Raw genomic sequence first — 113620 nt, 5'->3', positions numbered from 1 at the left:
CCGAGGAAGATCGTGCCCTGGTTGCGCACGATGATGCTCTCATCCGACATCGCCGGGACATAGGCGCCGCCGGCGGTGCAGGAGCCCATCACGATCGCGATCTGCGGAATGCCTTGTGCCGACATCTGCGCCTGATTGTAGAAGATGCGGCCAAAGTGGCGTTCGTCGGGGAAAATCTTGTCCTGCTGCGGCAGGAACGCGCCGCCGGAATCGACCATGTAGACGCAGGGCAGATTGTTCTGGCGCGCGATGTCCTGGGCACGGAGGTGCTTTTTCACCGTCATCGGATAATAGGTGCCGCCCTTGATGGTCGCATCGTTGGCGACGACCACGCATTCGCGGCCCGAAATCCGCCCCACCCCGGTGACGATACTGGCGGAATGCACGTCGCCGCCATAGAGGCCGTTGGCCGCGAGCGGCGACAATTCCAGAAACGCCGTGCCCGGATCGATCAGGAGATCGACCCGCTGCCGCGCCAGCATCTTGCCGCGGGAGGTATGTCTTTTGCGCGAGGTCTCGCCGCCGCCGCCGGCAACCTGCTCGAGCTTTTCGCGAAGCTCGGCGACCAGCGCACGCATGGCTTCGGAATTGCGGGCAAAATCGGCGGAAGTGGGGTCGGTGACGGAATGAAGCGGCATGGCCTTCAGCAGTTTTTTGTGCGCCGCAATTTCCGGATCACGGTCTAGTGGGTCCAGGGTTCGGCGCGGCGGAATGCGAAATTATCGGCGTAGGCTGCTTGCCGGCGGGCCGGCTCCTTCGGCTCGAACACCTGATAGGGAATGCCTTCGCGTTCGCAATAGGCCACCGCCTCTTCCTTGCTGTCGAAGCGCATCGAGAGTTGCTGCTTCATGTCGCCGGACGAGGTCCAGCCCATCAGAGGCTCGATCGCGCGGGGCTGCTCGGGTTCGAAATCGAGCTGCCATTCCTTGGTCTTGGCGGTCCCCGATTGCATCGCGGTTTTGGCGGGCTTGAAGATGCGTGCGGTCATGGATGCTCGGGTCCCCTCAAGGAAATGTGGCATTGAAGCGCGTGGTGGAAACGGCCATGATGGTATACAGACAGTTTTCAGGAATTTGATCGCCGATTCCCGGCCATGGATGTACATTTTCGACAACCGGTATAGTCATTATGCTGCGCTGTGACAATGTCGGCCGGACCCGCGGCTGATCCCCCGCCCGCCTGATCAAAAGCTCGATTTCGAAACGGCCGCCATGAAGATCAACGCAATCCTCCCCGAAAAAGGACGCGACCTGCGGCTCGACCTGTTCCGCGGGGTCGCGAACTGGGCGATTTTCCTGGACCACATTCCCGACAACGTCGTGAACTGGATCACCACCCGCAATTACGGCTTCAGCGACGCCGCCGATCTCTTCGTTTTCATTTCCGGCTATACCGCCTCCTTCGTCTATGCGCGCATGATGATCGAACGCGGTTTCATCGTCGGCGCCACCCGCCTGACCAAGCGGGTCTGGCAGCTCTACGTCGCCCATATCATCCTGTTCGTGATCTATATCGTTTCGATCGGTTACGTCGCGCAGCGCTTCAGCGATCCGGAGATCATCAACGAGTTCAACGTCGCGGGTCTCGTCGACAGCGCGGTCGAGACGCTGCGTCAGGGATTGCTGCTGAAATTCAAGCCGGTCAATCTCGACGTGCTGCCGCTTTACATCGTGCTGATGGGATTGTTTCCCCCGGTGCTGTGGATGATGCTGCGCCGACCCAACGAGACCATGCTGGCGTCGATCGTGCTGTGGCTCACCGCCCGGCATTTCGGCTGGAATTTTACCGCCTATCCCGCCGGCACCTGGTACTTCAACCCGTATTGCTGGCAGGTGCTGTTCGTGTTCGGCTCCTGGTGCGCGCTCGGCGGCGCCAGAAAATCGGCGTCGATTATCAATTCGCCCTACACGCTGTATTTCTGCATCGCCTATCTGATTTTTGCGCTCATCATGACCATGGCCGGCAAGTTTCCGGACTTCGGGGCGATGTTCCCGGACTGGCTCTATTCAACCTTCAACCCCAACGACAAGACCAATCTGGCGCCCTATCGCTTCATCCATTTCGTGGTGATCGTGATCCTGGTGATCAGGTTCGTGCCCAAGACCTGGGAAGGCCTCGAGTGGAGGGTGTTCGATCCCGTCATCGTCTGCGGTCAGCAGTCGCTTGCGGTGTTCTGCGTCGGCGTGTTCCTCTCCTTTGTCGGACATTTCGCGCTGATGCTGAGCTCGGGCTCGCTGCTTGCGCAGATCCTGGTCAGCGTGGCGGGAATCGCCATCATGACCTTGGTCGCTTATTATATTTCCTGGTCGAAAAGGCAGGATAAGCCTGCTCCGAAGCCAGCCGTGGCGGCCAAGGCAGCCGCCTGATCGAGGCGAGTTGATTTGCTATTCCGAGCGGAGAAACTCGCCCTCTAACCACGGGGCCTGGTGACCAGCCGGCCCCTCGACGAAATCCCGCTCCACTCGCTGGACCAGCCGACGCCCACCCCGTCCCGGCTTCGCTTGCCCTGCAATGCAAAGGCGGCGCCCTGAGGGTCCGTGCATCGGAGAATCCAGATGCCCTGGGGCAATTCGAGCGGTCCCTCCAGAATGCCGCCACCGGCAAGCTTCACGCGATCCATCGCCGCATCGATGTCGTCGACATTGAAATAATAGAGCCAGAACGCGACCGGTTCTGTGGCCCGTTTACTGAACATGCCGCCGATCGTCCGGCCGCCGGCGGAGAACAACTGATAGATTTCCGAAGAGCCGATTTCGGCGTCCGCCTTGCGCCAGCCGAAAATCTCGCCGTAGAAGGCAAACACCTTCTGCCAGTCGGTGGCGAACAATTCGTGCCAGCCCACGCGCCCGAGCCTGGACAGGTCGGCCGGCTGCCGATCGCCGTGTTTCAACCCCTTGACCAGCGCAAGCGTCGCCATTTGCGGATCGGCGACGACCGCAATGCGGCCGACATTGCTGTTCGTCGGCGGCACGTAGACGGTCCCGCCAAGGCGCCCGATCCGCCCCGTCGCGGTATCCACGTCGTCGACGCCGACATATCCCATCCATCGTGGCGTCGCGCCCATTTTCCTCGCGTCCTGCGGCAGTTCCATCAATCCGCCCAGCGGGGCGCTTGCTGCAGTGAACAACGCGTAGGCATAATCGGGCAGAGAGGCGTCCTGCGCATCCCAGCCGACCACGCTGGCGTAAAAGGCCTTGGCGGCCGCCATATCTGTCGTCATCAGCTCGTACCAGACGAAACGTCCGTGGTAGACCATGTCGGCTTTCCGTTCGAAGGATCTCAACGCAATTTACGAATTGTTTGACGATGCGCCCGTACGGCCTGCGTTGCCCTGCGGTCGTTCCCGGCACGCGTATTGTTCTTATGGCAGGGAAAACGGATCACGGTTGTTGCGATTCGATAAGCCCGAGGGCGCTTTCGATGAACACCCTGTTCATGAACATGAAGGAAACCGACTTGTTGTGCCCCGCATCATTCAATATGCGTTACCAGCTTGCATGGTGCATCTGCCCAGCGTACACTTCGTGAGCGGGACTCTGAACATCGTCTACAAGGTATGGAGGAATGCAAGTTATGCCACGAGTGAAGCAAGCTTCGAAAAAGCGCGTGATCAAGACCGTACCGGTGTTAGGAGCCGCCGGATTGACCTTCTCCCTGGTCGGGGGCGCATCGGCAGCGGTCGCGCCGAATCAGGATCAGCCGAAACTGCCGACCCTGGCGCCGGGTCACGCCATCACGCTCGGTGAAGAGGAAATCGCCGACGTCAGCCTCGCCACGTTCTACGTTTTCGACAAGGAGAACGCTGCGGCGGCCAAGAGTGGCGTGCAGGTAGCTTGGCGCGGTTGCGGTCGCTGCGGCGGCTGCAGAGGCTGCAGAGGTTGCAGAGGTTGCCGATGCGGCGTCGGCTGCGGAGGCTGCTGCTTCTCATGGGGCGCCTGTCGTCCCTGCTAGTTTCAGATCGCCTTCTGCTTACGTTGATCAACGCATGTTGTGATGGCCGGGTTCGACAAGGTCGACCCGGCCAATCCATGTTTCCCCTGCCTCTTTGCCATGCTACCCGCTTGCGTGTAGGCCTGCGCATGAAGGCCGAAGTTGTTTTCCCATCTCGTCGGGAAATGCCAGTGCCAGCCAGACGAGGCAATTCCACCAGTCGGGATCCCCTCGCACCGGCGAACCGGAGTGATGGGCAAGTGTGCGTGCTGAAATCATGACCAAAGATCGCAAGTCCCGCGCGCCGCGTCAGGCCGGCCAGGACATCCCGCAATTCGCGCCGAATTTCACCGTCTATGTGCTGCCGCCCGACGTCGTCTGCCTCTATTCCGAGGACCGGAAATTCTTTCTTTACGGCGAGCTTTATTGCGCTCTGGCGTCCGCGATCGGCAAGGGTGGCAAGAGCTTTTCCCAGCTGGCGGGCGAGCTGGAACGGGATTTTCCGGCAGACAAGGTCGAGGAAGCCCTCAAGCGGCTGATCGAACGGCGTTACATCGTGCCGGCAACGTCGGCCCCCGCGACGGTCACCTCCGGCTTCTGGGCAAGCCTCGGCCTGCCGCCCGGGATAGCCGAACAAAACCTCAGGAATTGTCGGGTCGGCATCCAATCGATCGATGTACCGGGTGCGGCCGAACTCGGCGTTGCCCTGACAGGGCTTGGCGTTCGCGTCGTCAAGCGCTCGCCCGATCTGACGGTGACGCTGGTCAACGACTATCTCGAGCCCAAGCTCGCCGAATTGAACAGCCAGCGCGTGTCGGACCGATCTCGCTGGCTCCTGGTCCAGCCCTCCGGCGCCTTTCCGCTGGTGGGGCCGATCTTCAACCCGGGCGAGAGCGCCTGCTGGACCTGCATGTTCGATCGCATGATACGAAACCGGGAGGTCAAGGGATTTCTCGACCGCGCGCCGGCGCGTGCGGTTTCCACTTCGCCGCTCGCGCGCCACGCGGTCGGCCACAGCGCCATCCAGTTCGCCGCCCTCGAGATCGCCAAGGCGATCGCCACCGATTTCCGCACCGAGTTGCACGATCACATCGTCAGCCTCGATCTGTTGGGTTCGACGATTGCGAAACATTACGTGGCGCACCGCCCGCAATGCCCCACCTGCGGCAGCAAGAAGCTGCAGAACCCGCGCCGCGCGCCGGTGCCGATCGAGCTCGGCCCCGGCGCCAAGCTGGTGATGACCAGCGGCGGATACCGCACCGTGTCGTCGCGCGCCACGGTCGAGCGTTTCCGAAAGCACGTCAGCCCCCTCACCGGTGTGGTCACGCGGCTCGGCCGGATCGAGGCCGATTTGCCGATGAACACCAATTTTTATGCCGCGCACAATTTCTCCGCGCCGGCCCTGACCATCGATGCGCTGAGGAGCGGATTGAGCGGCGGCAGTTTCGGCAAGGGCTCTACCGCCGAACAGGGCGAAGCCAGCGCGCTGATGGAGGCGATCGAGCGTTATTCAGGCATTTTCCAGGGCGACGAAGTCAGGATGACGCGCCGCTTTGCGGATTTCCCTCCGGGCGATGCCATTCTTCCCAACGATGTCCTGCTGTTCAGCGACGCGCAATACCAGGCGGAGCCTTCGCAAGATCCGGATGATTCTCATCCGACCCCCGATCGCTTCGATCCCTCGGCCAAGGTCGAGTGGTCGCCGGCATGGTCGCTGCGCGACCAGCGCTTCAGATATCTTCCCACCAGCCTGCTGTATTTCTTCTATGGCGGTCCCCACGCGTTTCACGCCGATTCCAACGGCTGCGCGGCCGGCAACACGCTCGAGGAGGCCATCGTCCAGGGCTTCCTCGAACTGGTGGAGCGCGATTCATACGCCATCTGGTGGTACAATCGTCTGCAGCGCCCCGAGGTGGACCTAGCTCAATTCGACGATTCCTACGTTCGCGATCTGCAAACCCAGCTCGCCGAGACCGGACGGCGGCTTTGGGTGCTCGACATCACCAGCGATCTCGGCGTGCCCACCTATGTCGCGATCTTGCACTGGATCCAGAACGGCCAGGAAAACATCGAGTTCGGCTCCGGCGCGCATTTCGACACGCGCATCGCCTTGCTGCGGGCGTTGACGGAGCTGAACCAGTTCATGTCGATCGGCCTGATGGGCGGGGGTACCGGCGAGAAACCGAGCCTCGACGGCACCAATCCGTTGCGCCTGGCGGACTATCCGTTCCTGACGCCGACCGACAATCCGGCGGACCAACCTGCCCCTGGCGCAACGATCGATGTCCTCCACAATACGCGCGGGCAGGTCGACGCCTGCGTCGATATCGCCAGGCGCGCCGGCCTCGATTTCCTGGTCCTCAATCAGACCCGGCCCGACGTCGAGGTCAACGTCGTCAGGGTCATCGTTCCCGGACTGCGGCACTTCTATCGCCGCTTCGCGCCGGGCCGGCTTTACGATATCCCTGTCAAGCTGGGATTATTGGATCGACCGCGGCTGGAAAGCGAACTCACGCCGTTCCTTCCCCATACCTGAGAGGCCGCCTCGGTTTGCGCACTCCCGCAAAACACAAGGTGCGGCGGATCGCGCCGGCGGTCGTTTCCGCCCGGCTGAGCGCGCACATCACGCTTGAAGCCCAGCCTGACGGAAATCTCTCCGCCTGCTTCGATGGCTATGCCGAAAGCCTCGGAAGGTTCAGCGCCGTCGCGGTGGAACGCGCGCAGCAACTGCGCACGGGCTTGCCGCTTCGATCCTTTGCCCGGCAAGGCGCCGTCGACAAGGAAATTGATCTCCTGGTCCGGCGTTTGGCCCGGCGCGGTCTCCTGGAGTACCGGCTGGGACACGGAAATGCCGACCAGGTGGTCATCGAGCCGCAACGTCCAGACTATCGGCCGCAAACACCAAAGCTCGGCGCCTCCGACACGGTTGCGCTATCGCGGTTCGCCTATCTGCGCCGGCGTGGCAAGGAGATGGTGCTGGAATCGCCGCGCGCCGGCGCGTTGTTTCGGATTTGCGACCCGAAGATAGCGGCCGCCCTCGTCCTGCTGTCGACGCCGCAGAAAATCAGCCGGTTCCGGCAGCAGAAGGGTTTTCCGGGCGCCGAGATTCTGGCGCTTCTCCTCGATTGCCAGATCCTGTTCAAGGTCGATGCCAGCGCAGGCGACGGCTTGCGGCCGGCCGAGGGCGACGACAACCTCGTGATGTGGGACTTTCACGACCTTCTGTTCCACACCCACACCACGGAGGGGCGGCAGGCCAATCCGCTCGGCGGGGTCTATCCGCATGCGGGCGAGATTGCGCCACCACCGGCGGTGCGGCCAGGCTGGCCCGGCAAAAGCATCGATTTGGGCGCGTCGTCCGCGACGCCTCAGGAGACAACCTCGCCGTTCACGAGGCTGCTGCATGAGCGTCATTCGATACGCGAATTCGACGACCAGCACCCGATCACGCTTGCCGAGCTGTCGCGCTTTCTCGATGCCACCGCCCGCATCCGCGCGAAATGGGACACCAGCCTCGACCCCGACGACGGCAGTCCGGTCGTCGAATATGCGGTGCGGCCCTATCCGTCGGGCGGCAGCGCCTATGAGCTCGAACTCTATCTGGCGGTGGCGAACTGCGAGGGACTTGAGCGCGGCTTCTATCACTATGACGCCGACCGGCATGCGCTGGTGCCGATCGCCGTGCGCCCACAGGAGTTCGAGGCGCTGTGGACCGGCGCCGAATTCGCCATGGACGCCCCTGCCCCGCCCCAGGTCCTGATCACGATCGCCGCCCGCTTCGGCCGGGTGTCCTGGAAATACAGTTCGATTGCGTATGCGCTGATCCTGAAGAACGCCGGCGTCCTGATCCAGACGCTCTATCTGGCGGCGAGCGACATGGGGCTCGGCGGATGCGCGATCGGCAGCACCAATATCGATCTGTTTGCGAAAATGACCGGGATCGAATTCCACATCGAGGGCCCGATCGTCCAATTCGCGCTCGGACGCGGCAGCAAGCCTGACGGCTCCGAGTAGGACCCGACAGCCTTCGGCTTGACGAGCCCCGACTGACCCGCATCAATCGGCCGGTGGCCGCTTGCGATATTTTTGCGAGCGGACGTTGAAACCGCCCGCCCGCCCATCGACATAAGGGTCAGCCCGACGACTGGTTGCTGACGAGGACCCCGACATGCCCAGCCACTTCCATGCGATCGTTTGGATCGATCATTCGCAGGCCAAGGTTTTCCATATCGGCCTGTCGGGCGAGGACGAAGCCATCCTGCATCCGCATCTGCCGACGCGCCATCTGCACCACAAGGCGGGCTCGATCGGCAGCGGCCATGCCGGCTTCGACAAGGAGTTTTTCGCGCAAGCCATGAACGCCGTCAGCGACGCCGGCGAGATCCTGATCATCGGCCCCGCGAGCGCCAAGGCCGAATTTGCCAAATATCTGCGCGAGCAGCACCCTGATATCGGCAAGCGCGTCGTCGCGGTAGAAGCCGCCGACCACCCCACCGATGCCGAAATCGTCGCCTACGCCAAACGCTACTTCAGGCTCGGAGTGCCGCCGCGGGAGACCTGATGGCGCTACGCCGCCGGGATCGGTCTTCCCGGTCTGGACGCCCTCCTCTTGTTGCTGCAATGATCGAGCAACAAGGCCGAAGGGAATCGGGTGCGACGATGGAATTTCAGCCGGGTGCCGAACAGGGCGAAACCGTCGACGCGGTGCGATTCAAGCTCAGTGCCCAACAACGGCAAATGGTCGACACCGTACGATCCCTGACGCAGGACAAGTTCAAGCCGCGCGCGCTGAAATATCTGGATGGCACGTTTCCCTGGGAGAACCTTAGGGATCTCGCTGAAATCGGCGTTCTCGGCATGGCCGTGCCGGAGGAATATGGCGGGCTTGGTCTGGGCGTTCTCGATACGGCGCTGGTGCTCGAGGAGGTGGCGAAGGGCTGCTATGTCACGGCGATGGCGCTGCTCGGCGAAGTGGGCGTCCAGACCAGGATCATTTCGACTTACGCACCCGAGCCGATCAAGCGGCGCATTCTCCCCGGTGTTTGCACCGGCGAACGCATCCTCGCCATATGCATGACCGAGCCGCATGCCGGCACGGATGTGGCGAATTACCGGACCAACACCGACATCGTCGGCGACAAGCTCGTGCTGAACGGCACGAAGACGCTGATCAGCCGCGTCGATGAGGCGGCGATGTTCGTTGTCTTCACGCGGATCAACAAGCAGCCTGGACGGGAAGGCATCGGCTGCGTGCTGATCGAGCCCGATACATCAGGTTTCCAGTGTACGGCGCGCTACCATACCATGGGCGGCGAGAACCTTGCCGAGATCACTTTCGAGAACTGCGAACTGCCGCTCGAAAATCTGGTCGTGCGGAACGACGGTTTTCGCCGGCTGCTCAGCGCCTTCAACACCCAGCGCTGCCTCAACCCCTCTATCTCGCTCGGTCTTGCCGAGGGGGCGTTCGAGGAAGCGGTGAAATATTGTCGCGACCGCACCGCGTTCAACCGTCCGATCGGCGACTTCCAGGGCATGCGGTGGAAGCTGGCCGAAATGTATCGCGACATCGAGGTGGGCCGTTCCGTGCTCTATCGCGCCTGCGCGACCGCCGACCCCTTTCCCGATCCCCATCAGGCCGCATTGGCGAAAATGTACTGCAACGAGATGGCCATCCGAGTCACCAGCGAAGCCATCCAGGTACACGGCGGCTATGGCTTCACTGACGAATTTCCGGTCTCGCGCTTCTATCGCGGCGCCCGCTACGGCACCCTCGGCGGGGGCACCACGGAGACGCTGAAGGAATTGGTCGGCAAGAAGATCATGGCGGATTTTCCCCATGACGGCTTCCTCGGCATGGGGACCTTTTGAGCGCGGACCGAACGCGCGCATGCCACTCGGTCTCTCGGGGCAGCTTTAGGTCAATCTGCAGAACATAGCTACGCATAGCTCCCCACCTTCGAATCAAAGAGGTTTGGCTTATGGCACCGCCTGCAGAAGCGAGTAACCGACCCAGCCGAAACCAACTGTCGTAGTGGTAAAGCTTGCTAACCTGAAGGTCTTGCGGATCCAGGTGCTGGGAGCCTCGGGGGCGAACGCCCGCAACAGAAACAGACTCGGATTTGTATATCCGCCAATCACAACTAGCCAGCAGGCCTCGGTCGGCAACGGTATCCGAACGGCGTAAAGCGCCAGACATAGTAACGACATCAGAAGCAGATCTATGTGCGCCCTGATTAGTGCACCGTAGTCCTTGATCCGTACCTGGATTGGCGGCACGATTATGAGTTTCGCGAAAGTCGCGATCCACGCCAGCGCCAAGGCAGCGAACAACATACCGACTGCGCCCTTGAGCAGAATGCTCATTCCTTCATTCCCTGCAAGTTTGGAATCCGCGTCCCTGAAATAATGCGACCAGACGGCGCGTGTTCTATGCCGCTGCGACAGCCTCAATCTCGATCAAGAACTCGTCGCCAAACAGCCGGGATACTTCAACGAGTGTGATTGCAGGAGCGGCGGCCGGCGTGGCCGTATGAAAAAACCGATCGCGCGCCTTCCGGTAGCTCGCCAACTGGCCCATATTCCGCATAAATACTGTGAGCTTGACGAGGTTGCGCGCCGTGCAGCCAACCGATGCCAGGGCAACAGAAATGTTCTGGAAGACCTGATCGGCCTGGGCCTCGAGATCCTGTCCGCCGACAAGACCACCATTGCTGTCCAGCGCGGTCTGACCCGTGATGTAGATCAGCCTGGCGTCTCGAATTTCGGCGATTTGGGAGTAACCGAGCGGCGGTGCCAGCGCGGTCGGATTGCTGAAGGTCACATTGTGAGTTCGATCGTTCGCCATTGCTCCACCCTCGGAAAGATGCCGACTTTCAACAAGTATGCTCTATGAGGGGAGGACACGTCCTTGCGATTCATGCTATTTTACTCAGGTCAAACGCAATAATTCGTCCTCTATTACGCAGGACCCGGCTCTCTATGCCAAAACCGACCTTAGACGCCATCGATTGCCGCATCGTCGCTGAATTGCAGGCAGACGCCCGGCTAAGCAATGTGGAGCTTGCCGAGAAGGTTGGGTTGTCGCCGTCCCCATGCTTGCGCAGGGTCAAGCGGCTCGAACGCGACGGTTACATCCAGGGCTACCGGGCCGTGTTGTGCCGTGATCGGGTCGGCCTCGGCTTCTCGGTCTTCATTGGCGTCAAGATCGACGGTCATGCCAATCAACGCGCCCAGACGTTTGAGGAGGCTGTCAGCGCAATGCGAGAAGTAATCGCCTGCCATCTTGTCTCTGGAGAGGCAGACTACCTCTTGGAGGTCGTCGTACCTGACCTGGAGCACTATCAACACTTTCTCGTCGGCAGGCTTCTGAACCTACCGATTGTTCGAGAGGTAAGAAGCAATATTGCCATTCAATCACTTAAAGCAGGGGCGCCATTGCCGCTCGACCATCTACGCAAACGCGCCTGACAGCCGGCCAGTTGCGAGCGATTAGCAAGGTCGAGAAATATTAATTCCCGACCCTTGCAAATGGCCAGCGACGGGAAAGTGCCCGTGGCCGCCGAACATCGGTGAATTCGACGATGAACTGCAACACCGATTCCCTTTAGAGGCGTGGACCTCAGCTCAGACCGCACCCTGCTAACGGTTGCGGCGCACCACTGACCGCCCGCGAGCTTTGCGACGCTGAGCCCAATAACCTCGCTAGATTCCAGCGCCAACCAGAAGAAAAGACGGTGGACCATGAACCAAGGATAGCGTGCGCTAACGGTCGCGTTTGCTCACGGTTGTAGGCAATGGGCAATTCAAACAAACACCGGTGTCGCACATCCGGCAGATCGTAAAGCGGTCCATCTCCGAGGTGTCCTGCCTAGCGAGCACGTCGCGGATCAGTTCTCCCAGTCGCTTTCTTTCCGATGGTGACAAGACGTCCACGAACGATGCGACGGCGGAAATCCGGGAGGTCAGCAAATCCTTTCGGGACGCCGCGCCTTTGGCGGTGAGATGCAAGGCGACCTCCCGGCCGTCCTTCCCAGGCCGGCGTTCAACAAGCCGATCCAAAACCAGCCGGTCCACGAGTCGGACCGTCCCCGAATGCGATAGGCCAAGGATTCGGCGGAGCTTGTCGTTGGTCACCGGGCCATACCCAATGACGATGAGCGCGGCAGGCGTTTCGCCGGCGTGGCCTATGATGTCGCGGGTTCCCTGCTCGATCCGATCCATCACGGCGAGCGAAAGCGCCCCCAGCAAATTCGCGATTTCAGGCTCCATCACCATGGGGTGTATAATATGTGCGGAGCGCACAAAAAACAACTTGACCTAATATGTGCGTTACACACATATTGTGCGAACGATGATCAACGGCAACAGGTGCAGAGATCATCCCCGGATTTGCAGCGAGTGGCCAAAGCGCCGCTTCGTGACTGCGCCTGTCATGCGCGACTAGAACACGAAGAAGCATGGAGAGTAGCGATGACTGCGCCAAGCACTGCATTAACTGCTCCGAAAGCCGCCGACGGCGAACCCGCCCTGAAATACGTGCAGGCCAACGGACTGCGGTTTGGTTACCTCGAACAGGGCAGCGGGCCTCTTGTCATGTTCATGCATGGCTTTCCCGACAACGCTTGGTCGTATCGAAAGCAAATGCAAGTCTTCGCGGATGCGGGATATCGCGCAGTCTCGCCGTTCTTGCGTGGCTATGCGCCGACCGAGATTCCGGCGGATGGCATTTTCGATCCCATCGCGCTGGGCAAGGATCTCGAAGCGCTGATCGCGGCGCTGAGCGACGACGGACAGGCATGTGTCGTTGGCATGGATTGGGGCGGCACGTCGACTTTTCAGGCGCTGGCCGCGGCGCCATCGGCGATCAAGGCCGCCGTGGTCATGAACACCGCGCACCCGATCGCAATTTTGAGCAACAGGAAGGATCCAGAATTCATTCGATCCATCTTCCATGTGTTTTTTTTCCAGATGCCCGGCGCTGACTCGCTGGTCAATATCGAGGGACTTCCATTCGTCGATTATCTCTGGAAGCTGTGGTCACCTACATTCAAGAATGACGAGCATCTCCGTTCGATCAAGGAGACGCTTAGCTCTCCCGGTACCATGACGGCAGCGCTCAAATATTATGGAGGCCTGAGCGATGCGGTACGTACGGGCCGGCTGCCCATGAACGAGATGCATACGCCAACGCTGACGATTTATGGCAGCACTGATCCGACGGCGAGGTACTCGGTAGCGATTGAGCCGCTCTTCAAGGGGCCATATAAAAACATTGTCTTGCCCGATGTCGGGCACTTCCCGCACCTCGAACGCGACGCCGAAGTCACCGGTCTGATCATGGACTGGTTCAAGACGCACGCCCCTAACTGAACGCCTATAGCGAAAATCTGGATAGCGCCGCCCGAAAACGGCGTTGGCTACAACATCTTCCCGGGATTTTGAGAACACCCTTCGTCACCATGAGGGAAAAGAACATTCGTTCTATGCCGCGCAGCATTGACGTTAGAAGTTGCCGCTCGAATGCTCCTGGACCAACGGAAATTCCAATGTCGACCACCACATCCAAGCCATATTCCCCCAAACCATTCAGGATCGCAGTGCCGGACGCGACGCTTGTGGATTTGAAGAAGCGACTGCAAGACGTGCGCTGGCCGGATGAGGTTGCGCCAGGATGGGACTACGGAGTCGATCTGCAGTATCTCAGGTCGTTCGTCGACTATTGGCGCGACGAGTACGACTGGCGCAAGCACGAAGCCGCACTAAATGAGCTCACTCAATACACGGTGGAGATCGACTCGATCAATCTTCATTATATTCACGTCGAGGGCAAGGGCCCCGATCCAATCCCGTTGCTGCTCACGCACGGTTGGCCGAGTTCGTTCGCGGATTTTCGCAAGATCATTCCAATGCTGACGGATCCCGCAAGCTTTGGCGACGATCCGCGTGACGCCTTCACGGTTGTCGCTCCGTCGATGCCGGGGCATGGCTTCTCATTCAGCCCAAATCAGCGTCGCTTCAGCATTCCGGAGATCAGCGATACCTTTGCGAAGTTGATGGTCGATGTCTTGGGGTACAGGACCTTCGGCTCTCAGGGCGGAGACTGGGGAGCGTTCGTGAGCTCGCGGCTCGCGTATGCGTATCCGCAGAACGTGCGCGGCATCCAGATATCTCTACTCACGATCCCGCGCGAACGGCCAGCGGTTGATACTCCGACGCAAGAGGAGAACGAGTTCTTCGATCAGCTTGCGGACTGGCTGAAGGAAGAAACAGGGTACATCCAGATCATGGGCACCAAGCCGCAGACGCTGGCCTATGCGCTCTCCGACTCGCCGGTGGGACTTGCCGCATGGATTCTGGAAAAGTTTCGTTCCTGGACCGATTGCGACGGCGACGCCGACGCCTGGCTTGGCCGCGATGTGCTCGCAACCAACATCATGTTGTATTGGGCGACGGGTGCGATCGGATCGAGCTTCTGGCCTTACTATGCGCGGCACCACGGGCCTTGGATGGTGCCGCCGGGCGAGCGCATCCATGTCCCTTGCGGTTACGCGGAGTTTCCGAAGGAATTCCTGCGGCCGCCACGGTCGCTCGCGGAGCGCATGTATGGGAACATCACCCGCTGGACGAAGATGGAGCGTGGTGGACATTTTCCCGCCTTGGAGCAGCCGGAGGAACTGGCCAAGGAAATTCGCGCATTTTTCCGAACGGTCCGCTGAAAATGGGCATTCACCGTTCTTCTTGATACGTGGCTTCCAAGGATGACCATGCTGGATCCAGTGAATACTCCCCGACGCCTCATAAGCGGTTGCCCTAGAACCATGGGCAAGCTGACCGGGGTAAAGCCGCCGCTGCGTAAGAACCGCGTGTCAGAATCGCGTCAGAATCGCAGGGAGAAAAGCTAGGGGAATCAAAGGCGTTTCTGGTCGGGGCAGCTGGATTCGAACCAACGACCTGCAGTACCCAAAACTGCCGCGCTACCAGGCTGCGCTATACCCCGATTTATCCAAGGAAACCGTGTCGATACACGCTTCAGGAGCCGCCAGCAAGGCGAGCTCCGGCGGCCTGCCTCATTTGCCGTTGAACAGGGGATGGCCGACCCGGTCGCCGGGCTCGATGCCGTATTTCTTCGCCGTGCCTGCGATCACTTCCAGCACCCCCTTGGCGAGCCCGCCCGAGGGAATGATCCGGGTCGACATCGGCTCGGTGTTTTCGGCGATCCGCAGGATGCGGCCGTCGGCGCGGATGAAGATCATGTCGAGCGAGATGTAGGTGTTCTTCATCCACATCGATACTTCCTGCTCCGGCGAGAAGTCGAACAGCATGCCCTTGCCGTCCGCCAGTTCCTTCCGGAACATCAGGCCCTTCTCTTTCTCTTCCTCGGTGGTGGCCATCTCGACCGAGAACACCTGCACGCCGTTCTTGGTGACGATCTCGAGCGGCTGGACGGTCGCCGCTCGGGCGGCAGGCGCGGCGGCGGCGAGGATGAGCGCGAGAAAAATTCCGAAACAAATCCACGGCCGCGCGGGCGCACGACGCCGGCCAACACCCCGATCACACTTCATGGACAACGCTACCCGAGCCGGTTGAGAGAATTTTGGGCGACCCTAGCCCGAGGATCATGGCGAATACCAGACCGCAGCCCCGTCCGCACGGTCATTTTATGAGCCGCGCCGACCGTTTCCGGCAGGATTTGCGGGATCAGTGTGACGACAGACCGGGCGAGCCGCTCTCGGGCTGGATTTCGGCGGCCATCATGCCCTTGGAGCCGGGCCCGAACCGCACCAGCACAAACTGTCCCGGGCGAAGTTCCGTCATGCCGAATCGGCGCAGGGTTTCCATGTGGACGAAAATGTCGGGCGTCCCCTCCCCGCAGGTCAGGAAGCCGAAGCCGCGGAGACGGTTGAACCACTTGACCTGCGCCCGCTCCAGCCCGGAGGTCGGGGTGACGCTGACATGGGTCCGGGGCGGCAGCATCTGCGCCGGATGGATCGCGGTCGATTCGTCCATCGAGAGGATGCGGAACGCCTGGTAGCCCTTGGCGCGCTGCACGCATTCGACCACCAGACGCGCGCCCTCATAGGCGGTCTGGTAGCCGTCGCGCCTCAGCACGGTGACGTGCAGAAGCACGTCGGGCCAGCCATTGTCGGGCACGATGAAGCCGTAGCCCTTTGATGCGTCGAACCATTTTATGACGCCGGAGATTTCGACGAGGTTGGCGGCGGTATCGCCGAGACCTGAAATTGCGTCGATCGCCGGATCACGTTCGGCAGCGCCCGCAAAATCACCCGGCCCAAGCCGGTTCGGCCCCGCCCCGCTGGGCGGGCCCCCGAGCTTCTTGGACTCAAATCCGTCCGACCCCATGACAACGGACCCCACACATCATCTGCGGCCCGCCAACTGGTGCGACGGTGCCGGGAACACGCGCCCATCCCATGACAATTCATGACGACGCCACGCGAATCTCGCGAATCAAAAGATAACACTCCCGCTTGCGGCGCATAGATAAAAAACAAAATTGCCGTGAGCTATGAACAGGCTTGCACAGCTGCGAATCAATTGGGCATCAATTCCCGACGAACGGCCCCAGCGTTTCCCCGATGTCGTGGCGGATCACGAGGTCGGCGATATCGTCCTGGTCGGTGGGCTCGTTGTTGATGATCACCAGCCGCGCGCCGCCATTCTTGGCCATCAGCGGGAAGCCGGCCGCCGGCCACACCACCAGCGAGGACCCGATCGCCAGGAACAGGTCGCAGCGCTGCGCCAGTTCGGTGGCCCGCCGCATCGCCTCCTCCGGCATCGCCTGCCCGAACGAGATGGTGGCGGTCTTGACCGGCTCGTCGCAATCCCGGCAATCCGGGGCGTCGCCGCTGGCCGCAAAGCTCTGCTTGACCCAGGCCAGATCATAGGCGCGGCCGCAGCCGATGCAGCGGGCATAGGTGGTATTACCATGCAGTTCGATCACGTGATCGGCGGCAAAGCCCGAGACCTGATGCAGATTGTCGATATTCTGGGTGATGATGGCGGGCACCTTGCCGGCGCGATAGAGCTGTGCCAGCGCGCGATGGCCGCGCCCGGGCTTGGCGGCGGCGAAGGTTTCTTCCATCGCAAAGCGCCGGCGCCAGGATTCCGCCCGGGCCTCGGGGCTGGCGACAAACTCATCGAACGGGATCGGCCGGTTGCGCGTCCACAATCCCCCGGGTGAGCGGAAGTCGGGAATGCCGCATTCGGTCGAGATGCCGGCGCCGGTGAAGGGTAAAATGGTGGAGGAGGCGGCGATCATGTCGCCGAGCTGCTCCACGCCGCTGCGAAGATCCGATGCGATCATGTCAGGCGATCCCAGGGGGGTTGGCCGCGCCTGTTATAGCACGGCCGGTCGGACCGCAACGTCGATGCGCGCTCGCCCTCGCCGGCGAAAGCCGGGCGGTCTTCGCTAGCCGCCCTCAGGCCGCCTTGGCAACCGGATCCTTGGCCTCGTCGGCTTTCTTCTCGTCGCTCTTCCGCTCGTCGCTCTTTTTTGCTTTCACTGAAGGCGTCGGCTCGGCTTGCGGCTTCTTCGCCGGCTTGCCGTACACTGAGAGTTTTTCGAGCTCGGCTTCCAGTTCGGCCCGCCGCGCCACCACCTTTTCCATCAATATGTCGCCGGCCGTCTCGCGCAACGCCGCCAGTTCCTCGATACCAAGTGCATCCAGATCGATCTTTGCCATGCAGCGCTCCCGTTTGGTTTTGGCTACCGGGAAGGCACCCACGCCACAAGCGCGATGCCGCGTTTATCCGCCTCGAAGCCTGCGTGCCAGGATTTTCCGCTGTCATCACAATCTGGCAATGCCGCCTCCGCATTCGCGCCCCAATCGCGACCGCCAATGGCGGTGGGACAAGAATCAAGAACAAGGGATGGGCATGACCGCAGCAGACAGCGCCACTTCGGAGCGGGAAGAAATCGCAGCCCGCGTCGCCTTCTTCAAGGCCACCCAGGAAAAATTCGAGCGCGAGCGCGCGGAATATTTTGCGGCGACGCTGCAAAGCGCGCGGCATGTCGAAACCCCGCGACGCACCATTGAGACCGTGCCGTTCTGGTCGTAGCGAATACGGATCACCTTCACCGTCGTCCCGGCTTGGAGGCCGGGACGACGGTGGTGGGCTTCTATGCGCCGGCCAGCAAAAAGCCCGGCAGCGAGGCTGCCGGGCTTTTCGTCGCGCTATCACCAGTGGCGATAGTAGCGGTGGCTATAGTAATACGGCCCACCGTAATAGGCGTAGGGACCATAGGCCGGCGCGTAGTAACGCGGCCCGTAATAGCCGTAGCCCGGCCCGTAGTAATAAGGCCCATAGGCGCCGTAGGCGCCTGCGGCGATCGCGCCGGCGGCAAGCCCGAACGCCAATCCGGGGCCGAAGCCGCGCGCCTGAGCCGGCGCCGGTACGGCGATGGTGGTCGCGGCCAAGGCGCCAACCGTCGCCAGAACTGCCAATGTTTTTGTCATGCGCATGTCCTCCATTCAGTACCGCCTTGATAACGCGCGGCGCGTGCCAAGGTTGCGGTGGAACCGGACTGATTGCCTGGCGCTGTGGCAACGCAACCGATCGAGCTTGCAAGTTCCTCCCCGCCCCGCTCGCGACAAAAAAAGAGCGGCTCGTGTGAGCCGCTCCTCGATCGTTTCAGGTGTTGTTGGCTTCGCGCCGTCGATCATTCGCCGCAGGGATGCCGCAGGCCGTCATAGCCGAGATAGGTCCCGGACGCCGGATCGTAAGACCGATACCGCTGTGCGCAATAGGCGGGATCGGCGCCGCCCGACACGACATAACCCGGGCTCGCTACGTAGCCCTGATCCACCGGATAGCCGCCGTCGTAATAAGAATCGTCATAGGCATAGTCCGGGCCGTAGTAGTAGGGGTCATAGCCGTAGCCGAGCGCGCTGCCGGCGGCCAACCCCGCGACGAAGCCGGCGCCCGCGCCGAAGCCGCGATGATCATGATCGCGGAATCCGCCCGGCGCGAACCGCGCACCGCCGCTCACTGCGCCAACGCTTGTGCCGACTCTTGGGCCCATGCTCGCCTGGGCGCCACGGAACGCCGCGGCGCCGCCGCCCATGCGCATTCCGCCGCCGCCAAAATGCGCGCCACCTCCGCCGCCGAAATGCGCGCCGCCGCCTCCGCCGCGTCCGGCCGCGCTGGCCGGGGCTGCAAGGGCTAGCGTCAATGACAAGGCTGTCGCCGCCAAAATTCCGAGTTTCGACATGGCACTTCTCCACAAACAGATATGAGGAGCAGAACATCAGGGTTAACAGATCGTTCCGGATTTCCCGCGCTATTTCAGAGTTGTGATGACGCTTCGCGCGCCAGAAACCCGGAACCGCCACTCACAAAAATATTCCGCCGGAGCGGAACGAAGCGCCGGCGACCGCGTTACGCGATTTGGTAGGATGACATGTGTGAGAGCGTGGCGAGCCCCGTCGGCATACTCAGATGCCGGCGGGACTTTTGGTTTTACCACTGCGCGTGGCAGACCCCTCACCTGCCGGCATTTGCTGCCGCTGTTTTTTCCCGTCGCTATTTTCCGCCCCTCTCCAGCCGTCCGATCTTGCGGTCGAGATGCCAGACTTCGACGTCGCAGCCATCGACAAATTGCCGCGCGGCGCTGATCGCCTCCGCGTCGGTCTCGGCCTCAAGCGGCCGGTACGAGGCGACGCGGTCGTTTCCGTCGATCAGATAGACCCGATAGGTCGGCATGGTGTGCTCCTCCTCCGGGGGAGACAACGTATTGGAACCGCCCCCTTCAGCGCTGGCAGCCATGCGGGAACCGAATGGAACCCGCATCTTCAATGCGGGATCGGCAAAGGCACTCGAAACGATTTCGGGTATGGTCGCTGCTTCGGCTGGAATGCACCCGCCCGGTAGGTGAGTGAATGGAAGTTGATTTTCTGAGAGAACAGGCAGAACGCTGCCGCCGCCTTGCCAGGCACGCCGATCCCTTCACCCAAAGGCGGCTTCTGGATCTCGCGGCGGAATACGAGGCCCGGATGGGAAATCTCGAGGCGCGGCCATCGGCGGCGTCGCAGAAACTGCGGGGGAATGAAGCGTAGCGCCGTTCGATTGGAAACGGGCACTAAGACAAAACTCGTCATGCCCGGCCTTGTGCCGGGTATCCACGTCTTCGCTTCATTCACCCAAGAAAGACGTGGATGGCCGGGACAAGCCCGGCCATGACGATGAGTGGGGCAGGCCCAATACGGATCGAGGATGGTTGCCAGCGACAGCTTTGCCGAGTTCCTGCGCGAGCAGCTGGCGCCGTTCGGCCACATCACCATGCGGCGCATGTTCGGCAAGACCGGCGTCTTCTGCGACGCCGTGATGTTCGGCATGGTGACGGACAACACACTCTATTTCCGGGTCGATGACGAGAACCGGGAGACTTTCAGGGAAGCCGCTTCCTTCCCGCCTCTCAACTACGCCAAACAGGGCGGCACCATCGACCTATCCTTCTGGCGCGTGCCGGAGCGGCTGTTCGACGAACCCGACGAACTCATCGCCTGGGCGCGCGCCGCGCTGGCGGCGGCGCGGCGGGTCGCGGCGAAGCGCGAACGGACCGCGCCAGGACGCAAATCGAAGCCGCGGCCGCACAGCTTGTCATGAACCATTAAGCAAGCCGCTGCGAATAGGAGTTCGCCTGGGAACACCTCGGACCCCTGATGCTTGCCCCATGCTCGCTTGCCGCGGGCGGGGAAAATCTCATGAACGCATGGAGCGACTATCTCAGGGGCCAGGCGGTCATTGCCGACCGGCACTCAAAGGCGATGACCGCAGCGGACACGATCAAGGAGTTCGCCGACATTGCCGAGAGTTTTCGGCAAGACGCCGACGCCGAGGACAAGAACCCTACCTGCAAACATTGATCTTCGATGCTTTTTTGGACCGTTCGCGCGAGCGAGACATCGCCGCGCGCCGGGCCGTGGCCTGCGCTGGCCGGAGAGCAGCCATTCAGGAACGAAGGCCCATCCGCCGAATTATTGGGGCCATGCAGTGGATCGAAGCCCTCATCAACATCTCGGCACTGGCTGGATTTATCGGCGTTGCAAATGCGTGGCCGGTGGATGAGCGGACCCGCCGCTGAGATTCGGCGCGCGGTAGAGCCATCTCAAATCCGCCATTCCAGATCGGATCGATGTCCAGCGCATTGCCGTAGTCATTGGTTTTTGATGATCCGGGCATCTGACCGGCCTGCACCTTCCCGCAATTTGCTGCTATGGAGTGGCCCGTCATGTTCAAACGGGCGGAAATCCCTCAGAAGGACAACAAACCATGCGTTATCTCCACACCATGCTGCGCGTGCGCAATCTCGATGCCGCGCTGAAATTCTACCACGATGCGCTGGGCCTGAAGGAAGTCCGCCGCGTCGACAACGACAAGGCAAAATTCACGCTGGTGTTTCTGTGCGCGCCGGAGGACGAGGGCCTGTTCAAGGCGGCGCCGACCAACCGCGGCGCGCCGCTGGTCGAGCTCACCTATAACTGGGACGAGGAGAAATACGGCGAGGACCGCTATTTCGGCCACCTCGCCTATGAGGTCGACGACATCTATGCGACCTGCGCGAAGCTGATGAAGATGGGCGTCACCATCAACCGGCCGCCGCGCGACGGCAACATGGCCTTCGTGCGCTCGCCCGACCTGCATTCGATCGAATTGCTGCAGAAGGGCGAGCCGAAGCCGCCGGCGGAGCCGTGGAGCTCGATGCCGAACACCGGGCATTGGTGAGGGCTAGCGCCGGTGCGATCGCTTCTCCCTCTCCCCGCTCTTTCGCGGGGAGAGGGTGGGGTGAGGGGCTCTCTCAGCGAGCGCGACTCGTGGAGAGTCCCCCTCACCCGCCCGGCTTCGCTGCGCTTCGCCGGACGACCTCTCGCCACATCCGCCTTCACTAAGGCTTCGGCGGACAGGCGCGGGGCGAGGTGAATCGGGGCCGCGCCCAAAATATTCGTTCATATTCGATGAACCTTTTGCCCTCAGACTAGACGGAATAGCTGAGGATTCGCATGACCCAGGCCCAGCACTATCAATTCCAGGCCGACCAGGCCAAGCGCCTGGCCCGGCAGGTGACGGACTCCGAGGTGCGCGAGCGGCTGCTGGAAATGGCCGGCGAATACAGCCGCTACGCCGAGCTGATGGAAGCCCGCGAACGGCCGCGCGAGCAGGCCGCCGGCTGATCTCTCGCCGCGCGGATCACGGATAAGAAGTTTTTTCCCACCCGATCGTTGGAACCTCGCCCTGCGCCTCGCGTTTTCTTTCCATCTGAGGAATTGATGGAGGCGAAAATGGGAAAAGGAATTCTGCTTTGGCTGATCGGTGTGCCGATCCCCGTGATCATCCTGTTGTGGCTGTTCTTCGGACGCTGAGATCGAACGATCCGCGGCTTCAGGCGAAATCAGCTCCGCCGGCGGCGGGGCTTTTTTTGCGGCGGCGATGACCGAAATCGATCAGGGGAAGCGCGCATTTTTTCGCAAAGTCCGGTATGACCCGCGGGACGCGGATCAATCGGGAGCGAAACATCGTGCAACTCAAAATCTGGGGCCGGGCCAACTCGGTCAATGTGCAAAAGGTCCTGTGGTGCCTGGCCGAGCTCGATCTTCCCTATGAGCGGATCGACGCCGGCATGGCGTTCGGCAGGAATCACGATCCGGACTATCTCGCGATGAATCCCAACGCGCGGGTGCCGACCTTGGTCGACGGCGATTACGTGCTCTGGGAATCCAATTCAGTGATGCGCTATCTCGCGATGGCCTATGGCAAGGGATCGACGATCTATCCGGAAACCCCGAAGCGCCGCGCCGGCGTCGACCGCTGGCTGGACTGGACGCTGTCGACCGTCCAGCCGGTCGACCGCCCGGTGTTCTGGGCGTTGGTGCGAACTCCCCTCGCGCAGCGCGACATGGTCGCGATCCAGAAGGACGTCGACGCGGAGGCCGTGGTGTGGAAGATCGCCGATGCGCAGCTTGCGACCAGGCGATTCATCGAGGGCGACGATTTTACCCTCGCCGATATCGCGATCGGCGCCTATGCCAGGCGCTGGCTCGGGGTCGAGGGCGTGAGCAAGCCGCGGTTTCCAAATCTCGATCGCTGGTTCGCGCAGTTTGCGGAACGGCCGGGATTTCAAAAGTTCATCGCACCGCCGATGTCGTGATGAGGATTATTTCGTCATGCCCGGGCATAGCCGTCCGAAGGACGGCGTCGCTACCGCTCGCCTATGCGCGGGCATCCACGTCTTGACCGTAGCAAAAAGAAAAACGTGGATGGCCGGGACAAGCCCGGCCATGACGAAAACTGAACTACCTTACGAACTTGACCCCGGCCGAGGTGCCCCGGCGCCAGACCACTTCGCAATTGCGCCCGGTGCGGGCGTCGCGCGAGAACGCCAGCCGCAATTTGCCCGGCAGCGTATTGGGATCGTCGATGGTGATCTTGGCGCCGGATGAGGACATGTCCCTGACCACGCAGGGGCGCACGGCGAAGCCGCCTTCGAGGGTGATCCAACCGGGTTGCTGGAGCGATTTGCGCGCTTCCCGCTTTTTTGCTGCCGCCATCAAATCTGCTCCTGAGGGTTAATCAGTACCTCCGGAGGCGCTAATAAACCGTTGCAGGCCATCGCTATTCTGCCCGGTCCGGCGGGCGTCGGAGGCGGCCCGCGGCCGCCGTCAAAAGGCGATTTTCCGGTGGCTTGCCCACCTGCGCAAACGCCACTATACGTTCGCCCGCCTCCACCGGGACCGGCTTTGCGGGTCCCGGTTCGGTGCGGCGGAATCGAAAGCCTCAAGGCATTGATCTGCCGGACGTATCTGCTTGAGACCCAGGCGAAACGGCAACGCCCCGACCCCAACCGGTCGCGGCGGACAAGCGTTTTCGCTCCCTTCGTCTATCGGTTAGGACGCCACCCTTTCACGGTGGAGAGAGCGGTTCGATTCCGCTAGGGAGCGCCATATTGCTACTGCCGACTCAAGTACCTCAGCAAGAGCGCGGCTAATCGATCACCTCGTCAGCGGCGGCGAGCAGCGACGGCGGCACGTCAAGCCCGAGCGACCCGGCGGTTTTCCGGTTGACCACCAATTCGAACTTGACCGGCGCCTGGACCGGAAGCTCGCTCGGTTTTGCACCCTTGAGAATGCGATCGGCATACGCCGCCGCACGCCGGTATTCGTCGACAATGTAAGGACCGTAGGAGATCAGGCCGCCGAGTTCGGTAAACGAGCGGGACCAGTAAACGGCAGGAACACGGTGGCGGGCCGCCACCGCGATGATCTCCGCGCGATGCGGGATCGTGAAGGCGTCCGGTATCACGACGAGGCCGCTGTTTGCCTCGCGTGCCTCCGTGGCAATAAGGGATTCGAGGTCCGGCATGTCGTTGACGGGACCGATAATCGCCTCCGCGCCGATCGCGGCCGCGGCGGATTTGAACGGGCCCACAAAACCTTCGATGAAAGTCGCCGTCGGCGGATTGAACAATAACACGACCCGGGCAAGCCGCGGCACCATCTCCTTGAGCAGCTCGACCCATTTGCCGCCGAGCGATCGTACGAGAGGGGAGAAACCGGTGGCGTTGCCGCCCGGCCGCGGCAGGCTCGCAACAAAACCGCTGCCGACGGGATCGGCGACGATCACAAAGACAATGGGAATGGTGCGGGTCGCTTGCAGCATGGTAGCGGTAGCGGGCGTACTGCTCGTCAGAATGAAGTCGGGCTCGATCGCGACGAGTTCCTTTGCGAATCGTTTCATCGACTCAAGATCAGCTGCCGCCCAGCGAATGTTGATCTCGAGGTTGCGGCCCTCGATCCAGCCGAGCTTGCCAAGCTCCTCTCGAAACGCCGCGACCGAGGATTGCCCTTCCGGGTCGCTCTCGGCGGAGAACGTCAGGATACCGATCCGGCGCACCCTTTCGCTTTGCTGCGCGTGGGCCGCAACCGACCACGCCACGGCGGCACCGCCAAGCAGCCTGGTGAACTCGCGCCGCCTCATGACACTTCCCCTCCTGCCGAGATTCTGAACGCGTTGATGTTACCACATCGGGAGCGACGCCTGTCGTGCATCACAGCAAATCCGGCGGCCGATGTCTCGATTGGGTCAATCGCGTCATTTTGGCTGCGGTCCGGGCTCAACGTTCACCCGCATGGCGGCCACGCGTTCGGCTTGCGATTGTTCGCCGGCTACGACGTTGAGACCGCCCTTAATCGGAATTTTGCCTCATGAATTTCCTTCCGCTAGGGAGCGCCAGCGGCTTTCCCATCACTTTGCGAAGCGGCCTCCCGCGCCGATCTGCGTGACGCTATTGCGGAGTGGTCGGAACGGTAGAATCCCAGGCCGACTGGCCGGCGTGAGCGACAGGCGCTGCCGTTTCCGGGCCAATCGCGATGGCAACGGCGCCGGTCTCGATATGCGGGACGGCTTCGACCAGCTCGCGGGTATAGGCCGTTTGAGGATTATCGAACATGGCGCGGCTTTCGCCCTGCTCGACAATGCGGCCATTCTGCAACACGATCGTCCGATCGCACATCATGCGAACGACGTTGAGGTCGTGGCTGACAAAGAGGAAAGCGAGGTCATCCTCGCGCCTCAGGCGGTCGAGCAGTTGCAGCACCACTGCCTGCACCGAGACATCGAGCGCCGCCGTCGGCTCATCAAGCACCAGCAGGCGCGGCCGGCAAGCGATGGCGCGGGCGATGCCGACGCGGGCCTTCTGGCCGCCCGAGAGTTGATGCGGGAAGCGCGTCAGCAATTCGCTTCCCAGTCCGACTCGCTCTGCGCACTCCTCCACCCGCTGCCGCAGCGCATCGCCCGGGCGCATACCGCCCAGCCGCAGCAGCGGATGCGCGATGCAGTCGAAGGCGGTAAAGCGCGGGTTGAGACTGTCGTTCGGATCCTGAAAGACGATCTGGATATCCTTGCGAAACGGCGACCGGTGGAAGTCGCGCGCCGGGATATGGCCGATCGATTGTCCCTCGAACACGATCTCCCCCTCGCTCGGGTCGATCAACCGGCAGATCATGCGCGAGGTGGTGCTCTTGCCGGAGCCGGATTCGCCGACCAGGCCGACGCTCTCGCCGGCGCCTATCGCCATCGAGAATTCCGCTACCGCGGCCGAGCCCTGATCGAAACGCTTCCCGAGTTTCTGCACCTCAAGCAACGGGGGCGTGCCCGGCGCAGGCGGCGGTCTCGGCGCAACTCTTGTCGCAACGTATCGCCCTCGCTCCTCTTCCGTCACCAGGTCCGCGATACGGGAACTCGCCGTGGGTGAAGCCGCCACAAGGCGCCTGGTGTAGGGGTGCTGCGGCGCGCGGAAGAGAACCCGTGGCTCGGCCTCTTCGACAAGGCGCCCCTGCTCCATCACAACGACGCGGCGACAGTAGCGGGCGGCGAGACCGAGATCATGGGTGATCAGGATGGTCGCCATGCCGCGCTCGGCCGCAATGCCGGTCAGAAGATCCATCACGACCTTTTGGGTCGTGACATCAAGCCCGGTCGTCGGCTCGTCGGCGATCAGCAGCGCCGGATTGCAGGAAATCGCCATCGCGATCATCACGCGCTGGCACATGCCGCCGGAGAGTTCATGCGGATAGGCCGACAAGCGCTTTTCGGGATCGCGAATCTGCACAGCGCGCAAAAGCTCCAGCGCCTCGGCGCGCGCTTCGGCTCGCGAAATTCGCTTGTGGGCCGAGATGGCATCGGCGACCTGATCGCCGACGGCGCGGATCGGATTGAGCGCCGCACGCGGATTCTGGAAAATCATCGCCATCGCGGCCCCATGAAGCGCGCGGAAATCGCTTCCCGATATCCCCGTGATGTCCTGCCCGCGAAACCGGATATGGCCTGCCGTGATCCGCCCGGCCCGATCGAGCAGCCGCGTGATCGCAAAACCGGTGACGGATTTGCCCGAGCCGCTCTCGCCGACGAGGCCAAGCATCTCGCCCTCAGCGAGCGAAAGCGTGACGCCACGCACCGCCTCGACCAGGCCGCGTCGCGTCGAGAAGGTGACGTGCAGGTCGCTCAGTGCCAGCAGCGATTGGGTCATGTTCGCATGCGGGGGTCGAGGATATCGCGGACCCCGTCGCCGAGCAGGTTGAAACACAAGACCGCCAGCATCAGCGCCAGGCCGGGAAAGGCGACCAGCCACCACTTGCCGGTCGAAATGAAGCGCGCTCCCTCCGCAACCATGATGCCCCACTCCGGCGTCGGCGGCTTCACTCCGAGGCCGATAAAGGAAAGTCCGGCGGCATTGAGGATCGCCCAGCCGAGATTGAGCGATATTTGTACCGCCATGGCCGGCAGCACGTTGGGCAGTAGGAAGCGCAGCACCACCGAGACGTGGCTGTCGCCGCAAGCGCGCGCCGCTTCGACCCAGCCGAGATTGCGGCGGACGTTCACTTCGGCCCGCGCGAAGCGGATATAGAACGGCAGATTGATGATGGCGGTTGCGATGACGATGTTCTCGACGCGGTTGCCGAGTGCTGCGACCATCGCCATGGCCAGCACGAAAAGCGGAAACGCCATCAGCACGTCGACGAAGCGACCGACACCGCGATCGAGCTTGCCGCCGGCGTAGCCGCAGAGCGCGCCGATGACGGCGCCGATGGCAAAGGAGATTCCGACCGCCGAGACGGCGATGGCAAGGTCGAGCCTTGCTGCGACGATGAGGCGGCTGAACACGTCGCGGCCGAGTTGATCGGTGCCGGCGATATGTGCAGCGCTCGGCGGCATCAGCGCTTGCGAAACATTCGAGACGATCGGGTCATACGGCACGACCCAGGGCCCCAGGACGGCGACGAGCGTCAGCAGCAGAACGCCGGTGGCGGCAACGGCGGTGAGCGGGTTGCCGCGCAGGATCCAGCCGGCGTGGCGTAGCGTCGCGCCGGTCATCCGATTGTCACCCGCGGATCGGCGATGCCATAGAGAACATCCACGGCCAGATTGACGATCACGAACACGCTCGCCATCAAGAGTACAAAACCCTGCACCGGCGCATAATCGGAAGAAAGCAGTGCGTCGAGCGCATAGGAGGCGACGCCGGGCCAGGAGAACACCTTCTCCACCAGGACATTGGCGCCGAGCATGGTCGAGAACACGATGCCGGCGATGGTGATGACCGGCAGGATGGCGTTGCGCAGCGCATAGGTGACGACGATGCGCCACCCGGGCAGGCCGACGGATCGGGCGGTGCGCACGAAATCGCTGCCAAGCGACACCAGCATCGAGGCGCGGGTGATGCGCGCCAGCGGCGCCACCACGAACAGCGCCATGGTCAGCGCCGGGAGGATCAGTTGCCTGAAGGCGGCCCACCATCCCTCGAAATCGCCGGCTAGCAGGAAGTCGATCAACAGGAAGCCGGTCCGCGACGGCGGCAGCGACGCAAAGATATCGACCCGGCCGGTCGGGTCGGGCGCAAGCCCGAGCAGGTAATAGAAGACATAGATCAGCAGCAAGCCCGACACGAAAGTCGGGACGCAGACGCCGAGCGCGCAGAACAGGCGCACACCGTGATCGATCACGGAACCGGATTTCAGCGCCGCCAGCACACCGAGCGGTACCGCCGACACCAGCGCGATCAGCAATGCGGTGAAGGTGAGTTCGAGCGAGGCCGGCAGCCGCTCTCGCAGGTCTTTCGTGACCAGCTGTCCGGTCATCATCGACCTGCCCAGGTTGCCGCGGCCGACGTCATAGAGGTAAAGCGCCAGTTGTTCCGGCACCGGCTTGTTGAGGCCCATCTGCTTGCGGATGGTCTCGATCTCCTCCTTGCCGGCATTCGGCCCGGAGGCGAAGAATACCGCGGGATCCCCCGGCAGCACCCGCATCAACAGAAAGGTGAACACGAGCACGCCAAACAGCGCCGGCAGCGAGGACAGGAACCGCCTGCCCGCCCGTATCATGGTTGCGCCAAAAGCCGCCATCATGCCGACCGGTTATTTGCGACTGAGATCGCGGTAATCCACCTGACGATGAAACTGATAGGTGTAGCCTTCGATCGAGGGCGCCATCACCGCGTCCTGGCTCGGTTGCCACAGCGGTATCTGCGGCATCTCACTGAAATGGATGGCGTTGAGCTTCCTGCCGTCTTCCTCGTATTTGATCTTGTCAGGTTCGAAACGGGCTTCCTGCGCGATCGCCACCAATTCTGGATCGTCGATCGATGAGTAGTTCCAGCGCTGATTGCCGGTGTAGAAATTGCGGTAGAAATAATCGGTCGAGGGTAGCCAGGCGACGATGCCCTCGGTGAAAAAGGGAAGCTTTTTCTCATTGATCTGCGTCGACATCTGCGCATCCGGCAGCTTCTGGATATCGACCTTGATGCCGATCTTGGCGAGAGATTCCTTGACCAACGCAGCCATCGGTTCGGCGGTCGACGCCTGGCCGACATTGAAGCTGAACGTGGTCGAGAAGCCGTCCGGGAGGCCTGCCGCCTTCAGGTAGTCTTTGGCCTTCTCAAGGTCGAGCTTTACCGGCTGCGGAATCGGATAGGCCCCGCTCGATGGCTTGCCATCCGCCCAGGTCGCCCCGAACAGCGGCGACCCGCGGCTGAAGAGTGCTGCCTTGAACATGTCGTCATAGGGTAGCGCAAAAGCGATGGCACGGCGCACGTTGACGTTGTCGAAGGGCGGAATCTGGTTGTTCATCGAAACGAAGGTGACGGAATTGTATTGTGGCGTCGAGATCACCTTGAGCTTGCCCTTGGCCTCGAGAGACTGGATGTCACTGGCCTGCAGATCGACGACGATATCGGCGTCGCCACGCTCGACCAGGTTGGCGCGGGTCGCCGGCTCCGGCACCGACTGTATGATGATCCGCTTGAAGAACGCTGCCTTGTCGGCGGTACCGCGATTCCAGGCCTCGTTGCGCGTCATGGTCACCTGTTCGCCCGGCTTGAAGGTTTCGATCACATAGGCGCCGCTGCCGGCCATATGTTCCTTCAGCCACGCCGTCGCCCAGGGGTCATCGGCCGTCGCATGTTCCTTGGCGAGTTTGGAGTTGATGATGATGGGATAGACGGTCGCAAGATTCGGCAGGGCAAGCTTGTCCGGCTTCGGCAGCGTCACTTCGAAGGTCAAGGGATCGATCACCCTGAACTGGTCGGCGCTGGTCATCGAACCCGTGAGCAGCTGCGCCTTGCCGAGGACCGGCGCCGTGACCACCCGGTCAAGCGACCATTTGACGTCTTCCGCGGTGACCGGCGTACCGTCCTGGAACTTGGCGTCCTTGCGCAGGTGAAAAATGATCTTCATGCCGTCCGGGCTGACGTCGTAGGTTTCCGCGAGTTCGCCCGTTATCTTGTCGAGATCAAACACCCATTTGCCGTTGAGCTGCTTGCGGCCGAAGGAAACCAGCCGGTCATAGGTGCTGAGACTGACCGCAAAGGATTCGCGGGTGGAACCGGGAATATTCGGATCAAGCGTATTGACGGATGCTCCGGTCACGTAGCGCAGCGTTTCGGCGCGCGTTTGCGCCTGCGCCGATCCGGCAGCCAGTGAAAGCGCGATCGAGACAACCACTGAAAGCAGAGGCTTGGATCCTGTAACGGACATCGATCCTGTTCCCTATTTTGGTTTATTTTCCCAGAACACCAATTCGAAGCAAGGGATATGCCAACCTGCAACGCCGGTAATGCCAATCCCGGCAGGTACGCGCCAACCACCCCAACGCCTGACGATACACCGTTCAATGCCCCTCGCCCATGGCCGGTCTTTGCCACTCGACGACCGCCTGAGGCGCGTCATAGCGAGCGCATCAGCCCAAAGGCCGTCGCGAGGCCCGACTGCCCGGCGCCGACCACAAGTACGTCCAGGGCCGACCCACCATCCAGCGCCTGCCTCGGCACAAGCCACTTCGCATCCGGATGCGCGGTCCCGGCGAGGTCGGCGCAAACCTGGGCTTCGAGAGCTGTAAGGGCGCTGTTCATGCCGCGAGCCAACCGCCATCCACCACCATCACGGTGCCTGTCGTAAAGGAAGACGCATCGCTGGCAAGATAGAGCGCGGCCTCCGCCACCTCGTCGGCGTTGCCAAATCGCCTCATGGCGTGCCGATTGCGGGACGCTTCACGCACCGGTTCAGGGTCCGCGTAACGGGCAAAACTGCGCCGCAGCATCGGCGTGTCGATGGCGCCCGGCGCGATCGTATTGACGCGTATGCCGTCAGTAGCAAAATCGAGCGCCATCGTCTTGCTCAGGCTGACGATCGCGCCCTTGGCGGCGATGTAGGCACTGTTGTTCCTGCCGCCGGCGATCGCCAGTTGCGAAGCGAGCGTGATGATCGAGCCGGAGCCCTGCCGCTGCATCTCGGGCACGGCAGCGCGCGACCAAAGCCATGTGCCGCCGACATTGGTGCGGAACACCGCGTCCCAATCGGCGGGATCGGTCGTCAGCACTGTACCGCCGCAGGAAAAGCCCGCAGCGGTCATCAGCACGTCGAGCCGGCCGCGCCGCGCCATGATATCGCCAACCGCAATTGGCGCGAAACCGGCCGCGCCGACATCGCCGACATGCGCCGACGCTTCACCGTTCGCGCCTTCGATGGCGGCCAGCGTTTGCTGCAACCCCTCGGCATCGCGATCAACCAGCGCAACAAATGCGCCCTCTTGCGCAAACATCAACGCGCTGGCGCGGCCGATGCCGGACGCGGCCCCGGTTACGATCGCCGTCCGCCCTTTCAGTCGCATGTCGGGTCCTCTCGATGCCGTTGCCACCAAGCGTTCAGATCGGCCGCCGAATCGGCGCAGCCGAACCGCGCGCGCCAGCCGAACTCCTGCGCCAGGCGGGAGATCGAAAGCGGCGCACGGTCGACGGGACCATGCAGGTCGACGGTCGGCGCTTCGCCGGCTTCGGCCAGCCGGCAAACGAAGCCTGGATGCAGCGCGGCCAACTCCTGGCCCCATTGCAGCGCCGACCATTCCACGCCGGTTGAAATGTTATAAAGCCGATGCCTGGGCTTTGCGGCCTCGATCAGCAAGGTCACGGCTTCCGCGACATCCGGCCCATAGATCCAGTCCCTGACGCCCGGGCGCGGCAGAACGGCATCGCGCCCCTCTTGCATGGCGGCCAAAATCTGCGCCTGTGCGCTTGGCGTGTCACGCACGTCGTTGGTCCGCTCCCAGGGCCCGAACACGGCGCTCAGCCGCACGCTGATGATCTCATACTGCCAGAGTGCGGCCAGACGGGCCGCAACTTTCTCGGAGGCGAATTTGGTGATGGCGTAAAGCGAAACCGGATCGCAGGCCGTCTCTTCCTCCAGCGGCATGTTCCGGAATGCATTGGTACCATAGGCTGCGCCACTCGACAGGTTGATGATGCGTACAACGCCGTTAGCCCGCGCCGCGGTCAGGATCGGCAACTGGGCCAGCAGGTTCACGCGCAAAATGGTCTCGGGATCGGCCGCATCGCGCTCCGGACCGGCGGTCACCGCGGCGCCGAGAATGATCGCCTGGTAACCCGCGGCGATTACCTGTTCCACGGCCTGGCGATCGGTGACGTCGCCCTGGACGGCGGTCAGTCGATCGACATGGGGAGCAAAAATTTTCCGCGCGGCGGGCGGCAGGGCCGCGCGGTCGAACAATGTGACTGCATGGCCTCGCGCCAGCAGTGTCGTGGCGATATTGAGACCAACGAAACCGGCGCCGCCGAAGATCAAGATTCTCATTTCTCAATCCGAACACATCGTGGCGCTCACAGCAGCCTCGCACCGAAATTCTGTTCCGGATCCATATCCGACACCAGACGTCCGGTTGGTTTCGCCGCCTCGCCTCCGCTACGTGCCAGGAAGCGGCCGGAGCCTGCTTCGACCGAGCGCTTGCCGTCCGCCACGATGACGCGCCCGCGCGATAGCACGGTGACCGGCCAGCCACGCAGCTTGCGGCCGGCGAAAGGGGTGTAGCCGGCGAGATCGTGCATCATGGCGTCGCTCAGCGTGACCTCGCGCTGCGGGTCCCAGATCGCGATATCCGCATCGGCGCCGACGGCGATCGAGCCCTTGCGCGGATGCAGGTTGTAGATCTTTGCCGGCGCGGTCGCGGTCAGTTCGACGAATTTTTCAAGCCCCAGGCGACCCCTGGAAACCATGGCGTCGAACAGCAGCGGCAAACGTACTTCCAGGCCCGGCAGACCGTTCGCGATCTGCTTGAAAGTAGCATTGGGGCCAGCGCGCAATTTGCCGCTTTCGTCGAACCGATACGGCGCGTGATCGGACGAAACGGTCTGCAGATCGCCGAGCGCAAGCGCCTGCCACAGCGCCTCCTGATCGGAGGCCCGGCGCGGCGGCGGGCTGCACATCCATTTGGCGCCTTCGATGCCCGGCCTGTCGAGATCGTCGGCGGCGAGAAAAAGATATTGCGGACAGGTTTCGGCGTAGACCTTCAGGCCCTGCCCGCGCGCGTCGCGGATCACCTTGGCGCCTTCCGCCGTCGACACGTGAAAGATCATGATCGGCTGATCGAGCAGCGCGGCCATGCCGATCAGCCGGTTGAAGGCTTCGGCCTCCGAAATCCGCGCATGACTGATGGCGTGATATTTGGGATCGGTATAGCCGCGCGCGATCAGCCGCTTGACCATCCAGGAGATCATGCCGTGGTTCTCGGCATGGGCACAGAGCAGCGCGCCGCCGTCGCGCGCCGCCAACAGAATGTCGAGCAGCGGTTCGTCCTCGATCTTCAGCCGGTCATAGGTCATGAATATCTTGATCGAGCCATGGCCCTGCCGGATCAGCGCCGGCAGATCCGTCTCCAGGGTCTCCCTGGTCGGATCGGCGATGATCATGTGAAAGGCATAGTCGATGACCGCGCCGCGTCTTGCGAGTGCATGATAGTCCTCGAGCACCTGCGGCAGCTTCATGCCGACATGTTGAGCCGCGAACGAAATCACGGTGGTGGTCCCGCCGAAGGCTGCCGAGACGGTGGCGCTCTCGAACGTATCGGCGTTCATGATGCCTGCGGCCGAAAGCTGCTCGATATGGGCATGGCTGTCGACACCGCCCGGAAGAACCAGCTTGCCGCGCGCATCGATCTCGCGCCGCCCGCCCGGCAGGCCGCGGCCGATGGCGACGATGGTCTCACCGGAAACGGCGACATCGGCCTCAAACGTGTCGCTCACGGTCGCGACACGTCCGCCGCGGATCACGAGGTCATAAGCAGGCTCGGTCATGCCAAACTCCCAACTAAACTACCAAGTCTTGTTGCCCCGCATGGAAGCACAGATAGTGACTTTGCGCTCCATTGCGTTTAGGGAACAGACAGCGGATCATGCGTCACTGGATGGCACGGTGATTGCTTAGTCCGCAGGAAAACCCGATGTCCCGGCCGCGCATTCTCGTCATCAATCCCAATTCCAACCGCCTCGTCACGCAGGGGCTGGAGGACGCCTTGAAGCCGCTCGGCTTTGAGGGCGGACCGGAGATCGTCTGCGAGACGCTGGCGGATGGGCCTTACGGTATCGAGAGCGAGGCCGATGTCGACAGCGTGGCGATGCCGCTGCGCCGCCGCATCGAGAGCGACAACCATTCGGCAGCCTTCGTTATCGCCTGCTACAGTGATCCCGGCCTGCACCTCTGCCGCGAAGGAACGGATCGACCGGTATTCGGCATCGCCGAATGCGGCGTGCTTACGGCGCTGGCGCGCGCGGAAACCTTCGGCGTCATTGCGACCGCGCAGCGCTCGATACGCCGGCATATCCGCTATCTCAGGCAGATGGGGTTGATGGATCGGCTGACCGGGGAGCGGCCGCTCAACATGAGCGTGGCCGAGACCGCGTCGGGCGACGGAACGCTCGCCAAAATGATCGAGGTCGGGCGCACCCTGAAGGAGGAAGATGGCGCCGGCGCCATCGTGATGGGCTGCGCCGGCATGGCGCGTCACCGCAGACCGCTGGAGCAGGCACTCGGTATTCCCGTGATCGACCCGACACAGGCGGCCGTGACCATGGCGCTGGGTACGGTGCAGTTCTCCCATCACTGACTTGCGTCGGACGACTCGCCTGCACCGTTGCGAAAGGACATACCGGACATTCACGTTTCCGGAGGCGGCACCGCGCCGGTGCGGCTGGTGATCAGCCCGTAATGCTCGATGCGGCGGTGGCGGGCGAAGTCGAAGATGGTTTTCTTGGCGAACACGGTGGCGTCGAGATCGCAGGGATGAAGCAAAAGCTCGTCCTGTTCGGTCTTGGCCTCGATGACGATTTCACCGTCGGGATCGACGATCAGGCTGCCGCCGATCAACGGAAAGCCATCCTCAACCCCGGCCTTGGCGACGGCAACCACCCATGTCGAATTCTGGTAGGCGCCGGCCTGCACCGACAGCCGATTGTGGAACAGCCGTTTCTCGGGCCCCTCCTTGCTGTTCTGGGAATTGACCGAGGGCGTGTTGTAGCCGAGCAAAACCATCTCGACGCCTTGCAGGCCCATGACGCGATAGGTCTCCGGCCAGCGGCGGTCGTTGCACACCGCCATGCCAAAGATGCCGCCGAGCGCGCGCCACACATTGAAGCCGAGATCGCCGGGTTCGAAGTAGCGTTTCTCCAGGTGCTGGAAGGCGCGTTCGGTATCGAACTCCGAGTGACCCGGCAGATGAACCTTGCGGTATTTTCCGATGATGCGAGCGGATCTGTCGGTCAGGATGCAGGTGTTGAAATGATGTCCGTCCGGCGTCAGTTCGGCATAACCAAAACTCATGGCCATCTGGTATCTCGCGGCCCGCTCGAACAGAGGCATGGTCGCCGCGTTCGGCATCTCCCGCTCAAACCAGCCATCGACCTCGGCCTGATCCTCCATGTACCAGCGCGGAAAGAATGTGGTGAGGGCCAGTTCCGGATAGATGATCAGGTCGGCGCTCGCCGCTTTTGCTTCATCCATCAGCGCTATCATGCGTTTGGCGACGGCTTCGCGGCTATCGGCCCTCTGGATAGGACCCATCTGGGCGGCGGCGACATTAATGACGCGCATAAACAGCTTCCTGGGTGCTTCCAATGAGGCGAGGTTGCATAAATATAACGCAGCTTGCGGGTTTCGTCCTTCGGAGGACGTCGGCCGACCAGAGTCAGCAGTTAGAGTCTTGGTTCATCCAAAGTCAATTCCGGCGAAGGGCCGCCGTGGCGCAGGTCTGTTCTGCATCTCCGATGCTGGCCCATCGGCGGCCATCGGCAGTTTCCTGATAAGATCAAGACCGTCAATTCGCGCAGGCGACATATCCTGACCCGCGCCGTGCGTCGAATATTCGCCACCGCCGCGAATAAGCACGCCGAAAAAGTTAACGGCCGGGACGGCCCAACGGCAGTCGAATTCGAATCGCGGTTGTGTTCGGCCGCGATTTGGCTATAGTGCCGGGTCCGGCCGCGGCCGCGCTACTAATTTTTATCGTTGGTGATCAGGCCCGTCTGCTTAGGCGGGCCGTCGCCATTTGGGGGTCCATGATGACTCGCTCCAATCGGGTTGACCATATTCGTATCACCTCGCACCCGGCGCCGGGTGCCAAGCTCAACTTCCCGATCCGCTGGGGCGCCGCCAGCGCACGCGAACGCGGGCCGGTGATCGGTACTGTGTCGCGCCCGCAAGATCGCAACGTGATCGGCAGCCATGGCGGCTCTTATTCGGTTTATCGTGCGCTCGCCGTGTCGTCGGGCGCACTCGATCCCATCCGTCGTCCGGATCTCACCAACACCCATCCCGCCGCGACGATCGGGCCGTTTCCGCAATGGGCCGATCCGCAGCGGATCGTTTCGCTCGACCCGTGGGGACATCTCGCCGCGGAAAACTTCGCAGCCGAGATCGCCGAAGGCATCGATATCCGTCCGAGTATCGCCGTTACCCGCGCGCGTCTTGACCTGCCGGAACTGCAGGCGGCGATCGAGGCCGGCCGGCTCAAGCAAGATGGCGAGGTCGTTCACAAGAATGGAAGCATCTCCGTGGTCAAGATCGCGATCGACCCGGTTTGGTACCTGCCGGGCCTGGCGGAGCGTTTCGCAACCACCGAAAACAACCTGCGCCGGCAATTGTTCGAACAGACCGCGGGCATGTTTCCGGAACTGGTGACACGGCCCGATCTGCAGGTCTTTCTGCCGCCGATCGGCGGCACCACGGCCTACCTGTTCGGCGACGTCACCAGGCTGCCGGACCACCGCACCAGGATAACCTGCCGCGTGCATGACGAATGCAACGGCTCCGATGTGTTCGGCTCGGACATCTGCACCTGCCGCCCATATCTGCTTCACGGAATCGAGGAATGCGCGCGCGCGGGACAGACCGGCGGCCTCGGCATCATCATCTACAATCGCAAAGAGGGTCGCGCACTCGGCGAAGTCACAAAATTCCTGGTCTACAACGCACGCAAGCGCCAGGAAGGCGGCGATGCCGCGGCCCAGTATTTCGAGCGTACCGAATGTGTCGCCGGCGTGCAGGATGCCCGATTCCAGCAATTGATGCCGGATGTGGTGCACTGGCTCGGCCTAAAGCGCATCGACCGCTTCGTTTCCATGAGCGACATGAAGCACGATGCGCTGACCAGCCAGGGCATCGAAATCGTCGAACGCGTGCCAATTCCCGACGATCTTGTGCCCGCCGACGCGCATGTGGAAATCGCGGCAAAGAAGGCCGCCGGTTACTACACGCCGGAGCCGCAGCAGGACCCGATCAGCCCGGTTGGCCGCCCGCTCGAAACATAGAGAGCGCGGCAGTGTCCCTTGCAAATCCGGAGACGTCGGCCGCTTTATCACTGTTGAGTGCCAGGGCGGTTCGCGAGCGCGCGCACCGCATGCTCGCGATCGGCCTTGAAGGCAGGCTTCCGAACTTCCGTATCGACCTCGATCGCATGGACTCTGCGGTCGAACTGGTGCTCAAGACAACGCGCAAGGCCTATCCCTCGCTCGATGTGCCGTTTCATTCACGCTGGCGGCATTTTGTGACGAACGGGGACAATCGCTGGGCGACCATGGCTGAGCGGACCAGTTGGCCCGATCGCGCAGCCCGTGCGCGTGCCGAATTCGATCTGGCCATCGTCAGCGTCTTCCTCGACGCCGGCGCCGGTCCATCGTGGCGCTACCGCGATCCGATCACCGGATCAACGGTCGGACGTTCGGAGGGGTTGGGACTGGCGAGCCTTGCGATGTTCGCTGCCGGCGCGTTCTCGGCTGATCCGCATCATCCCTTGCGGGTCGATGCCGGCGTGCTTGCAAATATTTCCGTTGCGAACCTCGAGCACGGCCTGCAGGTCTCGGACGTCAATCCGCTGGTTGGCATTGCAGGCCGCGCCGAACTGTTACGCCGCCTCGGCGCGCTGGTGGCCTCGAAGCCGGACGTGTTCGCCAGCCGCGACACACCGCGCCCCGGCGGCCTGTTCGATCGACTTGCTCTGCTGGCAGATGGCGTGGAGCTACCCGCCCCGACGATTCTGGCCGAACTGCTGCAACAGCTCGGGCCGATCTGGCCATCGCGGCTGACGCTGGGCGGGATCGCGCTCGGCGACTGCTGGAAGCATTCCTCGCTGACGAGCGCGGATGCGACCAGCGGCCTGATGCCGCTGCACAAGCTCTCGCAATGGCTGGCCTATTCGCTGATCGAGCCGCTGCAAACCGCCGGCATCCGCGTGACCGATATCGACGGCCTCACCGGGCTGGCCGAATATCGCAACGGCGGACTGTTCGTCGATACCGGCGTGCTCAGGTTTCGCGATTTTGAAGCTGCGCAGCGGGCGCACGAGGTGGCCTCGTCGCTGGTGGTTGAATGGCGCGCGCTGACGGTAGCGCTGCTCGACGGCCTCGCCGATTCCGTGCGGAAACGGCTTGGGCTCGACGCCACCTCGATGCCGCTGGCGAAAGTTCTCGAGGGCGGGACCTGGGCCGCAGGCCGGTTGCTGGCACGCGAACGCCGCGCTGATGCTTCGCCTCCCGTAAAAGTCATCAGCGACGGCACCGTATTCTAGCAACAGGGATCAGCATCATGGACGGCGTCACGATCGTTAGTCATCCGCTGGTGCAGCACAAGCTGACGCTGCTGCGCAAGAAGGACATTTCGACCAAGTCGTTTCGCGAACTCCTCAAGGAGATCGGGATGCTGCTGTGCTACGAAGTCACCCGTGATCTGCCGCTCGCAGATATCGAAATCGAAACCCCGCTCGCGCACATGAAGTCGCCGCAGATCGCGGGCAAGAAACTCGTGTTCGCGCCGGTGCTTCGTGCCGGCGTGACCTTTGCGGAAGGCATGCTCGATCTGGTCCCGACCGCACGGATCGCCCATATCGGTCTTTACCGCGAACCGGAAACCTTCGTTGCCGTGGAATATTTCTTCAAGGCGCCGAGCGATCTGCACGAGCGTCTGGTGATTGTAATCTCCCCGGTGCTGGCAACGGCGAACTCCGCCGTCGCCGCGGTCGACCGGCTGAAGGAGCGCGGCGCGAACGACATTCGACTGGTATGCCTGATCGGCGCACCGGAAGGTGTCGAGCGCATGCGTGGCATTCACCCGGACGTTCCGATCTGGCTCGCGGCGATCGACAAAGGGTTGGACGAAAACGCCTACATTTTGCCAGGTCTCGGCGACGCCGGCGACCGTGCCTATGGCACCAGGTAGCCTGACGCTTGGCAGTCGCAGAACGCCCTATCGACCGCTGCAGTCGGCGGAACCCCCTTTCGATACGAGATTTGCAGGCGCGGGCACCGACAAAATCCAGCAGCAACCCGGCTGCTCAAACATTCGTAATATCGTGAACTGGCGCGGCAAGGGCCGCAATCTCATTCAGGCGTTTAAGCAGGCGTGGGCCTGTATTCCGAGGCAAGTCAATGGCTGACATCTCCGAGTTTTCGATAGTCACCTACGAGCGAAAACCAGGGCGCTGGCGCGCGGCCATTACCCCGACGGGTGGCGGAATGGGCGTCGGGGTCGATAAGGTGCGTAGCGTCGTGACGCCAGATGACTACGCGTCCGAGTCAGAAGCTCAGCTTGCAGCCCAGAAATTCATCAAACTGGCTTGATGCATACAAGGCACTTTGGCCGCCTACATAATACTCTTGAGCAACTCGATGGCTTGAGCTTCAATAGCACGTCAGGTCCTTGGCGAGCCACCTAGCTCCTTTAGCCGTTTGCCATCTTTCCTGCACATCCCTGTCGGTTGCAACCGGCAGGGATTTGCTTTTGGAGCGACGGCGCACATTCTCGTGTCATCCAATAACAGCAGCGTCGCTCATGTCGCGCTGCGACGCGCCACTCCGCAGCGTATTGGAAAGAACGTCAGCGCCGCCCGTCACGGTTATTCCGCGTTGTGCCAATTCCTTCTCGCCCACGCGATGACCCGGCCCAACGTGATTGCCTTCAAAAACCTTGCCGAGTAACGGCGCTTGCGCGTCATGAACTAATACCGATTGAAGCAAATCATGACGCGATCGTTCTCAGGCGCGAGCGGTACTACCAATTGCGCCATTCCATTGGTGCGAATAAGTTTGCTTGTATGCAAATGAATAATCCACCTTGATCCCGGCATCAAGGCGCGCGCAAAATGCCCTCGGCACGAAGACGCCGAACGAGAAGGAAGATCCATGGCTCACGATGAACCGCAGGCCGCCGGCGCGACCAGGCTGGTAATCCGCAATATCGGCCTGCTGTTGAGCGGTGCGCTGGAGAAGCCGATCCTCGACGCCGACACGATCGTGACCGAGAACGGCAAGATCAGGGCCATCGGCCGCGCCAAGGATGTCGACGCCGAGGGCGCGACGACTATTGTCGACGCCAACGGCACCACCGTCACACCGGGCCTGATCGACAGCCATGTGCATCCCGTCGCGGGCGACTGGACGCCGCGGCAAAACCAGATCGGCTGGATCGACAGCTATCTGCACGGCGGCGTCACCACCATGATCTCCGCGGGCGAGGTCCATATGCCCGGTCGCCCGCGCGACGTCGTCGGCCTCAAGGCGATGGCCGTTTTTGCACAGCGCGCTTTCTGGACGCTGCGCCCCGGCGGCGTGAAGGTTCATGCCGGCGCGCCCGTCATCGAAACCGAAATGGTCGAGGAAGACTTCAAGGAACTCGCCGCGGCCGGCGTCAAGCTGCTCGGCGAGGTCGGCCTCGGCGGTGTCAAGGATGGTCCCACCGCCCGCAAGATGGTGGGATGGGCGCGCAAATACGGCATCCAGAGCACGATCCACACCGGTGGCCCGTCGATCCCCGGCTCCGGCCTGATCGACAAGGACGTGGTACTGGAGGCCGATACCGACGTGATCGGCCACATCAACGGCGGTCACACCGCCCTGCCCGACGACCAGATCCGCTGCATCTGCGAGGGCTGCAAGCGTGGCCTTGAACTCGTCCACAACGGCAATGAGCGTTCAGCGCTCTATACGCTGCGGATCGCGCGCGAAATGGGCGACCTCAATCGCGTCATCCTCGGCACTGATGCGCCGGCGGGTTCCGGCGTGCAGCCGCTCGGGATCTTGCGCATGGTGTCGCTGTTGTCGTCGCTCGGCGAGGTGCCGGCTGAAATCGCGTTCTGCTTCGCGACCGGCAATACCGCCAGGATGCGGGCGCTGGACTGCGGCCTCATCGAGGTCGGGCGCTCGGCCGACTTCGTCATCATGGACAGGGCGCAGCATTCCGCCGGCAACACCATCCTCGACAGCGTACGACTCGGCGACCTCCCGGGCATCGGCATGACCATCATCGACGGCATCGTACGTACGCAACGAAGCCGCAACACGCCCCCGGCAACCAAAGTGCCGATGGTGGTCGGGCATTAGGTCCGGCAGATCACCGCAACTTGCTCAGCAGCGCGACCAGCGTCTCGCGCTCCCGCGCATCGAGCGGCGCGAGCGTTTCCTTCGTGATCGCGTGCGCATTCGGAATGGCCTTTTCCGCCAGCTGCCGACCCGCGCGCGTCAGACTAACGAGCAGGCGGCGGCCGTCTTCGGGATCGGGGCCGGTCTCGGTCAGCCCGCGGGCGGTAAGCCGGTCGATAACGCCCTTGATGGTGGCGACATCCATCGCGGTCAGCCGGCCGAGCTGGTTCTGCGAGCAAGGCCCGGTCTCGGTAAGTTTTGCCAAAGCCGCCCATTGCGTCGGCGTCAGGTTGATGCCGATTTCCCGCGCGAAGATGGTGGCGTGACGCTGCCACACCTGGCGCAGGATGAAGCCGATCTGCTCCTCCAGGAAATAGGCCGGCCGCGAAGGCTTGACGCTTCGCCTGGCCGAAACAGCTCTGGTCATTTGCGTCCCCCGCCCCTGTTTCCTGGCGCCGATATCACAGCGCCAAATGCGCGTCGCGAATGTCCGGACGCGCGTCAAGCTCGCTCATGGTGCCGCTGAAGCAGATGCGGCCGCGCTCGATGATATAGGCACGGTCGCAAATCAGCCTCGCGAAATGCAAATTCTGTTCGGAGACGATCATGCTGACGCCTTCCTTCTTCATGGTCAGGATCGCGTCGACCATCTGCTCCACGATCTTGGGCGACAATCCTTCCGACGGCTCGTCGAGCAGCACCAGCGAAGGGTTGCCCATCAAAGTCCGGGCGATCGTCAGCATCTGTTGTTCGCCCCCGCTCATGCGTCCGCCGGCGCGGCCGCGCATCTCGCCAAGGTTCGGGAACAGGGCAAACAATTTCTCCCTGGTCCAGTGCGGCGTATTCGGCCGGATCGGCTGACGGCCGACCGCCAGATTTTCGTCGACCGTCAAGTCCGTAAAGATGCGGCGTTCCTCCGGCACGTAGCCGAGGCCACGGCTTGCGATCACATGGGTCGGCTGATCCGAGACATCCTTGCCTTCGAAGACGATCCGGCCGGTGCGCTGCTCGACCAGGCCGACGATGGAACGAAAGGTGGTGGACTTGCCGGCGCCGTTGCGTCCGAGCAGCGCCACCACCTCGCTTTCGCCGACCTCGATCGCAATATCGAACAGGATATGCGCAGGACCGTAATAGCTGTTCAACCCGTCGACGGAGAGCTTCATGCGCCCGCTCCCTCACGGTGGCGGGCGTCGTAAACCAGGCCATCACCGAGATAGATCGCACGCACTTGCGGGTTGCTCCGCACTTGTTCGGGAGACCCCTCCGCGATCAAGCTGCCGCGATTGAGCACCAGGATGCGGTCGGCGTGCTCGAACACCACGTCCATGTCGTGCTCGGTAAAGAGCACGCCGATCGCCTGTTCGCGGGCGATGCCTGCGGTGAGGCGCATCAGCTCGATCCGCTCGCGCGGCGCCATGCCGGCGGTGGGCTCGTCCATCAGCAGCAGCTTTGGCTGATTGGCGAACGCGATGGCGAGCTCAAGCCGCTTGAGATCGCCATAGGCGAGTTCGCCGCATGGCCGCTCGGCATAGCCGCCCATGCCGACGAGCTCCAGCAAGCGACTGGCCTCGTCTCGCGCGAAGCGTGGCGCCGACGTCCAGAGATTGAACGACCGGCTGTGAAACGACAGCAATGCGACCTGGACATTCTCGCGCACCGTCATGGTCGGGAATGTCGCGGTGATCTGGAATGTGCGCCCGACGCCGAGACGCCAGGTTGCCCGCGGCCTCTTGCCGGTGGTGTCCTGACCGAGCAGGTGGATCCGGCCTGAACTTGGCGTGGTCTGGCCGTTGAGCATATCGAAGCACGTGCTCTTGCCGGCGCCATTGGGACCAATCAGCGCCAGGATTTCGCCAGCCTGCAACGCAAAGGACACGCCGCGCACGGCATGGACTCCGCCATAGGATTTGCTCAAGCCTTCGACCGACAACAGTGTGGGCGCGGTGCTCATTCGGCGGTCTCGATCCCTGACGTGACAAGGGCGGAATCAGGGGCTGGCTTGGGCGATCGAGGCCGACGGCGATTTCGGAGCGTCTGCAGCGTCCCGACGATGCCCTTGGGGAAGGCGACCACGATCACAACGATGAACGCGCCGAGCACCAGCTTGGACAGGTCGGTCTGGCTCACCAGCCAGATCGACAACGCCTTGTAGACGATGGCGCCGACGACCGCGCCGGAGACGGTCTCGACGCCGCCGAGCAGCACCATGACCAGCGCATCGACCGAAAGCGAGATGCCGAGATCGTCGGGAAACACGCTGCCCTTGAGATAGGCGAACATCGCGCCGGCGATTCCGGCGAAGGTGCCGGCGATCATGAAGGCGGTCCACTGGATGCGCTTGCCGTCGATGCCGATCGCCTCACCGCGCAGCGGCGAGTCGCGCGTGGCGCGCAGCGCGTAGCCGAAAGGCGAAAATACGATGATGCGAAGCGCCGCGACTGAAAGCGCCGCCACGCCGATCGACAGCCAGTAGAAATGCGATGGGCTCGCCGCCCACTTCTCGGGCCATACGCCCAGGATACCGTTGTCGCCGCCGGTCACCTCCACCCATTGGAACGCAATCGACCAGACGATCTGCGCGAAGGCCAGCGTCAGCATCGCAAAATACACGCCGGACAATTGCACGGCGAAGAACCCGAACAGGATGGCGCCCGCGAGCCCCAGCAGCGGGCCGAGCAACAGGCAAACGATCATCGGCAGGCCGGCGAGCTTGGCGAGCAGCGCAACGCCATAGGCGCCGAGCCCGAAATAGGCAGCATGGCCGAACGAGGCGAGGCCGCCGGCCGACATCAGGAAATGCAGGCTGGCGGCAAAGATCACGAAGATGGCGGTCTCGGAGCCGACGGTGAGCGCGTAATTGCCACCGATCAACGGCAACGCCGCGGCTAGCGCCAGCGCGGCGATCGCCGCCAGGCGCTGATTGGAGCTCAGCGGCCGCCACGGATTTACCGTAAGCCCCGGCGTGCGACGCGCGGCGGCCTCCGGCTTGCCGAACAGACCCCACGGCCGAACGATCAGGACGGCCGCCATCACCAGAAACACCAGGATAATGGAGATCTTCGGAAAGATCAGGATGCCGAAGGCGTTGAGTTCGGAGACCAGTACGGCTGCGACAAAGGCGCCGACGATGCTGCCGAGTCCGCCGATCACCACCACCACGAAGACGTCGACGATGATGCGCAAGTCAAGCGCATGATGCACCGCATCGCGCGGAATCTGCAGCGCGCCGCCGAGCGCCGCCAGGAAGACGCCAAGCGCGAACACGCTGGTGAACAGCCATTTCTGATTGACGCCCAGCGCCGCCACCATGTCGCGGTCCTGTGTCGCGGCGCGCACCAGCACGCCCCAGCGCGTGCGGCGGAACATCAGCCACAGCAAGCCGAGCACCACCGGGCTGAGCACAATCAGGAACAGGTCGTAGCTCGGAACGTTCTGGCCGAAGAAATCGACCGCGCCCTTGAAACCGGGCGCGCGGCGGCCGAGCAGGTCGCTCGGTCCCCAGATCAGCACCACGAGATCCTCGACCATCAGGGTCAGGCCGAAGGTCGCGAGCAGCTGAAACAATTCGGGCGCGTGATAGATCCGTCGCAGCAGCAGCATTTCGACCAGCACGCCGAGTACCGCAACGATCAAGGCGGCGGCGACGATGCCGCCCCAGAATCCGATGGCGCCGGAAAATCGCTCGGTCAGCGTGAACGCCACATAGGCGCCGAGCATGTAGAACGCGCCATGCGCGAAATTGACGATGCGCGTCACGCCGAAAATGATCGACAGCCCGGAGGCCACCAGGAACAGCGACGCGGCGCTGGCAAGACCGGTCAGGAACTGAACGACATAGAATGCCATCGGCGGTCCGGTTCACAATGCTCCTCGGAATGAGGCCCTCTTTCACCTCTCCCCGCGTGCCGGTCGGATCGCGTCAGCGATCCGGGTGAGGGGGACTCTCCACGAGTCGAACTCGTCGAGAGAGCCCCTCACCCCAACCCTCTAAGAGCGAGCTTCGCTCGTCTCGACCGTGAAGAACGGGGAGAGGGAGCGCCTCACTCCTTCGGGCGCATTTTTTCGACTTCGGCGTCGCTCGGCAGATAATCGGCGCCCTTGCGATAGGCGGTGTCGACCATAATGCCCTTGCCGTCCTTCAGCGCGGTCTTGCCGGTGAATGCGCCGAGCGTCGACTGGTGGTCGATCTTGCGGAAGGTGATCTCGCCGAACGGCGACGGCACCGACAACCCTTCCGCCGCGGCGATCAGTTTTTCCGGATCGTCGGAATTGGCCTTGGCGAGGATCGCCGCGGCCGACTTGATCGTCTCGTAGCCGACGATCGAGCCGAGCCTTGGATAGTCGTTGTACTTGGCTTGATAGGCCTTCAGGAACGCATCGTGCTCGGCCGTCTTGATGCTGTACCAGGGATAGCCGGTAACGATCCAGCCCTCCGGCGTCTCTTCCTTCAGCGGATCGAGATATTCCGGTTCGCCGGTGAGGAACGAAACCACCGCACGATCCTTGAACAGACCACGGGTGTTGCCTTCGCGCACGAATTTCACGAGATCGGCGCCGAAGGTGACATTGAGGATCGCCTCCGGATTGGCGGCGGCGAGCGCCTGCACCACCGGACCCGCATCGATCTTGCCGAACGGCGGCCATTGCTCGTCGACCCACTGGATGTCGGGGCGCTTTTCCGACATCAGTTTCTTGAACACGCCAACCGCCGACTGGCCGTATTCGTAATTCGGCGCAATCGTCGCCCAGCGCTTGGCCGGCAGTTTGGCGGCCTCTTCCGCCAGCATCGCGGCCTGCATGTAGTTGGAAGGGCGCAGGCGGAAAGTGTAGCGATTGCCCTTGGACCAGGTGATCGCGTCAGTCAGCGGCTCGGCGGCGAGGAAGAACACCTTTTTCTGATTGGCGAAATCGCTGACGGCAAGGCCGATGTTGGAGAGGAACGTGCCCGCCAGCATCGCCACCTTCTCGCTCGACACCAGTTCGTTGGCGGCGGTCTGCGCGTCGGCCGGCTTGCCGCCGTCATCCTTGGAGATGACGACGAGCTTCTTGCCGTTGATGCCGCCAGCGGCGTTGACTTCCTCGACCGCGAGCTGCCAGCCCTTGCGGTAGGGATCGGTGAAGGCCGGCAACAGCGAATAGCTGTTGATCTCGCCGATCTTGATTTCGCTCTGCGCCATGGCGGCATTCGCCATGCCGCCGAACATGATCGCGAGCCCCGCGCCCAGGAAATATCTGCTCCGTCGCATCCCTTACCTCCGCTGTTAGAAGAAATTACCGTAGACCGTCCTCGCCCTTGACTTCCGCGACCGTCAATCCACCGACCCGTGGCAGCGGCCTGCCGCTGTCGGTGACCGCGACCGCCACCATGATCTCGTTGGCACGCGGCGCGTCGTTGATCTGGACTTCCATGCCGTCGAAATGGCTGCGCACGAAGGCCGCATCCTTATGGCCGAGCGGGATATCCAGCGTGGTACCCGGTCCGCTGCGCTTCTTCGACGACGGGATCAGGGCCGCGCCCTTGCCCAGCACCTTGCGCACCGGCGCGCCCATCTTCGGATGCAGGATCGCGGCGGCATGCTCAAGCTCGCCGTTTTCGCCGACCGCCGCCGCCTTGCCGTAGCTGTGCGCCTTCGCGCCGTCGATGCCGAGCGCGGCAACGGCCTTCTTCGAGAGCAGTTCGCCAAGCTCCTCGCCGATCGCGATCAGGGGCGCAAGGTCCTCGACATACCTGCCGGCGAACGGATTTTCGATCACGGCGATGGCTGCCGCGCGCCGGGTCGGCGGCGCGATCGTCCTGCCCATTTCCATATGGGTTTCTTCGACCACCGTGACGATCTTGCGGATTATCGCGCTCATCGTTTTCCGCCCTGCTTTCGAATTTCCTCAGGCATCCACCGTACTCTCTACTTTGCGAAGCGGCGAGCTTGCGTTCATCGTCTCGACGTCTTTCGCCGCCACGACGATCATCCGGCCATTTAGCCGCAAGGCGGCGCCATCGATCAATCCCGCCGCGAGCCATTTTCGCGCGCAAACCGCGCCAGTCTCCAGCGCTTGCTCGACCTCACTGACGGATATTTCTCCGACGCCGCGTGTCACCAGTCGCGCGCCGAGATCGCTGTCGGGCTGCAGTTCGTGCGCGGGGCGGCGGATGATTGCGGGATGTCCGGGCAAATCGACGGCATTGGCAATGACGGTAGCGGCGGCGTCGGCTTGCGACGCCGTCCGCGCCAGCACGGTGACGGCGTCGGCAATCCCGAGCGAAAAACTGCGGCCATGACGCCCGCTGGTCGCAACCCCTCGCGTGGGATCGCCGGCATGGACGATCATGGTCCGCAGCAGGCCGGATACATCCGGCCGTTCCGCCAAGCCCACGGTGAAATATTCTCCACCGGCCAGATGCAGCGCGATGTCGCCGCCATTATTGACATAAGCACGATCGAGCCGCGACCCGCTCACCATCGCGCCCAAAATCTCTTCTGCGACGGAGCCTGCGACCGCCGCCATCGGCGTGATGAAGCCGTCGGCGGCAAACGGCGCTACCGCCTTATGCATGCGGCGCGCGATCACGCCCAGCAGCCGGCAGCGTACGGGATCGGCCGGCTGGCGCAACAGCGGCAGCTCGGCGCAGAGTTCGTCGAGCAGACCTGTAAAGCGCCACGTTGCGGCATCATGGGCGCGACGCACTTCCGTCTCGCTGCCGCGGGCCTCCACGATCAGGTCGATCGGACCGTCCTGCAGATGAAGCCGCCTGCCGTCCGGGAGCAACCTGATCTGCTGCGCCCGTGTCATGCGCGCGGACCCGATAATGGCGGCTGCGAAAGCGTTTGGCGGATTTCGGTATTGTCCTTCAGCGAGGCTAGCGGACGCACGTGATCCATATGACCGCCCAAGGCGGCATAGTCAGACAGTTTCAGGGTGAACTCGATCGGCGCCACCAGTGCCGGCGTCGGAACATAGCCGAATGCGCCGGCCGGCAATCGCGTGACGTCGACCATGAAGGTGATGCCGCCACCCGGCCAGACATACACCGGCGCGCCGCCTGAGGTGACGCGGGTCAACGCCTCCTTGACGGATCGGGTCAGGCGCACCGGATTGTCGGTGACGCCGGCGCGCAATGAGCCGCCCGCTCCGCCCATGAACAGGACGGTGCACAGGGCGGGCTCGCAGTTCTCCTGGATCCGCTCGACCGATGATTTCAGATCGATCGGCATCTCCTTCTCGATTGGCCGCAAGGCTTCGTCGAGGACATAGTAGGCCGCATGTTCGCCCGTGGTGGAGACCATCAGCATGGTCGTTCCCGGGCGCGCTTTCTTCGCATCGAATGGGCCCAGCACCGAAAGCGGATCGGAGATCTTTGTGCCGCCCCATCCGGTGCCGGGCTCGGCGACCTGGAAGTAGCGGCCGGGCGTCGAGCGCCGGCCCTTCATCTTGATCCCGGTGTCGGGAATATCGAGCAGCTTGCCGGCCTGGTGTTCGCTGAGGACGCCTGTGATGTGGTCATCCACGACCACGACTTCATCAACCTTGCCATGCCACTGCTTGGCGAACATGCCGATAGTCGCCGAGCCGCAACCGACCCGCATGCGCTCCTCGGGCACGCCGTTGACGATCGGTGGATAGCCGGCCTGCACCACTACGGTCGCGCCGCCGTCGACCGTCAGCTCCACCGGCTTGCAGTTGCTGAGATCCATCAGCACGTCGCAAGTGACGCGGCCTTCCTTCTTCGAGCCGCCGGTCAGATGATGGACCCCACCGAGAGACAACATCTGTGAGCCGTATTCGCTGGTGGTGACGTGACCCACCGCTTCGCCCTGCGCACGAACCGTCGCGGTCTCCGGACCGAGATAGCGGTCGGTGTCGATCTTCACCTTGACGCCGCAATAGCTGAAGATGCCCTCGGTCACCACGGTCACCATATCGACGCCGTCGATCTCCGAGGAGACGATGAACGGCGCCGGCTTGTAATCCGGATAGGTGGTGCCGGCACCGATCGCCGTGACGAAAATGCTGGGCTCGTGGACGATCTTGCCGTCCCAGTCGCCGCCGGCCTGGAACGGCACCAGCCGTCCGCCATGCGACACCGTCCGCTCCAGCACGATATGCGGATCGACGCGCACCAGTTGGCCGTCGTAATTGGCATAGCGGTCGCAGGCGCCCGCCGCACCCGGCTTGATGTAGCACATCACCGGGCAGGCATCGCAGCGGATCTTGTCGTCGGCGGCGGTCGGTTCGGTCAGCATGAACGAGCTCACAAGCCAGCATCAAACTGTCGGACGGCAAAACGGGTAACGACGTCTCCTGCCGCGACCCGCCGGTATTGTTCGTATACGAACGATGTTGCGCGCCCGACGGAAACCTGTCAAGCGGCGGCCCAGGCGAAAACGCGCCGGTGCCGATTATTGCCGCAGATTGCCTCGCCGGCTTGTTCATAAACAGGGCAGCCAGGTTGGTCGCGGGCCGGCGCGCTTGCACGTTTGCATGTAAACGGTATCTTCGCGGTCGGGTTTGAACCGCGATGTTTTGCAGTGCGACCACCAGGCCGGAACCAGACGCATGACGCAACCCACGATCCGCCTCGCGGTCAACGGCCGGATCCACGACATCAGCGCTGCTCCCGATACCGCATTGCTTTATGTATTGCGCAACGACCTCGAACTGAACGGACCGAAATACGGTTGCGGGCTCGGCGAATGCGGGACCTGCACCGTCCTGATCGACGGCCTCGCCGCGCGCTCCTGCGTGATCCCGATCAGCGGCTGCGTCGGGCGCGACATCGTGACGCTTGAGGGACTTGGCACGCGCGACCGTCCTGATCCGGTGCAGGAAGCTTTCATCGCCGAGCAGGCGGCGCAATGCGGCTACTGCCTCAACGGCATGATCATGACGACCAAGGCGCTGCTGATGCGCACACCTCATCCCTCCGAGACCGAGGTGCTGGAAGCGCTGCGCTACAATCTCTGCCGCTGCGGCGCGCATGTCGAAATCATCCGCGCGGCGATGCGGGCCGCCGGCCGTCTCGCCGAGGCGCATGATTGATGGCCTCGCCGGTCACTTCCGATAATTCCAGTATCCGGACCGGCGCGTTGTCGGTGGTTCGTCCGGCCGGTTCAGGCGCGGAAGGCTCCTTCGAGACCTTCATCAGGATATCGGCCGACGGTTCGGTCACCGCCTTCAACGGTCATGTCGATCTCGGCACCGGCATTCGCACCGCGCTGGGGCAGATCGTCGCCGAGGAACTCGACGTCTCGTTTGCGCGAGTCGTCATCGTGCTCGGCAATACCGCGCATGTCCCCAATCAGGGCCCAACCATCGCCAGCGAAACCATCCAGATCACGGCCGTCCCCTTGCGCAACGCCGCGGCGCAGGCACGGCAATTCTTGCTTGCGCGCGCCGCCGAACGGCTCGAGCAATCCGTGGAATCGCTCACGATCGAAGACGGCCTGATCCGCGGCAGGGATAACCGCAGCGTCAGCTATGGCGAATTGATCGGCGACGAGACCGTCCGCCTCGAACTCTCTGACGATGTTGCGGTCAAGGCGGTCAGTGCCTACGGCATTGTCGGGCAATCGGTGCCGCGCGTCGATCTGCCGGCGAAGGCCACCGGCGAACTCGTCTACGTTCACGACATGCGCCTGCCCGGCATGCTGCATGGCCGGGTGGTGCGTCCGCCCTATGCCGGCGTCGACGCCGGCGCCTTTGTCGGCACCAGCCTGATCGCGATCGACGAGGCATCGGTCCGCGATATTCCCGGGCTGGTCGCCGTCGTCAGGATCGGCGATTTCGTCGGCGTCGTCGCCGAACGCGAGGAAGACGCGGTCAAGGCGGCCGCGCAACTGAAGGTGAGCTGGAAGCCGACGCCGGTGCTTCCCGAGCTGAAGGATATCGAGACGGCGCTGCGCGCCAATCCCTCGACGCCGCGCACCCTGATCGACAAGGGTGACGTCGAGGCTGCGATCGCGGCCGCCGCCAAGCCGATGGCGCGAACCTATCTCTGGCCCTATCAGATGCACGCCTCGATCGGCCCATCCTGCGCCGTTGCCGATGTTCGGGACGATCACATCCAGGTGTGGTCCGGCACGCAGAATCCGCACATCCTGCGCGCGGATCTCGCGCTGCTGGTGGCGCGGCCGGACAGCGAAATCGACGTGATCCGGATGGAAGCCGCCGGTTGCTACGGCCGCAACTGCGCCGACGACGTTTCCGCCGATGCCGTGCTGCTGTCGCGCGCAGTCAGCCGTCCCGTCAGGGTGCAATTGAGCCGCGAGCAGGAGCACGCCTGGGAGCCGAAGGGCACGGCGCAGCTGATGGACGTGAAGGGCGGACTGCGCGCCGACGGCAGTGTCGCCGGCTATGATTTTGCCACGCGCTATCCCTCCAACGGCGCGCCTACGCTGGCGCTGCTGCTGACGGGTACGATTGCGCCGACTCCCAATGTGTTCGAGATGGGCGACCGCACCGCGATCCCGCCTTACGACTATGAGGCGATGCGCGTGGTGGCGCATGACATGCCGCCAATCGTGCGGGCGTCATGGCTGCGCGGCGTCTCGGCGCTGCCGAATACGTTTGCCCATGAATCCTATATCGACGAACTCGCAACCGAGGCCGGCGTTGATCCGATCGAGTACCGGCTGCGCTATTTGAAGGATCAGCGCGCGATCGACCTCGTCAACGCCGTTGCCGAGCGCGCGGACTGGACTCCGCGACCGATAAGGCAGGAGCCGGCGCCAGAGGACGACATCGTGCGCGGGCGGGGCTTTGCCTATGCGCTCTATGTCCACAGCAAATTTCCGGGCTACGGCGCCGCATGGTCGGCCTGGGTAGCCGACGTCGCCGTCAACAAGACGACCGGCGATGTCAGCGTGACCCGCGTGGTGGCGGGGCAGGATTCCGGGTTGATGATCAATCCGGACGGCGTGCGGCACCAGATCCATGGCAACGTCATCCAGTCCACCAGCCGTGCGCTGATGGAAGAGGTCTCGTTCGACCGCAACGCCGTGACAAGCCGCGAATGGGGCGCCTACCCCATCATCAAATTTCCAGAGCTGCCCGCGATCGACGTGCTGATGCTGCCGCGGCAGGACCAGCCGCCGCTCGGCGTCGGCGAATCCGCTTCCGTCCCGAGTGCCGCGGCGATTGCCAACGCCATCTTCGATGCAACCGGTGTGCGTTTTCGCGAATTGCCCTTCACGCCCGAACGAATTCTCCGGGGATTGCGTGGCGAGCAGGCCGAGGTGCGCGGCGCGTTACCGATGGCTGCGCCTCAAGCCCCGGCTTCTACCGACAGATGGCATAATCCGTTCGCGACTCGTCGCGGTGTGGCGGCGAACATCGTGGCGTTATGCACCGCAGCGATCGGCATCGCTGCAGCCGTGCTGCCGTGGCGATCGATCGCGCCGGTGGCCCGGCCGGATACATCGGTCTATTCGGCCGCGACGATTGCTCGCGGCGGGCAACTTGCCGCGCTCGGCGATTGCGCGGTCTGTCACACCGATGCGAACGGCGCCGTCAACGCGGGAGGCCGCGCCATCGAGACGCCATTCGGCACGGTCTGGAGTACCAACATCACCCCCGATCCCGCGACCGGGATTGGCGCGTGGTCCTATCCGGCGTTCGAACGCTCGATGCGCGAAGGTATCCATCGCGACGGCCGGCATCTTTATCCGGCGTTTCCGTATTCGCATTTCGCGAAGGCGACCGACGCCGACCTGCAAGCGCTCTACGCGTTTCTGATGGCCCAGGCACCGGTGCGCGCCGAAAACCGCGCGACCACACTTGCCTTCCCATTCAATTGGCGTCTCCTGATGGCCGGATGGAACGCGCTGTTCCATCGAGCTGAAGTGTTCGAAGCCGATCCGGCGAAATCGGAGATCTGGAATCGCGGCGCGTATCTGGTCGAGGGGCTTGGCCATTGCGGCGTCTGCCATTCGCCGCGCAATGCATTGGGCGCGGAAAAAGCCAGGGCATATCTGGCTGGCGGTTTCGCCCAGGGTTGGGAAGCACCGCCGCTAACCTCGCTTTCCCACGCGCCGATACCCTGGAGCGAGGATGAGCTGTTCGCCTATCTGCGGACAGGCGAATCCCGTTTTCACGGGGTCGCCGCCGGCCCGATGGCGCCGGTGGTGAAGGAACTCGCACGCCTGCCCGACCCCGACATTCGCGCCATGGCGGTCTATCTGAGCTCGTTCAATGGGAGCGCTCTCGAAAAGCCGGCGCAGGACGCCCTTGCCGCCGAACTGGAAAAGTCGACCGGTACCAGGGTGGTTTCGGCCTCGCCCGCCGGCGCACGGCTTTACGAAGGCGCTTGCGCGGTGTGCCATGCGGTCGGCGGGCCGGCCCTGTTCGGCAGCCGGCCGTCGCTGGCGCTGAACAGCAATCTGCACAGCGCCAGCCCGGACAATCTGATCCAGGTCATCCTGCACGGCATCGCCGCGCCGGTCTCGAGCGACCTCGGCTATATGCCCCCCTTCAAGGACAGCATGAACGACGACCAGCTCACCGAGCTGGTGACCTTCCTGCGGCGGCAATTCGCCCCAGAACGACCGGCCTGGATCGGTGTCCGCGCGGCCGTCGGCCAGGCCAGGCAGCGGAGTTTGCGCTGACCTGCCCGGCCGAGGGTACTGGCTGCAGGGCTCCCGGCGGGCTAGGGTTCCGGCATGGCTGTTACAGACATCGCATCCCGGACCTACAATCACGGCTGGCGGCTCGACCCGATCGTGCGCAGCCTGCTCGATACCGATTTCTACAAGCTGCTGATGCTGCAGATGATCCGGCGGTATTACCCGACGCAGCGCGTCACCTTCTCGGTGATCAATCGCAGCCGGCACGTGCGGCTGGCCGAGGTGATCGACGAAGGAGAACTGCGCGCCCAGCTCGACCATGCCCGCACCATCCGCTTCAGCAAGAAGGAACTGATCTGGCTCGCCGGTAATAGTTTCTACGGCAAGACCCAGATGTTTTCGGCTGACTTCATCAACTGGCTCGCGGCGTTCCGTCTTCCTGAATATGAGCTTCGCAAGGTGGACGGCCAATACGAACTGCATTTCCACGGTCCCTGGACCCACACCACCATGTGGGAGATACCGGCGCTCGCCATCCTCAACGAGTTGCGCTCGCGCCAGGTGACGAAGGGCCAGGGCCGGTTTGTCCTCGACGTTCTCTATGCCCGCGCCAAGGCCAAGCTTTGGGCCAAGGTCGAACGCCTGCGAAAGCTGGATGGTTTGCGGCTTTCCGATTTCGGGACACGGCGGCGCCATGGCTTCCTGTGGCAACGCTGGTGCGTCGAGGCCGTGAAGGAAGGCCTCGGATCTTCCTTCACCGGCACCTCGAACGTCTTGCTGGCGATGGACAACGATCTGGAGGCGATCGGCACCAACGCGCATGAATTGCCGATGGTCGCCGCGGCGCTGGCGGACGACGAAGACGAGCTGCGCTGGGCGCCCTACCGCATCCTGGATCAGTGGCAGCATACCTATGGCGGCAACCTTCTGATCGCCCTGCCCGACGCCTTCGGCACCAGGTCATTCCTCCGTGACGCTCCCGAATGGGTAGCGGACTGGACCGGTTTTCGCCCTGACAGTGCGCCGCCGATCGCGGCAGGCGAAGAAATCATCAAATGGTGGAAGCAAAAGGGCCGCGACCCAAAGGAGAAGCTGCTGGTCTTCTCCGACGCCATGGATGTCGGATCGATCGAGGAGACCTATCGTCATTTTGCCGGCCAGGTGCGGATAAGTTTTGGCTGGGGCACCAACTTGACCAACGATTTTGTGGGATGCGCCCCCGATGGCTCGGCCAACCTCGATCCGATCTCGATCGTCTGCAAGGTGACTTCAGTCGACGGCCGGCCAGCCGTGAAACTCTCGGACAATCCGGAAAAGGCGACGGGTACGGCGTCCGAAATCGAGCGCTACCTTGGCGTATTCGGCGACGCCGGCCGTGTCCGCAGCCCGGTGCAGGTCTGAAGATCCCCGCACCAAACGACTCAACCCCGTCCATCCTCGGTGCGGCGCTCCGTTAGTGCGGGCGCCATGAACCTGCGCATGCGCGGCCAGGATCTGCTGGACCAGCGTGGTACCGGAGCGCGGCATGCCGACAATGAAGACAGCCGCCGTATCCTTGTTGCCGGCCCGGGCAACCTGGTCGCCTCGAAAATCGACGAAATATCTTAGTCGCCCTGAAAGATTGTTTATATTTTATTCTACCTATGGTAGGGTTACATAGCTGACCGCCTGCTTCCCCACGCCACCAAGTCGGATGTACCCGGCCACGCACCGGCAACGCCGGTGCGGTGCGGCACACCTACGTGTCTTCTGCCGCCAACGACAACGATACGGCCATCGACGGGTGATCCCATGATCAGAAACGGAAAAGAAATTCCCGGCGGGAGCACGGTTACGACCGAGGTCTGCATCATCGGATCGGGTCCGGCCGGCATTACCGCGGCGTTGCGCCTGCAAGAACAGGGAAAAAAGGTCATCTTGATCGAAGGCAGCCGCGACTACCGCAACCCAGGCAAGGAAGCGAGCTGGCCGGATAAGAAACTGCTCTACGACGGCGTGGCCGACGGCCTGTTCAAAACCAACGAATCCGATTTCCTGATCCGGCCTTATGCCGGAAGTGGCAAGTATCCCTCGGAACGCGAGCGCATGTTCGGCGGCACGTCCACGCATTGGGGCGGCCAATGCCGGCCGCTGGACCCGATCACCTTCGAGAACAAGCGGGTGGGCTTTGCGAGCTGGCCCATCACGCGCGACGATCTCGATCCCTACTACGCCAAGGCGGCCACGTTCTGCCAACTCGATAGCGATTTCACCGCCGAACATTGGGCCAAGATATTCAATGACAACGCGCCGGGCAGCGCCGAGGTGCCGCATCTCGAAGGCTTCGATACCGAGATGTACCAATTCATGGACTACAACAACGCGAATTTCGCCACCAGGCAGTTCGATGGAACAACGATCGGAGACAGCGCGGTCGACGTGATCCTGAACGCCAGCCTGCTCAACATCGATCACAGCAATGGCGTCGTGAGCGGGTTGCGTGTGGCCAGCATGGACGATGAAACGCCGCCGAAAAAGGCCAAGGAGTTCACCATCAAGGCCGACATCTATGTGCTCGCCTGCGGCGCGGTCGCCAACGCCCGCCAGCTCCTGTTGTCGAACGCCGGCAATGAGCACCAACAGGTCGGCCGCCATTTCATGTGTCACCCGCTTACGATCGAGCCGGTCATCAACTTATCACCGGGCTTTCTCAAGGGCCCCCGCGCCAACCTGATGAGAGGCGCTGGATGGTCGGATCAAAAAACCGGAGTTCAGGTACGGGGCAAATTTTCTCCCACTGCCGAACGGCAGGCGGCACTCCAGATGGGCAGCTGTTGGTTCGATGTCGACGCCGGCGGATATTATTTCGAGATGGCCCCCAATGAAAAGAGCTTCGTCACGCTCGCCAAAACGCGCGACAAAGTGTTTGACCAGTGGAAGACCATGATAACCTGGGAGCTGACGGAGTTCGACGAGAACACCTACGTGCAGACGACGAAGCTCTTCAAGACGGCGGTCAACAACCTCGGCGGCGAGGTCTCCTTCGCGCCGTGGCACAGCATCAAATTCGCCGTCAACGGGCACCACCTCGGCACCACGCGAATGTCGAGCAAGCCCGAGGACGGGGTGGTCGACGCCAACCTCAAGGTGCATTCTCTCAGGAACCTCTATGTCGCGGGAGCCTCGGTGTTTCCGAGCGCCGGGATTTCCAACCCGACCTTCACCATCGTCGCGCTCTCGATCCGGCTGGCCGAGCATATCGGCAAGGCCCTGAGCAGCTAGCACGCCTGCCCGGCTGCAACATGGCGCGCCGCCGCTTTCGCGGACACCGGATCAGCGCCAGCCCGGCACGATCCTTCTCCGCCGTCCGTCGCCGTTTGCCAGACCTCCGCTGTCAGACGCTGAAGCAACCTCTCCATCATCATCGCAAAAAAGTCGAGCAGGCACTCGATTCCCGCTGAAAGTTCGTTTATAACTTATTCAACCTCTGGTATTATGAACGCTGCAACGACAGGTGATCCCATGATCAGAAACGGCAAGGACATTTCCAGCGGCACCGTGGTGTCGACCCAGGTCTGCATCATCGGATCCGGCCCCGCCGGCGTTACCGCGGCGTGGTGGCTGCAAAAACAGGGAATAAAGGTCACCTTGATCGAAGGCAGCCGCGATTACGGCCAATATTGGAAAGCGAGCTGGCCGGACAAGGTACTGCTCTACAACGGCGTGGCCGACGGCTTGTTCGCAACCAACGAACCCGAGTTCCTGATTTTGCCGTACGACGGACACCTCAGCCCTGCCTGGGAACGCGAGCGCGTGTTCGGCGGCACGTCCGCTCACTGGGGCGGCCAGTCCCGGCCGCTGGATCCGATCAGCTTCAAGAAGCGGCCGGGCTTTCCGGGCTGGCCCATAAACCGCGGCGATCTCGATCCCTTTTACGCGGAGGCGGCCAAGTTCTGCCTGCTCCATGGCGACAATTTCGGCGCCGAATACTGGGCCGGGGTGTTCAACGACAAGGCGCCGGATAGCGCCAAGGTGCCGCATCTCGAAGGTTTCGATGCCGAGATGTACCAGTTTATCGGCCAAAGCTATCTGAACTTCGCCACCCGGACGTTCGATGGAATAACGATCGGACAGAGTCCGGTCGACGTGATCCTGAACGCGAGCCTGCTCGATATCGATCACAGCAGGGGCTTCGTGGGCGGGCTGAGCGTCGCCAGCATGGATGGTCAATCGCCGCCGAAAAAAGCGACGGAGTTCACGGTCAAGGCCGACGTCTATGTGCTCGCCTGCGGCGCGGTCGCCAACGCCCGCCAGCTCCTGCTGTCGGATGCCGGCAACGAGCACGACCAGGTCGGCCGCTACTTCATGTGCCACCCGCTGTCGACAAGCCCCGTCGTCACGATCGAGCAAGACTATCTGTCGCCTGCCGAATCCAACCTGATGAACGGCGGCAACGGATGGACCGATGCGAACGGCGTGAGGGTCACGGGCAGATTTTCTCCCAACGCCGAGCAGCAGGAGAAACTGGGAATCGGCAGCTGCTGGTTCTGGGCCGGCGGCGGCCAATATTATTTCGAGATGGCACCCAATCCGGATAGCCGGGTCAGGCTTGCCGACACGCTCGACCCGGTGTTTGGCCAGCGTCAGACCTGGATCACCTGGGAGCTCACGCCGCTCGACCAGAAGACCTATGAGCAGACGACACAGCTGTTCAATACGGCGGTCACCAGCCTCGGTGGTGGTGTCTCCTTCGACTCCTGGGAATCCGTCAAGAGCCAGCTGGTCGACAACGGGCACCACATCGGAACCACGCGCATGTCGAGCAAGCCTGAGGAAGGGGTGGTCGACGCGAACCTCAAGGTGCATTCCTTCCATAACCTCTATGTCGCGGGATCCTCGGTGTTTCCGACGACGGGGATTTCCAACCCGACCTTCACCATCATCACGCTCTCGATCCGGCTGGCCGAGTATCTGGGCAGGACCTTGAGCAGCTAAAATAGGGCCTGCGGTGTCGGAATCCTGCGAGCTTTGGGCCGCACACCGCCGCATCGACCTGCAAGAACGACATCGTCCGGCTTGCTTTCCCCTGGACTTGCGGCGATGATTTTTCCCGGGTTTGCGCTTGGCAACGAACCGGGGGACGCCTGTGAAATCGCCAGGATATGCCGCCATCATCGTCGCACTCGGCCTGCTGGGCGGCGCCGCGGCCGCAGCTGAATCGGTCCTGTCGGTGGTGAGCCGGGCGCAACTGCTCGGCAACTGGGCCGCCTCCTGCAGCACCGGCGCCAGCCCCAGCAACTGGATCGTCACCTGGTATGCCGGCGGCAACGGCACGGTGCGCCGTCGCTCGCTGCGGGGTCCCGGCCTGCCGCCGCTCGACGGCGCCATCGACAGCGCCGAAATGCTGAGTCCGACGCTGATCCGTACGCGGATGCGGAACGACGATCCGAACTGGGGCAACTTCAATGGGAGAGTCTACGACGTGCTGCTCGACATGAGCGGAGGCAACATGCGGACCATCAGTTCGGTGGCGGGCGACGGCGAGGCCATCATCCGGGACGGCAAACTGGTGTCCAACGGCAATCCCTCCGTGGTCGCGCAGCGTTGCGCGAAATAGCGATCCGCCCGGTGTCCGGACGTGCAACAACGAAATCCCGTTCGACAGGACTTTTTTAAGCCTCGAGGTTCGATCCATGGCTGACCATCGCGCGCCGGTCGATGGCGCTCGCGTGCTTGACGATCTCAACACGCTGCGCTCCATCGGCGCCTACAAGGGTGGCGTGCACAAGCCGACCTTCTCGGACGCCCATATCCGCTCGCTGCACTGGCTGGCCACAAAACTTCCCGAGGCGGGGCTTGCGGCCGACATCGACGGCATCGGCAATGTGCTCGGCACCAGCACGAAATCGGGACCGAAACTGCTCGCAGGGTCGCATCTCGAAAGCCAGAATTTCGCGGGCTGGCTCGATGGGCCGCTCGGCGTCGTCTATGCGCTGGAGGCCGCCCGTGTGATCAATCCCGATGCTGATATCAAAGGCGCGGTCGAAGTCGCCTCATGGTGCGACGAGGAAGGCCATTTCGGCAGTTTTCTCGGCAGCCGCTCCTATGTCGGGGCCGTCACCGATGAAGACATCGACGCAGCCCGCGACCGCAGCAGCGGCCGAACCCTGCGGGAGGCCCTGCGCGAGGCTGGTCTCGCCGGCCGGGCACGCGTCACGGCGGAACGCGGGCGCCATATCGGATATCTGGAGGCCCATATCGAGCAGGGCCAAACGCTGGAAAGCGGCGGGCTTGCGATCGGTATCGTCACCTCCATCGTCGGCATCTGGCAATACCGGATCAGTTTTGTCGGCGAGCAGAACCACGCCGGCACCACCCGCATGGACCTTCGCAAGGATGCAGGGCTCGCGCTGGCGAGATTTTGCGTCGCCATCGACGATCGCTTCCCCGGATACAGCGGACCGCGCACGGTATGGACCACCGGACGCATCACGCTCGATCCGGGCGCGCCGAGCATCATCCCGGGGCGTGCCGAGATGCTGTTTCAGATTCGCGATGCCGAGCCCGCCGTGATCGAGCGCCTCGAAGATCTCTTGCGGAGCATGGCCAAAGACGTCACTGCGCAAGGCGGCTGCGCCGTCGAAATCGAGCGGCTTCGCACCGGCGCGCCGGCGCTCATGGATTCGAGGTTCCAGCAGACGATCGAAGATGCGAGCGGGCGTTTCGCCGGCGGCAGGTCGGTCCGGATGCCCTCCGGCGCCGGCCATGACGCCCAGGTCCTGGCCACCATCATGCCGGCGGGCATGCTGTTCGTGCCCTCGATCGGCGGCATCAGCCATCACTGGACCGAAAACACCGATGACGCGGATATCGTCACCGGCGCCCAGGTCTTCGTTGAAACCTGCCGGCTTCTGCTGGCTGAATGAAGGCTGCGATTTCGGCTAGTCTAGAGCTTTCGCCGGATTTGATACCCTTCTTGCGTGACAGGCATCGATCCCAGGTCCCCCGAGCCGGCTCTACAAATTTGCCGGACGATCAGCCTCTAGCTAGTGGCGGCGGCGGCCCCAAGAGATTGCCGCCCAGATGCGCTCATGCAGGTAATACCAGGCGAGTTTGGTCGCGATTTCGAGGCCGGCGATTGACCCCGCGATCTCGACCCGCCCGGTCAGAAGCCAGCTGATCGCGAAGGTGTCGAGCGTTCCCAGCGTCCGCCAGCTGATCGCCTTGAGGACTGACCTCGCATGTGTCTCTGCTCCGCGGAACAACACCACCACCTCCCAGCTTGCCGATCCGCTAACCTACCACGCCCGCCGGGCGGATCGTTTTGCGCCCTGTCAATTCGCCATTGGACAGGACGCCGCAAATATGTGCATGTTGCGCTGTCAGAAATGTCACAAAGCCGTTGATTTAACTGAATAATCGTAATCAGATTCGAAACTGCCAGCGTCCCCCTTGGTTGCATGGCCGAAAGAAGATTTCAGATGAAACTCCTTGTCCTGCTCGCCGCGATTTGCGCGTTCAGCCAAACGGCTGCGGCGCAAACCGCAGATTGCAAGTCGCTGCCGAACCCGGACGCCAGGCTCGCCTGCTATGACAAGTCCGCCCCGCCGGCGGCCTCATCCGCCAAACCGGTCTTGCGATCGGTTCCGCCTTCGAAAATCGACAGCGGAAAATATGTCGATTCGATCGGCGCCGAGGACGCCCTGATGAACGCCCGGCTGAAGAGCATCTGCCGGGGTTGCTGAGTTCCGACGCGGCTGCGCGTTTCGAGGCGGCGGAAAATCAACGCAGTAGATAAAGCGGAAAAATGGCATACTTGCCGCCGTGATGAGTGTCCTTGGATCCCTTCCGAGCTTGATCGGCACCGCCGCGGTGGCACCCGCGCTTCTGATCCTGTGGCTCGTGATCGCCGCCGGCGAGCGTCCCGGTCCGCCGCTGAAGGTGTGGACCGCGTTCTTCCTCGGCGCCGCCAGCATTTCGCTATTGGGGGTGGCGCGCGCGCCGTTCAACGCGATGCTCGCGGCACCGCAAAATCCCTGGGTCGCCCAAGTGCTGCATTCGGTGTTCGGGGTGGCGCTGCCCGAGGAGACCGTCAAGATCCTCGTCATCGTCGCAGTGTCGGCGCGGCGGCGGCCGTTCGAGGACCCGATGGACACCGTGCTTTATGGCGCGGCGGCGGGGCTCGGCTTTGCGGCCTACGAAAACCTCGCTTATCTCGTGCAGCACGCCGAGATGTGGCGCTCGCTGGCGGCGCTGCGCAGCGTGCTGACGGTGCCGTTCCACGGCGCGCTCGGCATCATCGCCGGCGCCTATCTCGCACTCGGGCGATCCGGCACCGCGCTCGGCGCGCACCGCCATTACCGCGACTGGGCGCGGATCAAGAGCCGCATCCTGATGCTATTCGCCCCCGTCGCGCTGCATGCGGGCTTCGATTTCCCGCTGCTGACGCTGCAGCAAAACCCCGACATCGCCCCCGGCGCCCGCTTGATGCTGGGCTCGGCGAGCATGCTGATCGGGTTCTCCTCGATCGCTTTCGCCGTGCGCCTGGTGCGACGGGTCGGCCGCCATCAGACACCCCGTACCGAAATCGCGCGCGCGAGACTCGGCCAGTTGCGGCGGATGTGGGCGCTGTTGGTGCTGGGCGGCGGCGCCGGATTCATCGGGCTCACCTTCGTGCTGACGTCGATCCACCACTGGCTGGTCAATCCCGAGCGCAACGTGGCGCTGGTGCTGATTCCAATCGGCTTGACATCTATCCTGATCGGCATTGCGCTGCTGCTGGCGACGACGGCGATCTATTTTCTCGGTCGCAACCGGATCCGCCGCACCGCGTCGGGGTTTTCCTCCGCGCCCGGCCAGGGTTAGCGTTTTCAAAGCGGAGCCTGCCCTCGGCATGCCCCGAGGGCGTCACCCGTTCTTGTCAAGAAGACGCGCCATATCAAGAATCTAGAGCCGTATTTCGTTTCTATCCAGAAACGGGGCAAGCCCGCGCGGCTTCGCACTGCAACGCTGCCCTGCGAACCAACTTGACCCCGCCGCATTGGAACAGGCTATATTGCGGCATCATATTTGGGCGTCATTCTGCGTCATCAGCACCGGGAGATTTGCCATGACCGTTCCCCAGGACATCACCAGGCTGCAATCCCAAGTGAGCGCCGCTGTGCGCGAGCACTGGAAGGCCTTTCTGATCGAAGGCATCCTGCTTGCCATACTCGGCCTGGCGGCCATCGTAGCGCCCTTGCTCGCGAGCATCGCGTTCACGATTTTCTTCGGCTGGATGTTTTTCATCGCGGGCATCGTGGGGCTCGCGATGACGTTCTGGGCGCGGCAGATGCCGGGCTTCTGGTGGTCGCTGATCTCGGCCGTGCTCGCCATCGGCGCCGGCATCATCCTGTTGGCGCGGCCGCTCCAGGGCGTGCTGACGCTCACCATCGTGATCGGCGCCTATTTCCTGGCCGAAGGCGTCGCCACCATCATGTACGCGCTGGAGCATCGCCGCGAACTGTCGGAGCGCTGGAGCTGGATGCTGTTCTCCGGCATCCTCGACATCCTGATCTCGTTCCTCATCATTTCAGGGCTTCCGGGCTCGGCGGAATGGGCGATCGGACTTCTGGTCGGCATCAACCTGTTGTTCGGCGGCGCGTCCCTGATCGGTGTGGCGCTGGCGGCACGCAAGGGCTGAATCAGGCCGATCCGCCCGATTTTTGGGATGACAAGATGAAATGCGCGGGCTATAGAGCCCGCCATGATCAACCGCGCCGCCAGCTTCTATTGGTATTTTAGCTTCGACAGCTCGCTGGCGGTGGGAGGATCGCGCTCAATCTGAAAAATTGCAGCAGGAAGTCCAAACAGCCGCCGATCTGGCGGCTTTTTTGTTTGGCCGGCAGGTCTCTCAAAACAGGAGCCACCGCCGTGTTGAGCACCACTGACGATCTTCGAATCAAGGAAATAAAGGAACTGACGACGCCGCAGGAGGTGATGCGCGAAATACCGCGCACCCTGACCGCAACGCGTGTCGTGATGGCGGCGCGCAACGCCATCGGCGCCATCCTCGGCGGCACCGACGACCGCCTTCTGGTCATCGTCGGTCCCTGTTCGGTGCACGATCCCGCGGCGGCGCTCGACTACGCCGAGCGGCTCGTCGCCTTGCGCGAACAACTCGGCGACCACCTCGAAATCGTGATGCGCGTCTATTTCGAGAAGCCGCGCACGACCGTAGGCTGGAAGGGACTGATCAACGATCCGGACCTCGACGGCTCCTTCAACATCAACAAGGGGCTGCGCCTTGCCCGCAACGTGCTCTCGGCGGTGAACAATCTCGGCCTGCCGGCGGCGACCGAATTCCTCGATCTCACGACGCCGCAATACATTGCCGATCTGGTGGCGTGGGCGGCGATCGGCGCGCGCACCACCGAGAGCCAGATCCATCGCGAACTCGCCTCGGGTCTGTCCTGCCCGGTCGGCTTCAAGAACGGCACCGACGGCGACGTTCGCATCGCCGCCGACGCGGTGAAGTCGGCGTCCCATCCCCACCATTTCATGGCGGTGACCAAAGGGGGGCGCTGCGCGATCGCCGCAACCACCGGCAACGACGATTGCCACATCGTGCTGCGCGGCGGCAGCCGGCCGAACTATGATGCGGCCAGTATTGCTTCCGCCGCGGCCGAACTCGCGCGCGCAGGCGCGGCGCCGCGGATGATGGTCGATGCCAGCCACGCCAACAGCGGCAAGAAGCCGGAGAACCAGCCGCTGGTGATCGCCGATATCGCCCGCCAGGTCGCCGATGGCGAGGAGCGCATCATCGGCGCCATGATCGAGAGCCATCTGGTCGCAGGCCGCCAGGACGTGGTGCCGGGCATGGCGCCGACCTATGGCCAGAGCATCACCGACGGCTGCATCGACTGGGATTCCACGGTGCCGGCGCTGCATCTGCTGGCCGACGCCGTGGCGGCGCGGCGGGATGCGAAGCGCGGCGCCGCAGGGCCTCACCAAAAAATCGCAAAACAACCCCATGCAAAGGAGAAGACCTCGACTTGCAAACCCGGTGTTGCCTCGCGTCCGGGCACGAGAATATGGTCCGTCGCCGCGCCCCAGCCTGATCCCATCCCGTTGGACGCGGCGTCAAAGGTCAGGCGCACGCCAGGCGCAGCGGATCGGGAGTGACGAAATGCCGCTGACCATGGTGGAACAGGTGCGCCGGGGAGGTGCTGCGAGTTCAACCGACTTAAGCCGTGGCAGCAAGGTCTTCAGCAGCGCTCGCATTTCAAGCCGCGCCAGATGCGCGCCGATGCAGTGATGCCGACCCAGCCCGAAGGCAAGATGCGGATTCGGCCGGCGGTCGATCCGGAACTGGTCCGCGTTCGCGAAAACAGTCTCGTCACGATTGGCGGAATTGAAAAACAGCGCCACCGCCTCGCCGGCCCGGATCGTTTGGCCACCGAGTTCGATGTCCTGCGTCGCGGTGCGGACGATGTGCCGGCCCGGCGTCGTCCAGCGGAGCATTTCCTCGATCGCGGTATCGATCAGGTCAGGGTCGGCGCGCAGCCTCGCCAATTGGTCCGGGTGCTCGATCAGCGCGTGCATGCCGCCGCTCAGGCAGAACGCGATGGTGTCGTGGCCGCCGGTGGCGATCATCGCATAGTAGGAGAACCGTTCGTAGTCGGGCATTGACTCGCCTTGCACCTGCGCAGTGGCAATGACGCTGCTCAGGTCGTGCCGCGGACAGGCGCGGCGGTCGGCCGCGACGGGATCGAAATAGGCTTGGAAACCGAGGCCAGCCCGGCAGATCGCCGTGGTCGGGTGATCGGCCAGACGGCGCACCGGATCTTCCGGTCCGACCAGCCCCCAGGACAGTTTCAGGACCAGGTCGTCGTCGGCCTCCGGTAGGCCAAGCAGGCGCATGATGCCGCGGATCGAAAACGGCACCGCGATCTCTTTTGTGAAGTCGAACGCGTCGGTGCGGCCGGCGATCCGGCTGACGATGTGGTCCGCCCAGGTTTCCAGCCACGGCTCCATTTCGGCGAGCGCGGCCGGCGTGAGGTATGGCTGCGCCACGGCGCGGTAGGCGGCATGCTCGGGATCGTCCATCTGCAGCAGGCCGCGCAGCACATAGGGCTGGCCGAGCAGCCGCTCGAGGCGCTCCTCGGTCATTCTGCTGGTGAGGAAAGTGCGCGTCGCGGCAGCGAAAGGAGCGCCACGACGCTCTACCGCCGAGATATCGCCGTAGCGGCTGAGCAGCCAGAACGGGCGCATGCCCGGGGTATCGACCCAAAGCACCGGCGCCTCGGCGCGCAGCAGCTTGAACGCGGCCTGAAGTCTTGCGTCGTCGGCGTGGCCGTCAGGGGAAATGGCGAAGCGGGCGGCCTCGCACAGTTGCGCGTGGGTCGCCGCTGATAGCGGCAACCACTCGTCAGGCGCGGAGCGCCAACTCGCGGACCCGGAGCCGGTGACAACAGCGGGACGCGCAATCATTCGCTACCGCCGTCTTTAGGGCTTACGATTTCGATTTCGGTAGAGGACGCCAGCAGTATAAGGTGAATCGATCGTAACTGATCCGCCTCCGTTCGACACATTGACGTTGTGTCCGCCTTGCTTGGGGTCGTGTGTTTTTGTTGTCATTGCCCAGTTCAGGACCAAGGCTTGGGCACGAGTCTGTGCGATGAGATAAACATTGTCCTGACTCAGCGTCCCCAAGTAAGGCACCCAGTTGTCGCAGCACGTAACTCCAGCGGCCTGATAAGCAGCCTCATAGGCGGCGTGAAGCTGCTGCCAGTTGTTCGCAGCGTACGGAACCTGCTGAAAGAGTGTTAGAGAAGCGGTCTTCGCGTCCTTGTATTTTTGGGAATTTGGATGGCCGAACACATCGTCCAAGTCTTTAAGGACATCATCTCCGGTGCAGCCGACCGCTCCCGCTTCAACAACTGCTGAACCCATCGCCTCGCCCCTGCGTTGCCAGGTTGTGACGCTTCCTGTGCAAGCTCATCATGGGCCGCGTGAGGACGCAAGGCCTTTTTCGTCGCCTGCCTCGGCGCGCAGCAGTTTGAACGCGGCCTGAAGTCTTGTGTCGTCGGCGTGGCCGTCAGGGGAAATGACGAAGCGGGCGGCCTCGTGCAATCGGGAGTCGGTTGCCGCTGATAGCGGCAACCGCCCATCACGCATGGAGTAAGAACTCGCGGGCTCGGAGTCGGTGACAACAGCGGGACGCGTCATGATTCGCTACCGCCGTTCTTTGTCCTTAATACTTGACCTTTCCCGGCATAGGGCAAGGTGAATCAACCGTGTTGCTTGCGCCCGGCGCGAGTCCGCGCCGTGTACGGACATGTCCGCCGTGCTGCGGCACGTGCACAACCGTTTCCATCGGCGCGCCAGTGTTCAGGCCGTCATAACGAAATTGGGCGATGGCGGAGATGTTGTCTGGTCCTTGCGGCGGCGCGGTGCCCAGCAGCTGCAGGTAATAACCCCAGGGGTCGGTGACTTTGACCGGAATTCCCGCAGCGTTGTAAGCCGCGATAAGTGCAAGATAGTTGTTTGCGCCGTTCGGAACGGCGGCGAACTGGTCTCTTACGGCCCATGCCTGCTGATAGGCTTTGGAATTCGGATCCCCGAACACGTCGTTCAGCTTTTGGAGGACATCCTTTCCGTCGCAGAAGGTCATACTTCCTTGTTCGTCAAAGGCTGATCCCATCGCCTCACCCCTACGTTGCCCGGTTATGACGCTTCCCGTACAAACACATCACGAGGGGCGTGAGGATGCAAGATTTTTTTCGCCGCTCGCCTGGGCGCGCACCCGCAACATCATGGGCTCATAGGCCTTCGCGCCCGTCTCGTCGATCAGGGTCGTGGCGCGGTTCAGCAGGCCGCTTGCCTCCCCGGCGTCTTGCGAACCGCTCCGCGTCAGATACACCTCAGCCGCGACAAGGCTCGCGTGGCACTCGGCCAGGCGATCCGCTTTCCGCCGCGCCACGGCAATTGCCTCGGCAGCAATCTCCCCGGCGCGCCTTGGATCGCCTGCGCGCATGAGATTGTCGGCCAGGAATGCCAACATTCGGGCCTCAAACTCGAGCCCGGCTCTGCCGCGGCGGGATGCGTCCAACGCCTGCTGCAAAAAGCCGTCGGCCTCCATGAAGTCTCCTGCCGTCGAGGCCGCCAGCCCCTGGCAGAAACTCGCGAGCACCAGCCAGTACGGGATTGCCGCTTGGGTCGCGAGGCCGGCAAGCTGGTTGGCGTGTCGCGTTGCCGCGAGTGTGTCGCTGCGAAACCAGGCTAGCTCAACGGCGAAATGGTGCGGAATGCCTTGATGAAGAAGTTCGGCATCGGCCGGATCAACCTGGAAGAGCCGGGCCAGCCGCTCATCCGCGTCGGAAAACCGCCCTAGCATGATCAAGGACCTGACCTGAAGGCATTTCATCCAGTGGGGAACATCGAAGCCGACCATCTGGCCGACAGTCAGGCCAAGCACGACGCCCGCGCTGCCGCGGCGCTCGTCGTCGATCAGATCGAGGGCCGCGTTATTCGCCGACAGCGCGTCGCCGACGAAGCCCGCGAGGATACTGGCCTGACAAAGCAACCCGTTCAGCAGCAACGCCTCCGCCGGGTTCGATTCCGCGTCCAACACCGCCAGCGCTTCGCGCACCAATCGAATATACTCGTCCGCCGAACCGCTTGCCGCGATAATCCGTCCGTAACCCGCGATCAGCATCGCTTCGTGGCGACGGTTGCCGGCTTCCCGCGCGTAGCCCAACGCCTCCTCGACATAGACCTTGGCTTCTTCGACCGGCATCCCTTCGCGCCAGCCAAAGGTCAGCAACTGTCCACCGGCCAAAGCCCGCAGTTCGTCATTTTCCTTTGTCCGCGGCTGATCCCGCATCATCGTACGGATTTTTTTCCAATCCGCCAATGCCCGTCCCGAGTTTGTCCGACCAACCCAACGCGCCGAACGCTGCAAATGCATGGCCGCGGCAACCATATTTCCCGCGGCTTCATAGTGGTGCGCCAACAAGCCGGCGAACTCGTCACGCTTCCCCCACTCCTGGCTCTCGATCGCCCGCGCCACGGCGGCATGCAGACCCGTGCGCGTGGACCGCAGTTGCATCGCATAGGCCACCTCCTGAATCAAAGGATGCCGAAACGCGAAGCTTTCCCCCATCGCCGTTTGCCGCGGCTGGATCAATTCGGCCGCGCGAAGCCGCCTCAGCAGCGGCCGAGCGGCCGCATCCGACAGTCCGACGACCGCTCGCACCACCTCGGACGGAAACTCCTTTCCGATGATCGCAGCAGTCTGCAGGAAGGTTTTTTCGGCGTCGGGCAGCAGATCGATACGCGCGCCAATCACCGCCTCGACGGTCGTCGGCAGGGTCGGATTCTGCCAGCCTGACGGTGCCAGCCGATAGCGGCCCCGCTCCCCCAACAACACGCCGCTTTGCGCCAGCGAGAGGATCAGTTCTTCCGCGAAAAACGGATTGCCATCGGATCGTTCGGCGACATGCGCCACTACCTGGTCCAGTCCGGCGCCGTCTCCGATCAGATCGCGAATGACCTGACCAACCTCGCCGAGGCCAAGCTCCGGCAGGGCCAGTCCACGATACCAGGCGGGCGAAGACGGCAGCGACCAGTCGGGCCGGAAGGTCAGCACCATCAGGACCCTGGTGCCTTCAACTGCCGCGATCCAGGTTTCCAGAAAGTCCTGGCTGGCCTCGTCCAGCCAGTGCAGATCTTCAATAATGATCACCGAGGTCTGCGACCAAGCCGCCTTCGCGATCCGGCTGATGCTTTCGCGCAACCGCACGCGTCGCGTCGTCGGGTCGATGGCCCGAGACGTCGGCTCCGCGCATCCCAGAAAATCCGTCAGAGGCGCAAGATGCTCGGCCACGGGGAGCGCGAGCATCGTAAGCGTTTGCTCGATCCGCGTACGCGCCACTTCGGCGTCCATATCGGGCTCGATACGGAAGAAGGCGCGCAATGCTTCCAGCACGGGCAATAGCGGCGTCGCCCGGCTGTGAATCTGCGCACGCGCTTCCAGCACCCTGATCTGACGTTCGCGGCACCACTCACTGAACTCGAAACAAAGCCGGCTTTTGCCAACGCCGGGCGGCCCGGACACACCGATGACGCGCGGCGAGCCCGGCGCGGTGTCCAGCAGCGCACGTTGCAATGTCTCCAACTCGACGGCCCGCCCGCGCAATGGCATTAGCGATGCGCCGCGAAAATGCTCGCTGTTCACCGCCGGTTTGAGCCCGACCAATCGAAAAATATCCACCGGATCGGGAATACCCTTCAATGCGCGCGGACCAAGCGGCTCGGTGTCGCAATAGGCCCGGAGCAGGGTCTGGCAATCGCGGCTCAGGAATATTTCGCCGGGCGCGGCTTCCTGCTCGATCCGGCTCGCCAGATGCACGGTGAGACCTGTCACATCCTGCTCGACCGCCGAGCCCGAATGGAGTTTGCCCGTAACGACCTCGCCCGAGTGTAGCCCGATCCGGATCTGGGGGGCGTCGGGCAACTCGGCGACGGCGGAACGCATGGCAAGCGCGGCATGGCAGGCGAGCACCGCATGCCCCTCGCGCGCGTGCGGCACCCCGAACGCGGCCTTGAGTCCGTCGCCCAGTGTGCGAAGCACCGTGCCGTCATAGCGGTGGACCGCGCGCGCCATGACCATCACGATCGGGTGCAGGAAATTCATCGCCGCTTCGGCGTCCAGACCGGCGATCCGCGCGGTTGAACCGGCGACATCAGCAAACATAACGGTCGCCTGCTTGCGCTCGCCGGGCACGTCGACTACGCGGGCGTCAGGTTTTCTCGGCTCACCGCACCAGCCGCAAAATCGGGCCGTTTCCGGCAAATCCCGCCCGCAATGGGCGCATACCGGTGCGAGGGAGGCGCCGCAGGCCACGCAGAACCTGCTTGCGGCCTCATTGTCGTAAGCGCATGCCCCACAACGCATCGTGAATCCGCCGTCTACTGGATCACTTCGGTAGTCAATATAGGGGCGTGCGATCTCGGTGCACCAGTACCATCTCGGTGCTTGAAAAGCCATTCAGGCACAAAGGCGATAGCCTTCGTCAACCTTGGACCGTCAACGACTCGAAAGCACAATCTTTCCGTGCATTTGTGTCGTCGGATCCAAACCATGGAAACGCCGGCCGCCAGCCATGATGCTGCGGTACGATCATGCAATGCGGCGTGTCGCCGCATGATAAGACAGGTTTGCAGCCAACGATCTGGCGTTCGTCAAACTCGCGTCAACCCGAACCTGGCTGCGTGCTAACGAGTACGGTTACCAGATCCTTTTCCGTTTCGATCGAATCGAAACGGGGCTCTAGATTCCTGATTTGAGGCATTTTCTTAGCGAGAACCGGTAACCACCCCGCATCAAATGCGGGGCAGGCTTTCGCTCGAAAACGCCCTAGCAGCCGCGGCAGATGCTCTTGATCTTCTTGTCGAGGGCTGCGTCTTCCTTGTTGGTCGGATCGTTCGGATTGGCCAGATTCTTCTCCGAGGGGACATCGCCTGCCCGCGGCTGGCGATGGCCGACCGGGGCTTCTCGAACGCCCGTGGCCGGGCTCGCGCCCGGCGATCCGGTGCCGGTCTGCGCGGTGGCCGAAGGACCCGCGATCAGCGCCAGAAGCGCCAAGGTCGCGACCGATGCGGCCGCGATCGATTTGGTCGTGAACAGTTTTCGCATCTTGCTGCTCCCTTCCTGCAGAGAAACGCATCACGGTTTCGGGGGATAGAGATGCACGTCACCGCAATAATCGACGACACGATAGCGCGTTTCCGGTTCCACTTCACGTTCCCGCGAAAAAGAATCTGAAGGCCACAGGTAGCTCGGGCCGACCGGCGACTTGCCGTGGCCACCGGGTATATCGAGTACATATTCCGGCTGGCAAAGCCCGGAAACCCTCCCCCGCAGGTTTCGCATCAATTCCTGCCCCGCCTCCAGCGTGGTGCGCAAATGCGACGTGCCGGGCGCGAGATCGCCGTGATGCAGGTAATAGGGTTTTATGCGGCATTCGACGAAGGCCCGCATCAACGCTTCCAGCACGGCAATATCGTCATTGACGCCGCGCAACAGCACCGACTGGCTCACCATGGGAATGCCGGCGTCGACGAGCGCGGCGCAGGCGGCCCGCACGCGCACCGTCAATTCCCTGGCATGATTGGCGTGCAGCGCAACCCAAGTGGTCGCGCCCTCGACCTTGAGGGCTGCGACCATCTCCGGCGTGATGCGCGCGGGATCGGCGACGGGAACGCGGGTATGAATCCGGATGATCCTGACATGATCGACCGCGGCAAGATCGGCCATGATCTCGGCGAGCCGCCGCGGCGACAGCATCAAGGGATCGCCGCCGGTCAGGATCACTTCCCATATTTCGGGATGCGCCCGGATATAGGCCAGCGCGTTGTCGTAGGCGCCCTGCGACAGCGCCGCCGCCTTGCCCGGCCCGACCATTTCGCGGCGGAAACAAAACCGGCAATAGACCGCGCAGACATGCACCAGCTTGAACAGCACCCGGTCGGGGTAGCGATGCACGATGCCCGAGACCGGCGAGTGGGCATCATCGCCGATCGGATCAGTGCTCTCGCCTTCGCGCTTCACCAGTTCCTCGCGGCTGGGAATGAACTGCCGCGCGATCGGATCGTCGGGATCGTCGGGATCGATCAGGGCCGCGATATCGGGCGTCACCGCAATCGCATAACGCGCCGCGACCTTTTCCAGATCCGCCAGATCCGCGACCGACGCCAGCCCCTGGGCGACGAGCTCGGTGGGCTCCCGCAAGGTCGCGGTCGGCTTGAAACTGTAGGGGTTGTCGAAACGGTTCATCTTTCCCCCGACGGCGGCATCCACACCACCTGATCGATCCTGAGTGCGCCGCTCGCCAGCATCACCAGCCGGTCGAAGCCGAGGGCGACCCCGCTTGATGGCGGCATGACTGCGACGGCGTCGAGAAAATCCTCATCCAGCGGATAACGCTCGCCATAACGACGCTGTTTTTCGTCCATGGCCTGCACAAAACGGGCGCGCTGTTCGCGCGCGTCGGTCAACTCGCCAAATCCGTTGGCGAGTTCCACGCCGCAGGCATAGACCTCGAACCGCTCGGCGACGCGCGGATCGGAGGGTGAGGCGCGCGCCAGCGCGGCTTCCGGAACCGGATATTCGAACAACACCGTCAAACGCCCCTGCCCCAGCCTCGGCTCGACATGCTCAACCAGAATTTTGCTGAACATATCCGACCAGCTGTCATTGTCACTGATCCGTATCAAATCCGCAGCGACAGCCGCCAGTCCGTCCCGGTCGCCTTTGCCATCGGCGATGGTTGAAAGCAGGTCAATGCCGGCAAAGCGTTCGAAGGCTGCCGCCACCGTCAACAGTTCCGGCTCGGCAAAGGGATCGGCAACCCGGCCGCGAAACGAAAATCGCCCGATCCCGGTCGCCTGGGCTGCCTGCGCGATGATCACGATGCTGTCTGCCATGACCGCGTCATAGTCGGCATTGGCGCGGTACCATTCCAGCATGGTGAATTCGCCGAGGTGCATGTCGCCCTGCTCGCGGTCGCGAAACACCCGGGCAAACTCGAAAATCCTCTGCTCGCCCGCGGCCAGCAATTTCTTGCAGGCAAATTCCGGCGAGGTCCGCAAGTACCGTGTCGCGCGGCTGCCGTCGGCGCGGCGCACCTCCGCGCGCGGCGCATGCAAGTGGGTCTCGTTTCCCGGCGAAACCTGCAAGATCGGGGTTTCGACCTCGACAAATCCCTGCGCCTCGAACCATGCCCTGACAGCCCGGATGACAGCGCTCCGCGCCGCCAGAAACGGCCGGATATCGGCATGCCGCTCGGGTGTCCACCAGGGCGATAGCCGGTCGGGATCGCCAGCGGGGTTTTTCGTCATTTGGTCCATTTGCGTCGATGCATCGTCATGCGGTCCGAACCTCCGGCGCCCCTTCGGTGACTAACCGTGAACCAGGAATCAAGCAATGTTTGAACAGAGATTACGACCAATGGGGATGGCGCTGTTGCTGGCACTGGCAACGGCAGCGCCGGCCTGTGCCGATGGCCCCGGAGCCGGTTTCAAGCTCGCGGACGCCCCCACCTTCGAATCCCCCGACCACAAGCTGCGGCTGGAGCAATATGCCAAGGAACAGAAAGATCAGGGTCTGCTTTTCAAGTTCTGGATCTTCGATGCCGGTCACCGGCACGCCTCTCTCCTGAACCCCGGCGAGGGCGAGGACATGGCCGGCTATCAGGCCGGATTTCGATTTAGCCCTGATAGCCAGTGGCTGATACGGATGCAGAAGATGGGCGCGGGTTATCAGACGCTCTTCCTGTACCGCAGGCACGGCGACCAATTCTCACAAGCGACCAAAAAACCCCTGAGCGACATGGCCTGGGATTATTTCTTCACCACGCCGGATTCGAAGGGCATGCATCGGGATCCCAAGGACCCCTACTCGCTCGATCACGCCTTTGCGGCGCTGGTCAAGGGCATGGACGACAATTACGCCGGGATGGGGCAGCATTGGCCGGACAGCCGCTACGTGGTGATCAGCCTGAACTTCGACATGCAGGGTGAAGACGACAAGACCGCCCCATGGATCGAAGACTGGCACTGCGTCTACGATCTCAAGACCGGCTCGTTTTCGGTGCCTCCTGACTTCGCCGAGCACAACGCCAAGGCAATCACGTATCCCAAGCCGAAATGAGATCGAGCGCTGGGTGCTCAGGCGGCCGGCAGGACCGGAGCCCGGTCATCGATGGCCGTCAAGGAGCCGCTCTCAGGGGGTGCAAAACGCTGGCATCGAGCGGCAAAATCAGTATGTTGCAGCCCGAAACCGCTTCGCTGGCCTCGGGACATCCACGTTTCGACCGGTCCCGGGCCAGAACATCAGGAAAATCAGCTTTGAAAGTCATCGCCAGTTCTATTCGCAAGGGCAACGTCATCGAGCAAGACGGCAAGCTTTACGTGGTTCTCACCGCCGAAAACATCCATCCCGGCAAGGGGACGCCGGTCAGCCAGATCGAAATGCGCCGGATCAGCGACGGGGTGAAGATTTCCGAGCGCTACAAAACCACCGACCAGGTGGAAAAGGCGACCATCGAGGACCAGAATTTCAACTACCTCTACAAGGACGCCGACGGCTTTCACTTCATGAACAACGAGAACTACGATCAGGTTCAGGTGCCCGATGACATCGTAGGCTCGGCTGCGCCCTATTTGCAGGAAAACATGACCGTCAAGCTTTCGCTGCACGGCGTCATCCCGGTGGCGATCACGATGCCGCAGCGCGCGACGCTGGAAGTGGTGGAGACCGAGCCCGTCACCAAGGGCCAGACGGCATCCTCCTCCTACAAGCCTGCCATTCTTTCCAATGGCGTGCGCACCGCCGTGCCGCCGCACATCGGCACCGGCACGCGCATCGTGGTCATGACCGAAGACGGCTCCTACGTCGAGCGTGCAAAGGACTAAGCGGCATCAGGACATGCGTCGGGGGGAGTTGAGAAAGCAGGCTGTCTGCCGTCCCTTGCCCCGGCTCCTTGCGGCAACCCTCATGGCCGTTGCGCTATTGCTCGCCGGCCATTCGACGCTGTGCGCCGACGAATTCAGGACGCCGGCGATTTCGGCGGTGCGCGTCGATTGGCGCGCCGCGCTCGACCAGCTGCGGACCGAGATCAACACCCAGCCGGCGGCGGCTTCGGCGTTTTCCTTTACCCGCCGCTACCGCCTGCCCGCTTATGATCCGCGCTCGACGCCGGCTCTGGTGCAACTCAACGCCACGGCCTCGCAGATCTTCACGGGGATCGGGCGCAGCCCGGTTCCAGTGCTGCTGCCGTTCGACCCCGCCGCATTCCTCAACGCGCAGCTGAACGAAGTTCCGGCGAGCCTGTCGGTGTCGCACTACCAGGCCGACTTCCGTCCCGTGGACCTGTTCGACGCCGGACCTGCCGGCTACGACGCAACGTTTTCGCTCGAGCCGGGCGCCGGCGACGGCCTGCCGCAGCGGACCTTTGCCAAGCCGGTCGAAGTCCAGATCACCGGCTCGATCCTCATCTACGACATCAACGATCCCACAGGCGGCAAGGGTGAACCGGTGAAAGCGCTGGCGGCGCAATATCCCGACCTGCGCCGCTTCATCCGGGAAGGTTATGTGCGCTACGCCTTCACCCGCTTCGGCGTGCCCTATGTGGTGTCGATCCAGTGCCTGGACTCGACGCCGCGCGCGCGGCGCCTGGCCTGCCGCGAGGCTTATCCGGTGGCCGAGCGATTCCTCAAAGCCCTGCATGTCGCAGGCGGCCTGCCCTCGCGGCCGCGCCTCGATCTTCCCAGCGGCATCGCCGAGCGGCCGGCGGATACCTCACCGGATTTCACCTATCGCCTCGCCGGCGACATCATCGCCAACAGCGGGCATCGCAAGCAGGGCGGCCGCTTCGACATCACCGCCTATTCGCAAATCCGCTTTCCCCTGGAAAGAGCCCCGGCTTACGTGCACTCGCAGGAATTTCGGAACCGCCGTTCCAGCGACAGGCCCGCGGACGAACTCGCCGGCAGCAACACCAGTTACCCCTGGCAGGATAATTTCTGCGAAGCGCGCAGTTTCAACGTGGGCCAGTGTCCCAGCGGCTTTGGTCATCAGGGGGAGGATATCCGCCCGGCGCCCTGTCCGCCGAATGGCGAGGGCGCCGAGCACTGCGACCCCAGGCAGCAGGCGGTGGTCGCGGTTCGCGACAGCACCGTGATCCGCTCCCTCAAGCAGCAGGCGGCGACGCTGCAGATCAACAGCGCGACCGAACACATTCGTTTTCGCTACATGCACATGAATCCCGCAACGATGGACGCCGACGGCGTCCTGAATGGACGCAGCGTCGAGGAAGGCGAGAAAATCGGCGTGGTTTCCAATTACCTCGACCACCCCAACGGCACCTCGCGTCATCTGCATTTCGACGTCCAGGTGTTCACCCGCGACGGCTGGCTCTGGGTCAATCCCTACGCCACCTTGGTTTCGGCCTATGAGCGCCTGATCCGCGGCCGCGGCCGCGTGATCGGACCGGAAATCGCGGCGGCGCCCGAGGTGGCCCATGCGATGCCGGAGGATATCGCGCGTCCCGACAGCCAGGAAGGTGGCGAGAACTGACCCTCGCGTCACGCGCGCCACGCCGCCTCCCAAAAATTGCCGCGGAATCGTGCGTTGTGGCTCGAATGACCTTTTGGTGCATCCCCTTTCGCGCCGCTAGACTGGCACGATGAAACCACCTGATTCTCCGAACGCCCACACGCGCCGTACCCTACTGCGATCCGGCCTCGCCGCCGCGGCACTGCTGGCGCATCCGCTTGCCGCGTTCGCCGCGGCCCCGCCCGGCTTCGATCGATGGCGCGAGGCCTTTCGCGCGCGCGCATTGGCAAAAGGCATAACGGAAGCGACCTGGACCCGCGCCATGGGCCATGTCGAACCGGACATGTCCGTGTTCACGGAAATGCACAACCAGCCGGAATTCAACGAGGAGATCTGGCAATACATCAATCGCCGCGTTTCCGACTGGCGCATCATCGCCGGCAAGGAGGCGCTAAAGAAGAACGAGGCGCTGTTCGCACGGATCGAACAGGATTTCGGCGTCGAGCGCGGCACGCTCTTGGCGCTGTGGGGCGTCGAATCCGCGTTCGGCGATCCGCTGGTACAGCAGAACCATATGCGACCGGTATTTCCCTCGCTGGCGGCGCTCGCCTGGAACGAGCCGCGCCGCAAGGCCTATTGGCAGAGCGAGCTGATCAATGCACTGCGCATCGTCGATCGCGGCTGGTCCACGCCGGAGCAGATGCGCGGCTCCTGGGCCGGCGCGATGGGACATACCCAGTGGATGCCCGAAGTCTGGCTCAATGTCGGCATCGACTACGACCATGACGGCAAGATTTCGCCGTTCGGCAAGCCGGACGATGCGCTGGGGTCGACGGCGAAATTCCTGGTCGATCGCGGCAAGTATCATCGCGGCGAGCATTGGGGTTATGAAGTTCGCGCGCCCGGCGCAAGCGGTGGCAACAAGACCTACGCCGCCTGGTCCAGCGCCGGTGTAACCCGCGCCGACGGCCAGCCATTCCCGCAACCGAACGCCTCGGCAAAACTATGGATGCCGGTCGCAGGCGGGCCGGCGTTCCTGCTGGGGCCGAATTTCTATTCGGTGAGGAGCTACAACCCCTCGATGAACTACGCACTGGCGATCTGCCATCTCGGCGACCGCATTTTGGGCGCACCGCCCTTCCTGCAGCCCTTCCCCGGTTCCGAGCGCGCGCTCACATTAGCTGAAGTGCAGGAAATGCAGGTGCGCCTGACCAAGGCAGGCTTCGATACCGGCGGCACCGACGGCCGCGTCGGCAACGACACCATGGCCGCGATCCGGGATTTCCAGATCAAGACGGGGATGGAGCCGGCAGATGGGTACGGCGGGCTGAAGGTGCTGGCGAGGTTGCGGCAGGGGTCATAGCAACACCGTCATTGCGAGCGCAGCGAAGCAATCCATCTCGCGCAGAGAAGAAAGAATGGATTGCTTCGCTGCGCTCGCAATGACGCTGAAGCAGCGGCGTCACCGTATCACCGCCGGTCCCTGATCCGGCACGGCGACATCGAGCACGCGCAGTTGCACCCGCTCGGTGCCCTGATAGCGATCGACCGCGAGCGAGCCCGCGACATGCAACGGCTGGCCGCGATTTGCCGCGAGCGCGTTACCAAGCTTCTGGCCGATCGAGCGGAACGCGATGCCGTTGACGATGGCGCCGTCGCCGGATTTGAACCGCAACCGCAGATGCGCCTGCCCCACTTCATCGGCATAGACCAGCTGATGCGACGGCAGTGCGATCACCGGCTCCGGATTGCCGCTGCCGAACGGACCGGCGCGATTAAGCGTTGCCGCCAGTTCCGGCGTCACCGCGCGCGCGCTCACCGCGCCGTCGATCAGGAGTTCGTTGACATGGCGCGAGGCCGCGACGTCCTGGGCGAGCACGCTTTCCATGTAGGCGCGAAATTCCGCGAGTTTTTCCTTGCGCAAGGTGACACCCGCGGCCATGGCGTGGCCGCCGCCTTTCATCAGCAGGCCGTCGTGAACGGCCTGCCGCACGGCCTTGCCGAGATCGACGCCGCCGATCGAGCGGCCCGAGCCGGTGCCGATGCCGCCGGGCTCGAGCGCAATCGCAAACGCGGGCCGGCCGAATTTTTCCTTCAGCCTGGAGGCGACGAGACCGACCACGCCGGGATGCCAGCCCTCCGACGCCGTGACGATCACCGAGCCCTTGTCTTCGAGTCCGAGCGAAGCCAGCGCCTCGGCCTCGGCCTGGGCTTCCGCCATCTGCTCGATGACGCGGCGTTCGCTGTTGAGCCGGTCAAGCTCAGTGGCGATCCGTGCCGCTTCCGAGACGTCGCCCTCCAGCAACAGCCGCACGCCGAGATCGGCGCGGCCGATCCGTCCGCCGGCATTGATGCGCGGACCCAGCATGAAACCGAGATGCCAGGCCTCGGGCGGCCCGTTGAGCCGCGACACATCCATCAGCGCGGTGTGGCCGACGTGGTCGCGGCGGCGCATCGCGATCAGGCCCTTGGCGACAAAGGCGCGATTGAGCCCGATCAGCGGCGCGACATCGGCCACGGTGCCGAGCGCTACGTGATGCAGCATGCCGAGCAGATCCGGCTCCGGCATTTCGGCGGTCCAAAAACCCCGCGCGCGCAGTTCGCGATTGACCGCGACCAGCGTTACCAGCACGAGTCCGACCGCGGCGAGATGGCCGAGGCCGGAGAGATCATCCAGCCGGTTCGGATTGACCAGCGCCTCGACCACGGGCAGTTCGTCGCCGCATTGATGGTGATCGATGACGACGACGGACAGGCCGAGCCGGCGCGCTTCGGCGAGCGGCTCGAGGCTGGTGGTGCCGCAATCGACCGTCACCAGGAGCGTAGCGCCCTTCTCGCTGAGCATTCGCACGGCCTCGACATTGGGGCCGTAGCCTTCGAAGATGCGGTCAGGAATGTGGATCAGCGGATCGAGCCCGCAATGGCGCAGGTGCCAGGCAAGCAATGCCGCCGACGTGGCGCCGTCGACATCATAGTCGCCGAAGATCGCGACTTTCTCGCCGCGCGTGGCCGCCTCCGCGATGCGCTTCGCCGCGGCTTCCATCTGCGTCACGGTATAGGGATCGGGCATCAATTTGCGGATGGTCGGATCGAGAAAGTCCTCGACCGCGTCGATCTCGACGTCGCGCCCCGCCAGCACCCGCGCCAGCATCTCCGGCAACTGGTGGCGCTGCACGATCGCCAGCGCCCGCGCCGCCCCGCGCGCATCGAGCCGGTCGCGCCACAATTTTCCGGTCGCCGAATGCGCGACGCCGAGAAATGCCGGCGGCGGCTCGAGGGGGAATGCGGTTGCGGGGAACGTCATGATGCATCCAGCAGATAAGCCGGATCGTCGGAGGTTCAATGATTCGTGCGCGCCGGTGCCGACTTATACCCGTGATCCCCGGATGACGGCTGAGATAGGGCCCCCACGCGAATGATTTTGGCGGCTTCCTTCGGTAAATAATCGGCGCCCAACCGACTTTCTCATCGCGCTGACGGGGACGCCCGTCATGCACATATTTGTGAATCGGGGAACCGCGAATGAGCGTAACGACGGTGCCGCGCATGCGTAACGGATACGAGGAGCAGCGCCTTTAAGGAGCCGCCGCCGCCGTCAATCCCGATCGAGGAGCGTTGCAATCGCATGAAGACATCTTTCAACGTCGCTGAAAAAGGGCACGGCTCTTATCACCTCCTGGCCCCTCTCCGCCTGGTCATGGTCGTCATCTTCGTGTCGTTCGGCATACAGAAGTTCACGCTTCAGTCGGCTCAGGGCATCGTCCAGTACATCAGCAATAGCCCGTTCATTTCGTGGCTTTCTGTATTCGGCTTGAGGGGGGAAGCGAATCTTCTCGGCGTTGTCGAGCTCTGCATTGCGGCGCTTCTCGCGGCCGGCGCGTTCAGCCCGATCCTGTCGGCCATCGGTTCGCTGATGGGGATGCTCAGTTTTGCCGTCACGTGGTCGTTCTTTTTCACGACGCCCGGTGTCGTCAAATGGAGCTTATCTACCGATCCGATCGCATGGAACTTGACCGGCGAATTTCTGTTCAAGGACATCGTCCTGCTGTGCGTCTGCGCGGTATTGTTCCTCGCGTCGCTGCCGCAATCCGTCGTCCGATTGCGCTCCGGCTAGCGAGCCTCCATCACCACTTGGTGCGTGTCGCCCGCATGAACGCAGCGATATGCGGGTGATGCCAGTCCGGAAGGATATCGCTTCGCTCGTCCGGACTGCGCTTGCTTATGGCCGTCATCCTGAGGTGCTCGCCTCTTCGGCGAGCCTCGAAGGATGACAGCCCGTGGCCCATCCTTCGAGATGCCGCGCCGAACGGCGCGGCTCCTCAGGATGACGGCAGAGCAAGCGGCGCAAGACTACTCAACACCCCAGCTTTTCAGCGATCCCGTTAAAATCTTTCGCAACAATATCCCAGTCGCCTTTGGCCTCGAAATCGTATTTCTGGAGCGGGCCGTATTCGGTCGGGCGCGCGACGAAGGCCGTCTTCAATCCCAGTTTCTGCGCCGCCTTGAGGTCGTTGTTGTGGGCGGCGACCATCATCACCTGCTCCGGCGCAAGGCACAAAAGGCGCGCGGCGCCGAGATAGGTTTCGGGATCGGGCTTGTAATGTTCGAACAGCTCCGCCGACATGATCAGGTCCCAGGGGAGGCCCGCGTGCTTCGCCATCTCGGTCAACAGCGCGACATTGCCGTTGGAGAGCGGCGAGATGATGTATTTTGTCTTCAGCCGTGTCAGGCCGGAGACGCTGTCGGGCCACGGGTTGAGGCGGTGCCAGCCCATGGTGAGATAATGCAGGTCGGCATCGGTCAGGCCGGATATTCCAAGCTGCGCCACCAGTTTTTCCAGCGACTGGCGGTGCAGTTTGTCCAGGATCATATAGCCGCGCTCGGGATGTTTTCGCACCTCGTCCATCGAGGCGTGGTACACGGCGCGCCAACCATCGACCAGCGCGGTCCAGTCGCCCTTGATGCCGCGCGTCGCGCTCCATTTGGTGAAATCGGCGATCAGGCTGGAGCGCCAGTCGACCACGGTGCCGAAGACGTCGAACACGAGTGCCTTGACCGCGGAAATGTCGGACATTGGTCGCTTCCTATTGTTGTTGTCATTCCGGGATGGCCCGAAGGACCAGACCTCAGATGCGCAATTGCGCATCGGGGAATCTCGAGATTCCGGGTTCGATGCTGCGCATCGCCCCGGAATGACGGCGTTAGTCCAGATGGAATTTTTCCAGCTGCCGGTGATCGGCCTTGATATAGCGCACCGTGCCGGTGACCGAGCGCATCACCACGGTCTCGGTCTCGATGACATCGCCCCGGAACTTGACGCCTGAGAGCAGCGAGCCCGTCGTGACGCCGGTCGCTGCGAACAGGCAGTCGCCGCGCGCCATGTCCTCGATGCCGTAGATCATGCGGGGATCGGTGACGCCCATTTTGTGGGCGCGCTCGCGCTTCTCCTCGGTGTCGAGGATCAGCCGGCACTGCATCTGGCCGCCGATGCAGCGCAGCGCCACCGCCGCCAGCACGCCCTCGGGCGCGCCGCCGGTACCGATATACATGTCGACCCCGGTATTGTCGGGGTCTGCGCAATGGATGACGCCGGCGACGTCGCCGTCGGTGATCAGGCGTACTGCAGCGCCGGTCGAGCGCACGCCGTTGATGATATCGGCGTGCCGCGGGCGATCGAGCACCAGGACCGTGATCGCGCTGGTGTCGACGCCCTTGGCCTTGGCGAGGCGGCGGACATTGTCGGCCGGCGAGGCGTCGAGCTCGACCACGCCCTTCTTGTAGCCGGGGCCGACCGCGATCTTCTGCATGTAGACATCGGGCGCGTGCAACAGCGTGCCGCCATCGGCCATCGCCATGGTGGCGATCGCGCCCGGCATGGCCTTGGCGCACAGCGTCGTGCCTTCCAGCGGATCGACGGCGATATCGACTTCGGGACCGGTGTTCATCCCGACCTTCTCGCCGATGAACAGCATCGGCGCCTCATCGCGCTCGCCCTCGCCGATCACCACCGTGCCCTGGATCGGCAGCTTGTTGAGTTCGCGGCGCATGGCGTCGACCGCGGCCTGGTCGGCGGCCTTCTCGTTGCCATGGCCGCGAAGCCTCGCCGCCGACACCGCCGCGCGCTCCGTCACCCGCACGATTTCGAGCGTCAGGACGCGCTCCAGCAACAGCTGCGGCGGTACGGAAATATGGGTGGACATCGCAACACTCCCTTGGACTTCACTTGTGGGCCTTCCGGCCCGTCTTAGTTCTTTTCGATCCGTATCACCTGCGGCCGGCCGCTTATCACCTTGTCGCGCTGTACCGCCTGCAGCGCGCGATACACGGCGTCCTCGCTGGTCGCATAGGTAATCAGGATTACCGGCACCGGGGAGGCCTTGTTGCTCGCGCCGTTGGCGTCAACGCCGTCGGGATGACGCTGCACGATCGATTCGATCGAGATTTTCTGCTCTGCCAACCGGGTGGCGATGGCGGCTGCGGTGCCGGCGAGATCGCGCGCCATCAGGCGGATATAGTAGCCGCCCTCGTGCCGCTCCATCGGCGCCTTCCTGGTCTCGCGCAGCCTGTCAACGGGACGGCCGAAGGGCCTCGCGCGAATGCCGCGCGCGACATCGGCAATGTCGGCGATTACGGCGGAGGCGGTCGCCGCCCCGCCGGCGCCGGGTCCGACCAGCGTGATCGGCGGAATGCCGGCGCCGTCAATGGTCACCGCATTGGTGACGCCCATCACCTGCGCGATCGAAGAGGATTTCGGCACCATGGTCGGATGCACGCGCTGCTCGATGCCCTTCGCGGTCCGCACCGCAACGCCGAGCAGTTTTACGCGAAAGCCGAGCTGTTCGGCGGCGCGCAGATCCTCCGGCTTGATCGAGGAAATGCCTTCGACATAGACCGCGCTCTGCGCGACCTTGGTGCCGAAGGCGAGGCTCGCCAGGATCGCGAGCTTCTGCGCGGTGTCGTGGCCGTCGACGTCGAAGGACGGGTTGGCCTCGGCGTAGCCGAGCCTTTGAGCATCCTTCAGGCATTCGGCGAACGACAAGCCTTCCTGCTCCATCCGGGTCAGGATGTAGTTGCAGGTGCCGTTGAGGATGCCGTAGACGCGGTTGATCTCGGTGCCCGCAAGACCCTCGCGCAAGGTCTTGATGACGGGGATCGCGGCACCGACGGCGGCCTCGAAATTCAGTGCGCCGCCGTGCTTCTCGGCGGCCCTCGCCAGCCGCAGGCCGTGCTTGGCGATCAGCGCCTTGTTGGCGGTGACGACCGACTTGCCGGATTTCAGCGCCGCTTCGATTGCCGAAAGCGCGGGCTCGCCGGAGCCGCCCATCAGTTCGACGAAGCAATCGATGCCGGGATCGGTAGCCAGATCGAGCGGGCTCTTCGCCCAGGCGATGCCGCGCAGGTCGAGGCCGCGCTTCTTCACTTTGGAGCGTGCGGTGACGGCGACCACGCGCACGCTTCGTCCGCAGCGAGCCTGCAACATGCGGCCCTGGCTCTCGATCAGACGGACCACTTCGGCGCCAACAGTGCCGAGCCCCGCAATACCCACCTTCAGGGGTGCGACCATGACGAAAAAGACCTGCCGGAAAGACTTAAACTAGGCATGATCTGGCCCGAAAACCATTTCTATCCCCGGGTCAAGCCCGGGGACATGCTTTTCGGGATCATGCCTATCGCCGGTTGGCGAGAGGAACCACGTTGTGCAACGTTTCGATGCCGCTTTCAAGGAAGCGCCGCACGCCGCGGGCGGCCTGGCGGATGCGCTGCTCGTTTTCCACCATGGCGATGCGCACAAAACCCTCGCCGTGCTCGCCGAAGGCAACGCCCGGCGACACCACGACGCCGGATTTCTCCACCAATAGGGTTGCGAACTGCATGCTGCCGACGCCGCGGAAGGCCGGCGGCAGCGGCGCCCAGGCGAACATCGAGGCGTCAGGCGGCGGAATCTCCCATCCCGCCCGGCCGAACGATTCGACCAGCGCATCGCGGCGCTTGCGATAGGTGTCGCGCATTTCGCGGATGCAATCCTCGGGTCCGTTCAGCGCGGCGGTGGCCGCGACCTGGATCGGCGTGAACGCGCCGTAATCGAGATAGGATTTCACCCGCGCCAATGCGGCGATGATGCGATCGTTGCCGACCGCAAATCCCATCCGCCAGCCGGCCATCGAAAACGTCTTCGACATCGAGGTGAATTCCACGGTCACGTCGATCGCACCGGGAACCTGCAGCACCGAAGGTGGCGGGTTGTCGTCGTCGAAATAGACCTCGGCATAGGCGAGGTCGGACAGGATGAAGATCTCGTGCTTCTTCGCAAACGCCACCAGATCCCGGTAGAAATCGAGGTCCGCGACATAGGCCGTCGGATTGGAGGGATAGCAGACCACGATCGCCAGCGGCTTTGGGATCGAATGGATGATGGCGCGCTCGACCGCTTCGAAGAATTGCGGCGTCGGCTCTGAGGGCACCGAGCGGATCACGCCGCCGGCCATCAGGAACCCGAAGGCGTGGATCGGATAGCTCGGATTTGGGCACAGCACGACATCGCCGGGCGCGGTGATCGCCTGCGCCACATTGGCAAAGCCTTCCTTCGAGCCCAGCGTCGCCACGATCTGGGTTTCAGGGTTCAGCTTGACGCCAAATCGCCTGGCGTAATAGCCGGCCTGCGCCTTGCGCAGCCCGGTAATTCCGCGCGACGCCGAATAGCGGTCGGTGCGCGGCTTGCCGAGCGTTTCCTTGAGTTTTTCGATCACATGGGGCGGCGTGGACAGATCCGGATTGCCCATGCCGAGATCGATGATGTCGGCACCGGCATTGCGCGCGGCCGCCTTGGCCCGGTTGACCTGTTCGAACACGTAAGGCGGCAGACGGCGAATGCGATAAAAATCTTCCATGGGACCTCGCTCCGGCAACCGCGTAAGCGGAATCGCCAGCCTTGTGGATTTGAAGCCGAAATTCGGCTCCATCCATAAATCAAGCTAAATCAGGAGCTTAGAGGTATTTCAGGCGGAGAAACATCGTCCTCGCCCTGATTTGCGGTTGAATTGCCGTCCTTTTAGCACGGACACCCGGTCGTGCCAGCCGTAAGCGTTACTTGGCGGCCGGGTTTTGGGCGGCCGGGTTTTGGGCAGCGGCGGCGGACGCCTGGCGGTCCCGCGCGGCGGCGAGTTCCGCCTCGATCTTGGCCCGTTCCGCCGGCGCCAGTTCGGGCTCGTCCCGATCCGGCGGAATATCGTGGACCGGAAGGTAGCCGCCTTGATCCTTGGCGCGCGCGGGCGCATCGGCCGGCGTGCCGACGATCGGCAAATCCGCGATCGATGTCGACGAGCAACCGCCGAGCGCAAGCACCGCTGCCAGCAGCGCTCCCGCGGCCAATGCCCGCTTTTTTCGATCCCGCGCCATCGTCCCGGAAGTCCCCACTTCGCGTTCGGCTCTCCGCCTGATGCTTATTTCATCAACCTTTGCTGCCAGCGCTCAAACCATTGTCGCCCGAAACGATTAAAGCCCCAACAATAAACCGCATCGGTGCGGCCCCAATATGACAGAACCAAGAGGTTTTGTCGCAGTGCAACACCGGAAATTCCAAGATTAACCTCTCAACCGGCGCCGTCGATCAACGCGGTGACGAACGCAAAATGAACCTATAGGGTTGGCGACCATGAGCGACGTCACAATTGAAACCAAGGTCGAAAAGAAGTTCGATCCGGAAACCTTCGCGCTGAATCTCGCGCGGGCGATGGAGACGAGCGGCCAGGCGCTGGCCGCCTATCTCAAGCCGCGGGAGAGCGGCGAGATCAAGGACAAGCCGCCGAGCGAACTCACTGAAGTGATCAAGACCTTCACCGCGGTCGCCGAATACTGGCTGTCGGACACCGATCGATCGAGCGACCTGCAGGCCAAGATCGCCAAGGCCTATCTCGATCTCTGGGGTTCCTCGTTGCGCCGCATGGCCGGCGAGGCCGCGCCGCCGGCGATCACGCCGTCGCCGCGCGACAAGCGCTTCAAGGATCCCGAGTGGAAATCCAACCAGTTCTTCGATTTCGTGATGCAGCTCTATCTGCTCACCACGCAATGGGCGCAGGAACTGGTGCGCAACGCCGAAGGCGTCGATCCGCACACCCGCAAGAAGGCCGAGTTCTACGTCCAGCAGATCACCAACGCGCTGGCGCCGTCGAATTTCGTCCTCACCAATCCGGAAGTGTTGCGCGAGACGCTTGCCTCCAACGGCGACAATCTGGTTCGCGGCATGAAGATGCTGGCCGAAGACATCGAGGCCGGCGGCGGCACGCTGCGCATCCGCCAGTCCGACCCGTCCAATCTCGTGGTCGGCGTCAACATGGCAACCACGCCGGGCAAGGTGATCTATCAGAACGACTTGATGCAGTTGATCCAGTACACGCCCGCGACGGAGAACGTGCTGCGCACGCCGCTCCTGATCGTGCCGCCCTGGATCAACAAGTTCTACATCCTCGACCTCAAGCCGGACAAATCCTTCATCCAGTGGTGCGTCGATCAGGGCGTCACGGTGTTCGTGATCTCCTGGGTCAATCCGGACAAGAGTCTCGGCGCCAAGACCTTCGAAGACTATATGAAGGACGGCCCGCTGGCGGCGATAGACGCAATCGAGAAGGCCACCGGCGAGATGAAAGTCCACACCATGGGCTACTGCGTCGGCGGCACGCTGCTCGCCTCGACGCTCGCCTGGCTGGCGGAAAAGCGCCGCGTGCGCGTGACCTCGGCGACGTTCCTCGCCGCGCAAGTCGATTTCACCCATGCCGGCGATCTCCTGGTGTTCGTCGACGAAGACCAGATCTCGGCGCTCGAGCGCGACATGAAGGAAGCCGGCGTGCTCGAAGGCTCCAAGATGGCGATGGCCTTCAACATGCTGCGTTCCAACGACCTGATCTGGTCCTATGTCGTCAGCAACTATCTGAAGGGGCAGCCGCCCTCCTCGTTCGACCTGTTGCACTGGAATTCGGATGCGACGCGGATGCCGGCGGCCAACCATTCCTATTACCTGCGCAATTGCTACCTGGAGAACCGGCTGTCGACCGGCAGCATGGTGCTGGACAACACGCTATTGGACCTGTCGAAGGTGAAGGTGCCGATCTACAATCTGGCAACGCGTGAGGATCACATCGCGCCGGCGGATTCGGTGCTTTACGGTTCGCAATTCTTCGGCGGCCCGGTGAAATTCGTGCTGTCCGGATCGGGACACATCGCCGGCGTCGTCAACCCGCCGTCTTCGGGCAAATACCAGTTCTGGACCAACGACAATATCAGGGATGTGACGCTCGCCGACTGGCTCAAGGCAGCCCAGGAGCACAAGGGTTCGTGGTGGCCGGACTGGCGGCAATGGCTGGAGAGCATCGACGCCGAACAGGTGCCGGCGCGCACCGTCGGCACCGACGCGCTGCCGCCGATCGAGGACGCGCCCGGCAGCTACGTCCGGGTCCGCGCGTAGCGCAACGCTGCGTGCTTGGTTATAAACAGCCGTCCCGCCGGGACGAGATTCGAAACCAAGATCGAGGGGAACACCGATGACGCGCGAATTGTTCTGGCTGACGCTGACCGTCATTCTGACGGGATTGCTGTGGGTGCCCTACATCCTCAACCGCTGTCAGGTTCGCGGCCTCGGCGGCGCGATGGCCAATCCCTCGCGCAACGCCAAGCCCCACGCCGAATGGGCCACGCGGCTGATGTTCGCGCACGACAATGCGGTCGAAAATCTCGTGATCTTCGCGCCCCTGGTGCTGATCCTCAACGCGATCGACTATTCCAGCCAATGGACGGTGCTGGCCTGCGCCGTCTACTTCTGGGCCCGCCTCGCGCATCTCGTCGTCTACACCATGGGCCTGCCGGTGTTCCGGACGCTCGCCTTCACCGTCGGTTTCCTGGCGCAGGCGGTGCTGGCGCTGGCGATTTTCAAGGTGCTTTGAAAGCAGCAGAGGTCAGACGCTCTTCCGCGCCACCACATAAAGCATCGCGGCATGCTCATTGTCGAAGCCTTTGACCTCGCCGCTGTCGATCGACAATGAGCTCCAGCGGCCGGCTTCCGAATAGGTTGCCCGCAGCCAGTCCGGCGACGGATAGTTGTAGTAGCGATCGAGCTTGTCCCGTCCGTCGGCTGCGCCGGTCTTGAAGCTGGCGTAGAAATAGCCCGCGGGTTTCAACGCGCGCCAGATCAGCCCCAACACATGTGCCAGTTCAGGCCTCGGCACATGAAGCAGACAGGCGTTGGCCCAGACGCCGTCATAGGCCTCGACCGCCTTGAGGTCATGGAACAGCAGCGTCTCGACCGGACGGCTGAGCCGACGCGATGCCTCCTCGGCCATCTCAGGCGCTCCATCGGTGGGACGCGCATCGAAACCCCCTGCGATCATTTCGGCCGAGGCGGCGCCGGCGCCGCATCCCAGTTCGAGGATGCTGGCGCCGGCCGGAAGCAGCGCGAGAAATGCTTTCAGCCGCGTATGCTGTGCGATCTCGCGCTCGGCATAGGCCCGCGCGTTCTCCCCGTAAAACATCAGGGTCTTTGCGTCCGCGGGGTTCATGTCACTCATGCCGACAGCGCGATCTTGCTGGCTTTCGGCCTCATGTATCCGCAAAGCCCAGCATCAGCCGCATGTTCTGGACCGCGGCCCCCGAGGCGCCCTTGCCCAGATTGTCGAGACGCGCGACCAGAACCACCTGACGATATTTCGGGCTCGCAAAGACATAGAGCTCGAGCCTGTTGGTTTCGTTGAGCGCCTCCGGCTCGATGCGTCCGCTCTTGATCGCCGCATCGTCGAGCGGCATGACCGAGACATAGGCGCTATCAGCATAACGCTTCGCCAGCGCGGCGTGCAGCTCGGCCGCGGCGGGCTTGCCCGGCAGCGTGTCGAGATGCAGCGGCACCGATACCAGCATGCCCTGCCGGTAGTTGCCGACCGACGGCACGAAAATCGGCCGGCGCGACAGCCTTGAATAAAGCTGCGTCTCCGGCAAATGCTTGTGCTCAAAGCCGAGGCCGTAGAGTTCGAACGCCGGCGCCGTGCCGTTCTCAAAACTCTCGATCATCGACTTGCCGCCGCCGGAATAGCCGCTCACCGCGTTGATGGCGACGGGATAGTCCGAAGGCAACAGCCCGGCATCGACCAGCGGTCGCAGCAGCGCTACCGCGCCGGTCGGATAGCAGCCCGGGTTCGAGACTTTCCGGGCCGCGCGTATCTTGTCGGCCTGGTCGGGTGCAAGTTCCGGAAAACCATAGGTCCAATCGGCGGCGACCCGGAACGCGGTCGAGGCATCCAGTACTTTGGGCGCGGACGCTCCCATGCCGTCGATCAGCGCCACGGTTTCCCGCGCGGCGGCGTCGGGCAGGCAGAGGATGACGAGGTCGACTTCCTCCATCAGCGCGCGCTTTGCGCCCGCGTCCTTGCGTTTGTCCTCGGCGATACCCTTGAGCACGACGTCGCTCTGTTGGCCGAGGCGCTCGCGTATGCCGAGACCCGTGGTTCCGGCCGCGCCGTCAACGAACACGGTCGGCCGGGCGGCGTTCTTGGTGACGACGGGGTTGCCTTTCGGCTGCTTGGTGTCGGTGAGGGTCATGGCGTGTTCCTTCAATCCGCAGGCGCGGCGACAGGCATGGATGATTTGTAGTCCAACTGCGGCCGCAGCGCGACCATCTGTTTTCCGATATTGCGTGCGGCGTCGTCGTCTTGCTGCAGCAGTGACGAGGCAATCGCAACATGATCGGCGTCGGATTTATGCTGGTTGAGCTTGAAGCTGCCCTCGACATCTTCGACCGACATCACCATGCCGACGATCGCCTTTTTCAGCGCATCAAGGCGTCCGGCGGCGACTTTCGACACCAGCCAAGGCGGCTTCGGCGCAAGCCAGTTTTCGAATTTGGCACTGAGCGCGTCGAGATGCGGGCCGAGTTCGGACTCCGGCACCGTCCGCACCGTCCCGGTGAGGTGCACGGTCTGGTAGAGCCAGGTCGGCACCTGATCGGGCGAAGCGTACCAGTCGGGCGACACATAGGCATCGGCACCCGGCACGGTGATCAGCCAGCACGATTTGCCGTCGGCCAGCTTTGCCAGCGGATTGCCGCGCGCGACGTGAAACGCGGCCTGCGGCGTGCCGTCGTCGGCCGACGTCAGGAGAAACGGCAGCGATGAGGCGATCGGCCTGGCGCCGTCCCATGCGGTGACGCTGCCAAATCCCCGCACTTGCGCAAATTCGAGGCTTGCGGCGCGATCGGGCTTGAACATCGGGGGCGTATACATTTCAAACTCCTGCTTGACGTAGGAGCCGCCAGATCAGACCGCGTTGTTTGGAAAAGAGAGGCCGCGGAGTGGATCCGGCGGCAGGGCAGCGATCTTAAACGCAGACGACCGCCCGTACCGCTGGGGTACGGCGGCGGCGCACGGTGACAATGGTCGCGGCGTTATTCATGGCCGGGGCTATAAGGCCACGGCCTCGTTTCGTCAAGGTTTCTCAGATCGTCGGATTCCACGGCGCCGGAATTACCCGATAACCGTTGCCGTCCTTCTCGACGTGGCCGAGCCCCGGGAACGGATAGTGGAAGCCCTGCACCATCAGCTTCTCGGTGGCGACCATGTCGTAGATCCGACGGCGGGTCTTTTCGGCGACATCGGCGTCCTGGTCGAAAAAGGCATGCCAGCCCGGATTGGTCGCAAACGGATTTGGATTGTTGGTGACATCCGACTGGACGAACACCTTGCCGGAGCCGGACGACAGCACATAGGAAGTGTGGCCGGGCGTATGACCGACGGTCTCGACCGCAAGCAGGCCGGGCGCCACTTCCTTGCCCCACTCGTAGGGCGTCACCTTCTTCTTCAGCGCCGCATCGAAAATGTTGCGGTTGTTCTTGAACAGCCCCTGCATGCGTCCGGCGGGCGCCCGGCTCATCTCGCCGTCGTCCATCCAGAACTTCCATTCCGTCGCGGGCACCAGCACCTCGGCGTTGGGAAAGGCCGGCGTGCCGTCGGCCGTCAACAGGCCGTTCACATGGTCGGTGTGGAAGTGCGAGATCACCACCATGTCGACCGCCTTGGCGTCGAAACCGGCGGCGGCGAGGTTATCGGCGAACTGGCCGGCGGCGCCCTTGCTGTTGACCTTGGCGACCGGGCCGTTGCCGGTATCGACGACGACGAGCTTGCCACCGGTGTTGATCACCAGCGGCGCGAAGTAGATCGTCATGATGTCGCGCGGCAGAAACGCCTTCTCGAGCGCGGCATTGATCTCTTCCTTCTTCGCATTGGTGATGAAGGAATCCTCAAACGTAAAGGTGTTGCGGCCATCGGAGACCACGGTCACCTCGATGTCGCCGACCTTGTAGCGATAGAAACTCGGCGCCTGCTTGTCGGCCACGGGAGCGGCCGCGCTGGCCGGCCGAGCTGCAAGGAGCGGTGCCGCCGCGACCGCGGCGGCGCCTGTGAGTGCGTGACGTCGTGTCAGTTCCATGGTTTGTCCTCCGATTTTCCGCGCGGGATTCCCCGCTTGCTGGCGCTTGTCGCGGCCATTGTTAGCAGCGTTTCTGGCGGGGCGCGACAGCAAGGATGCCTAGACCGTGCGCCACAGCCATTCGGCGATCTGGGCGATGACATCGCCGAACAGCAACAGCGCCGCCGCCCAGACCAGCGCCGATATCCAATTGGCGAATTGAAAACTCCAATTCGGCATTTCGAAAATTCCGGCCGCCAGCGGCACCGAGGCGCGCAAGGGTCCGAAAAACCGGCCGATGAAGATGCTGGGCACGCCCCATTTTTTCACAAAAGCCTCGCCGCGGGGCAAAATCTCCGGATAACGCGACAGCGGCCACATCTGCGCGACATGCTCCTTGTACTTGTAGCCGAACCAGTAGGAGATCCAGTCGCCGAGGGCTGCGCCAATGCCGCCGGCGATCCACACCGGCCAGAAACTGATGCCACTCGCGCCGATCAGGGCGCCGATCGCGACCAGCGCGCCCCAGGCCGGGATCAACAGCGAAATGAAGGCAAGCGATTCGCCGAACGCGAGCAAAAGTACAATCGGGGCGGCCCAAGCCTGATGATCGCGCACGAAATCGGCCAGCGCGTGCGCATAATCTTCCATTCAAAACGCCCTTCCCGATCCGTTTGGCCCTGGAACCTTTCTTGCGGATTCGGTGCCGACGGACAGGTAAGCCGCCCCGATCCCCGACATCAAGTCACAAAGCCGGCGACAATCCGTGAGCGATGTCGTTGAACAGGCCCGCTTTTATCGCGGCGGGGCTGGCCGGACCACCGATCACGGTCAGCCGAAGCGAGCTTTTCGCAACCCATCGAATTCCGCACCCCGCGCGCCTAGATGAGGGGAATCTGTCGCCTCCCTCGTGGAAGAGACCCCCTTCCCCCGATCGCCCGTCGTCACCTTTTAGGCCTATCCGTGGCATAGTCAGGGGAACCGATTCGCCGCGGCTGGCTTGCCGCGCAACACATGAAAAGACATGAATAAACCATTGAAATCACCTGCTAAATCCAAAGTTTCGAATGACCTGTTCGCCGACGCGGAGCCGAAGGGCCGAGCCGCGCTCAAAGTTGCCTCACGCTCGTCCAGCGCCGAGGCCGGCTACACCGCGCGGGATATCGAGGTGCTGGAAGGGCTCGAGCCGGTGCGGCGCCGGCCCGGCATGTATATCGGCGGCACCGACGAGAAGGCGCTGCATCATCTGTTCGCCGAGGTGATCGACAATTCGATGGACGAGGCCTTGGCGGGCCACGCCACCTTCATCGAGGTGGAACTGGGCGCCGACGGATTTCTCACCGTCACCGACAATGGCCGCGGCATCCCGGTCGATCCGCATCCGAAATTCCCGAAGAAATCCGCGCTCGAAGTCATCATGTGCACGCTGCATTCCGGCGGCAAATTCGACTCCAAGGTCTATGAGACCTCGGGCGGCCTGCATGGCGTTGGCGTCTCCGTGGTGAATGCGCTGTCGTCGCGGCTCGAAGTCGAGGTCGCGCGCGGCCAGAAACTCTACCGCATGGCGTTCGAGCGCGGCCATCCCAAGGGCAAGCTCGAAGACCTCGGCAAGATCAACAACCGCCGCGGCACGAAAATCCGCTTCAGGCCGGATACGGAAATCTTCGGCGCCAAGACCGCCTTCAAGCCGCAGCGGCTGTTCAAGATGGCGCGCTCGAAGGCCTATCTGTTCGGCGGCGTCGAGATCCGCTGGCATTGCGATCCCGCATTGTTGAAGGGGCTCGAGGATGTGCCCGCCGAAGACAGCTTTCACTTCCCCGGCGGCCTGAAGGATTATCTGGCGGCGGCGATCCATGCCGATACCCTGGTGCATCCCGATATCTTCTCCGGCAAGTCGGGGCGCGTCGGCGCCCACGGCACCTGCGAGTGGGCGGTCGCCTGGACGGCGGATGCCGACGGCTTTCTGTCCTCCTATTGCAACACCGTGCCGACGCAGGACGGCGGTACCCACGAATCCGGCATGCGCAGCGCGCTATTGCGCGGCTTGAAGGATCACGCCGAGCGGGTCGGCCAGGGCAAGCGCGCGGCCCCCATCGTTTCCGAAGACGTCATGGTGGGCGCTGCCGTGATGCTCTCGGTGTTCGTGCGCGAGCCGGAATTCCAGGGCCAGACCAAGGACCGGCTGGCCACCGCTGAAGCCCAGCGCATCGTCGAGCAGGCGATCAAGGACCCGTTCGATCACTGGCTGTCGGGCAATCCGCTGCAGGCCAACAGGCTGCTCGATTTCGTCATCGAGCGCGCTGACGAACGGCTGCGCCGCCGCGCCGAGAAAGAGATTTCCCGCAAGACCGCGGTGAAGAAGCTGCGGCTGCCGGGCAAACTCGCCGACTGCACCAATACGGCGGCCGAAGGCAGCGAGCTGTTCATCGTCGAAGGCGACTCGGCCGGCGGCAGCGCCAAGCAGGCGCGCGACCGCAAGACCCAAGCCATCCTCCCGTTGCGCGGCAAGATCCTCAACGTCGCTTCCGCCACCAAGGACAAGCTCACCGCCAACGCCCAGCTCGCCGACCTGATGCAGGCGATCGGTTGCGGCACCGGCCCGCACTACCGCGAAGAGGACTTGCGCTACTCGCGCATCATCATCATGACCGACGCCGACGTCGACGGCGCGCATATCGCTTCGCTCTTGATCACCTTCTTCTACCGGCAAACGCCGCGACTGATCGATGAAGGCCACCTCTATCTCGCGGTCCCGCCGCTCTACCGCCTCACCCATGGAGCGAAAACGGTCTACGCCCGCGACGAGGCGCACAAGGATGCGCTGCTCAAAAGCGAATTCAACGCCAATGCCAAGGTCGATGTCGGCCGCTTCAAGGGGCTCGGCGAGATGATGCCGGCGCAATTGAAGGAGACCACCATGGATCCGGCCAGGCGGACCATGCTGCGCGTGGTGTTGCTGGCCGACGACCGCGAGGGCACCGCCGATTCGGTCGAGCGGCTGATGGGCACCAAGGCCGAGGCGCGCTTTGCCTTCATTTCCGACAAGGCGGAGTTTGCCAGCGAGGATCTGCTGGACGTCTAAGAAAACTGGCCAATTCAGCTGTGTTTTCTGTGGGTTAACCGGGGATTTCGAAGCCGGATGTGAGGCCGTTTTCGTTTCCCAAGAGGGCGACCCGCGGCGTTCGTTTTCCGGCGAGTGTGCCTGCCCGGCAACAGCTTTTCGAGCAAAACCGGCTATATTCTTTCCAGGTTTTAGGACGCTCGCTGGTCAGCGATCCACATCCGGACGAATATTCGAGGAAATGAACATGAAAAAATTAGTGCTCGCTCTGACCGCACTGGCGGCTTTCACGGGATCAGCGATGGCGGCCGATTTGGCTCCTCGTCCTTACGCCAAGGCCCCGATGCCGATGCCGGTGGCTCCGAGCTGGACCGGCTTCTACATCTTCGGCGGCGTGGGCGGCGGCATCTGGGATGCCGACAACTATACGGTTGCCACCGCAACCGGGACTCCACTCACCAACACCCAGCGCATGGGCGGAGATGGTTGGTTCGGTACGGTTGGCGCTGGCTATGACTGGCAGTTCAACGGATCGTGGGTCGCCGGCATTTTCGCCGATGGGACATTCGGCAGCCTGCGCGGTTCGATCAACGACAACTTCGCCGGCCTCACTGGCAACGAAAAGCTGAGGGACACTTGGGCCGCCGGCGTGCGGCTGGGATATCTCGTCGCCCCGAATGTCTATTCCTATGTCAATGGCGGTTATACCGGATCGCAGTGGTCGAGTTCATCTTTGGCTTTTACTGCTCCTGCCGGTCCATTTATCACGACGACCCCGTCATTCAATCGTAATGGTTGGTTCGTCGGTGGCGGCGTTGAGAACAGCCTGAACATCTTCGGCATCGCGGCTCCGGGCTGGTTCATGAAGACCGAGTATCGCGCCTCCTACTTCGATCGCACGACGCTTCCCGAGACCACCATCGCCACCGGCCTTCCGTTTGGCAACTCGGTCACCTTCAAGCCCCTCGTGCAGACCGTCACGACCTCGCTGGTCTATCGCTTCAACTGGACTGGCCCGGTGGTCGCGAAGTACTGATCCGATCTCCCTGCAAGCCTGCAAAAGCCCCGGCATCGTCCGGGGCTTTTTTGTGACTCCGCCGTGGAATGGCGCGCTGCAGTCCGAGCCGTCGTCGCCGCTCTTGCCTCGGATAACCGGGCGCGCCACTCTGGCCGCGGTTGCGCGACCGCCGCGCGACCAAGCGAACGAGGAAACACGTATGCGCAAATTGCTCCTGGTCCTGGGCCTGATTGCACTTGCCATTGGCCTATTGTGGATCGGCCAGGGCCTCGGCGTGATCAACTGGCCGCAATCGAGCTTCATGATCAATCAGACCCAGTGGGCCGGCTACGGCGCGGCGCTGGCAGTGCTCGGGCTGATCCTGATCTGGCAGAGCAGGCGCTAACAGAACGCATCAGGGAAGCCAACAATGACAACGGGGCCATTCGATCTCAGCGGCAAGGTCGCGATCGTCACCGGCGGCAATGGCGGCATCGGGCTCGGCATGGCGCGAGGACTGGCGCAAGCCGGCGCCGATATTGCCGTGGTCGGACGCAATGAGACCAAGTCCGCCGCTGCGGCCGCCGGGCTTAGGAAGCTCGGCGTCAAGGCGATATCGGTGACGACCGATGTCACCGACAAGGCCGCCGTCGACGCCATGGTCGAGCGTACGTACCGCGAGCTCGGCCGGATCGACATTCTCGTCAACAACGCCGGCATCAATATCCGCAGACCGCCGCAGACGCTGGATCCAGCCGAATGGGACAGCGTGATCCGGACCAACCTGACCAGCGCGTTCCTGTGTTCGCAGGCGGTCTACCCGGCGATGAAGGCGGCAGGCGGCGGCAAGATCATCAATATTGGCTCGATGATGTCGATCTTCGGCGCCAGCTTTGCGCCGGCCTATGCCGCGAGCAAGGGCGGCATCGTCCAGTTCACCCGCTCCTGCGCGGTCGCCTGGGCCCGAGACAACATCCAGGCCAATGCGGTTCTGCCGGGCTGGATCGATACCGATCTGACCCGTCGCGCCCGCGAAGAGATCGACGGCCTGCACGACAAGGTGTTGGCGCGCACGCCGGCGGGGCGCTGGGGCGCGATCGACGACTTCGCGGGGATCGCGGTGTTTCTCGCGTCCGCCGCGTCCGGCTTCGTCACCGGTACCGCCATTCCGGTCGATGGCGGCTTTTCGATCATGGGCTGAAGCTGAAACCGCGGCGTTCTCTGCAGACGAAAAAGCCCCGGGCGCTGCCGGGGCTTTGAGTTTCAGGAGGCCGTTCGAGCGTCAGTATTTCGCGACCACCGGGCCACCGAAGTGATAGTTCAGACCAACCCGAGCGATGTGCTCGTGGAGGCGGAAATCCGCCTGGTAGGTGGCGCCGGGCGCAACCTGAGGCGGCGCGGTGCAGATGCCCGGCGCCGTGCAGGCCAGGTTGTCACCTTGCTTGCCCAAATCAACGTAGAGATATTCCGCCTTGATCGACCACTTCGGCGAGATCATCCACTCGCCGCCGGCGCCGACGGTCCAGCCAAACCGGGTGTCGTCGGACGCGCCGGCGTACGTGTCCGCCGTGACCGTAAAGGCGACAGCGCCCGCCGTCTGCACGTGGCCAAACGCCAGACCGCCAGTCGCGTAGAGGAGGAAGTTCGGGGTCACGGTGAAGCCGGCACGGCCGCGGATCGTCGCGAGCCAATCCTCCTTCACGCCCTCGGCGTGCACCATGAAGCCAGCAAGCGGCGGCGTCATGGCTTTGGTTGTGAGGATCGTCTGGTTGATACCGGTCCAGCTGATGTCGCCTTCGATACCGCCGACGAAGCGGCCGCTCTGCCAGTTATAGCCTGCCTGCCCACCACCGATGAACTGGGCGTCGTTGAAGCGGACCGAGTCCGAACGAATCGGGTTGGCGGCCGGACCAAGGCCGCACGTCACGCTCGTGAGGAAGCACCCCGTCGGGTAGACGTTGTCGCGGGTATCGTCCCAGATACCGCCGACGCTGCCACCGACATAGAAACCCGTCCAGTTCCAGACCGGCGGCGCAGCCATCGGCGGGGCCTTGACCGGCAGGTCGGCCGCGCTGGCCGACCCCGCGCCTATCGCCAGCAACGCAGCAGCAGCCGCGTAAGCAAAATGCCGTCCCATGAAATCCCCCGCCAATCGAGAAAAAGATAATACGGAATCTTTAACCCGCACGGGCCTTGGCACCAAACAGGAACTCCGGTTTCGAACTGGATGAGTGCCACATTCCGCGTCACCGTTGCTATCGGGCAACAGAATCATGCATCGACGGCAACAACATACCGCCTCGGTTTGCTGTGACTGCGCCCGGCGGACGGCGAACCCGATACGCCAGACCTCTCGATTCGGCGGCTCCGCTAAAGACTAGAGAATGGGCGAGGGAGAGGAGCCCAGGAATCGCGCAGCAAATGCGCCAGGGCGTCGCGGCCCATTTTCCAGCCGCATATCGTAGCGACGCCCGAATTGTCAGCGCCGGAAACTCTTGATCTCCGAGACACTGCCGTCGCGATAGGTCAACTCCACCGATACGAATTGGGTCGACGGCGCAAGCTTGAGGTAGGGTACCGCGTCATGGGGAATCTCGTTCGGGTCCCGGATGTCGCAGGGCGGCATCTTCAGCACCCTGTCCGGCACCGTTGAGTCGATGCCGATACGCGCCTCGCGGATCGCGCAGCGATACGACATCAGCTGGGTGTAATAGATCAGGAGCCCGTTGAACTCGCGGAACGACAGCCAGCTGGTCGCGGTCATGTCGAGGATCTTTCGCTGATCGTGGATCAGCGCGGCCTCGGGATCGAATTTGATGGGAAACGGTCCCTGCAATTCGCCTGATGTGTCGACGTAGCGCACCTGAATGGTCGCGGCCGGCGCATCGGCGGCAAGTTCAATCGACGGATTGGGCATCCGCTTGCGGGTGCGCGGATCGAGCGTATCGAGGAAGCCGGTTTCGCGGAAATCGCCGGCCTCGCCGATCCGCCAGGAAATCCCGAGCGTCGGATCGGCGATCGAGAACACCACCGTCCAGCCGCCATTGTGGCGGGAGAACATCGCGATCGGTGCGTTGACGGAATCATCCTTCGGCGCGCGCAGCGGCGCGACCGGCGGCAACGCCGCGACCTTCTGCGGCGGCTCGGCCGGCTTCGTCGCCTCCTTGGAAGCATCGACCTGCCCCTTCGCCCGGCCGTTCAAGAACACGTCGTCGACCATCTGGTCGAAATAGACCGGGATCTGCTTGTGGCTCACGGTCTCCGCCATCTCGCTGACGATCCGGCGGGTGTGCTGCGCCACCTGGACGAGGTTCTCGCCGGGCTGCAGCAGCTCTTTCGAAAACGTTCGCGTGAACACCGAGTTGGGGTTGTCGTCATTGTTCGACAGCCGATCGAGCGCGGTTTGCCGGGGACCGGCGGAAAACACCGAGAACACGCCCTCGGGCAATTGCGTCATCGGCGCCAGCCCGCCGCCGCCGGCGATCGCGCGGGTGCCGCTTCGCTCGAACGGATTGTTGCGGCAGGCATCGAACACCAGGATCACGGTGCGCACTTTCTTGTTTTGCAGCCGTTCGATGACACGATCGGCGAGAATGGAGGCGTCGCGCACCAGTTCTTCCTGGCCCTCGCCCGCGGCCGGCACGTCGGTCGGCAGCAAGAAATTCTGGCCGGCTATCTCAAAACCGTGGCCGGCGTAGAAGAAAAACGCGGTATCGCCGGGCTCGACCGCCTTGTCGAAGGCGAGCAGCGTTTCGCTGAACGCCTGCCGCGTCTGGTTCTCCGCCACCATCACGGAAAAGCCGAGCTGTTTTAAGGTCTCGCCCATGGTGCGGGCGTCGTTGACGGCCTTCTGCAGCTTTGGAACGTTCTTGTAGTCGTTGTTGCCGATCACCAGCGCGACGCGTTTCTCGGCGTGAGCGGAGAACGTTATCAGCGACGCCAGGAGGCCCAACATCACAACCCTGAACGACGGCCTGTTGTTCATCCGAATTCCCCGCCTTGCGCGATCCGTCACTGATAGCGCCGACCTCCGGGCTTGGTCGGGAAAGTCGATCTGCCGGTTCAATTCTGCGCCTGCGCCAGCTTGCTCCAAACCCGGATCACCGGTCCGGCAAAGTTCAGCATCAGCGCCCACAGCGCCACCCTGGGGCTCACGAAGCTGATGGCGATCGCCAGCAGCGAGGAGATGATCAAGAGCCACGCCGATATCTGCCGGTGTTGCAGATGGTCGCCCTGCTCCAGATGCGGGGTAAGCTGCATCAGACGAACCCCGACCAGGGCGATCAACAGCGTGTGGCCCGCGTAAAGCCAGATCGCCGGCGGGAAGTGCGCGAAGCGGCCGACCACGATGGTGGTGAACGGCACGCAGGTGATCAGGAACTGATAGAGTAGCCACCAATTGACGTACTCGCGGTCGACGTATTCCGCGCGGCTGCGCAGCTCGATATTGGAGAGCCAGCGCAATCCGAGCACGCCGAAACTCAGCATGTAGGGCACGAATTTCGGCCACAGGTCGAGCAGGCCCTGCAACAGCGCGGCGCTGTCTCCGGGATGGAAATCGTCGGGCAGCCGCACGTCGAGAATCAAGAGCGTCATGGCGACGCCGAAGATTCCGTCGCTCAAGGTATCAAGACGGGATTTTGAGAACATGGCGTTTCCTAGCGGCTTTGCCCGCATTTGTACAAAAACATTAAGCTTTTTCAACGCTTGTCGGGCCTCTTCCATTGACTTCGGCCGATTTGACCCTATGTTCCGGCCTGACGCGGCCCGGTATCGAAACGCGATATCTTGGTAAGCCGCCTGTCTGCGTTCCCGAAATCCCGTGCAAATCTGCGTGCCGTTCCGGGGTTGAGCGCGACAGTTATTTCCTTGGATTCCAAGCGGCGGTTTCTACAGAGGCTCAATGTCTTTTTCCCATCTCGGCTTGTCCGACAAGGTGCTCGCCGCCGTCGCGGCCACCGGTTACACCACCCCTACCCCCATTCAGGAACAGGCGATTCCCCATGTTCTGGCCCGCCGGGACGTCCTCGGCATCGCCCAGACCGGCACCGGCAAGACCGCTGCCTTCGTGCTTCCGATGCTCACCATGCTCGAAAAGGGCCGGGCGCGGGCCCGAATGCCCCGCACCCTGATTGTCGAGCCGACGCGCGAACTCGCCGCCCAGGTCAAGGAACAGTTCGATAAATACGGCGCGGGACAGAAACTCAACGTCGCGCTGCTGATCGGCGGCGTTTCCTTCGGCGACCAAGACACCAAGCTGACCCGCGGCGTCGACGTCCTGATCGCAACCCCCGGCCGTCTGCTCGACCATACCGAACGCGGCGGGCTGCTGCTCACCGGCGTCGAACTGCTGGTTATCGACGAAGCCGACCGCATGCTGGACATGGGCTTCATTCCCGACATCGAACGCATCTGCAAGATGATCCCGTTTACGCGGCAGACGCTGTTCTTCACCGCGACGATGCCCCCCGAAATCGCGCGCATCACCGAAACCTTCCTGCACAATCCCGCCAGAATCGAAGTTTCGAGGCCAGCGACGACCGCCGAGGGCGTGGCGCAGTTCCAGATCGCGGTGGGCCGCGAGCCGCACGAGAAGCGCGATACGCTGCGCCGCCTGTTGCGCGACGCCAAGGACCTGCAGAACGCCATCATCTTCTGCAACCGCAAGCGCGAGGTGGCGCTGCTCTACAAATCGCTGCAGAAGCACGGCTTTGCCGTCGGCGCCCTGCACGGCGACATGGACCAGTCGGCGCGCACTGCCGCGCTCGATCAATTCCGCAAGGGTGAAATTCCGCTTTTGGTCGCCTCCGACGTCGCGGCCCGCGGCCTCGACATTCCCATCACCAGCCACGTCTTCAATTTCGATGTCCCGCATCATGCCGACGACTACGTCCATCGCATCGGCCGCACCGGGCGCGCGGGGCGCCCCGGCACCGCGATCTCCATCGTCACCCCGCTCGACCAGAAATCCATGGTCGCGATCGAAAAGTTGATCGGACAGACCATTCCGCGCGCCGACAGCGGCGTTGCGATCCAGGCGGTTGAAGGCGCCGCAGCGGCGCCGTCCAGCGCCGAACCGCGTCAGCCTCGCCGCGGGGGGCGCGAAGGCCCAAGGCAGGCGTCACGTGAAAGCCCCCGAGACGGTGTACAGGAGGCCCGCAAGCCTCGCCGCGAACGCGAATCGCGGCGCTCCGGCGGCGGGCGCCATTCCGGCCCGCAGCCGCAGGCACCCGCCGCGGCATTCGCCCCGCCGGTCGCTCCTCCAGCCTCGCGCACGCCTTCGATCGGCCGCGCCGAGGCATCGCCGGCCCCGCGCGATCCCGCGTCCGAACCCGCCGATCACTCGCATCTTCCGGCGTTCCTGCTGCGGCCGGTACGCGCGCGCGTCTGATGAAATACCGCAGCTGCGAAGGCCTCCGGGCGCCCGTTTACCGGGCGTTCATTCTCCTCCCCTAACTTGACCGCGATAATTTAGTCATTGCTGCCGTGCTGCGGGCGGCGCTGCCCGCTATTGGGGAATGATCGGTGGTCAAGGTGCTCGACGAACATGAACGCACAATGGCCTTCGCCGAAGTCGCGCTGGGCCAGATCAGGTCGCTCCGGCAAACCGCCGTCCCCCGCAACTACGAAATCTGGTACGTCTACGCCACCGGATACAATTCGCCGCTCAACAAGATCATCAACGAGACGCTGGCGCGCAACGGCAAGCTGACCGAAGCCGATCTCGAACAGATCTACGAAACCTATCTTTCCCAGATCAAGACCACCGACCGCATCGACAAGGTCGGCTCGCGCGTGATCGGCGAAATCGACGACGTGATGGCGCTGATCACCGACGCGCTGGGCATGTCGGCGACCTACGATGCCAGCCTTTCCGGCGCGACCGAGAAGCTGTCGGTCGCCCGCAAACCCGATCAGGTCAAGGTGATCATCGAATCGCTGGTGAAATCCACCCGCGAGATGCGCGAGACCAACAAGGCGCTGGAAGACCGGCTGTCGCTGTCGAAGAGCGAGATCAGCAACCTGCAGACCAGCCTGGAGGCGATTCGCGCCGAGAGCCTGACCGATCCGCTGACCGGCCTTGGCAACCGCAAATATTTCGACCGCTCGATCGACATGGCGGTGGCGAATGCGCTCGCCAATGGCGAGCCGCTGTCACTTCTGATGTTCGACATCGACCACTTCAAATCGTTCAACGACTCCTACGGCCATCTCACCGGCGACCAGGTGCTCCGGCTGGTCGGCCTGTCGCTGAAGCAGACCATCAAGGGCCAGGACATCACCGCCCGCTACGGCGGCGAGGAATTCGCGGTCGTGCTGCCCAATACCGCGCTGCGCCAGGCGCTGACGGTGGCCGATCACATCCGCCGCGCCATCATGGCAAAGGAATTGAAGAAGAAATCCACCGGCGAAATTTTGGGCCGCGTCACCATCTCGGTCGGCGTTTCCATGCTGAAGCCGGGCGACGACACCGATTCGCTGATCGAGCGCGCCGACGGCTGCCTCTATGCCGCCAAGCGCAACGGCCGCAACCGCGTGATCTGCGAAGTCGACCCGGAATACGCCGCCGAGAGCCACAGCCAGGTGGCCTAGCCCAGACGCCATCCCTGCGCAACGGCGGAGCCGCTGTCGCTGGAGGTGCGAGCGCTTGCGAGCCGCGAAGGATGATTTGCACGGTGCTTGCGGACCAGCCTTCGATGGCTCGCCCAGCACGTAGGGTGGGCAAAGACGTTCTTGCGCCGTGCCCACCGTCTCTCCGGTTCGTTATTTCGAATGGTGGGCACGCTTCGCTTCGCCTACCCTACGATTCCTCTTCTTGGCAGCAGATTTCTTCATCGCAGCTTTCGCAGGCATGCGCTTCTTTGGCCGTTTGCTTAGCGCAGCCCGCTGCGCTGCCGCCAATGCCGCCCTCGCCCAATGCGTCAACTCCTCCGGATCGTCAAACAGTCGCGCTGGCAATTGCCAGTACGAGTTCACCGTGACGGTCTTGGCACGGGTCTGATACTGGAACGGCTTTGAACCCTCGGCCTCGAATTGCGGAACGGTCGCTTCGTCGGCACGGAAGTAGAGGCCCGCGCGCAACGCCATCGCAAAGTTGGTGCCGTCGGCGGAAATCCCGAATCCGGAAAACATCGGACGGATCGTCACAGGCCCGAAGTCGGAAAACAGGTCGATCAGGAAATCGCGGTCCATCGACAACTGGCCAGCTCCCCGGCGTCATCCTGAGGTGCGAGCCTGTTGGCGAGCCTCGAAGGATGAGAGGGGTGCGAGCCTCCATCCTTCGAGACGCCGCACAAGAGCGCGGCTCCTCAGGATGACAGAAATGCTTGCGGTGAGACTTTAAGGCCTCAGCCGTCCACCTTCGCGGCCGTCAGCTGCACCGATTCGCCGCAGCCGCAGGCGCCGGTCTGGTTCGGGTTGTTGAAGATGAACTGGGACTGCATCTTGTCGGCCTTGTAGTCCATCTCGGTGCCGAGCAGGAACAGCACCGCCTTGGGATCGACCAGGATTTTCACGCCCTTGTCCTCGACCACCTCGTCGGAGGGGCGGACCTCGTGGGCGTATTCGACCGTATAGGATTGCCCGGCGCAGCCGCCATTCTTGATGCCGACCCGCAGGCCGACGATCTCCGAATCGGCGCGCCTGGTGAGTTCCGTGATCCGCTGCGCGGCGGCTTCCGTCAGCTTCATCACCTGCGGACGCGGCCGGAGCTTCGGCTTGGAGGCAGGTGTTGTTGGCGATGCGGGTGTCATGTCGGTCATCTATTCAGTCCTCGCAGCACGTCAATGCTGCCATTTCCCGTGAAAACAATCGGTTTACGCTTCACCACATATTGAGCACGAGGCGCGCCTCGTCGCTCATGCGGTCCGGCGACCATGCGGGGTCCCAGACCAGATTGACATTGACCACGCCGACGCCGGGAACGCTGGCCACCGCGTTCTCCACCATGGTCGGCAATTCGCCGGCCGCCGGACAATTCGGCGTCGTCAGCGTCATCACGACATCGACGCCGCGGTCGTCCTTGATCTCGACCTTGTAGATCAGGCCGAGTTCATAGATGTCGGCCGGAATTTCCGGATCGAACACGGTCTTCAGCGCGGCGACGATTTCGCCGGTCAGGCGTTCGGTCTCCTCCGGCGGCAGCGCCGAATGGGTCTCCATATTGGCCCTGGCTTCGAGATTCTCGACAGTGTCGGTCATGAAAACAATTCCCGCGCCTTGATCAGCGCCTGCGCCAGATGGTCGACTTCTTCACGGGTATTATACATCCCAAACGAGGCGCGGCAGGTCGCCGTAACATTGAACCGCTCTAAAAGCGGCATCACGCAATGGGTGCCGGCGCGCACCGCGATGCCCTGGCGGTCGATCACGGTGGCGACATCATGGGGATGGGCGCCCTTCATCTCGAACGAGATCACCGGTCCCTTGTGCTTCGCGGTGCCGATCAGGCGCAGCGAATTGATTTCCCGCAATCGCGCCTGCGCATAGGTCATGAGATCGTGCTCGTGGGCGGCAATGCGTTCCTTGCCCATCGAATTGACGTAGTCGATGGCGGCTCCAAGCCCGATCGCCTGGACGATCGGCGGTGTACCGGCTTCGAACTTGTGCGGCGGGTCGCCATACGTGACCCAGTCCCTCGCGACCTCGCGGATCATCTCGCCGCCCCCATTATAGGGCCGCATCGCAACAAGATGCTCGTGCTTGGCATAGAGCACGCCGATGCCAGTCGGGCCATACAGCTTGTGGCCGGTAAAGGCATAGAAATCGGCGTCGATGTCCTGCACGTCGATCGTCAGATGAACGGCCGCCTGAGCGCCGTCGACCAGCACCGGAATGCCGCGGGCGTGGGCCAGCCTGACGACCTCCTTGACCGGCACGAGCGTGCCGAGCGCATTCGACATCTGCGTGATCGCGACCAGCCTAGTGCGCGGCGTCAGCAGCTTCTCGAACTCCTCGATCAGGAAATTGCCTTCATCGTCGACCGGCGCCCATTTGATCACGGCGCCATGGCGTTCCCTGAGGAAATGCCAGGGAACGATGTTGGAATGGTGCTCCATGATCGAGAGCACGATCTCGTCACCGGCCTTGATGTTGGGCTCGCCCCAGGACGATGCCACCAGGTTGATCGCCTCGGTGACGTTGCGGGTGAAGATGATCTCCTCACTACGCCTGGCGTTGAGAAAGCTCGCCACCTTGCCGCGGGCGCCCTCGTAAGCTTCGGTGGCGGCATTGGCCAGGTAATGCAGCCCACGATGCACGTTGGCGTATTCGCTCTTGTAGGCCTCCGTCATGCGATCGAGCACCGCACTCGGCTTTTGCGCGGATGCCGCGTTATCGAGATAGACCAGCGGCTTGCCATAGACTTTTAGGGCCAGCGCGGGAAAATCCTGCCGGACGCGGGCAACATCATAGGAACCGTTTGCGACTGCCGGATGCATGGTCATCCCCGTGCCGCCAGCCAGCGCTGCGCCGCGCCGATGACGTGTTCGCGCAAGGCGTCGCTGGCGATCTGTTCGATGGCCTCGCCGACGAAGGCCTGGATCAGAAGCGCCTGCGCCTCCTTTTCCGACAGGCCGCGCGCGCGCAAATAGAACAACAGACTCTCGTCGAGCGAGCCGGTGGTCGCGCCATGGCCGCAGGTGACGTCGTCGGCAAAGATTTCCAGTTCCGGCTTGTTGTCGGCTTCCGCCTCATCCGACAGCAATAGCGCCCGAACCATCATCTTGGCGTCGGTCTTCTGTGCCTTCGGGCGAACGATGATGCGGCCCTGGAACACCGAATGGCCGCGGTCGTCGAGCACCGAGCGGAAGATCTCGCGGCTCGAGCAGTTCGGCACGGCATGGTCCAGGAACATCGTAGTGTCGGCGTGCTGACGGCCATTGAGCAGATTGACGCCGCTGGTTTCGATACGCGAGCCTTCGCCGGCGCATTCGATGAACATCTGATGGCGACTGACTCCGCCGCCCGTGGTGAGAGAGAAAGTGTTGAAATGGGCCTTCGCGCCGAGGCCGACGGCGGCGCTGGAGATATTGAACGCGTCGCGGCTGTCTTCCACCATGCGGATATGATCGAGCCGCGCGTCGGCGTCCACCAGCATCATGGTTGCGTCGTGAACCTGGTAAGTGGCGGCATTTTCCGCAGCGATGAAACTTTCGATCAGCGTGGCTACCGCGCCTTTTCCAACGCGCAGCGCCGAGCGCGTGAACATCGCCGCTGGCGCATGACCGCAGGCGACATGAACGATGTGGAGCGGCCGCGCCAATCGCGCGCCGGAAGCCACCTCGATCATGACCCCGTCCGTCATCATCGCGGCGTTCAGCGCGATCATCGGATCGGGTTTGTCCTGCGCGGCCTCCGGATTCGCAACGTCGGTCACGATCAGCCGATCGAGGCTGGGCCAGGCTCCGCGCTCCAGCAGCTCGCGCAGCGTGCCGATCGCAAGCCCTTTTTCCAGGTCCCCCAGATCAGAAAGCTGCGGTACGAAATAGCCGTTCACCAGCACGAGCCGGCGAACGCCATCGATCGTCTGCGCCGTCAGGGCTCGCCTGGCCGCATCGAGCGCGGCCTGATCCGGCGCCGCCGCCTGGGGCAACACTTCGCGCATCAAGACACGAAGATCGGTGTACTTCCAATCTTCGATCCGCCGGTGCGGCAGACCCCGCCGCGCATAGCTGTCGAACGCAAGCTGGCGTGTATCGAGCACCTGCCCGATACCGGGCAGCCGGTCGCGCGCTTCCGCAAACGCCTCGCTGAGCGCCCGGCCGGATTCGATTTTTGCCACCGCAACGTTCATCAGGCCGCCACATCCTCGAACTGCGCGTAGCCGTCAGCTTCGAGCTGAAGCGCCAGTTCCTTGCCGCCGCTCTTCACCACCCGCCCCTTCGACATCACGTGCACGAAATCAGGCACGATGTAGTTGAGGAGCCGCTGGTAATGCGTGATCACCACCATCGCCCGGTCGGGCGAGCGTAGCGCGTTGACGCCGTCGGCGGCGACCCGCAGCGCGTCGATGTCGAGGCCGGAATCCATTTCGTCGAGGATGCACAGGCTGGGCTCGAACAACGCCATCTGCAGGATCTCGTTGCGCTTCTTCTCGCCGCCGGAAAAGCCGACATTGACGCCACGGCGCAGCATGTCCTGCGGGATGTTGAGCCGGCTTGCGACTTCGCGCACCTTTTTCAGAAACGCGGGCGTCGAGAATTCGCTCTCGCCCCGCGCCTTGCGCTGCGCGTTCAGCGCGGTGCGCAGGAACGTCATGGTGGCTACTCCCGGAATCTCCACCGGATACTGGAACGCCAGGAACACGCCCTTGGCGGCGCGTTCGTCCGGCGGCATTTCCAAGAGGTTCTCGCCGTTGAACAGGACTTCGCCACCGGTCACTTCATAGCCCGGCTTGCCGGCAATCACATGCGAGAGCGTCGATTTGCCGGAGCCGTTCGGCCCCATGATGGCGTGCACCTCGCCCTTGTTCACGACAAGCGACAGCCCGTGAAGAATCTCACGCTCCTCGACACGGACGTGCAGGTTTTTGACTTCGAGTAGTGGCATTCACTCAATCCTTGAATTAATCCGCCAGCTCCAGGCGCTTCTCGATGCGATCCAGGCGGCTCTTGATCCCTGCGATGTCGACGTGGTCATGCTCCTGAATGGTCATCATGCCCGCCATGTGCTGACGCATCGCCGTCATCTCAACGCGCATCGTTTGCATTTCACCGACGAGCTTGCTCATGTCGCCGCGAATGACGCGCAGATGTTCCAGCACCAGATTGTCTGGTTCAACCATCAGCCCACGCTCCCCTCCAGACTGATCGAGATCAGCTTCTGCGCCTCCACTGCGAACTCCATCGGCAGCTGCTGCAGCACGTCCTTGACGAAGCCGTTGACGACGAGGCCGACAGCCTCTTCCTGGCTCAGTCCGCGCTGCACGCAATAGAACAACACGTCCTCGGAAATCTTCGACGTCGTCGCCTCGTGCTCGAACAGCGCGGAGGAGTTTTTGGCCTCGATATAGGGCACGGTGTGCGCGCCGCACTGGTCGCCGATCAGAAGCGAATCGCAGGCGGTGAAATTGCGCGCGCCGGTGGCTTTGCGGTGCGCGGTGACGAGGCCGCGATAGGTGTTCTGCGAGACGCCGGCCGCGATGCCCTTGGAGATGATCCGGCTCGTCGTGTTCTTGCCGAGATGGATCATCTTGGTGCCGCTGTCGACCTGCTGGTGGCCGTTCGAGATCGCGATCGAGTAAAACTCGCCGCGCGAATTGTCGCCGCGCAGGATGCAGCTCGGATATTTCCAGGTGATGGCGGAGCCGGTCTCGACCTGGGTCCATGAAATCTTCGAATTGTTGCCGCGGCAGTCGCCACGCTTGGTGACGAAGTTATAGATGCCGCCGACACCTTCGGAATTGCCGGGGTACCAGTTCTGCACCGTCGAATATTTGATTTCGGCATCGTCGAGCGTCACCAGTTCGACGACTGCGGCATGCAGCTGGTTCTCGTCGCGCTGCGGCGCGGTGCAGCCTTCGAGATAGCTGACGTAAGCGCCCTTGTCGGCGATGATCAGGGTGCGCTCGAACTGGCCGGTGTTGCGCTCGTTGATGCGGAAGTAAGTGGACAGCTCCATCGGGCAGCGCACGCCCGGCGGCACATAGACGAACGAGCCGTCGGAGAAGACTGCGGAATTGAGCGTCGCAAAATAGTTGTCCGAGGTCGGCACCACCGTGCCGAGATACTTCTTGACCAGATCAGGATGCTCGCGGATCGCCTCCGAGATCGGCATGAAGATCACGCCGGCGTTCTTCAGTTCCTTCTGGAAGGTGGTCGCCACCGACACCGAGTCGAACACCGCGTCGACCGCGATGCGGCGCTCGCCCTCGGGGCGCACCACGCCCTCCAGCACTTCCACCTCTCGCAAGGGAATGCCGAGCTTTTCGTAGGTTTTGAGGATTTCCGGATCAATCTCGTCGAGCGAGGCGACCTGCTTCTTCGGCTTCGGCGCCGAGTAATAATAGAGATCCTGGTAATCGATCCTGGGATAGTCCACCCGCGCCCATGTCGGCTCGGTCATGGTCAGCCAGCGGCGATAGGCCTCCAGCCGCCATTCCAGCATCCAGGCCGGTTCGCTCTTTTTCGCTGAGATGAAGCGGACGGTATCTTCCGACAGCCCCTTCGGGGCCTTGTCGGACTCGATAAGCGTCTCAAATCCATATCGATATTGGTCGACGTCGATCCGCCTGACGCGGTCGACCGTCTCCTGTACGGCAGCCATTCTTTTCCTCCGCTCGCGGTTTCAAGGACCGCGGTGGATCAGTTCAGGGACGACTATTACGATGTTTCCCGGAGGAAATCACCTGCTTAGAACCGTTCAAGCTGTGTTTCGTCGTCCCTGATTAAGTAGGGTACCGGCGAGCTTTCGCCAAGCCTGAAGACAGCGATCAATGTCCGCCGTCGAGGTAGACCAGCCCAGACTGAGCCGCACCGCTCCCTTCGCGAGTTCGGGCCCGGTTCCCATCGCTTCCAGGACATGGGACGGCTGCACCTTGCCCGAGGAACAGGCAGAGCCTGAGGAAACCGCAATTCCCGCAAGGTCGAAGCCGATCACGGCGGTTTCGGCCTTCAGGCCGGGAGCCGTGAACAGCGTGGTATTGGGCAGCCGTGGCGCGTCATCGGAGAACACGATGACACCAGGGATCTGCCGCAGGCCGCTTTCCAGCCGATCTCGCAGGCTTTCGAGGCGGATGGCGTCTCGTTCCAGGCCGGTCATCGCGGCCCTCAGGGCCGCCCCGAATCCGGCAATTCCGGCGACATTCTCGGTTCCCGCCCGGTGCCCGCGCTCCTGGCCGCCGCCGCGCAGCAGCGGGTCAGGCCCCAGCAGGCCCTCAGCCAGAACCAGCGCGCCGACCCCCTTCGGGCCACCGATCTTGTGCGCCGAAAGCGTCACCAGATCGGCCCCCATCACACTGATATCAAGAGGTATTTTTCCGAACGCCTGGACCGCGTCAACATGCAGCAATCCATCGGCGGCATGGATGATCTCGGCCGCTTCCGGGATCGGCTGAATCGCGCCGGTTTCGTTGTTGGCCAGCATGATCGACACCAGCGCCGGCGGACCGTCCGCAAGCGCTGCGTGCAGACGGTCCAAATCCAACAGGCCGGTGCGTGTCACGCCGACCATCGAAATCGCCTCGCGCAGAAACCGCCCACCTGCCAGCACCGAGGCGTGCTCGATCGCCGAGACGGCCAGACGCTGCACCGGGGGTGCGGACCCGCGCCGCAGCCCCGGCGTTAGCGCCAGCGCATTGGCCTCGGTTCCTCCCGAGGTGAAGACGACATCGCGCGGCAGCGCACCGAGCGCGCCCGCAACTGCGGCCCTCGCATCCTCGACCAGCCGGCGGGCCATGCGGCCCTCGGCATGGACGGAGGAGGGATTACCGGACAAATCCCACGCCGCGGCCATTGCCTGCCGCGCCTCCGGGCGCAGCGGCGTGGTCGCGTTCCAGTCGAGATAGACCCGGTCCAGCATTGAGTATTATAATACCGTAATTGTGAAACCGTCAGACAAAGGCGAGGCTGACGACAGCTTGTCCGGACTGTCCGGCGTTATGGCAACTGGCGATGCGGACATCTCCCGACAACATCAGAGCTAACGCATTGCACACGCTCGCGCGACGTTCAAAACCCTTGCTTTTTGCCCCTCGCCTCATGCTAGAACGCGGCCTCCAGTTCACCGGGCGCCGTTCGCGCATCGCCCAACGACGCCTGATCAGCCCTGATCCCTGCGCGGTTTTGTCTGCCCACGCGCCAGACAAAGCCAGCACAAAGTCGGTTGATTTCGCCAAGGACCCATCAATGCCTGAAGTCATTTTCACCGGCCCCGCAGGCCGCCTCGAAGGCCGTTACCATCCGGCGAAACAGAAGAATGCGCCGATCGCGATGATCCTGCATCCGCATCCGCAGTTTCACGGCACCATGAACCACCAGATCATCTACCAGTGCTACTACGCGTTCGCCCATCGCGGCTTTTCCGTGCTGCGCTTCAATTTCCGCGGTGTCGGCCGCAGCCAGGGCTCGTTCGACCACGGCACCGGCGAATTGTCGGACGCCGCTTCCGCGCTCGACTGGGCGCAGACGATCAATCCCGAGGCCCGCGCCTGCTGGGTCGCGGGCTTTTCGTTCGGCGCCTGGATCGGCATGCAGCTTTTGATGCGCCGACCCGAGGTCGAAGGATTCATTTCGATCGCGCCGCCCGCCAATCTCTACGACTTCTCGTTCCTGGCGCCCTGCCCGTCCTCGGGCCTGATCGTGCATGGCGAGAAGGATGCCGTGGTGCCGCCGAAGGACGTCAATACGCTGGTGGAAAAGCTGAAGACGCAAAAGGGCATCGTGATCGACCAGCAGATCATTCCCGGCGCCAACCATTTCTTCGACGGCAAGCTCGAGCCGTTGATGCAGACGGTGACCGGCTATCTCGACATGCGGCTCGCCAACGTCCGCTAGGCTTCTGGAGAGCGGCCATGGGATCGTTCGTGGCCCTGCTGCGCGCGGTCAATGTCGGCGGCACCGGCAAACTGCCGATGAACGAGCTAAAGAACATCTGCGAAGAACTCGGCTTCGGCGCCGTCCGCACCTACATCGCCAGCGGCAATGTCGTTTTCACTAGTTGTGGAGCCTCAGGAGGTTGTCCTCGGTTAGACCGAGTCTGCTGATGGGCGTTTGAGATCTTATCCCACCGTGGGGCCGATGCCAGTTGTATTGATGTAGCCAGATCGGCAATTCTTCTGCGCGCCGATCTGACGTGGGAT

The 113620-nt window shown here is 63.1% G+C and carries 107 protein-coding genes, 2 tRNA genes and 5 pseudogenes (1 of these 114 cut by a window edge); 47 read left to right on the top strand and 67 right to left on the bottom strand.

What is annotated here, in order from left to right; genetic code table 11:
• Positions 1-638 carry the start of a carboxyl transferase domain-containing protein gene (locus VK804_RS02610; RefSeq protein ID WP_325367508.1) on the bottom strand. 967 nt of this gene lie to the left of the window's left edge, so only the first 638 of its 1605 coding nucleotides appear in the window; its start codon is at positions 636-638; its stop codon lies beyond the left edge, outside the window.
• A 44-nt stretch (positions 639-682) separates the two neighbouring features.
• A complete protein-coding gene (locus VK804_RS02605) occupies positions 683-988 on the bottom strand; it encodes an ETC complex I subunit (RefSeq protein ID WP_325367506.1) in 306 nt (101 codons plus the stop codon).
• Positions 989-1211: 223 nt separating this feature from the next.
• Between VK804_RS02605 and VK804_RS02600 the strand changes: the two genes are divergently transcribed.
• A complete protein-coding gene (locus VK804_RS02600; RefSeq protein WP_325367504.1) occupies positions 1212-2366 on the top strand; it encodes an OpgC domain-containing protein in 1155 nt (384 codons plus the stop codon).
• A 44-nt stretch (positions 2367-2410) separates the two neighbouring features.
• Here VK804_RS02600 and VK804_RS02595 read toward each other — a convergent pair whose 3' ends face one another.
• On the bottom strand, positions 2411-3256 hold the full coding sequence (locus VK804_RS02595) for a VOC family protein (RefSeq protein ID WP_325367502.1): 846 nt from the start codon (positions 3254-3256) through the stop codon (positions 2411-2413).
• Positions 3257-4207: 951 nt separating this feature from the next.
• Here VK804_RS02595 and VK804_RS02590 point away from each other — a divergent pair.
• The 4 genes from VK804_RS02590 (at position 4208) to VK804_RS02575 (ending at position 9798) form a co-directional block, all read left to right on the top strand.
• Positions 4208-6466, top strand: coding sequence for a TOMM precursor leader peptide-binding protein (locus VK804_RS02590; RefSeq protein WP_325367500.1), 2259 nt, complete (start codon positions 4208-4210; stop codon positions 6464-6466).
• 14 nt (positions 6467-6480) lie between these two features.
• Positions 6481-7944 carry a SagB family peptide dehydrogenase gene (locus VK804_RS02585; protein WP_325367498.1) on the top strand — a complete coding sequence of 488 codons (1464 nt, stop codon included), beginning with the start codon at positions 6481-6483 and terminating at the stop codon, positions 7942-7944.
• Between the two features lie 154 nt (positions 7945-8098).
• Positions 8099-8491 (top strand): translational machinery protein, encoded by a 393-nt coding sequence (locus tag VK804_RS02580; protein ID WP_325367496.1) that lies wholly within the window; start codon positions 8099-8101, stop codon positions 8489-8491.
• A 98-nt stretch (positions 8492-8589) separates the two neighbouring features.
• Positions 8590-9798: an acyl-CoA dehydrogenase family protein gene (locus tag VK804_RS02575; protein ID WP_325367494.1), complete on the top strand. Its 1209-nt coding sequence runs from the start codon at positions 8590-8592 to the stop codon at positions 9796-9798.
• 108 nt (positions 9799-9906) lie between these two features.
• Here the strand turns inward: VK804_RS02575 and VK804_RS02570 are convergent, their stop codons facing one another.
• Positions 9907-10293, bottom strand: coding sequence for a hypothetical protein (locus tag VK804_RS02570; RefSeq protein ID WP_325367492.1), 387 nt, complete (start codon positions 10291-10293; stop codon positions 9907-9909).
• A 64-nt stretch (positions 10294-10357) separates the two neighbouring features.
• Complete coding sequence (locus VK804_RS02565) at positions 10358-10774, bottom strand: RidA family protein (protein WP_325367490.1); 417 nt, start codon at positions 10772-10774, stop codon at positions 10358-10360.
• Positions 10775-10908: 134 nt separating this feature from the next.
• Between VK804_RS02565 and VK804_RS02560 the strand changes: the two genes are divergently transcribed.
• Positions 10909-11397 carry an Lrp/AsnC family transcriptional regulator gene (locus VK804_RS02560; protein ID WP_325367488.1) on the top strand — a complete coding sequence of 163 codons (489 nt, stop codon included), beginning with the start codon at positions 10909-10911 and terminating at the stop codon, positions 11395-11397.
• Between the two features lie 294 nt (positions 11398-11691).
• Here VK804_RS02560 and VK804_RS02555 read toward each other — a convergent pair whose 3' ends face one another.
• Positions 11692-12204 (bottom strand): MarR family winged helix-turn-helix transcriptional regulator, encoded by a 513-nt coding sequence (locus tag VK804_RS02555; RefSeq protein ID WP_325367486.1) that lies wholly within the window; start codon positions 12202-12204, stop codon positions 11692-11694.
• 195 nt (positions 12205-12399) lie between these two features.
• Between VK804_RS02555 and VK804_RS02550 the strand changes: the two genes are divergently transcribed.
• Together VK804_RS02550 and VK804_RS02545 are read left to right on the top strand one after the other, a co-directional pair.
• Positions 12400-13299 carry an alpha/beta hydrolase gene (locus VK804_RS02550; protein ID WP_325367484.1) on the top strand — a complete coding sequence of 300 codons (900 nt, stop codon included), beginning with the start codon at positions 12400-12402 and terminating at the stop codon, positions 13297-13299.
• A gap of 176 nt (positions 13300-13475) precedes the next feature.
• Positions 13476-14645, top strand: a complete 1170-nt coding sequence (locus VK804_RS02545; protein WP_325367482.1) for an epoxide hydrolase — start codon at positions 13476-13478, stop codon at positions 14643-14645.
• A gap of 204 nt (positions 14646-14849) precedes the next feature.
• Here VK804_RS02545 and VK804_RS02540 read toward each other — a convergent pair.
• From VK804_RS02540 to VK804_RS02520, 5 genes are all read right to left on the bottom strand, one after another.
• Positions 14850-14926: transfer RNA gene (locus VK804_RS02540), tRNA-Pro, on the bottom strand.
• A gap of 70 nt (positions 14927-14996) precedes the next feature.
• Positions 14997-15491, bottom strand: a complete 495-nt coding sequence (locus VK804_RS02535; RefSeq protein ID WP_325367480.1) for a DUF192 domain-containing protein — start codon at positions 15489-15491, stop codon at positions 14997-14999.
• 136 nt (positions 15492-15627) lie between these two features.
• Positions 15628-16290 carry a cold-shock protein gene (locus VK804_RS02530; RefSeq protein ID WP_325367601.1) on the bottom strand — a complete coding sequence of 221 codons (663 nt, stop codon included), beginning with the start codon at positions 16288-16290 and terminating at the stop codon, positions 15628-15630.
• A gap of 202 nt (positions 16291-16492) precedes the next feature.
• Entirely contained in the window at positions 16493-17254 is a 762-nt protein-coding gene (locus VK804_RS02525) for an SIR2 family NAD-dependent protein deacylase (RefSeq protein WP_325367478.1), read from the bottom strand.
• Positions 17255-17369: 115 nt separating this feature from the next.
• Complete coding sequence (locus tag VK804_RS02520) at positions 17370-17633, bottom strand: hypothetical protein (RefSeq protein WP_325367476.1); 264 nt, start codon at positions 17631-17633, stop codon at positions 17370-17372.
• A gap of 193 nt (positions 17634-17826) precedes the next feature.
• Between VK804_RS02520 and VK804_RS02515 the strand changes: the two genes are divergently transcribed.
• Positions 17827-18009, top strand: a complete 183-nt coding sequence (locus tag VK804_RS02515) for a hypothetical protein (RefSeq protein WP_325367474.1) — start codon at positions 17827-17829, stop codon at positions 18007-18009.
• A gap of 119 nt (positions 18010-18128) precedes the next feature.
• On the opposite strand, the gene VK804_RS02510 is transcribed toward VK804_RS02515, so the two are convergent.
• From VK804_RS02510 to VK804_RS02495, 4 genes are all read right to left on the bottom strand, one after another.
• Positions 18129-18407, bottom strand: a complete 279-nt coding sequence (locus VK804_RS02510) for a hypothetical protein (RefSeq protein WP_325367472.1) — start codon at positions 18405-18407, stop codon at positions 18129-18131.
• Positions 18408-18610: 203 nt separating this feature from the next.
• Entirely contained in the window at positions 18611-19162 is a 552-nt protein-coding gene (locus tag VK804_RS02505) for a BA14K family protein (protein WP_325367470.1), read from the bottom strand.
• A 311-nt stretch (positions 19163-19473) separates the two neighbouring features.
• Positions 19474-19653, bottom strand: coding sequence for a hypothetical protein (locus VK804_RS02500; RefSeq protein ID WP_325367468.1), 180 nt, complete (start codon positions 19651-19653; stop codon positions 19474-19476).
• An 89-nt stretch (positions 19654-19742) separates the two neighbouring features.
• On the bottom strand, positions 19743-20048 hold the full coding sequence (locus VK804_RS02495; RefSeq protein ID WP_325367466.1) for a hypothetical protein: 306 nt from the start codon (positions 20046-20048) through the stop codon (positions 19743-19745).
• A 115-nt stretch (positions 20049-20163) separates the two neighbouring features.
• Between VK804_RS02495 and VK804_RS02490 the strand changes: the two genes are divergently transcribed.
• From VK804_RS02490 to VK804_RS02470, 5 genes are all read left to right on the top strand, one after another.
• Positions 20164-20556 carry a TfoX/Sxy family protein gene (locus tag VK804_RS02490; RefSeq protein WP_325367464.1) on the top strand — a complete coding sequence of 131 codons (393 nt, stop codon included), beginning with the start codon at positions 20164-20166 and terminating at the stop codon, positions 20554-20556.
• Between the two features lie 98 nt (positions 20557-20654).
• Entirely contained in the window at positions 20655-20816 is a 162-nt protein-coding gene (locus VK804_RS02485; RefSeq protein WP_325367462.1) for a hypothetical protein, read from the top strand.
• A 406-nt stretch (positions 20817-21222) separates the two neighbouring features.
• Positions 21223-21675 carry a VOC family protein gene (locus VK804_RS02480; RefSeq protein WP_325367460.1) on the top strand — a complete coding sequence of 151 codons (453 nt, stop codon included), beginning with the start codon at positions 21223-21225 and terminating at the stop codon, positions 21673-21675.
• 275 nt (positions 21676-21950) lie between these two features.
• On the top strand, positions 21951-22121 hold the full coding sequence (locus VK804_RS02475) for a hypothetical protein (protein ID WP_325367458.1): 171 nt from the start codon (positions 21951-21953) through the stop codon (positions 22119-22121).
• Positions 22122-22426: 305 nt separating this feature from the next.
• The gene (locus VK804_RS02470; protein WP_414642698.1) at positions 22427-23095 is read left to right on the top strand and encodes a glutathione S-transferase family protein; all 669 of its coding nucleotides are present in this window, start codon (positions 22427-22429) and stop codon (positions 23093-23095) included.
• Between the two features lie 145 nt (positions 23096-23240).
• Here the strand turns inward: VK804_RS02470 and VK804_RS02465 are convergent, their stop codons facing one another.
• Positions 23241-23495, bottom strand: a complete 255-nt coding sequence (locus tag VK804_RS02465) for a PilZ domain-containing protein (protein ID WP_325367454.1) — start codon at positions 23493-23495, stop codon at positions 23241-23243.
• Positions 23496-23813: 318 nt separating this feature from the next.
• Between VK804_RS02465 and VK804_RS02460 the strand changes: the two genes are divergently transcribed.
• Positions 23814-23888: transfer RNA gene (locus tag VK804_RS02460), tRNA-Glu, on the top strand.
• A gap of 40 nt (positions 23889-23928) precedes the next feature.
• Here the strand turns inward: VK804_RS02460 and VK804_RS02455 are convergent.
• The 9 genes and pseudogenes from VK804_RS02455 to hydA all read right to left on the bottom strand — a co-directional run bounded on the left by VK804_RS02455 (position 23929) and on the right by hydA (position 34078).
• Positions 23929-24921 (bottom strand): ABC transporter substrate-binding protein, encoded by a 993-nt coding sequence (locus VK804_RS02455; RefSeq protein ID WP_325367452.1) that lies wholly within the window; start codon positions 24919-24921, stop codon positions 23929-23931.
• Positions 24922-25228: 307 nt separating this feature from the next.
• Positions 25229-26971, bottom strand: coding sequence for an ABC transporter ATP-binding protein (gene nikE / locus VK804_RS02450; RefSeq protein WP_325367450.1), 1743 nt, complete (start codon positions 26969-26971; stop codon positions 25229-25231).
• Positions 26968-27816, bottom strand: coding sequence for an ABC transporter permease (locus tag VK804_RS02445; protein ID WP_325367448.1), 849 nt, complete (start codon positions 27814-27816; stop codon positions 26968-26970). The genes nikE and VK804_RS02445 overlap by 4 nt, the downstream gene beginning before the upstream one ends.
• Positions 27813-28844 carry an ABC transporter permease gene (locus VK804_RS02440; protein WP_325367599.1) on the bottom strand — a complete coding sequence of 344 codons (1032 nt, stop codon included), beginning with the start codon at positions 28842-28844 and terminating at the stop codon, positions 27813-27815. The genes VK804_RS02445 and VK804_RS02440 overlap by 4 nt, the downstream gene beginning before the upstream one ends.
• 12 nt (positions 28845-28856) lie before the next feature.
• Complete coding sequence (locus VK804_RS02435) at positions 28857-30473, bottom strand: ABC transporter substrate-binding protein (protein WP_325367446.1); 1617 nt, start codon at positions 30471-30473, stop codon at positions 28857-28859.
• Positions 30474-30667: 194 nt separating this feature from the next.
• Positions 30668-30847 (bottom strand): annotated as a pseudogene (locus VK804_RS02430) (NAD(P)/FAD-dependent oxidoreductase); the annotation flags it as partial.
• Positions 30844-31605: an SDR family oxidoreductase gene (locus tag VK804_RS02425; protein WP_325367444.1), complete on the bottom strand. Its 762-nt coding sequence runs from the start codon at positions 31603-31605 to the stop codon at positions 30844-30846. The pseudogene VK804_RS02430 and the gene VK804_RS02425, both read right to left, overlap by 4 nt.
• Positions 31596-32582, bottom strand: a complete 987-nt coding sequence (locus tag VK804_RS02420; protein WP_325367441.1) for an NAD(P)-dependent oxidoreductase — start codon at positions 32580-32582, stop codon at positions 31596-31598. The genes VK804_RS02425 and VK804_RS02420 overlap by 10 nt, the downstream gene beginning before the upstream one ends.
• A 26-nt stretch (positions 32583-32608) precedes the next feature.
• A complete protein-coding gene (gene hydA / locus VK804_RS02415) occupies positions 32609-34078 on the bottom strand; it encodes a dihydropyrimidinase (RefSeq protein ID WP_325367439.1) in 1470 nt (489 codons plus the stop codon).
• A gap of 146 nt (positions 34079-34224) precedes the next feature.
• On the opposite strand from hydA, the gene VK804_RS02410 reads away from it, so the two are divergent.
• Positions 34225-34887, top strand: a complete 663-nt coding sequence (locus VK804_RS02410) for an aspartate/glutamate racemase family protein (protein WP_325367437.1) — start codon at positions 34225-34227, stop codon at positions 34885-34887.
• 50 nt (positions 34888-34937) lie between these two features.
• Here the strand turns inward: VK804_RS02410 and VK804_RS02405 are convergent, their stop codons facing one another.
• Positions 34938-35870: an N-carbamoyl-D-amino-acid hydrolase gene (locus VK804_RS02405; RefSeq protein ID WP_325367435.1), complete on the bottom strand. Its 933-nt coding sequence runs from the start codon at positions 35868-35870 to the stop codon at positions 34938-34940.
• A 467-nt stretch (positions 35871-36337) separates the two neighbouring features.
• Between VK804_RS02405 and VK804_RS02400 the strand changes: the two genes are divergently transcribed.
• From VK804_RS02400 to VK804_RS02380, 5 genes are all read left to right on the top strand, one after another.
• A complete protein-coding gene (locus tag VK804_RS02400; protein ID WP_325367433.1) occupies positions 36338-37585 on the top strand; it encodes a GTP cyclohydrolase II in 1248 nt (415 codons plus the stop codon).
• Positions 37586-37596: 11 nt separating this feature from the next.
• Positions 37597-38841, top strand: a complete 1245-nt coding sequence (locus tag VK804_RS02395) for a URC4/urg3 family protein (RefSeq protein ID WP_325367431.1) — start codon at positions 37597-37599, stop codon at positions 38839-38841.
• 17 nt (positions 38842-38858) lie between these two features.
• The gene (gene upp / locus VK804_RS02390) at positions 38859-39488 is read left to right on the top strand and encodes a uracil phosphoribosyltransferase (RefSeq protein WP_325367429.1); all 630 of its coding nucleotides are present in this window, start codon (positions 38859-38861) and stop codon (positions 39486-39488) included.
• Between the two features lie 209 nt (positions 39489-39697).
• Positions 39698-39889 (top strand): hypothetical protein, encoded by a 192-nt coding sequence (locus VK804_RS02385; protein WP_325367427.1) that lies wholly within the window; start codon positions 39698-39700, stop codon positions 39887-39889.
• Positions 39890-40450: 561 nt separating this feature from the next.
• Complete coding sequence (locus VK804_RS02380; RefSeq protein WP_325367425.1) at positions 40451-41647, top strand: amidohydrolase family protein; 1197 nt, start codon at positions 40451-40453, stop codon at positions 41645-41647.
• Positions 41648-41657: 10 nt separating this feature from the next.
• Here the strand turns inward: VK804_RS02380 and VK804_RS02375 are convergent, their stop codons facing one another.
• The 8 genes from VK804_RS02375 to VK804_RS02340 all read right to left on the bottom strand — a co-directional run bounded on the left by VK804_RS02375 (position 41658) and on the right by VK804_RS02340 (position 49929).
• The gene (locus VK804_RS02375; protein ID WP_325367423.1) at positions 41658-42113 is read right to left on the bottom strand and encodes a MarR family transcriptional regulator; all 456 of its coding nucleotides are present in this window, start codon (positions 42111-42113) and stop codon (positions 41658-41660) included.
• A gap of 34 nt (positions 42114-42147) precedes the next feature.
• Positions 42148-42852 carry an ABC transporter ATP-binding protein gene (locus tag VK804_RS02370; protein ID WP_325367421.1) on the bottom strand — a complete coding sequence of 235 codons (705 nt, stop codon included), beginning with the start codon at positions 42850-42852 and terminating at the stop codon, positions 42148-42150.
• Positions 42849-43640, bottom strand: coding sequence for an ABC transporter ATP-binding protein (locus tag VK804_RS02365; protein WP_325367419.1), 792 nt, complete (start codon positions 43638-43640; stop codon positions 42849-42851). Before VK804_RS02365 ends, VK804_RS02370 begins: the two co-directional genes overlap by 4 nt.
• Complete coding sequence (locus VK804_RS02360; RefSeq protein WP_325367417.1) at positions 43637-45535, bottom strand: ABC transporter permease; 1899 nt, start codon at positions 45533-45535, stop codon at positions 43637-43639. Before VK804_RS02360 ends, VK804_RS02365 begins: the two co-directional genes overlap by 4 nt.
• 194 nt (positions 45536-45729) lie before the next feature.
• On the bottom strand, positions 45730-46935 hold the full coding sequence (locus tag VK804_RS02355; protein ID WP_325367415.1) for an ABC transporter substrate-binding protein: 1206 nt from the start codon (positions 46933-46935) through the stop codon (positions 45730-45732).
• Between the two features lie 25 nt (positions 46936-46960).
• Positions 46961-47545 (bottom strand): amino acid synthesis family protein, encoded by a 585-nt coding sequence (locus tag VK804_RS02350; protein ID WP_325367413.1) that lies wholly within the window; start codon positions 47543-47545, stop codon positions 46961-46963.
• A 27-nt stretch (positions 47546-47572) separates the two neighbouring features.
• Complete coding sequence (locus VK804_RS02345; RefSeq protein ID WP_325367411.1) at positions 47573-48478, bottom strand: UPF0280 family protein; 906 nt, start codon at positions 48476-48478, stop codon at positions 47573-47575.
• Positions 48475-49929 (bottom strand): 6-hydroxynicotinate reductase, encoded by a 1455-nt coding sequence (locus VK804_RS02340; protein ID WP_325367409.1) that lies wholly within the window; start codon positions 49927-49929, stop codon positions 48475-48477. Before VK804_RS02340 ends, VK804_RS02345 begins: the two co-directional genes overlap by 4 nt.
• A gap of 313 nt (positions 49930-50242) precedes the next feature.
• On the opposite strand from VK804_RS02340, the gene VK804_RS02335 reads away from it, so the two are divergent.
• The 3 genes from VK804_RS02335 to pncB are packed head-to-tail and all read left to right on the top strand — an operon-like array spanning position 50243 to position 55647.
• Entirely contained in the window at positions 50243-50725 is a 483-nt protein-coding gene (locus VK804_RS02335) for a (2Fe-2S)-binding protein (RefSeq protein ID WP_325367407.1), read from the top strand.
• Positions 50725-54288 (top strand): molybdopterin cofactor-binding domain-containing protein, encoded by a 3564-nt coding sequence (locus VK804_RS02330; RefSeq protein WP_325367405.1) that lies wholly within the window; start codon positions 50725-50727, stop codon positions 54286-54288. The genes VK804_RS02335 and VK804_RS02330 overlap by 1 nt, the downstream gene beginning before the upstream one ends.
• 54 nt (positions 54289-54342) lie before the next feature.
• Positions 54343-55647 carry a nicotinate phosphoribosyltransferase gene (gene pncB, locus VK804_RS02325; RefSeq protein WP_325367403.1) on the top strand — a complete coding sequence of 435 codons (1305 nt, stop codon included), beginning with the start codon at positions 54343-54345 and terminating at the stop codon, positions 55645-55647.
• 60 nt (positions 55648-55707) lie between these two features.
• Here the strand turns inward: pncB and VK804_RS02320 are convergent.
• Positions 55708-55800: pseudogene (locus VK804_RS02320) on the bottom strand (sulfotransferase); the annotation flags it as partial.
• Positions 55801-56037: 237 nt separating this feature from the next.
• On the opposite strand from VK804_RS02320, the gene VK804_RS02315 reads away from it, so the two are divergent.
• The 4 genes from VK804_RS02315 to VK804_RS02300 all read left to right on the top strand — a co-directional run bounded on the left by VK804_RS02315 (position 56038) and on the right by VK804_RS02300 (position 61151).
• On the top strand, positions 56038-57507 hold the full coding sequence (locus VK804_RS02315; protein WP_325367401.1) for a GMC family oxidoreductase: 1470 nt from the start codon (positions 56038-56040) through the stop codon (positions 57505-57507).
• Positions 57508-57747: 240 nt separating this feature from the next.
• A complete protein-coding gene (locus tag VK804_RS02310; protein ID WP_325367399.1) occupies positions 57748-59220 on the top strand; it encodes a GMC family oxidoreductase in 1473 nt (490 codons plus the stop codon).
• Between the two features lie 151 nt (positions 59221-59371).
• Positions 59372-59842, top strand: coding sequence for a hypothetical protein (locus tag VK804_RS02305; RefSeq protein ID WP_325367397.1), 471 nt, complete (start codon positions 59372-59374; stop codon positions 59840-59842).
• Between the two features lie 76 nt (positions 59843-59918).
• Positions 59919-61151 (top strand): Zn-dependent hydrolase, encoded by a 1233-nt coding sequence (locus VK804_RS02300; protein ID WP_325367395.1) that lies wholly within the window; start codon positions 59919-59921, stop codon positions 61149-61151.
• Positions 61152-61271: 120 nt separating this feature from the next.
• Here the strand turns inward: VK804_RS02300 and VK804_RS02295 are convergent, their stop codons facing one another.
• A complete protein-coding gene (locus VK804_RS02295; RefSeq protein WP_325367393.1) occupies positions 61272-61493 on the bottom strand; it encodes a DUF2061 domain-containing protein in 222 nt (73 codons plus the stop codon).
• Between the two features lie 213 nt (positions 61494-61706).
• On the opposite strand from VK804_RS02295, the gene VK804_RS02290 reads away from it, so the two are divergent.
• From VK804_RS02290 to VK804_RS02275, 4 genes and pseudogenes are all read left to right on the top strand, one after another.
• Positions 61707-61970: a hypothetical protein gene (locus VK804_RS02290; protein WP_325367391.1), complete on the top strand. Its 264-nt coding sequence runs from the start codon at positions 61707-61709 to the stop codon at positions 61968-61970.
• Between the two features lie 82 nt (positions 61971-62052).
• The gene (locus VK804_RS02285) at positions 62053-63090 is read left to right on the top strand and encodes a PrsW family glutamic-type intramembrane protease (protein ID WP_325367389.1); all 1038 of its coding nucleotides are present in this window, start codon (positions 62053-62055) and stop codon (positions 63088-63090) included.
• A 244-nt stretch (positions 63091-63334) separates the two neighbouring features.
• Complete coding sequence (locus tag VK804_RS02280; protein ID WP_325367387.1) at positions 63335-63907, top strand: HdeD family acid-resistance protein; 573 nt, start codon at positions 63335-63337, stop codon at positions 63905-63907.
• A 230-nt stretch (positions 63908-64137) separates the two neighbouring features.
• Positions 64138-65226: pseudogene (locus VK804_RS02275) on the top strand (3-deoxy-7-phosphoheptulonate synthase); the annotation flags it as partial.
• 120 nt (positions 65227-65346) lie between these two features.
• Here VK804_RS02275 and VK804_RS02270 read toward each other — a convergent pair.
• The 7 genes from VK804_RS02270 to epmA form a co-directional block, all read right to left on the bottom strand.
• Positions 65347-66696, bottom strand: a complete 1350-nt coding sequence (locus VK804_RS02270; protein ID WP_325367385.1) for a cytochrome P450 — start codon at positions 66694-66696, stop codon at positions 65347-65349.
• Positions 66697-66711: 15 nt separating this feature from the next.
• Entirely contained in the window at positions 66712-67158 is a 447-nt protein-coding gene (locus tag VK804_RS02265; protein WP_325367383.1) for a hypothetical protein, read from the bottom strand.
• Positions 67159-67459: 301 nt separating this feature from the next.
• Positions 67460-67909 (bottom strand): hypothetical protein, encoded by a 450-nt coding sequence (locus VK804_RS02260; RefSeq protein WP_325367381.1) that lies wholly within the window; start codon positions 67907-67909, stop codon positions 67460-67462.
• A 48-nt stretch (positions 67910-67957) separates the two neighbouring features.
• Positions 67958-71164 carry an ATP-binding protein gene (locus VK804_RS02255; protein WP_325367597.1) on the bottom strand — a complete coding sequence of 1069 codons (3207 nt, stop codon included), beginning with the start codon at positions 71162-71164 and terminating at the stop codon, positions 67958-67960.
• 462 nt (positions 71165-71626) lie between these two features.
• Positions 71627-71905, bottom strand: coding sequence for a hypothetical protein (locus VK804_RS02250; protein ID WP_325367379.1), 279 nt, complete (start codon positions 71903-71905; stop codon positions 71627-71629).
• A gap of 30 nt (positions 71906-71935) precedes the next feature.
• Positions 71936-73045, bottom strand: coding sequence for a lysine-2,3-aminomutase-like protein (locus tag VK804_RS02245; protein WP_325367377.1), 1110 nt, complete (start codon positions 73043-73045; stop codon positions 71936-71938).
• The gene (gene epmA, locus VK804_RS02240) at positions 73042-74109 is read right to left on the bottom strand and encodes an EF-P lysine aminoacylase EpmA (protein ID WP_325367375.1); all 1068 of its coding nucleotides are present in this window, start codon (positions 74107-74109) and stop codon (positions 73042-73044) included. Before epmA ends, VK804_RS02245 begins: the two co-directional genes overlap by 4 nt.
• 115 nt (positions 74110-74224) lie before the next feature.
• Between epmA and VK804_RS02235 the strand changes: the two genes are divergently transcribed.
• The 4 genes from VK804_RS02235 (at position 74225) to VK804_RS02220 (ending at position 78689) form a co-directional block, all read left to right on the top strand.
• On the top strand, positions 74225-74920 hold the full coding sequence (locus VK804_RS02235) for a hypothetical protein (RefSeq protein WP_325367373.1): 696 nt from the start codon (positions 74225-74227) through the stop codon (positions 74918-74920).
• 197 nt (positions 74921-75117) lie between these two features.
• Positions 75118-75684 (top strand): elongation factor P, encoded by a 567-nt coding sequence (efp, locus tag VK804_RS02230; protein WP_325367371.1) that lies wholly within the window; start codon positions 75118-75120, stop codon positions 75682-75684.
• Between the two features lie 82 nt (positions 75685-75766).
• Positions 75767-77347 carry a M23 family peptidase gene (locus VK804_RS02225; protein WP_325367369.1) on the top strand — a complete coding sequence of 527 codons (1581 nt, stop codon included), beginning with the start codon at positions 75767-75769 and terminating at the stop codon, positions 77345-77347.
• A 109-nt stretch (positions 77348-77456) separates the two neighbouring features.
• Positions 77457-78689, top strand: a complete 1233-nt coding sequence (locus VK804_RS02220) for a lytic murein transglycosylase (RefSeq protein ID WP_325367367.1) — start codon at positions 77457-77459, stop codon at positions 78687-78689.
• 99 nt (positions 78690-78788) lie between these two features.
• Here VK804_RS02220 and recJ read toward each other — a convergent pair whose 3' ends face one another.
• Positions 78789-80630, bottom strand: coding sequence for a single-stranded-DNA-specific exonuclease RecJ (gene recJ, locus VK804_RS02215; protein WP_325367365.1), 1842 nt, complete (start codon positions 80628-80630; stop codon positions 78789-78791).
• Positions 80631-80951: 321 nt separating this feature from the next.
• On the opposite strand from recJ, the gene VK804_RS02210 reads away from it, so the two are divergent.
• On the top strand, positions 80952-81440 hold the full coding sequence (locus VK804_RS02210; RefSeq protein WP_325367363.1) for a YkgB family protein: 489 nt from the start codon (positions 80952-80954) through the stop codon (positions 81438-81440).
• Positions 81441-81680: 240 nt separating this feature from the next.
• On the opposite strand, the gene VK804_RS02205 is transcribed toward VK804_RS02210, so the two are convergent.
• The 5 genes from VK804_RS02205 to VK804_RS02185 all read right to left on the bottom strand — a co-directional run bounded on the left by VK804_RS02205 (position 81681) and on the right by VK804_RS02185 (position 86722).
• Positions 81681-82400 (bottom strand): haloacid dehalogenase type II, encoded by a 720-nt coding sequence (locus VK804_RS02205; protein WP_325367361.1) that lies wholly within the window; start codon positions 82398-82400, stop codon positions 81681-81683.
• 127 nt (positions 82401-82527) lie between these two features.
• On the bottom strand, positions 82528-83526 hold the full coding sequence (glpX, locus tag VK804_RS02200) for a class II fructose-bisphosphatase (RefSeq protein ID WP_325367359.1): 999 nt from the start codon (positions 83524-83526) through the stop codon (positions 82528-82530).
• A gap of 44 nt (positions 83527-83570) precedes the next feature.
• Positions 83571-84890 carry a homoserine dehydrogenase gene (locus tag VK804_RS02195; protein WP_325367357.1) on the bottom strand — a complete coding sequence of 440 codons (1320 nt, stop codon included), beginning with the start codon at positions 84888-84890 and terminating at the stop codon, positions 83571-83573.
• Between the two features lie 103 nt (positions 84891-84993).
• A complete protein-coding gene (locus VK804_RS02190) occupies positions 84994-86214 on the bottom strand; it encodes an LL-diaminopimelate aminotransferase (protein WP_325367355.1) in 1221 nt (406 codons plus the stop codon).
• 196 nt (positions 86215-86410) lie between these two features.
• A complete protein-coding gene (locus tag VK804_RS02185; RefSeq protein WP_325367353.1) occupies positions 86411-86722 on the bottom strand; it encodes a hypothetical protein in 312 nt (103 codons plus the stop codon).
• A 256-nt stretch (positions 86723-86978) separates the two neighbouring features.
• On the opposite strand from VK804_RS02185, the gene VK804_RS02180 reads away from it, so the two are divergent.
• Together VK804_RS02180 and VK804_RS02175 are read left to right on the top strand one after the other, a co-directional pair.
• Positions 86979-88784 carry a class I poly(R)-hydroxyalkanoic acid synthase gene (locus VK804_RS02180; protein ID WP_325367351.1) on the top strand — a complete coding sequence of 602 codons (1806 nt, stop codon included), beginning with the start codon at positions 86979-86981 and terminating at the stop codon, positions 88782-88784.
• Positions 88785-88860: 76 nt separating this feature from the next.
• A complete protein-coding gene (locus VK804_RS02175) occupies positions 88861-89259 on the top strand; it encodes an MAPEG family protein (protein ID WP_325367349.1) in 399 nt (132 codons plus the stop codon).
• 12 nt (positions 89260-89271) lie between these two features.
• Here VK804_RS02175 and VK804_RS02170 read toward each other — a convergent pair whose 3' ends face one another.
• From VK804_RS02170 to VK804_RS02150, 5 genes are all read right to left on the bottom strand, one after another.
• Entirely contained in the window at positions 89272-89871 is a 600-nt protein-coding gene (locus tag VK804_RS02170) for a class I SAM-dependent methyltransferase (RefSeq protein WP_325367347.1), read from the bottom strand.
• A 40-nt stretch (positions 89872-89911) separates the two neighbouring features.
• Positions 89912-90904, bottom strand: coding sequence for an N-acetyl-gamma-glutamyl-phosphate reductase (argC, locus tag VK804_RS02165; RefSeq protein WP_325367345.1), 993 nt, complete (start codon positions 90902-90904; stop codon positions 89912-89914).
• A gap of 11 nt (positions 90905-90915) precedes the next feature.
• The gene (locus VK804_RS02160; RefSeq protein ID WP_325367343.1) at positions 90916-91584 is read right to left on the bottom strand and encodes an FMN-binding negative transcriptional regulator; all 669 of its coding nucleotides are present in this window, start codon (positions 91582-91584) and stop codon (positions 90916-90918) included.
• 211 nt (positions 91585-91795) lie between these two features.
• Positions 91796-92785, bottom strand: coding sequence for an MBL fold metallo-hydrolase (locus VK804_RS02155; RefSeq protein WP_325367341.1), 990 nt, complete (start codon positions 92783-92785; stop codon positions 91796-91798).
• A 99-nt stretch (positions 92786-92884) separates the two neighbouring features.
• Complete coding sequence (locus tag VK804_RS02150; RefSeq protein ID WP_325367339.1) at positions 92885-93415, bottom strand: DedA family protein; 531 nt, start codon at positions 93413-93415, stop codon at positions 92885-92887.
• 373 nt (positions 93416-93788) lie between these two features.
• Between VK804_RS02150 and parE the strand changes: the two genes are divergently transcribed.
• From parE to VK804_RS02130, 4 genes are all read left to right on the top strand, one after another.
• Complete coding sequence (gene parE / locus VK804_RS02145) at positions 93789-95846, top strand: DNA topoisomerase IV subunit B (protein WP_325367337.1); 2058 nt, start codon at positions 93789-93791, stop codon at positions 95844-95846.
• 226 nt (positions 95847-96072) lie between these two features.
• Complete coding sequence (locus VK804_RS02140) at positions 96073-96861, top strand: porin family protein (protein WP_325367335.1); 789 nt, start codon at positions 96073-96075, stop codon at positions 96859-96861.
• Between the two features lie 181 nt (positions 96862-97042).
• The gene (locus tag VK804_RS02135) at positions 97043-97228 is read left to right on the top strand and encodes a hypothetical protein (RefSeq protein ID WP_325367333.1); all 186 of its coding nucleotides are present in this window, start codon (positions 97043-97045) and stop codon (positions 97226-97228) included.
• A gap of 24 nt (positions 97229-97252) precedes the next feature.
• Entirely contained in the window at positions 97253-98023 is a 771-nt protein-coding gene (locus VK804_RS02130; RefSeq protein ID WP_325367331.1) for a glucose 1-dehydrogenase, read from the top strand.
• Positions 98024-98104: 81 nt separating this feature from the next.
• Here VK804_RS02130 and VK804_RS02125 read toward each other — a convergent pair whose 3' ends face one another.
• The 3 genes from VK804_RS02125 to VK804_RS02115 form a co-directional block, all read right to left on the bottom strand.
• Entirely contained in the window at positions 98105-98959 is an 855-nt protein-coding gene (locus tag VK804_RS02125; protein WP_325367329.1) for an outer membrane protein, read from the bottom strand.
• Positions 98960-99301: 342 nt separating this feature from the next.
• Positions 99302-100777 (bottom strand): caspase family protein, encoded by a 1476-nt coding sequence (locus VK804_RS02120; protein ID WP_325367594.1) that lies wholly within the window; start codon positions 100775-100777, stop codon positions 99302-99304.
• Positions 100778-100884: 107 nt separating this feature from the next.
• A complete protein-coding gene (locus VK804_RS02115) occupies positions 100885-101472 on the bottom strand; it encodes a TMEM175 family protein (RefSeq protein WP_325367327.1) in 588 nt (195 codons plus the stop codon).
• Positions 101473-101725: 253 nt separating this feature from the next.
• Between VK804_RS02115 and VK804_RS02110 the strand changes: the two genes are divergently transcribed.
• Both VK804_RS02110 and VK804_RS02105 read left to right on the top strand, forming a co-directional pair.
• Positions 101726-103213 (top strand): DEAD/DEAH box helicase, encoded by a 1488-nt coding sequence (locus VK804_RS02110; RefSeq protein ID WP_325367325.1) that lies wholly within the window; start codon positions 101726-101728, stop codon positions 103211-103213.
• Positions 103214-103347: 134 nt separating this feature from the next.
• Positions 103348-104415 carry a GGDEF domain-containing protein gene (locus VK804_RS02105; protein ID WP_325367323.1) on the top strand — a complete coding sequence of 356 codons (1068 nt, stop codon included), beginning with the start codon at positions 103348-103350 and terminating at the stop codon, positions 104413-104415.
• A gap of 171 nt (positions 104416-104586) precedes the next feature.
• Here the strand turns inward: VK804_RS02105 and VK804_RS02100 are convergent, their stop codons facing one another.
• The 9 genes from VK804_RS02100 to VK804_RS02060 all read right to left on the bottom strand — a co-directional run bounded on the left by VK804_RS02100 (position 104587) and on the right by VK804_RS02060 (position 112341).
• On the bottom strand, positions 104587-105015 hold the full coding sequence (locus tag VK804_RS02100) for a TfoX/Sxy family protein (protein ID WP_325367592.1): 429 nt from the start codon (positions 105013-105015) through the stop codon (positions 104587-104589).
• A gap of 155 nt (positions 105016-105170) precedes the next feature.
• Positions 105171-105584 carry an iron-sulfur cluster assembly accessory protein gene (locus tag VK804_RS02095; protein ID WP_325367321.1) on the bottom strand — a complete coding sequence of 138 codons (414 nt, stop codon included), beginning with the start codon at positions 105582-105584 and terminating at the stop codon, positions 105171-105173.
• 61 nt (positions 105585-105645) lie between these two features.
• Positions 105646-106023: an SUF system Fe-S cluster assembly protein gene (locus tag VK804_RS02090; RefSeq protein ID WP_325367319.1), complete on the bottom strand. Its 378-nt coding sequence runs from the start codon at positions 106021-106023 to the stop codon at positions 105646-105648.
• Positions 106020-107261, bottom strand: a complete 1242-nt coding sequence (locus VK804_RS02085) for a cysteine desulfurase (protein ID WP_414642697.1) — start codon at positions 107259-107261, stop codon at positions 106020-106022. The genes VK804_RS02090 and VK804_RS02085 overlap by 4 nt, the downstream gene beginning before the upstream one ends.
• Before the next feature lie 2 nt (positions 107262-107263).
• Positions 107264-108616: a Fe-S cluster assembly protein SufD gene (sufD, locus tag VK804_RS02080; protein ID WP_325367315.1), complete on the bottom strand. Its 1353-nt coding sequence runs from the start codon at positions 108614-108616 to the stop codon at positions 107264-107266.
• Entirely contained in the window at positions 108616-109371 is a 756-nt protein-coding gene (gene sufC / locus VK804_RS02075; RefSeq protein ID WP_325367313.1) for a Fe-S cluster assembly ATPase SufC, read from the bottom strand. Before sufC ends, sufD begins: the two co-directional genes overlap by 1 nt.
• A gap of 16 nt (positions 109372-109387) precedes the next feature.
• The gene (locus VK804_RS02070) at positions 109388-109606 is read right to left on the bottom strand and encodes a hypothetical protein (protein WP_325367311.1); all 219 of its coding nucleotides are present in this window, start codon (positions 109604-109606) and stop codon (positions 109388-109390) included.
• On the bottom strand, positions 109606-111087 hold the full coding sequence (gene sufB / locus VK804_RS02065) for a Fe-S cluster assembly protein SufB (RefSeq protein WP_325367309.1): 1482 nt from the start codon (positions 111085-111087) through the stop codon (positions 109606-109608). The genes VK804_RS02070 and sufB overlap by 1 nt, the downstream gene beginning before the upstream one ends.
• Before the next feature lie 96 nt (positions 111088-111183).
• Complete coding sequence (locus VK804_RS02060) at positions 111184-112341, bottom strand: cysteine desulfurase family protein (RefSeq protein WP_325367307.1); 1158 nt, start codon at positions 112339-112341, stop codon at positions 111184-111186.
• 326 nt (positions 112342-112667) lie between these two features.
• On the opposite strand from VK804_RS02060, the gene VK804_RS02055 reads away from it, so the two are divergent.
• Together VK804_RS02055 and VK804_RS02050 are read left to right on the top strand one after the other, a co-directional pair.
• Entirely contained in the window at positions 112668-113315 is a 648-nt protein-coding gene (locus VK804_RS02055; RefSeq protein ID WP_325367305.1) for an alpha/beta hydrolase, read from the top strand.
• A 17-nt stretch (positions 113316-113332) separates the two neighbouring features.
• Positions 113333-113479: pseudogene (locus VK804_RS02050) on the top strand (DUF1697 domain-containing protein); the annotation flags it as partial.
• Here VK804_RS02050 and VK804_RS02045 read toward each other — a convergent pair.
• Positions 113475-113620: pseudogene (locus VK804_RS02045) on the bottom strand (IS481 family transposase); the annotation flags it as partial. The pseudogenes VK804_RS02050 and VK804_RS02045 overlap by 5 nt on opposite strands.

Origin of the sequence: Bradyrhizobium sp. (genome assembly GCF_035484855.1) — a bacterium.
In the GTDB taxonomy this organism is placed as follows: domain Bacteria; phylum Pseudomonadota; class Alphaproteobacteria; order Rhizobiales; family Xanthobacteraceae; genus Bradyrhizobium.
The sequence above is the reverse complement of the archived record's forward strand: the minus strand, read 5'-3'. Positions and strand labels throughout refer to the sequence as shown.

Bases quoted from the DNA above. Each gene is read 5' to 3' on its own strand.
- VK804_RS02255 (WP_325367597.1), bottom strand. From the start codon at position 71,164: ATGCGTTGTGGGGCATGCGCTTACGACAATGAGGCCGCAAGCAGGTTC.
- VK804_RS02550 (WP_325367484.1), top strand. From the start codon at position 12,400: ATGACTGCGCCAAGCACTGCATTAACTGCTCCGAAAGCCGCCGACGGC.
- VK804_RS02355 (WP_325367415.1), bottom strand. From the start codon at position 46,935: ATGCGACGGAGCAGATATTTCCTGGGCGCGGGGCTCGCGATCATGTTC.
- VK804_RS02490 (WP_325367464.1), top strand. From the start codon at position 20,164: ATGGTTGCCAGCGACAGCTTTGCCGAGTTCCTGCGCGAGCAGCTGGCG.
- hydA (WP_325367439.1), bottom strand. From the start codon at position 34,078: ATGACCGAGCCTGCTTATGACCTCGTGATCCGCGGCGGACGTGTCGCG.
- VK804_RS02150 (WP_325367339.1), bottom strand. From the start codon at position 93,415: ATGGAAGATTATGCGCACGCGCTGGCCGATTTCGTGCGCGATCATCAG.
- upp (WP_325367429.1), top strand. From the start codon at position 38,859: ATGGACGGCGTCACGATCGTTAGTCATCCGCTGGTGCAGCACAAGCTG.
- VK804_RS02095 (WP_325367321.1), bottom strand. From the start codon at position 105,584: ATGACCGACATGACACCCGCATCGCCAACAACACCTGCCTCCAAGCCG.
- VK804_RS02260 (WP_325367381.1), bottom strand. From the start codon at position 67,909: ATGGGATCAGCCTTTGACGAACAAGGAAGTATGACCTTCTGCGACGGA.
- VK804_RS02410 (WP_325367437.1), top strand. From the start codon at position 34,225: ATGTCCCGGCCGCGCATTCTCGTCATCAATCCCAATTCCAACCGCCTC.
- VK804_RS02090 (WP_325367319.1), bottom strand. From the start codon at position 106,023: ATGACCGACACTGTCGAGAATCTCGAAGCCAGGGCCAATATGGAGACC.
- VK804_RS02370 (WP_325367421.1), bottom strand. From the start codon at position 42,852: ATGAAGCTCTCCGTCGACGGGTTGAACAGCTATTACGGTCCTGCGCAT.
- VK804_RS02335 (WP_325367407.1), top strand. From the start codon at position 50,243: ATGACGCAACCCACGATCCGCCTCGCGGTCAACGGCCGGATCCACGAC.
- epmA (WP_325367375.1), bottom strand. From the start codon at position 74,109: ATGACGAAAAACCCCGCTGGCGATCCCGACCGGCTATCGCCCTGGTGG.
- pncB (WP_325367403.1), top strand. From the start codon at position 54,343: ATGGCTGTTACAGACATCGCATCCCGGACCTACAATCACGGCTGGCGG.
- VK804_RS02110 (WP_325367325.1), top strand. From the start codon at position 101,726: ATGTCTTTTTCCCATCTCGGCTTGTCCGACAAGGTGCTCGCCGCCGTC.
- VK804_RS02425 (WP_325367444.1), bottom strand. From the start codon at position 31,605: ATGCGACTGAAAGGGCGGACGGCGATCGTAACCGGGGCCGCGTCCGGC.
- VK804_RS02435 (WP_325367446.1), bottom strand. From the start codon at position 30,473: ATGTCCGTTACAGGATCCAAGCCTCTGCTTTCAGTGGTTGTCTCGATC.
- VK804_RS02365 (WP_325367419.1), bottom strand. From the start codon at position 43,640: ATGAGCACCGCGCCCACACTGTTGTCGGTCGAAGGCTTGAGCAAATCC.
- VK804_RS02270 (WP_325367385.1), bottom strand. From the start codon at position 66,696: ATGATTGCGCGTCCCGCTGTTGTCACCGGCTCCGGGTCCGCGAGTTGG.
- VK804_RS02480 (WP_325367460.1), top strand. From the start codon at position 21,223: ATGCGTTATCTCCACACCATGCTGCGCGTGCGCAATCTCGATGCCGCG.
- VK804_RS02160 (WP_325367343.1), bottom strand. From the start codon at position 91,584: ATGTATACGCCCCCGATGTTCAAGCCCGATCGCGCCGCAAGCCTCGAA.
- VK804_RS02400 (WP_325367433.1), top strand. From the start codon at position 36,338: ATGACTCGCTCCAATCGGGTTGACCATATTCGTATCACCTCGCACCCG.
- VK804_RS02515 (WP_325367474.1), top strand. From the start codon at position 17,827: ATGACCGCAGCAGACAGCGCCACTTCGGAGCGGGAAGAAATCGCAGCC.
- VK804_RS02120 (WP_325367594.1), bottom strand. From the start codon at position 100,777: ATGTTGGGCCTCCTGGCGTCGCTGATAACGTTCTCCGCTCACGCCGAG.
- VK804_RS02250 (WP_325367379.1), bottom strand. From the start codon at position 71,905: ATGCGAAAACTGTTCACGACCAAATCGATCGCGGCCGCATCGGTCGCG.
- VK804_RS02380 (WP_325367425.1), top strand. From the start codon at position 40,451: ATGGCTCACGATGAACCGCAGGCCGCCGGCGCGACCAGGCTGGTAATC.
- VK804_RS02180 (WP_325367351.1), top strand. From the start codon at position 86,979: ATGAGCGACGTCACAATTGAAACCAAGGTCGAAAAGAAGTTCGATCCG.
- VK804_RS02055 (WP_325367305.1), top strand. From the start codon at position 112,668: ATGCCTGAAGTCATTTTCACCGGCCCCGCAGGCCGCCTCGAAGGCCGT.
- sufC (WP_325367313.1), bottom strand. From the start codon at position 109,371: ATGCCACTACTCGAAGTCAAAAACCTGCACGTCCGTGTCGAGGAGCGT.
- VK804_RS02060 (WP_325367307.1), bottom strand. From the start codon at position 112,341: ATGCTGGACCGGGTCTATCTCGACTGGAACGCGACCACGCCGCTGCGC.
- VK804_RS02235 (WP_325367373.1), top strand. From the start codon at position 74,225: ATGGCGCTGTTGCTGGCACTGGCAACGGCAGCGCCGGCCTGTGCCGAT.
- VK804_RS02205 (WP_325367361.1), bottom strand. From the start codon at position 82,400: ATGTCCGACATTTCCGCGGTCAAGGCACTCGTGTTCGACGTCTTCGGC.
- VK804_RS02465 (WP_325367454.1), bottom strand. From the start codon at position 23,495: ATGGCGGCAGCAAAAAAGCGGGAAGCGCGCAAATCGCTCCAGCAACCC.
- VK804_RS02605 (WP_325367506.1), bottom strand. From the start codon at position 988: ATGACCGCACGCATCTTCAAGCCCGCCAAAACCGCGATGCAATCGGGG.
- VK804_RS02265 (WP_325367383.1), bottom strand. From the start codon at position 67,158: ATGGGTTCAGCAGTTGTTGAAGCGGGAGCGGTCGGCTGCACCGGAGAT.
- glpX (WP_325367359.1), bottom strand. From the start codon at position 83,526: ATGTCCACCCATATTTCCGTACCGCCGCAGCTGTTGCTGGAGCGCGTC.
- VK804_RS02470 (WP_414642698.1), top strand. From the start codon at position 22,427: ATGACCCGCGGGACGCGGATCAATCGGGAGCGAAACATCGTGCAACTC.
- VK804_RS02310 (WP_325367399.1), top strand. From the start codon at position 57,748: ATGATCAGAAACGGCAAGGACATTTCCAGCGGCACCGTGGTGTCGACC.
- VK804_RS02245 (WP_325367377.1), bottom strand. From the start codon at position 73,045: ATGAACCGTTTCGACAACCCCTACAGTTTCAAGCCGACCGCGACCTTG.
- VK804_RS02590 (WP_325367500.1), top strand. From the start codon at position 4,208: ATGACCAAAGATCGCAAGTCCCGCGCGCCGCGTCAGGCCGGCCAGGAC.
- VK804_RS02135 (WP_325367333.1), top strand. From the start codon at position 97,043: ATGCGCAAATTGCTCCTGGTCCTGGGCCTGATTGCACTTGCCATTGGC.
- VK804_RS02220 (WP_325367367.1), top strand. From the start codon at position 77,457: ATGAAACCACCTGATTCTCCGAACGCCCACACGCGCCGTACCCTACTG.
- VK804_RS02575 (WP_325367494.1), top strand. From the start codon at position 8,590: ATGGAATTTCAGCCGGGTGCCGAACAGGGCGAAACCGTCGACGCGGTG.
- VK804_RS02210 (WP_325367363.1), top strand. From the start codon at position 80,952: ATGAAGACATCTTTCAACGTCGCTGAAAAAGGGCACGGCTCTTATCAC.
- VK804_RS02330 (WP_325367405.1), top strand. From the start codon at position 50,725: ATGGCCTCGCCGGTCACTTCCGATAATTCCAGTATCCGGACCGGCGCG.
- VK804_RS02195 (WP_325367357.1), bottom strand. From the start codon at position 84,890: ATGGTCGCACCCCTGAAGGTGGGTATTGCGGGGCTCGGCACTGTTGGC.
- VK804_RS02405 (WP_325367435.1), bottom strand. From the start codon at position 35,870: ATGCGCGTCATTAATGTCGCCGCCGCCCAGATGGGTCCTATCCAGAGG.
- VK804_RS02155 (WP_325367341.1), bottom strand. From the start codon at position 92,785: ATGGAACTGACACGACGTCACGCACTCACAGGCGCCGCCGCGGTCGCG.
- VK804_RS02300 (WP_325367395.1), top strand. From the start codon at position 59,919: ATGGCTGACCATCGCGCGCCGGTCGATGGCGCTCGCGTGCTTGACGAT.
- VK804_RS02570 (WP_325367492.1), bottom strand. From the start codon at position 10,293: ATGAGCATTCTGCTCAAGGGCGCAGTCGGTATGTTGTTCGCTGCCTTG.
- recJ (WP_325367365.1), bottom strand. From the start codon at position 80,630: ATGACGTTCCCCGCAACCGCATTCCCCCTCGAGCCGCCGCCGGCATTT.
- VK804_RS02510 (WP_325367472.1), bottom strand. From the start codon at position 18,407: ATGACAAAAACATTGGCAGTTCTGGCGACGGTTGGCGCCTTGGCCGCG.
- VK804_RS02560 (WP_325367488.1), top strand. From the start codon at position 10,909: ATGCCAAAACCGACCTTAGACGCCATCGATTGCCGCATCGTCGCTGAA.
- VK804_RS02170 (WP_325367347.1), bottom strand. From the start codon at position 89,871: ATGAACCCCGCGGACGCAAAGACCCTGATGTTTTACGGGGAGAACGCG.
- VK804_RS02440 (WP_325367599.1), bottom strand. From the start codon at position 28,844: ATGGCGGCTTTTGGCGCAACCATGATACGGGCGGGCAGGCGGTTCCTG.
- parE (WP_325367337.1), top strand. From the start codon at position 93,789: ATGAATAAACCATTGAAATCACCTGCTAAATCCAAAGTTTCGAATGAC.
- VK804_RS02070 (WP_325367311.1), bottom strand. From the start codon at position 109,606: ATGGTTGAACCAGACAATCTGGTGCTGGAACATCTGCGCGTCATTCGC.
- VK804_RS02495 (WP_325367466.1), bottom strand. From the start codon at position 20,048: ATGACGAGTTTTGTCTTAGTGCCCGTTTCCAATCGAACGGCGCTACGC.
- VK804_RS02225 (WP_325367369.1), top strand. From the start codon at position 75,767: ATGGCCGTTGCGCTATTGCTCGCCGGCCATTCGACGCTGTGCGCCGAC.
- VK804_RS02505 (WP_325367470.1), bottom strand. From the start codon at position 19,162: ATGTCGAAACTCGGAATTTTGGCGGCGACAGCCTTGTCATTGACGCTA.
- VK804_RS02420 (WP_325367441.1), bottom strand. From the start codon at position 32,582: ATGAGAATCTTGATCTTCGGCGGCGCCGGTTTCGTTGGTCTCAATATC.
- VK804_RS02565 (WP_325367490.1), bottom strand. From the start codon at position 10,774: ATGGCGAACGATCGAACTCACAATGTGACCTTCAGCAATCCGACCGCG.
- VK804_RS02290 (WP_325367391.1), top strand. From the start codon at position 61,707: ATGAAACTCCTTGTCCTGCTCGCCGCGATTTGCGCGTTCAGCCAAACG.
- VK804_RS02285 (WP_325367389.1), top strand. From the start codon at position 62,053: ATGAGTGTCCTTGGATCCCTTCCGAGCTTGATCGGCACCGCCGCGGTG.
- VK804_RS02600 (WP_325367504.1), top strand. From the start codon at position 1,212: ATGAAGATCAACGCAATCCTCCCCGAAAAAGGACGCGACCTGCGGCTC.
- VK804_RS02475 (WP_325367458.1), top strand. From the start codon at position 21,951: ATGACCCAGGCCCAGCACTATCAATTCCAGGCCGACCAGGCCAAGCGC.
- VK804_RS02455 (WP_325367452.1), bottom strand. From the start codon at position 24,921: ATGAGGCGGCGCGAGTTCACCAGGCTGCTTGGCGGTGCCGCCGTGGCG.
- VK804_RS02185 (WP_325367353.1), bottom strand. From the start codon at position 86,722: ATGGCGCGGGATCGAAAAAAGCGGGCATTGGCCGCGGGAGCGCTGCTG.
- VK804_RS02555 (WP_325367486.1), bottom strand. From the start codon at position 12,204: ATGGTGATGGAGCCTGAAATCGCGAATTTGCTGGGGGCGCTTTCGCTC.
- VK804_RS02545 (WP_325367482.1), top strand. From the start codon at position 13,476: ATGTCGACCACCACATCCAAGCCATATTCCCCCAAACCATTCAGGATC.
- VK804_RS02445 (WP_325367448.1), bottom strand. From the start codon at position 27,816: ATGACCGGCGCGACGCTACGCCACGCCGGCTGGATCCTGCGCGGCAAC.
- VK804_RS02125 (WP_325367329.1), bottom strand. From the start codon at position 98,959: ATGGGACGGCATTTTGCTTACGCGGCTGCTGCTGCGTTGCTGGCGATA.
- VK804_RS02130 (WP_325367331.1), top strand. From the start codon at position 97,253: ATGACAACGGGGCCATTCGATCTCAGCGGCAAGGTCGCGATCGTCACC.
- VK804_RS02520 (WP_325367476.1), bottom strand. From the start codon at position 17,633: ATGGCAAAGATCGATCTGGATGCACTTGGTATCGAGGAACTGGCGGCG.
- VK804_RS02360 (WP_325367417.1), bottom strand. From the start codon at position 45,535: ATGGCATTCTATGTCGTTCAGTTCCTGACCGGTCTTGCCAGCGCCGCG.
- VK804_RS02140 (WP_325367335.1), top strand. From the start codon at position 96,073: ATGAAAAAATTAGTGCTCGCTCTGACCGCACTGGCGGCTTTCACGGGA.
- VK804_RS02580 (WP_325367496.1), top strand. From the start codon at position 8,099: ATGCCCAGCCACTTCCATGCGATCGTTTGGATCGATCATTCGCAGGCC.
- VK804_RS02190 (WP_325367355.1), bottom strand. From the start codon at position 86,214: ATGGAAGATTTTTATCGCATTCGCCGTCTGCCGCCTTACGTGTTCGAA.
- VK804_RS02500 (WP_325367468.1), bottom strand. From the start codon at position 19,653: ATGCCGACCTATCGGGTCTATCTGATCGACGGAAACGACCGCGTCGCC.
- VK804_RS02315 (WP_325367401.1), top strand. From the start codon at position 56,038: ATGATCAGAAACGGAAAAGAAATTCCCGGCGGGAGCACGGTTACGACC.
- VK804_RS02595 (WP_325367502.1), bottom strand. From the start codon at position 3,256: ATGGTCTACCACGGACGTTTCGTCTGGTACGAGCTGATGACGACAGAT.
- VK804_RS02340 (WP_325367409.1), bottom strand. From the start codon at position 49,929: ATGCTGACCGAACCGACCGCCGCCGACGACAAGATCCGCTGCGATGCC.
- VK804_RS02525 (WP_325367478.1), bottom strand. From the start codon at position 17,254: ATGATCGCATCGGATCTTCGCAGCGGCGTGGAGCAGCTCGGCGACATG.
- VK804_RS02375 (WP_325367423.1), bottom strand. From the start codon at position 42,113: ATGACCAGAGCTGTTTCGGCCAGGCGAAGCGTCAAGCCTTCGCGGCCG.
- VK804_RS02485 (WP_325367462.1), top strand. From the start codon at position 20,655: ATGAACGCATGGAGCGACTATCTCAGGGGCCAGGCGGTCATTGCCGAC.
- VK804_RS02085 (WP_414642697.1), bottom strand. From the start codon at position 107,261: ATGCATCCGGCAGTCGCAAACGGTTCCTATGATGTTGCCCGCGTCCGG.
- sufD (WP_325367315.1), bottom strand. From the start codon at position 108,616: ATGAACGTTGCGGTGGCAAAAATCGAATCCGGCCGGGCGCTCAGCGAG.
- VK804_RS02350 (WP_325367413.1), bottom strand. From the start codon at position 47,545: ATGAGCGCGATAATCCGCAAGATCGTCACGGTGGTCGAAGAAACCCAT.
- VK804_RS02385 (WP_325367427.1), top strand. From the start codon at position 39,698: ATGGCTGACATCTCCGAGTTTTCGATAGTCACCTACGAGCGAAAACCA.
- VK804_RS02530 (WP_325367601.1), bottom strand. From the start codon at position 16,290: ATGGGGTCGGACGGATTTGAGTCCAAGAAGCTCGGGGGCCCGCCCAGC.
- VK804_RS02100 (WP_325367592.1), bottom strand. From the start codon at position 105,015: ATGGACCGCGATTTCCTGATCGACCTGTTTTCCGACTTCGGGCCTGTG.
- VK804_RS02345 (WP_325367411.1), bottom strand. From the start codon at position 48,478: ATGACACGGGCGCAGCAGATCAGGTTGCTCCCGGACGGCAGGCGGCTT.
- sufB (WP_325367309.1), bottom strand. From the start codon at position 111,087: ATGGCTGCCGTACAGGAGACGGTCGACCGCGTCAGGCGGATCGACGTC.
- argC (WP_325367345.1), bottom strand. From the start codon at position 90,904: ATGACCCTCACCGACACCAAGCAGCCGAAAGGCAACCCCGTCGTCACC.
- nikE (WP_325367450.1), bottom strand. From the start codon at position 26,971: ATGACCCAATCGCTGCTGGCACTGAGCGACCTGCACGTCACCTTCTCG.
- VK804_RS02115 (WP_325367327.1), bottom strand. From the start codon at position 101,472: ATGTTCTCAAAATCCCGTCTTGATACCTTGAGCGACGGAATCTTCGGC.
- VK804_RS02175 (WP_325367349.1), top strand. From the start codon at position 88,861: ATGACGCGCGAATTGTTCTGGCTGACGCTGACCGTCATTCTGACGGGA.
- VK804_RS02280 (WP_325367387.1), top strand. From the start codon at position 63,335: ATGACCGTTCCCCAGGACATCACCAGGCTGCAATCCCAAGTGAGCGCC.
- VK804_RS02535 (WP_325367480.1), bottom strand. From the start codon at position 15,491: ATGAAGTGTGATCGGGGTGTTGGCCGGCGTCGTGCGCCCGCGCGGCCG.